Source organism: Paralcaligenes ureilyticus (assembly GCF_004346225.1).
Taxonomy (GTDB): domain Bacteria; phylum Pseudomonadota; class Gammaproteobacteria; order Burkholderiales; family Burkholderiaceae_B; genus Paralcaligenes; species Paralcaligenes ureilyticus.
In genome coordinates, this window is record NZ_SMAJ01000002.1 from 57,672 (window position 1) to 173,014 (window position 115,343).

The 115,343-nt window shown below is 55.2% G+C and carries 105 protein-coding genes (2 of these 105 cut by a window edge); 61 read left to right on the forward strand and 44 right to left on the reverse strand.

Annotated elements, in window-relative coordinates; all coding sequences use genetic code 11:
- Positions 1-4,170, reverse strand: partial view of a glycoside hydrolase family 94 protein gene (locus EDC26_RS02620; RefSeq protein WP_341802604.1) — the start only. 4,755 nt of this gene lie to the left of the window's left edge; 4,170 of the gene's 8,925 nt are visible here — the first part of the coding sequence; its start codon is at positions 4,168-4,170; its stop codon lies beyond the left edge, outside the window.
- A gap of 565 nt (positions 4,171-4,735) precedes the next feature.
- Between EDC26_RS02620 and EDC26_RS02625 the strand changes: the two genes are divergently transcribed.
- From EDC26_RS02625 to EDC26_RS02665, 9 genes are read left to right on the forward strand one after another with little or no spacing between them, the layout of a single operon-like run.
- On the forward strand, positions 4,736-8,605 hold the full coding sequence (locus EDC26_RS02625; RefSeq protein WP_279432675.1) for a GH36-type glycosyl hydrolase domain-containing protein: 3,870 nt from the start codon (positions 4,736-4,738) through the stop codon (positions 8,603-8,605).
- A gap of 43 nt (positions 8,606-8,648) precedes the next feature.
- A complete protein-coding gene (gnd, locus tag EDC26_RS02630) occupies positions 8,649-9,680 on the forward strand; it encodes a phosphogluconate dehydrogenase (NAD(+)-dependent, decarboxylating) (protein ID WP_132579726.1) in 1,032 nt (343 codons plus the stop codon).
- Complete coding sequence (gene zwf / locus EDC26_RS02635) at positions 9,680-11,071, forward strand: glucose-6-phosphate dehydrogenase (protein ID WP_132579727.1); 1,392 nt, start codon at positions 9,680-9,682, stop codon at positions 11,069-11,071. Before gnd ends, zwf begins: the two co-directional genes overlap by 1 nt.
- Positions 11,068-11,775 carry an HAD family hydrolase gene (locus EDC26_RS02640; RefSeq protein ID WP_132579728.1) on the forward strand — a complete coding sequence of 236 codons (708 nt, stop codon included), beginning with the start codon at positions 11,068-11,070 and terminating at the stop codon, positions 11,773-11,775. Before zwf ends, EDC26_RS02640 begins: the two co-directional genes overlap by 4 nt.
- Entirely contained in the window at positions 11,772-12,872 is a 1,101-nt protein-coding gene (tal, locus tag EDC26_RS02645; protein WP_132579729.1) for a transaldolase, read from the forward strand. Before EDC26_RS02640 ends, tal begins: the two co-directional genes overlap by 4 nt.
- Positions 12,872-14,530 (forward strand): glucose-6-phosphate isomerase, encoded by a 1,659-nt coding sequence (gene pgi / locus EDC26_RS02650; protein ID WP_243700751.1) that lies wholly within the window; start codon positions 12,872-12,874, stop codon positions 14,528-14,530. The genes tal and pgi overlap by 1 nt, the downstream gene beginning before the upstream one ends.
- Positions 14,527-15,447, forward strand: coding sequence for a 2-deoxy-5-keto-D-gluconate 6-phosphate aldolase domain-containing protein (locus EDC26_RS02655; protein ID WP_132579730.1), 921 nt, complete (start codon positions 14,527-14,529; stop codon positions 15,445-15,447). Before pgi ends, EDC26_RS02655 begins: the two co-directional genes overlap by 4 nt.
- A complete protein-coding gene (gene pgm, locus EDC26_RS02660) occupies positions 15,444-17,090 on the forward strand; it encodes a phosphoglucomutase (alpha-D-glucose-1,6-bisphosphate-dependent) (protein ID WP_132579731.1) in 1,647 nt (548 codons plus the stop codon). Before EDC26_RS02655 ends, pgm begins: the two co-directional genes overlap by 4 nt.
- The gene (locus EDC26_RS02665; RefSeq protein ID WP_243700752.1) at positions 17,090-18,388 is read left to right on the forward strand and encodes a glucoamylase family protein; all 1,299 of its coding nucleotides are present in this window, start codon (positions 17,090-17,092) and stop codon (positions 18,386-18,388) included. The genes pgm and EDC26_RS02665 overlap by 1 nt, the downstream gene beginning before the upstream one ends.
- Here EDC26_RS02665 and tkt read toward each other — a convergent pair.
- On the reverse strand, positions 18,383-20,452 hold the full coding sequence (gene tkt, locus EDC26_RS02670) for a transketolase (RefSeq protein ID WP_132579732.1): 2,070 nt from the start codon (positions 20,450-20,452) through the stop codon (positions 18,383-18,385). The two genes, EDC26_RS02665 and tkt, sit on opposite strands and share 6 nt — an antisense overlap.
- Positions 20,453-20,681: 229 nt before the next feature.
- Between tkt and EDC26_RS20045 the strand changes: the two genes are divergently transcribed.
- Together EDC26_RS20045 and EDC26_RS02680 are read left to right on the forward strand one after the other, a co-directional pair.
- The gene (locus EDC26_RS20045) at positions 20,682-20,909 is read left to right on the forward strand and encodes a hypothetical protein (RefSeq protein WP_165930883.1); all 228 of its coding nucleotides are present in this window, start codon (positions 20,682-20,684) and stop codon (positions 20,907-20,909) included.
- Entirely contained in the window at positions 20,906-21,451 is a 546-nt protein-coding gene (locus EDC26_RS02680; protein WP_132579733.1) for a DUF488 domain-containing protein, read from the forward strand. The genes EDC26_RS20045 and EDC26_RS02680 overlap by 4 nt, the downstream gene beginning before the upstream one ends.
- A 26-nt stretch (positions 21,452-21,477) precedes the next feature.
- On the opposite strand, the gene EDC26_RS02685 is transcribed toward EDC26_RS02680, so the two are convergent.
- The 5 genes from EDC26_RS02685 to EDC26_RS02705 all read right to left on the reverse strand — a co-directional run bounded on the left by EDC26_RS02685 (position 21,478) and on the right by EDC26_RS02705 (position 24,423).
- Positions 21,478-22,173 (reverse strand): Crp/Fnr family transcriptional regulator, encoded by a 696-nt coding sequence (locus EDC26_RS02685; protein WP_132580073.1) that lies wholly within the window; start codon positions 22,171-22,173, stop codon positions 21,478-21,480.
- Between the two features lie 216 nt (positions 22,174-22,389).
- Positions 22,390-23,109, reverse strand: coding sequence for a Crp/Fnr family transcriptional regulator (locus EDC26_RS02690; RefSeq protein WP_132579734.1), 720 nt, complete (start codon positions 23,107-23,109; stop codon positions 22,390-22,392).
- Positions 23,110-23,183: 74 nt separating this feature from the next.
- A complete protein-coding gene (locus EDC26_RS02695; protein ID WP_132579735.1) occupies positions 23,184-23,636 on the reverse strand; it encodes a YeeE/YedE family protein in 453 nt (150 codons plus the stop codon).
- Between the two features lie 26 nt (positions 23,637-23,662).
- Positions 23,663-24,094, reverse strand: coding sequence for a YeeE/YedE family protein (locus EDC26_RS02700; protein ID WP_132580074.1), 432 nt, complete (start codon positions 24,092-24,094; stop codon positions 23,663-23,665).
- Positions 24,095-24,096: 2 nt separating this feature from the next.
- Positions 24,097-24,423, reverse strand: a complete 327-nt coding sequence (locus tag EDC26_RS02705; protein WP_425012202.1) for an ArsR/SmtB family transcription factor — start codon at positions 24,421-24,423, stop codon at positions 24,097-24,099.
- 101 nt (positions 24,424-24,524) lie between these two features.
- Between EDC26_RS02705 and EDC26_RS02710 the strand changes: the two genes are divergently transcribed.
- The 8 genes from EDC26_RS02710 (at position 24,525) to EDC26_RS02745 (ending at position 32,383) form a co-directional block, all read left to right on the forward strand.
- Positions 24,525-25,385 (forward strand): MBL fold metallo-hydrolase, encoded by an 861-nt coding sequence (locus tag EDC26_RS02710; RefSeq protein WP_132579736.1) that lies wholly within the window; start codon positions 24,525-24,527, stop codon positions 25,383-25,385.
- Positions 25,386-25,407: 22 nt separating this feature from the next.
- Positions 25,408-25,845, forward strand: a complete 438-nt coding sequence (trxC, locus tag EDC26_RS02715) for a thioredoxin TrxC (RefSeq protein WP_132579737.1) — start codon at positions 25,408-25,410, stop codon at positions 25,843-25,845.
- A 172-nt stretch (positions 25,846-26,017) separates the two neighbouring features.
- A complete protein-coding gene (locus EDC26_RS02720; protein ID WP_132580076.1) occupies positions 26,018-27,055 on the forward strand; it encodes a zinc-dependent alcohol dehydrogenase family protein in 1,038 nt (345 codons plus the stop codon).
- 58 nt (positions 27,056-27,113) lie between these two features.
- A complete protein-coding gene (locus EDC26_RS02725; RefSeq protein ID WP_165930884.1) occupies positions 27,114-27,488 on the forward strand; it encodes a TraR/DksA C4-type zinc finger protein in 375 nt (124 codons plus the stop codon).
- A gap of 138 nt (positions 27,489-27,626) precedes the next feature.
- Positions 27,627-28,388, forward strand: coding sequence for an acetoacetyl-CoA reductase (phbB, locus tag EDC26_RS02730; protein WP_132579739.1), 762 nt, complete (start codon positions 27,627-27,629; stop codon positions 28,386-28,388).
- 141 nt (positions 28,389-28,529) lie between these two features.
- Entirely contained in the window at positions 28,530-29,063 is a 534-nt protein-coding gene (locus EDC26_RS02735; protein ID WP_132579740.1) for a phasin family protein, read from the forward strand.
- Between the two features lie 46 nt (positions 29,064-29,109).
- Positions 29,110-31,800, forward strand: a complete 2,691-nt coding sequence (locus EDC26_RS02740; RefSeq protein ID WP_132579741.1) for a bifunctional acetate--CoA ligase family protein/GNAT family N-acetyltransferase — start codon at positions 29,110-29,112, stop codon at positions 31,798-31,800.
- Between the two features lie 250 nt (positions 31,801-32,050).
- Positions 32,051-32,383, forward strand: coding sequence for a hypothetical protein (locus EDC26_RS02745; protein WP_132579742.1), 333 nt, complete (start codon positions 32,051-32,053; stop codon positions 32,381-32,383).
- A gap of 234 nt (positions 32,384-32,617) precedes the next feature.
- On the opposite strand, the gene EDC26_RS02750 is transcribed toward EDC26_RS02745, so the two are convergent.
- The 9 genes from EDC26_RS02750 to polX form a co-directional block, all read right to left on the reverse strand.
- Entirely contained in the window at positions 32,618-34,288 is a 1,671-nt protein-coding gene (locus EDC26_RS02750) for a SulP family inorganic anion transporter (protein ID WP_132579743.1), read from the reverse strand.
- Between the two features lie 112 nt (positions 34,289-34,400).
- On the reverse strand, positions 34,401-37,001 hold the full coding sequence (locus EDC26_RS02755; protein WP_243700754.1) for a cation-translocating P-type ATPase: 2,601 nt from the start codon (positions 36,999-37,001) through the stop codon (positions 34,401-34,403).
- Positions 37,002-37,004: 3 nt separating this feature from the next.
- Entirely contained in the window at positions 37,005-37,355 is a 351-nt protein-coding gene (locus EDC26_RS02760) for a hypothetical protein (protein WP_132579744.1), read from the reverse strand.
- Between the two features lie 2 nt (positions 37,356-37,357).
- The gene (locus EDC26_RS02765) at positions 37,358-37,924 is read right to left on the reverse strand and encodes a hypothetical protein (RefSeq protein ID WP_132579745.1); all 567 of its coding nucleotides are present in this window, start codon (positions 37,922-37,924) and stop codon (positions 37,358-37,360) included.
- A gap of 203 nt (positions 37,925-38,127) precedes the next feature.
- Positions 38,128-38,856, reverse strand: coding sequence for a helix-turn-helix domain-containing protein (locus EDC26_RS02770; RefSeq protein ID WP_132579746.1), 729 nt, complete (start codon positions 38,854-38,856; stop codon positions 38,128-38,130).
- 197 nt (positions 38,857-39,053) lie between these two features.
- Complete coding sequence (locus EDC26_RS02775) at positions 39,054-39,893, reverse strand: universal stress protein (RefSeq protein WP_132579747.1); 840 nt, start codon at positions 39,891-39,893, stop codon at positions 39,054-39,056.
- A gap of 320 nt (positions 39,894-40,213) precedes the next feature.
- A complete protein-coding gene (locus EDC26_RS02780; protein ID WP_132580077.1) occupies positions 40,214-41,242 on the reverse strand; it encodes a zinc-dependent alcohol dehydrogenase family protein in 1,029 nt (342 codons plus the stop codon).
- 31 nt (positions 41,243-41,273) lie between these two features.
- Positions 41,274-42,188, reverse strand: coding sequence for a patatin-like phospholipase RssA (rssA, locus tag EDC26_RS02785; RefSeq protein WP_132579748.1), 915 nt, complete (start codon positions 42,186-42,188; stop codon positions 41,274-41,276).
- A gap of 263 nt (positions 42,189-42,451) precedes the next feature.
- Entirely contained in the window at positions 42,452-44,272 is a 1,821-nt protein-coding gene (gene polX / locus EDC26_RS02790; protein WP_243700755.1) for a DNA polymerase/3'-5' exonuclease PolX, read from the reverse strand.
- A gap of 286 nt (positions 44,273-44,558) precedes the next feature.
- Between polX and EDC26_RS02795 the strand changes: the two genes are divergently transcribed.
- A complete protein-coding gene (locus EDC26_RS02795; protein WP_132579749.1) occupies positions 44,559-46,391 on the forward strand; it encodes an AMP-dependent synthetase/ligase in 1,833 nt (610 codons plus the stop codon).
- An 88-nt stretch (positions 46,392-46,479) separates the two neighbouring features.
- On the opposite strand, the gene EDC26_RS02800 is transcribed toward EDC26_RS02795, so the two are convergent.
- Entirely contained in the window at positions 46,480-46,686 is a 207-nt protein-coding gene (locus EDC26_RS02800; protein ID WP_132579750.1) for a cold-shock protein, read from the reverse strand.
- A 366-nt stretch (positions 46,687-47,052) separates the two neighbouring features.
- Between EDC26_RS02800 and EDC26_RS02805 the strand changes: the two genes are divergently transcribed.
- From EDC26_RS02805 to EDC26_RS02825, 5 genes are all read left to right on the forward strand, one after another.
- A complete protein-coding gene (locus EDC26_RS02805; protein ID WP_132579751.1) occupies positions 47,053-47,502 on the forward strand; it encodes a universal stress protein in 450 nt (149 codons plus the stop codon).
- Between the two features lie 11 nt (positions 47,503-47,513).
- Positions 47,514-48,803 (forward strand): NRAMP family divalent metal transporter, encoded by a 1,290-nt coding sequence (locus EDC26_RS02810; protein WP_425012208.1) that lies wholly within the window; start codon positions 47,514-47,516, stop codon positions 48,801-48,803.
- Positions 48,804-49,079: 276 nt separating this feature from the next.
- Entirely contained in the window at positions 49,080-49,532 is a 453-nt protein-coding gene (locus tag EDC26_RS02815; RefSeq protein WP_132579752.1) for an Hsp20/alpha crystallin family protein, read from the forward strand.
- A gap of 218 nt (positions 49,533-49,750) precedes the next feature.
- Positions 49,751-51,112: an MBL fold metallo-hydrolase RNA specificity domain-containing protein gene (locus EDC26_RS02820; RefSeq protein WP_132579753.1), complete on the forward strand. Its 1,362-nt coding sequence runs from the start codon at positions 49,751-49,753 to the stop codon at positions 51,110-51,112.
- A gap of 103 nt (positions 51,113-51,215) precedes the next feature.
- Positions 51,216-51,689: a universal stress protein gene (locus EDC26_RS02825; protein WP_132579754.1), complete on the forward strand. Its 474-nt coding sequence runs from the start codon at positions 51,216-51,218 to the stop codon at positions 51,687-51,689.
- A 68-nt stretch (positions 51,690-51,757) separates the two neighbouring features.
- Here the strand turns inward: EDC26_RS02825 and EDC26_RS02830 are convergent, their stop codons facing one another.
- Positions 51,758-52,567, reverse strand: coding sequence for an LOG family protein (locus tag EDC26_RS02830; protein WP_243700756.1), 810 nt, complete (start codon positions 52,565-52,567; stop codon positions 51,758-51,760).
- A 153-nt stretch (positions 52,568-52,720) separates the two neighbouring features.
- Positions 52,721-53,554 (reverse strand): Crp/Fnr family transcriptional regulator, encoded by an 834-nt coding sequence (locus EDC26_RS02835; RefSeq protein ID WP_132579756.1) that lies wholly within the window; start codon positions 53,552-53,554, stop codon positions 52,721-52,723.
- A gap of 556 nt (positions 53,555-54,110) precedes the next feature.
- Here EDC26_RS02835 and EDC26_RS02840 point away from each other — a divergent pair.
- The 11 genes from EDC26_RS02840 to EDC26_RS02890 all read left to right on the forward strand — a co-directional run bounded on the left by EDC26_RS02840 (position 54,111) and on the right by EDC26_RS02890 (position 71,667).
- The gene (locus EDC26_RS02840; RefSeq protein ID WP_132580080.1) at positions 54,111-54,818 is read left to right on the forward strand and encodes a formylglycine-generating enzyme family protein; all 708 of its coding nucleotides are present in this window, start codon (positions 54,111-54,113) and stop codon (positions 54,816-54,818) included.
- Positions 54,819-54,994: 176 nt separating this feature from the next.
- Complete coding sequence (gene nirK, locus EDC26_RS02845; RefSeq protein ID WP_243700757.1) at positions 54,995-56,134, forward strand: copper-containing nitrite reductase; 1,140 nt, start codon at positions 54,995-54,997, stop codon at positions 56,132-56,134.
- Between the two features lie 71 nt (positions 56,135-56,205).
- A complete protein-coding gene (locus EDC26_RS02850) occupies positions 56,206-56,562 on the forward strand; it encodes a c-type cytochrome (RefSeq protein WP_132579757.1) in 357 nt (118 codons plus the stop codon).
- Positions 56,563-56,629: 67 nt separating this feature from the next.
- The gene (locus EDC26_RS02855) at positions 56,630-58,369 is read left to right on the forward strand and encodes a PHA/PHB synthase family protein (RefSeq protein WP_243700758.1); all 1,740 of its coding nucleotides are present in this window, start codon (positions 56,630-56,632) and stop codon (positions 58,367-58,369) included.
- A 39-nt stretch (positions 58,370-58,408) separates the two neighbouring features.
- Positions 58,409-59,953 (forward strand): bifunctional aminoglycoside phosphotransferase/ATP-binding protein, encoded by a 1,545-nt coding sequence (locus EDC26_RS02860; RefSeq protein ID WP_132579759.1) that lies wholly within the window; start codon positions 58,409-58,411, stop codon positions 59,951-59,953.
- Positions 59,954-60,092: 139 nt separating this feature from the next.
- Positions 60,093-62,456: a phosphoketolase family protein gene (locus EDC26_RS02865; protein ID WP_132579760.1), complete on the forward strand. Its 2,364-nt coding sequence runs from the start codon at positions 60,093-60,095 to the stop codon at positions 62,454-62,456.
- Positions 62,457-62,461: 5 nt separating this feature from the next.
- Positions 62,462-63,688: an acetate/propionate family kinase gene (locus EDC26_RS02870; RefSeq protein WP_132580082.1), complete on the forward strand. Its 1,227-nt coding sequence runs from the start codon at positions 62,462-62,464 to the stop codon at positions 63,686-63,688.
- 295 nt (positions 63,689-63,983) lie between these two features.
- A complete protein-coding gene (locus tag EDC26_RS02875; protein WP_132579761.1) occupies positions 63,984-66,281 on the forward strand; it encodes a nitric-oxide reductase large subunit in 2,298 nt (765 codons plus the stop codon).
- Between the two features lie 61 nt (positions 66,282-66,342).
- On the forward strand, positions 66,343-69,456 hold the full coding sequence (locus EDC26_RS02880; RefSeq protein ID WP_132579762.1) for a chemotaxis protein CheB: 3,114 nt from the start codon (positions 66,343-66,345) through the stop codon (positions 69,454-69,456).
- 130 nt (positions 69,457-69,586) lie between these two features.
- Positions 69,587-70,780: a PAS domain-containing sensor histidine kinase gene (locus tag EDC26_RS02885; RefSeq protein ID WP_165930885.1), complete on the forward strand. Its 1,194-nt coding sequence runs from the start codon at positions 69,587-69,589 to the stop codon at positions 70,778-70,780.
- Positions 70,777-71,667 (forward strand): response regulator, encoded by an 891-nt coding sequence (locus EDC26_RS02890; RefSeq protein ID WP_132579764.1) that lies wholly within the window; start codon positions 70,777-70,779, stop codon positions 71,665-71,667. The genes EDC26_RS02885 and EDC26_RS02890 overlap by 4 nt, the downstream gene beginning before the upstream one ends.
- A gap of 26 nt (positions 71,668-71,693) precedes the next feature.
- Here EDC26_RS02890 and EDC26_RS02895 read toward each other — a convergent pair whose 3' ends face one another.
- The 4 genes from EDC26_RS02895 to EDC26_RS02910 all read right to left on the reverse strand — a co-directional run bounded on the left by EDC26_RS02895 (position 71,694) and on the right by EDC26_RS02910 (position 75,482).
- Positions 71,694-72,980: an NRAMP family divalent metal transporter gene (locus EDC26_RS02895; protein WP_132579765.1), complete on the reverse strand. Its 1,287-nt coding sequence runs from the start codon at positions 72,978-72,980 to the stop codon at positions 71,694-71,696.
- 106 nt (positions 72,981-73,086) lie between these two features.
- Positions 73,087-73,806 carry a Crp/Fnr family transcriptional regulator gene (locus EDC26_RS02900; protein WP_132579766.1) on the reverse strand — a complete coding sequence of 240 codons (720 nt, stop codon included), beginning with the start codon at positions 73,804-73,806 and terminating at the stop codon, positions 73,087-73,089.
- Positions 73,807-74,202: 396 nt separating this feature from the next.
- The gene (locus tag EDC26_RS02905) at positions 74,203-74,538 is read right to left on the reverse strand and encodes a chaperone modulator CbpM (RefSeq protein ID WP_132579767.1); all 336 of its coding nucleotides are present in this window, start codon (positions 74,536-74,538) and stop codon (positions 74,203-74,205) included.
- Complete coding sequence (locus EDC26_RS02910) at positions 74,535-75,482, reverse strand: DnaJ C-terminal domain-containing protein (RefSeq protein WP_132579768.1); 948 nt, start codon at positions 75,480-75,482, stop codon at positions 74,535-74,537. The genes EDC26_RS02905 and EDC26_RS02910 overlap by 4 nt, the downstream gene beginning before the upstream one ends.
- Before the next feature lie 220 nt (positions 75,483-75,702).
- Here EDC26_RS02910 and EDC26_RS02915 point away from each other — a divergent pair, with 220 nt between their 5' ends.
- A complete protein-coding gene (locus tag EDC26_RS02915) occupies positions 75,703-76,035 on the forward strand; it encodes an acylphosphatase (protein WP_425012214.1) in 333 nt (110 codons plus the stop codon).
- Positions 76,036-76,042: 7 nt separating this feature from the next.
- On the opposite strand, the gene EDC26_RS02920 is transcribed toward EDC26_RS02915, so the two are convergent.
- On the reverse strand, positions 76,043-76,453 hold the full coding sequence (locus EDC26_RS02920; protein ID WP_132579769.1) for a BON domain-containing protein: 411 nt from the start codon (positions 76,451-76,453) through the stop codon (positions 76,043-76,045).
- 84 nt (positions 76,454-76,537) lie between these two features.
- On the reverse strand, positions 76,538-77,002 hold the full coding sequence (locus EDC26_RS02925) for a PRC-barrel domain-containing protein (RefSeq protein WP_165930886.1): 465 nt from the start codon (positions 77,000-77,002) through the stop codon (positions 76,538-76,540).
- Between the two features lie 148 nt (positions 77,003-77,150).
- Between EDC26_RS02925 and EDC26_RS02930 the strand changes: the two genes are divergently transcribed.
- The gene (locus tag EDC26_RS02930; RefSeq protein WP_132579771.1) at positions 77,151-77,369 is read left to right on the forward strand and encodes a glycine zipper 2TM domain-containing protein; all 219 of its coding nucleotides are present in this window, start codon (positions 77,151-77,153) and stop codon (positions 77,367-77,369) included.
- A 35-nt stretch (positions 77,370-77,404) separates the two neighbouring features.
- Complete coding sequence (locus EDC26_RS02935; protein ID WP_132579772.1) at positions 77,405-77,551, forward strand: lmo0937 family membrane protein; 147 nt, start codon at positions 77,405-77,407, stop codon at positions 77,549-77,551.
- Between the two features lie 115 nt (positions 77,552-77,666).
- Here EDC26_RS02935 and EDC26_RS02940 read toward each other — a convergent pair whose 3' ends face one another.
- Positions 77,667-78,752 (reverse strand): calcium:cation antiporter, encoded by a 1,086-nt coding sequence (locus EDC26_RS02940; RefSeq protein WP_132579773.1) that lies wholly within the window; start codon positions 78,750-78,752, stop codon positions 77,667-77,669.
- A 55-nt stretch (positions 78,753-78,807) separates the two neighbouring features.
- Complete coding sequence (gene rpoN / locus EDC26_RS02945; protein ID WP_132579774.1) at positions 78,808-80,307, reverse strand: RNA polymerase factor sigma-54; 1,500 nt, start codon at positions 80,305-80,307, stop codon at positions 78,808-78,810.
- Between the two features lie 325 nt (positions 80,308-80,632).
- On the opposite strand from rpoN, the gene EDC26_RS02950 reads away from it, so the two are divergent.
- The 8 genes from EDC26_RS02950 to EDC26_RS02980 all read left to right on the forward strand — a co-directional run bounded on the left by EDC26_RS02950 (position 80,633) and on the right by EDC26_RS02980 (position 88,766).
- Positions 80,633-81,532: a glycosyltransferase family 2 protein gene (locus EDC26_RS02950; RefSeq protein ID WP_243700759.1), complete on the forward strand. Its 900-nt coding sequence runs from the start codon at positions 80,633-80,635 to the stop codon at positions 81,530-81,532.
- A 129-nt stretch (positions 81,533-81,661) separates the two neighbouring features.
- Positions 81,662-82,000: an ElaB/YgaM/YqjD family protein gene (locus tag EDC26_RS02955; protein WP_132579775.1), complete on the forward strand. Its 339-nt coding sequence runs from the start codon at positions 81,662-81,664 to the stop codon at positions 81,998-82,000.
- A 334-nt stretch (positions 82,001-82,334) separates the two neighbouring features.
- Positions 82,335-84,017 carry a ShlB/FhaC/HecB family hemolysin secretion/activation protein gene (locus tag EDC26_RS02960; RefSeq protein WP_132579776.1) on the forward strand — a complete coding sequence of 561 codons (1,683 nt, stop codon included), beginning with the start codon at positions 82,335-82,337 and terminating at the stop codon, positions 84,015-84,017.
- 62 nt (positions 84,018-84,079) lie between these two features.
- A complete protein-coding gene (locus EDC26_RS02965; RefSeq protein WP_132579777.1) occupies positions 84,080-86,398 on the forward strand; it encodes a two-partner secretion domain-containing protein in 2,319 nt (772 codons plus the stop codon).
- Positions 86,395-87,045: a hypothetical protein gene (locus tag EDC26_RS02970; protein WP_243700760.1), complete on the forward strand. Its 651-nt coding sequence runs from the start codon at positions 86,395-86,397 to the stop codon at positions 87,043-87,045. Before EDC26_RS02965 ends, EDC26_RS02970 begins: the two co-directional genes overlap by 4 nt.
- 464 nt (positions 87,046-87,509) lie before the next feature.
- A complete protein-coding gene (locus EDC26_RS02975; RefSeq protein ID WP_132579778.1) occupies positions 87,510-87,665 on the forward strand; it encodes a DUF3309 domain-containing protein in 156 nt (51 codons plus the stop codon).
- 78 nt (positions 87,666-87,743) lie between these two features.
- Positions 87,744-87,899 (forward strand): hypothetical protein, encoded by a 156-nt coding sequence (locus EDC26_RS20050; RefSeq protein WP_165930887.1) that lies wholly within the window; start codon positions 87,744-87,746, stop codon positions 87,897-87,899.
- Positions 87,900-88,058: 159 nt separating this feature from the next.
- Positions 88,059-88,766, forward strand: a complete 708-nt coding sequence (locus EDC26_RS02980) for a Crp/Fnr family transcriptional regulator (protein ID WP_132579779.1) — start codon at positions 88,059-88,061, stop codon at positions 88,764-88,766.
- Positions 88,767-88,794: 28 nt separating this feature from the next.
- Here the strand turns inward: EDC26_RS02980 and EDC26_RS02985 are convergent, their stop codons facing one another.
- A complete protein-coding gene (locus tag EDC26_RS02985) occupies positions 88,795-89,280 on the reverse strand; it encodes a carboxypeptidase-like regulatory domain-containing protein (RefSeq protein WP_243700761.1) in 486 nt (161 codons plus the stop codon).
- A gap of 31 nt (positions 89,281-89,311) precedes the next feature.
- Complete coding sequence (locus tag EDC26_RS02990) at positions 89,312-89,704, reverse strand: hypothetical protein (RefSeq protein WP_132579780.1); 393 nt, start codon at positions 89,702-89,704, stop codon at positions 89,312-89,314.
- A 132-nt stretch (positions 89,705-89,836) separates the two neighbouring features.
- Here EDC26_RS02990 and EDC26_RS02995 point away from each other — a divergent pair, with 132 nt between their 5' ends.
- From EDC26_RS02995 to EDC26_RS03005, 4 genes are all read left to right on the forward strand, one after another.
- Positions 89,837-90,112, forward strand: coding sequence for a hypothetical protein (locus EDC26_RS02995; RefSeq protein WP_132579781.1), 276 nt, complete (start codon positions 89,837-89,839; stop codon positions 90,110-90,112).
- Between the two features lie 94 nt (positions 90,113-90,206).
- Positions 90,207-90,350 carry a hypothetical protein gene (locus tag EDC26_RS20055; RefSeq protein ID WP_165930888.1) on the forward strand — a complete coding sequence of 48 codons (144 nt, stop codon included), beginning with the start codon at positions 90,207-90,209 and terminating at the stop codon, positions 90,348-90,350.
- Between the two features lie 5 nt (positions 90,351-90,355).
- Entirely contained in the window at positions 90,356-90,592 is a 237-nt protein-coding gene (locus EDC26_RS03000) for a gluconate 2-dehydrogenase subunit 3 family protein (protein WP_132579782.1), read from the forward strand.
- 59 nt (positions 90,593-90,651) lie between these two features.
- The gene (locus tag EDC26_RS03005; protein ID WP_132579783.1) at positions 90,652-91,221 is read left to right on the forward strand and encodes a hypothetical protein; all 570 of its coding nucleotides are present in this window, start codon (positions 90,652-90,654) and stop codon (positions 91,219-91,221) included.
- A gap of 60 nt (positions 91,222-91,281) precedes the next feature.
- Here EDC26_RS03005 and EDC26_RS03010 read toward each other — a convergent pair whose 3' ends face one another.
- The 6 genes from EDC26_RS03010 to coxB all read right to left on the reverse strand — a co-directional run bounded on the left by EDC26_RS03010 (position 91,282) and on the right by coxB (position 97,770).
- Positions 91,282-91,830: a ferritin-like domain-containing protein gene (locus tag EDC26_RS03010; protein WP_132580087.1), complete on the reverse strand. Its 549-nt coding sequence runs from the start codon at positions 91,828-91,830 to the stop codon at positions 91,282-91,284.
- Positions 91,831-91,855: 25 nt separating this feature from the next.
- Positions 91,856-92,641, reverse strand: a complete 786-nt coding sequence (locus EDC26_RS03015; protein WP_132579784.1) for a PRC-barrel domain containing protein — start codon at positions 92,639-92,641, stop codon at positions 91,856-91,858.
- Between the two features lie 114 nt (positions 92,642-92,755).
- Positions 92,756-94,096: a cytochrome c gene (locus tag EDC26_RS03020; RefSeq protein ID WP_132579785.1), complete on the reverse strand. Its 1,341-nt coding sequence runs from the start codon at positions 94,094-94,096 to the stop codon at positions 92,756-92,758.
- Between the two features lie 17 nt (positions 94,097-94,113).
- Positions 94,114-94,713 carry a cytochrome c oxidase subunit 3 gene (locus EDC26_RS03025; protein WP_132580088.1) on the reverse strand — a complete coding sequence of 200 codons (600 nt, stop codon included), beginning with the start codon at positions 94,711-94,713 and terminating at the stop codon, positions 94,114-94,116.
- A complete protein-coding gene (gene ctaD, locus EDC26_RS03030) occupies positions 94,706-96,688 on the reverse strand; it encodes a cytochrome c oxidase subunit I (RefSeq protein WP_132579786.1) in 1,983 nt (660 codons plus the stop codon). Before ctaD ends, EDC26_RS03025 begins: the two co-directional genes overlap by 8 nt.
- Positions 96,689-96,768: 80 nt before the next feature.
- Entirely contained in the window at positions 96,769-97,770 is a 1,002-nt protein-coding gene (gene coxB, locus EDC26_RS03035) for a cytochrome c oxidase subunit II (protein WP_132579787.1), read from the reverse strand.
- Between the two features lie 359 nt (positions 97,771-98,129).
- On the opposite strand from coxB, the gene EDC26_RS03040 reads away from it, so the two are divergent.
- The gene (locus tag EDC26_RS03040; RefSeq protein ID WP_132580089.1) at positions 98,130-98,750 is read left to right on the forward strand and encodes a D-glycero-alpha-D-manno-heptose-1,7-bisphosphate 7-phosphatase; all 621 of its coding nucleotides are present in this window, start codon (positions 98,130-98,132) and stop codon (positions 98,748-98,750) included.
- A gap of 275 nt (positions 98,751-99,025) precedes the next feature.
- Positions 99,026-100,354, forward strand: coding sequence for a sigma-54-dependent transcriptional regulator (locus tag EDC26_RS03045; protein WP_132579788.1), 1,329 nt, complete (start codon positions 99,026-99,028; stop codon positions 100,352-100,354).
- A gap of 87 nt (positions 100,355-100,441) precedes the next feature.
- Here EDC26_RS03045 and EDC26_RS03050 read toward each other — a convergent pair whose 3' ends face one another.
- Positions 100,442-100,729, reverse strand: coding sequence for a sensor histidine kinase (locus EDC26_RS03050; protein WP_132579789.1), 288 nt, complete (start codon positions 100,727-100,729; stop codon positions 100,442-100,444).
- 186 nt (positions 100,730-100,915) lie between these two features.
- Here EDC26_RS03050 and EDC26_RS03055 point away from each other — a divergent pair, with 186 nt between their 5' ends.
- Together EDC26_RS03055 and EDC26_RS03060 are read left to right on the forward strand one after the other, a co-directional pair.
- Positions 100,916-102,160: an AI-2E family transporter gene (locus EDC26_RS03055; protein ID WP_243700763.1), complete on the forward strand. Its 1,245-nt coding sequence runs from the start codon at positions 100,916-100,918 to the stop codon at positions 102,158-102,160.
- Between the two features lie 73 nt (positions 102,161-102,233).
- The gene (locus EDC26_RS03060; protein WP_132579790.1) at positions 102,234-102,827 is read left to right on the forward strand and encodes a BPSL1445 family SYLF domain-containing lipoprotein; all 594 of its coding nucleotides are present in this window, start codon (positions 102,234-102,236) and stop codon (positions 102,825-102,827) included.
- A gap of 134 nt (positions 102,828-102,961) precedes the next feature.
- Here the strand turns inward: EDC26_RS03060 and EDC26_RS03065 are convergent, their stop codons facing one another.
- Both EDC26_RS03065 and EDC26_RS03070 read right to left on the reverse strand, forming a co-directional pair.
- Positions 102,962-103,432 carry a hypothetical protein gene (locus EDC26_RS03065; protein ID WP_165930889.1) on the reverse strand — a complete coding sequence of 157 codons (471 nt, stop codon included), beginning with the start codon at positions 103,430-103,432 and terminating at the stop codon, positions 102,962-102,964.
- Between the two features lie 53 nt (positions 103,433-103,485).
- Positions 103,486-104,034 (reverse strand): hypothetical protein, encoded by a 549-nt coding sequence (locus tag EDC26_RS03070; protein ID WP_165930890.1) that lies wholly within the window; start codon positions 104,032-104,034, stop codon positions 103,486-103,488.
- A gap of 428 nt (positions 104,035-104,462) precedes the next feature.
- Between EDC26_RS03070 and EDC26_RS03075 the strand changes: the two genes are divergently transcribed.
- Complete coding sequence (locus EDC26_RS03075; RefSeq protein WP_132579793.1) at positions 104,463-105,428, forward strand: hypothetical protein; 966 nt, start codon at positions 104,463-104,465, stop codon at positions 105,426-105,428.
- Here the strand turns inward: EDC26_RS03075 and EDC26_RS03080 are convergent.
- The 6 genes from EDC26_RS03080 to EDC26_RS03105 form a co-directional block, all read right to left on the reverse strand.
- On the reverse strand, positions 105,425-106,066 hold the full coding sequence (locus EDC26_RS03080) for a ParB-like protein (protein WP_132579794.1): 642 nt from the start codon (positions 106,064-106,066) through the stop codon (positions 105,425-105,427). The two genes, EDC26_RS03075 and EDC26_RS03080, sit on opposite strands and share 4 nt — an antisense overlap.
- A 237-nt stretch (positions 106,067-106,303) precedes the next feature.
- A complete protein-coding gene (locus tag EDC26_RS03085; protein ID WP_132579795.1) occupies positions 106,304-107,017 on the reverse strand; it encodes an ABC transporter ATP-binding protein in 714 nt (237 codons plus the stop codon).
- Positions 107,014-107,775 carry an ABC transporter ATP-binding protein gene (locus EDC26_RS03090; RefSeq protein WP_132579796.1) on the reverse strand — a complete coding sequence of 254 codons (762 nt, stop codon included), beginning with the start codon at positions 107,773-107,775 and terminating at the stop codon, positions 107,014-107,016. Before EDC26_RS03090 ends, EDC26_RS03085 begins: the two co-directional genes overlap by 4 nt.
- Positions 107,775-108,644, reverse strand: coding sequence for a branched-chain amino acid ABC transporter permease (locus EDC26_RS03095; protein WP_132579797.1), 870 nt, complete (start codon positions 108,642-108,644; stop codon positions 107,775-107,777). Before EDC26_RS03095 ends, EDC26_RS03090 begins: the two co-directional genes overlap by 1 nt.
- A gap of 1 nt (position 108,645) precedes the next feature.
- A complete protein-coding gene (locus tag EDC26_RS03100; RefSeq protein WP_132579798.1) occupies positions 108,646-109,527 on the reverse strand; it encodes a branched-chain amino acid ABC transporter permease in 882 nt (293 codons plus the stop codon).
- Positions 109,528-109,635: 108 nt separating this feature from the next.
- Positions 109,636-110,796 carry an ABC transporter substrate-binding protein gene (locus EDC26_RS03105; protein ID WP_132579799.1) on the reverse strand — a complete coding sequence of 387 codons (1,161 nt, stop codon included), beginning with the start codon at positions 110,794-110,796 and terminating at the stop codon, positions 109,636-109,638.
- Between the two features lie 537 nt (positions 110,797-111,333).
- Here EDC26_RS03105 and EDC26_RS03110 point away from each other — a divergent pair.
- The 5 genes in view from EDC26_RS03110 to EDC26_RS03130 are tightly spaced (at most 30 nt apart) and all read left to right on the forward strand, a layout consistent with a single transcriptional unit that may run on beyond the window.
- Positions 111,334-112,392, forward strand: a complete 1,059-nt coding sequence (locus EDC26_RS03110; protein ID WP_132579800.1) for a type III polyketide synthase — start codon at positions 111,334-111,336, stop codon at positions 112,390-112,392.
- Between the two features lie 18 nt (positions 112,393-112,410).
- The gene (locus tag EDC26_RS03115) at positions 112,411-113,139 is read left to right on the forward strand and encodes a methyltransferase domain-containing protein (protein WP_165930891.1); all 729 of its coding nucleotides are present in this window, start codon (positions 112,411-112,413) and stop codon (positions 113,137-113,139) included.
- Positions 113,140-113,142: 3 nt separating this feature from the next.
- The gene (locus EDC26_RS03120; RefSeq protein WP_132579802.1) at positions 113,143-114,423 is read left to right on the forward strand and encodes an FAD-dependent oxidoreductase; all 1,281 of its coding nucleotides are present in this window, start codon (positions 113,143-113,145) and stop codon (positions 114,421-114,423) included.
- A 30-nt stretch (positions 114,424-114,453) separates the two neighbouring features.
- Positions 114,454-114,735 carry an acyl carrier protein gene (locus tag EDC26_RS03125; RefSeq protein ID WP_132579803.1) on the forward strand — a complete coding sequence of 94 codons (282 nt, stop codon included), beginning with the start codon at positions 114,454-114,456 and terminating at the stop codon, positions 114,733-114,735.
- Positions 114,735-115,343 carry the 5' portion of a beta-ketoacyl-[acyl-carrier-protein] synthase family protein gene (locus EDC26_RS03130; RefSeq protein ID WP_132579804.1) on the forward strand. The gene runs 633 nt beyond the window's last position, so the window shows 609 of its 1,242 coding nt (coding positions 1-609); the start codon lies at positions 114,735-114,737; its stop codon lies off the right edge, out of view. Before EDC26_RS03125 ends, EDC26_RS03130 begins: the two co-directional genes overlap by 1 nt.

Consider the following 115,343-nt stretch of genomic DNA (forward strand, 5'->3'; position numbering starts at 1 on the left):
CCAGTTCTCCTGGGGTAATTGGCCTTGAGCTATTCCGACAAAGGTGCATAGCCTGGCTTCCGAGGCCAGCAAATCGTAGAAACTGTCGTCGCGGCGGCGCTCGTCGACGTTATAACCGATCGTCAACAGATGATTGCTCTTGTCGTACAGGAAATCGTAATCCATGCGCGCCAGTTCGCACGCCTGAAGGCCAAGTTGTGTCAGCGTGCCAATGCGCTCTTGGGCTCTCTGGGTAGCCTGCGGCAGCCATGTGGCCACTTTGTTCAGCCACTCTTTTTGATCGGGCGCAATGCTTGATTCAAGCTGCCGCTCAAGCTCGGGCCACAACACCGTTTCGTATTGGCTAAGCTCGTGCAGCGTGGGGATCAGGTTCAATTCGGGAAATTGCGTCAACCACTGAGTGGGCGCTCCGGGTTCGGCCCAAGGCGCCAGAAACGCCAGCTCATCGCATGCTTGCTGGCATTGTCTGTTCAGGGCTTGACTCCAGCGGCTTGTCTCCGGGTCCAGATCGGGATCCAGGCTGGCGCAATAAAGTGTAGTCGCCAGAGCCATGCGATCGAGCGTATCGCGAACCGCCCACAGTGTGGCAGGGCGGTTCTTGCAGGCTGATTCGAGATCTTTTTCAAAGATCGCCAGTGAGCTGGGCAATTTGTTTTCCAGAGTGCCCAGCAATACGTTGAAAGCGTCGCGCAAGCCTTCGAAAAAATGCTCGACGAAAATAGTTTGATGAACCGTGCCCAGCAGGCCTGATTGCAGGGTCAGCAGGTGCCCGGCCAGGTTGCCGCTATCGACTGTCGAAATATAGTACGGGTGCAGCGGCTGCAGACTCTGGGTGTCGTACCAATTATAAAAATGGCCTTGGTGCTGCTCCATGACGGCCATCGTGCGCAGGGAATTGCCGGTGCGCTCCATCATCAGGCCGGCCGGGATGTAGCCAAAATCGCAGGCAGCCAGATTGGCCAGCAAGGCTAGCCCGATATTGGTGGGCGACGTGCGATGTGCGATGCTCTCGACAGGATGCTCCTGGATATTATCCGGAGGCAGCCAATTATCGTCGGGCCCGACCCAAGTTTCAAAGAAAGCCCACATTTTGCGGGCCTGCCTGCCCAGAAACAGGGCTTGTTTGGGCGTCAAGGCGATCTTGCCGGTGGCAAGAGGCCGGCTGAGCCACCAGACCAGGGCGGGGGACAGGAGCCACAGCAGCAAAAAGGGAGCCGCAAGGATTAGCGCCTCGGGCTGCCAGCGGGCCAGGTAAAAACCGGTGCCAGCCGCCAGAACAGGCCCAACCCACATCGCCGCATATGCGCTGCCCAGGTTCGAGCCGGCATCATCGTGGTTGGGTTGGCTCGATGGATTCCACTGGAGCAGCCGCTTATGGCTGATCCGCACCCGCCAAAGAGTGCGCAAAACGGCGTCCAGGCTGTAGAACGCTTCGTAGGGCAGGCAGGCCAGCGTAAGCCCCGACTGCGCGAAGCGGCGGCCCGCCGATTGCATTGACGTGGCAAGATGCTGCCTGAGCAATACATCGTCGGGCATGCGCAGCAGGTCAAGCAAGGAAGCCATGAATGGCGGTATGAACAGGATGCCCAGTACCGCCTCAGTCCAGAACCAGGGGTTTGGCATCATTGTCCAGGCCAGGATCAGCAGCAACGCCAGCGCGGGCGGAACGATGCTGCGACGCAGATTGTCCAATATTTTCCAGCGCGACAAGGCCGATAGCGGGTTCTTCGGGCGTTTGCCGTCGACACGCGGGCTGCGAGGAAGAAGCCACCCTGTCAGTTGCCAGTCGCCACGAATCCAGCGATGCCGCCGGCTGACATCCGCGTTATATCGGGACGGCTCTTCTTCATACAGTTGGACGTCGCTCAGCAGCCCGCAGCGGGCATAGCAGCCTTCGAGCAAGTCGTGGCTAAGCACCGCGTTTTCCGGTATGCAATGATCGAGCACCCGTCCAAAGGCATCGACGTCGTAGACTCCCTTGCCTATGAACGAGCCCTCGTGAAATATATCCTGATACACATCCGACACGGTGCGTGTGTAAGGGTCGATGCCGGGCTCTCCGCTACACAATTGCGCATAGAGCGATGCGCCCGATGCCGGCAGGCTGGCAGCCACGCGTGGCTGTAAAATTCCATAGCCTTCGGTGATGCGGCCCTTTTTGCTATCGTAGCGAGCCTGATTTAGCGGATGCGCCATCGCGCCGGCAAGCCGCCACGCCGCGTCCCGCGGCAACTGCGTGTCGGTGTCCAGCGTAATCACATATTTGACGTTCGAGAGAGCTTCGGTCCTGCCCACCACACACGAAAAGGCGTCGTCTGAACTGCCGCGCAAGAATCCATTCAAATCGGATAGCTTGCCGCGCTTGCGCTCGTACCCCATCCAGATCTTGTCTTGCGGATTCCAGCGACGCGAGCGATGAAAGAGGAAAAAAATATCTTCGTCGCCTCTACTGTACTTTTGATTCAGCTCATTGATATTATCCCTGGCGCGCTCAAGCAAGGAATCATCCTGCGGCAGGTCTTCAGTTTGTGCATCCGTAAAATCGGTCAGCAGGCCAAAATGCAGGTGCTTATCCTGATTGGCCAGAAAGCGGACCTCGAGCATGCTGCTCAAATTATCGATTTCATCGAGATCCACGAGCATGGTGGGGACAACCACCAAGGTGCGCGACTCGGACGGGATGCCTTTGGAAAAATCCATGCGCGGCAACGGTTTCGGTTGCACCAGCACAGTGAATAACCAGTTAAACAAGGCGATGCCCAAGTGGCTGGCGCCAACAACCGACAAGGCGGCCATCAGCGCCAATGCCCACCCGCTTATCCCTGCCAAATAGGCTTTTGCGATCAGGCCGCCTGCAAACAACAGGGTCAGTGGCGCTATGCCGCCAAGATAGCAAAACAGCGGCGCTCGGCTGGCTCGTCTGTGCACCCGCTCCATAAACGCAAGTTTTGCGCGGGCGTCGCGTTCCAGCGTAGCCAGCCCCTTGTCGACCAGATAGAACCCGACGTGGCCCGTGCGGGCGTTATCGCCGTGCTCGACCAGACTGTCGGTAGCCAGCGCGATCGCCTTTTCCGCTACCTGTTCTTCAGAAAAGCGGGAATATTTAGAAATCCTTTCAACGCTGTGGCGATATCTGTCGCGCGTACCGAAATCCATTTGGCTATAAGCGCCGACGGGGTCCTTTTCCAGGATTCGTTCAACGATGCTCATGGTTTCTACAAATTCGCGCCAGTTCATGGTTGCCAGGAACCGAAGGCTGACGATGCTGTTGCTGATGGACACCTGGTCGGCCGCTTGCTGCCGGACTTCCGCCGATATCAATTGCTCGATGCTGGCGCCCGACTGCTCAAGACGCTGTTCGATCCATGTCAGGGGCAAAGCGAGCGCCGGGCCTTGGCCTTGCAGGCGCCGCGCCAGTTCGGCCACAAAAGAACCCGCCATGGCCGGGTCGGAACGCGCCATGTCGGCGATGACCAGAATCAGGCTGGTGGGGTCGCTCTCGGCCGTCTGCCTCATGCGGTCGGCCCATATGCCGGCCAGGTTCCGGCTATTTCGATTGTCCAGTAGGCAAACGGCTACCCGCCGCAGATTTTCGATAAGTGCCAGGCGCAGCATAATGGGTATCGCCCATAACTCGCCCAATTTAAGGGGGGTAATTTTTTGGTAAGCGGCCACGAAGCGGCTTAAGCTTTCGGGGTCAAGGCGGGCGTCGCTGTGCGAGGTGATTTCAAGTGCAATGTCATACACCCTGGGCAAGCCGGCCGACACGCCTTTCGATAATCGAGGCAGGCCGCGGCTATAGCCCTTTGGCAAGTGCCGTTTGGCGGTTCGAATCTGTTCTTCGATAAAGTAGAAATTATCCAGCAGCCATTCCGAGGCAGGCTCAACTTGGCGGTTTGCCTCAACCGCAGTGAGCAGCAGCGCGCAGGCTTCACCCAGCATGCGCTCGTTATCGGACAGGCGCGCGAGCAGTTGATCTTGTGCGGAGGCGCTGCTTAGTTTATGCGAGCTGGCAAGGCGTTGGCCGTGCTGCTCCATCTGATGCGCACTAAACAGCTCTGAACGCAGAGGCGGCTCTTGTTGCAGCGCGCGCTGCGGGTGTTTTGGCTTGACTGCCGAATTTACCCAGCCGAACAAATTCTTAGCGATAGTCTGGACATTTGATTTCAACTTCGCTCCTTCTTTATGCAAGTCTTCGCATTGATGCCAGTAGCGGCGGATAGGACTTTGTAGCGGTATCTCTCTGGTGCCTGTAGCGGCACCCCTTGTGGGTGCCATTTGCAGCAGCACCTTCCGTAGGCGTCATTTGCAGATACCGTCTTGATTGCCAAGATAAATGGCAGCCACGAGGGCTGCCGCTACATTAGCGGCGGGCACGTCTTTGTAGCGGCATCTCTGCTATGCCCGTAGCGGCACCCCTTGTGGGTGCCATTTGTTTTGGCACCCGGCCAGCCGGCTGGCGACCGGACCAACTACGATGATACGCCACGCACCCCGAAGATATTTGCGTCTGAATGTTACGTAGTGATGAAATCGGAGCAGAGCTGCGCTGCGGGCGGCTATACGACGGGTAGCGTACAGAAAGTTGCAGCTTTTGGTGTACCCTGTAGAGGCCGTACGCCGCCGATTGCCTGTGCGCTCAGGGAACTGGATTCGTGTCAGCCTGACTAACAGAACGGGGAAACATCAGCAGTGCCATGCTGACGCCACCCATCATTCAATGCGAGGCTTATCCATGACTGTCCATCAGCCGAATTCACCGTACACGCACTTGCTTTCAAACGGCAGGTACCACGTCATGGTGACTGGCGGTGGAGGCGGCTACAGCCTATGGAACGGTCTTGCCGTCAATCGTTGGCGAGAAGACGAGACCCGCGATCAGTGGGGCGCCTTTTTCTATATACGCGACACCGAAAGCAATCACCTCTGGTCGGCGGGCCATCAGCCGACGCGACAGTCGGCGGATCGCTACGCGGTCGATTTTTCGGCGGGACGCGCGGTATTTCGCCGGACGGACGGCGACGTCGAAACACGCAGCGATATAGTCGTTTCGCAAGACGATGACGTCGAATTGCGCCGTCTTTCCATTACGAACCGTTCTACGCAGAGGAAAACACTGGAACTGACCAGTTACCTCGAAGTAGTCCTTAGTCAGCCGGCCACCGACTCCGCCCATCAGGCGTTCAACAAGCTCTTTGTCGAAACTGAAATTATCGCGGACGATCAGACTGTTTTGGGGCGCCGACGGCCGCGCGCCGTGGGCGAGTCCACGCCGCTCATGTTTCATACCCTCAAGGCGCATACGCCCGTAAAGGGCCGGATATCCTTTGAGACGGATCGTTTGCGTTTCATCGGCCGCGGCCGTTCCGTGGCCTGTCCGCAGGCGCTGGATGCGGGACAGAACCTGTCGGGCAGTGCCGGCCCGGTGCTTGATCCGGTCGCGGCGATTCGCTGTCGTGTTTCGATCGACCCAGGTAAAACCGCAGTACTGGATTTTGCGACAGGGGTAGGGCAGACGCGCGAGGCCTGTCTGCAATTGGCCGGAAAGTACCGCGATAAATCTCGCACCGACCGCGTTTTGGCCGAAGCATCCAACTATGAGACGAGCGTCCAAAGCGCTCTGCACGCGACGCCTGTTCAAGCGCAGTGGTATCAACACCTGGCCAGCCACATTATTTACCCCAGTGCGTCATGGCGAGCCGATGCCGGCACGCTTTGTAGAAATCAGCTGGGTCAGCCGGGCCTGTGGCCCTATGCCATTTCGGGTGATCTACCCATTGCCTTGCTGCGCGTGACCCGCTCCGCAGGCCTGGAACTCGTCCGCCAGTTGGTGCAGGCCCATACATATTGGAGCCGCCATGGGCTGGCCGTCGACTTGGTCATTGTGGGCGAAGACGGCGCCGGGCAAACGGCGCCTCTGAAGGATCAGATCGCACAATTGGTCGACGCCGCCGGTCAAGCCGGTCAGCTCGACCAGCGTGGCGGCATCTACGTGCGGGCTTCCAGTCAGATCAACGATAAAGGCCTGATACTTTTGCAATCGGTCGCCCGCATTGTCATCAACGACAGCGATGGCGCGCTGGCGCAGCAGATTGTCCTCCACACGGAGGCCATGCGGGGCCATACCAAACGGCCAGGACGCGTTCCTGTAGCGGCACCCCTTGTGGGTGCCGCCTCATCGTCGCCTGCTGTGGCCCTGCCCGAACGCGAACTGGTTTTTGACAACGGGCTGGGGGGATTCACCACAGACGGATGCGAATATGTCATCAGGACCACACAGGACGCAATGACGCCGGCGCCCTGGGTCAATGTTTTGGCCAACTCCTCCTTTGGCAGCCTCATCACCGAAAGCGGCAGCGCACATACTTGGAGTGAAAATTCGCACGAATTTCGCCTAACCCCCTGGTCCAACGATCCGGTGAGCGACAGCAATACCGAAGCGTATTACGTGCGCGACGAAGAAAGCGGCCGCTTCTGGTCGCCTACGCCGTCGCCCGCGGGCGGATCCGCGCCTTACATAAGCCGGCATGGCCGTGGCTATAGCGTTTTTGAACACAGCGAAGATGGAATCGCTTCTGAACTATGCGTGTATGTGGCGATCGATGCGCCCATCAAATTCGCGCGGTTGCGGCTGTGCAATATGTCGGGCCGTGCCCGCCGCCTGTCTGTGACGGGCTATGTGGAATGGGTGCTTGGCGATGAATCCGCGAAAACACGTATGCACGTCATCACCCACACCGATCCGGCCAGCGGTGCTGTGCTGGCGCACAACGCCTACAACACCGGGTTTCCCGGACGCACGGCGTTTTTCGCGGCCGACGATGCGGGGCAGGGTAGCGCCACGGGCGATCGCGCCTCATTTTTGGGCGCGGACGGCGATTTGCGCCATCCGGCGGCCATGGGACAGCCTGCTCTGGACGGCCGGGTAGGCCCGGCGCTCGATCCGTGCGCCGCCATCCGTCTGCCCTTTGAACTGGGCCGAGGCGAACAACGCGAAATTGTTTTCCGCCTGGGGGCCGAAAAAAATGCTCAGGCGGCGCTTGATCTGATTCAAGACTCACGCGGTGCGGCATGCGCGCGGCAGGCACTGGACGCCGTCGAGCGATACTGGGTAGACACCCTTGGCGTTGTGCAGGTCAATACGCCAGACCCATCTCTTAATCTGCTTGCCAATGGCTGGTTGGTCTATCAGATTCTGGCCTGCCGCTTGTGGGGACGCACCGCTTTTTATCAGGCCAGTGGCGCTTTTGGCTTTCGCGATCAGTTGCAGGATGTGATGGCGCTGGTCCATGCGGCGCCCGCGCAAGTGCGCGAGCATCTGCTGCTTAGCGCCTCGCGCCAGTTTCCCGAAGGCGATGTGCAGCATTGGTGGCATCCGCCCGCAGGGCAGGGCATACGCACCCATTGTTCGGACGACTATCTCTGGTTGCCCTTGGTGGCCTGTCGCTATGTACAGGTCACCGGCGACATCAAGGTGCTGGACGAACCCGTTTATTTTCTGGACGGCAGTCCGCTCGGGGCCGATCAGGAGTCTTGTTACGAACTTCCCAAACAGTCGAATCAGCAGGCCAGCCTGTATGAGCACTGTGTGCGCGCCATCAAACATGGCTTGCGCTTTGGGAGCCATGGCTTGCCCTTGATGGGTGCGGGCGACTGGAATGACGGCATGAACCTGGTGGGGGCCAAAGGCAAAGGCGAAAGCGTATGGCTTGGATTTTTCCTGTGCTCGGTGCTGACTAAATTCAGCGCGCTGGCCCAAAGCCACAACGACCCTGAGTTTGCCCGGCAGTGTATTGCCGAGTCGGCTCGTTTGCGCACGGCAATTGAAGCATGCAGCTGGGATGGGCAATGGTACCGCCGCGCCTGGTTTGACGATGGATCGGTGCTGGGTTCGCGCGAAAATGCGGAATGCCGCATCGATTCGATTGCGCAAAGCTGGTCGGTTCTCTCCGGCGCCGCGGACCTGGCGCGCGCGCGCCAGGCGATGGACGCCGTCGATCAGCAGTTGGTGCGCCGCGATGCGGCCTTGATTCAATTGCTCGACCCTCCGTTCGACCGATTTGAGCCCAATCCCGGCTACATAAAGGGCTATCTGCGCGGAGTGCGTGAAAATGGCGGGCAGTACACGCATGCCGCCGTCTGGTCCGCCATGGCGTTTGCCGCGCTGGGCGACGCCGATCGGGCCTGGCAGTTGTTCACGATGATCAATCCGGTGAATCACGCGGGATCGGCCGCGGCGATTGCCACCTACAAAACCGAGCCCTATGTGCTGGCCTCCGATGTGTATTCGCTGGCGCCTCACGTGGGGCGCGGCGGCTGGACCTGGTACACCGGGTCGGCCGGCTGGATGTACCAGTTCATCACGGAGTCGCTTCTGGGCCTGAGGGTCGACGCCGATCAATTGCATTTTGCCCCCTGTGTGCCCGACAGCTGGGATTCGTTCGAATTGGTTTATCGTTACCGTCAAACGACCTATCGCATGACCGTGCTCATGCACTCGAAAGAGGGGGACGCGATGATGACCCTGGACGGTATCGCACAGCCGGGTTCGGCGATCAAGCTGGCCGACGACAAGCAAACTCATCGCCTTGAAGTCCGTATATAGTCGACACCCGCGTTGCACGTTTCATTACATAAGGAGTTTCAGGATGCAGATCGGCATGATTGGATTGGGGCGCATGGGCGCCAATATGGTGCAACGCCTGACAAAAAATGGCCATGAATGCGTGGTGTACGACCTGAAGGCCGATGCCGTCAAGGCGGCCATTAAACCTGGCGTGACCGGCGCGTCGTCCCTTGAAGACCTTGTTTCCAAGCTGAGCAAGCCGCGCGCAGTATGGTTGATGGTGCCGGCTGCGGTTGTCGACGCCGATCTGGCCAGGCTCGCGCCCTTGCTCGATGCCGGCGACATTATCATTGACGGCGGAAATTCATATTATCGCGACGATATTCGCCGCGGTGCCGAGCTGGCTGCGCAAAAAATCCATTACCTGGACGTAGGTACGAGCGGCGGCGTGGCGGGCCTTGAACGCGGCTATTGCCTGATGATCGGCGGTGAAAAAGAGGTGGTTGCGCATTTATCGCCGATTTTCGCGGCGCTGGCCCCAGGGATTGGCGCCGCTCCGCCGATGGCCGGCCGGAACAAGCCAGGTAGCACGGCCGAACAGGGCTACCTGCATTGCGGCCCGCAAGGAGCGGGGCATTTTGTGAAGATGGTTCACAACGGCATCGAATACGGCCTGATGGGCGCCTATGCCGAAGGCCTGAACGTACTGCGAAACGCCAACGTGGGCAAGCAGAAACACGACACCGATGCCGAGACGACACCCTTGCGCGACCCCGAGTGCTACCAATATGATCTGGATCTGGCGGAAATCACTGAGGTTTGGCGGCGGGGCAGCGTTATCACCTCGTGGCTGCTCGACCTGACGGCACAAGAATTGCTGACAGACCCGCAGCTGGAAAATTTTGCGGGCCGCGTGTCCGATTCCGGTGAAGGCCGTTGGACAATCAATGCGGCCATCGACGAAGCTGTACCCGTGCCTGTTTTAAGCGCAGCGCTCTTTCAACGCTTTAGTTCGCGCGGCAATGCCGATTTTGGCGACAAGGTTTTGTCGGCCATGCGCCACGGGTTTGGCGGCCACGTTGAAAAGACGGCGCCCCTCAAAAAGGATAGCTAATGACAACAAGCCCTCATTCCGACGCCTTTGTTTTCTTTGGTGCGACCGGAGATCTCGCCTACAAGCAGGTATTCCCGGCTTTGCAGGCGATGATTAAGCGCGGCCATTTCGATATGCCTGTCATCGGCGTGGCCAGATCGAAATGGACTGACGATCAGTTGAGGGATCGCGCACGAGACAGCCTGGAGAAACACGGCGGCGTGGATGCGGATGCCTTCAAAAAGCTGTCGGCCCGGCTGCAGTACATCAGTGGCGATTATCAGGACGATGCAACCTATCAGCAACTGCATAACGCGTTGGGGCAGGCCCAGCGGCCTTTGCATTACCTGGCCATTCCGCCCAGCATGTTCAAGGCAGTTACAAAGGGATTGGCCAAATCGGGCTGCGCCAAGAATGCCCGCGTGGTGGTCGAGAAGCCGTTCGGCCGCGACCTTGCGTCGGCGCAATCGCTTAATCGGACCCTGCACGAATCGTTTCCCGAAGAGGCGATTTTTCGCATCGATCACTACCTGGGTAAAGAGGCGGTCGAAAATCTGCTGTATTTCCGCTTCGCCAACACATTTCTGGAGCCGGTCTGGTGCCGGCAGCACGTGGCCAGCGTGCAAATCACCATGGCCGAGCAATTCGGCGTCCAGGGGCGGGGCGCTTTTTATGAAGAGGTAGGCGCCATACGCGATGTGGTGCAAAACCATATGCTGCAAGTGATGGCTTTGCTTACCATGGAAGCCCCAAAAAACAGCGACCCTGATTCCATACCCGACGCCAAGCTGCAGGTTCTGAATGCGATGCGCCCACTCCTGCCCACGGAAGTCGTGCGCGGCCAGTTTCAAGGATACCGGGAAGAAGACGGTGTGGCGCATGACTCTCAGGTTGAGACGTTTGCCGCGTTGCGGCTGCATATCGACAACGTACGCTGGAAGGGCGTACCCATCTACATCCGGGCCGGAAAAGAAATGCCGGTTACCTGCACCGAGGTGCTGGTTGAGTTGAAACCCCCGACACCCCCGGTATTTGATGCCGATGATGGGGCGGCGTCCAACTATTTCCGATTCCGGCTTAGCCCCGATGTCTTGATTACTGTGGGCGCCCGCGTCAAAACACCGGGAAAATCCATGACAGGCACCGATACCGAGCTCATTGCGCATCATCACCCGGATGACGAAATGACTCCCTATGAACGTTTGCTGGGCGATGCGCTGGCCGGCAATTCCGCGTTGTTTACGCGTGGAGATACGGTTGAAGCGGCCTGGCGGGTGGTGGAGCCGATATTGGGCAACGCCGTACCCATTATCGAGTATCAGCCCGGAGCCTGGGGCCCCGTCGAAACGGCGCGGGTCATTGCGGGCGCCGATCGTTGGCACGATCCAAAACCAGAGGCGGTGTCATCATGAAACCTACCGACGAAGTCGTTTTCCTGTTCGATTGCGATAACACTTTGCTGGACAACGATCATGTTCAGAATGACCTTCAGGCGCACCTTGATCGCGAATTCGGCGCCGCAAGCGCCGGCCGTTATTGGGAAATATTCGAGCAGTTGCGTACCGAGCTGGGCTACGCCGACTATCTGGGCACCTTGCAACGCTATCGGGCCGATGAAATGAGCGACCCCCACCTGTTGCAAATGTCCGCATTTCTCATCGATTATCCGTTTGCCGACCGGCTTTATCCTCATGCCATCGAGGCCGTCAAGCATTTGGGCGGCTGGGGGCCTACGGTCATCCTGTCTGATGGAGACGTGGTCTTCCAGCCCCGCAAGATCCAGCGTTCCGGGCTGTGGCAGGCCGTCGAAGGCCGGGTACTGATCTATATACACAAGGAGAAGATGCTCGATGATGTTCAGCAACGCTATCCGGCAGAACATTACGTGATAGTCGATGACAAGCTGCGCATTTTGGCAGACATGAAAGCCATTATGGGGGATCGCCTGACCACGGTCTTTCCACGCCAGGGGCACTACGCGTTCGACGCCAAAAGTAACGCTGCGTATCCGGCGGCCGATTTGACCGTAGAGCATATCGGCGATCTACTTAACTATCGCTTGCCTGCGCTGTTGAACGCAGCCCGTGCAGGCATGACCGGAAGGAATATATTATGAACGGCACCGCACATTTGCATAAACTCGGCCAAAGCCTGTGGCTGGACAACATTACCCGTGGGCTGCTCGACAGTGGCACGCTGGCCCAATATCTGCGCAATTTTCACGTTACCGGGCTGACATCGAACCCTACGATTTTCGATCAGGCTATCGGGAAGACCGACTTTTACGATGAAGCCATTGCTCGCAAGGCGGCGGAAGGCAAATCGGGCGAGGCCTTGTTTTTCGATCTCGCACTCGAAGATCTGACCCGGGCGGCGGATCTGTTCCAGCCCATCCACAAGGCCACGGCAGGCGTGGACGGCTGGGTCTCCCTGGAAGTATCGCCCCTGCTGGCCAACGACGCGGCAGGCACGGCGCGCGAGGCGTTGCGGCTTCATGGCCGTGCCAAGCGCAACAATCTATTCATCAAGATACCGGGCACGCCCGCCGGCATAACGGCTATTGAAGAATCGATTTTTGCCGGTGTGCCGATCAATGTCACTTTGCTTTTCTCGCGCCAACAATATCTGGCCGCGTCCGAGGCGTATATGCGCGGCATCGAGCGGCGCATCGCCGCAGGTCTCGACCCCAAAGTGGCCTCGGTGGCCTCGATCTTCGTCAGCCGCTGGGATGTTGCCGTCAAAGACCTTGTTCCACAGGCCCTGCATAATCGCCTGGGCATCGCTATCGCGCAGCGGTCTTATCAGGCTTATCTTGAACAACTCGCGTCGCCGCGATGGCACAAGCTGGCTGACGCCGGCGCCATGCAGCAGCGTTTGCTGTGGGCAAGCACCGGTACCAAAGACCCGGCGGCCTCCGACACGCTCTACCTGGAAGCGCTCGCCGCGCCCAACACCATCAACACCGTCCCCGAAAAAACGCTGCATGCGTTTGCCGATCATGGTGTCGTGCATGGCGCCATGGCGGCCGACGTGACAGCTGCGGAAAAGGTGCTGGTCGAGTTCGCACAGGCCGGCGTGGATGCCGCCGCACTGGCCACGCAGTTGCAGCGCGAAGGGGCTGCTGCGTTCAGCAAATCCTGGGGTGACCTAATGGCGGTCATCGCCGGCAAAAGCGCAAGCCTGGCCCATAGCGGCGAAAGCAAGAAGGGTTGATGATGGCCAATAACGCTTCCGGCTCCGCGCCACGGCTTATCGATCGGCCGGCCTGGCGAGCTTTGAAGGCTCACGCACTACCCATGCGCGATATGCATTTGCGGCAGATCTTTGCCGATGACCCGAAGCGGGGCGAGCGCCTGACTGTCCAGGCCGCGGACCTCTATCTTGATTACTCCAAGAACCGGATCACCAATGAGACGCTGAAACTGCTGGCACGGCTGGCCGATGAGTGCGGCCTGGCTGCCCACATCGACGCGATGTTCAGCGGCAAGAAAATCAACACCAGCGAACGGCGGGCGGTGCTGGAGTCCGCCTTGCGCGCCCCCGAGGGCGATCGGATCGAGCTCGATGGCGTCAACGTGGTGCGCGAAGTGCACGAAGTTCTGGATCATATGGCCGCTTTTAGCGACAGCGTGCGCAGCGGTCGCTGGACGGGATTTACCGGCCGCGCCATCCGCAATGTGATCAATATCGGCATAGGCGGTTCCGACTTGGGGCCGGTCATGGCCTATGAAGCGTTGCGCCATTACAGCCAGCGCGATATGACGTTTCGTTTTATCTCTAACGTGGATGGCGCCGATTTCTTCGAAGCCACTCGCGATCTCGATCCTGAAGAAACGCTGTTCATCATCTGTTCCAAGACATTTACCACGCTCGAAACACTGACCAACGCCCATACAGCTCGTGATTGGTGTTTGCAAAAACTGAAAGATGAAAAGGCGGTGCAGCGGCATTTCGTGGCGGTATCGACCAATGCCGAGGGCGTGGCCAAGTTCGGCATAGACGCGGCCAATATGTTCGGCTTCTGGGACTGGGTGGGCGGTCGGTACTCTATGGATTCGGCCGTGGGCCTGTCCACGATGCTGGCGATTGGCCCCGATAATTTCCACGCCATGCTGGCTGGCTTTCATGCGATGGACAACCATTTTCGCACGGCGCCGTTTGCACAAAACCTGCCCGCACTGATGGGCATGCTGGCGGTGTGGAATAACAATTTCCTGGGTGCTGAAACGGTCGCCGTGCTGCCCTATGAGCATTACCTGAAGCGCTTTCCGGCCTATCTGCAGCAACTGACCATGGAAAGCAACGGCAAGCACGTTACGCTCGAAGGGGCAACAGTCGATGTATGTACCGGGCCGATCTACTGGGGCGAGCCGGGCACCAATGGCCAACATTCGTTCTATCAGTTGATCCACCAAGGGACGCGCATCATTCCTTGCGATTTCATCGGCTTTGGTCAAGCCTTGAACCCGCTGGGCCGTCACCACGATTTATTGCTGGCCAATCTGATTGCGCAGACCGAAGCATTGGCTTTTGGCAAAACAAAAGAACAGGTTCTGGCCGAAGGGACGCCAGCCTGGCTTGCGCCGCATCGAATTTGCGCGGGCAATCGTCCCACCAACACAATCCTGGCCCCGCGCCTGACCCCGCAGACGCTAGGGCAACTGGTTGCGCTGTACGAACACAGCGTCTTTACCCAAGGGGTCATCTGGAATATCGATTCTTTCGATCAATGGGGGGTCGAGTTGGGCAAGATCCTGGCGCAGCGCATTATTCCCGAGCTTGAAAACGCCGATGAGCCGGCGCTTGCCCATGACAGTTCCACCAATGCCCTGATTCGGCGCTATCGTCAACTAAGAAGGGGACAATCATGAGCCTGGGCTATACCACTCCACTGTACTTGCTGCCGTTTGATCATCGGAGTTCCTACGTGAGCAAGATGTTTCATTTCGACCCACCCTTGAAGCCCGAGCAGCAGCAGGCAGTGGCCGACAGCAAGCGTGTTATCTATGATGGATTCCTGCAGGCGCTAAGCCCTGCCGTGCCCGCTGCCGCCGCGGGGATTCTGGTCGATGAAGAGTTTGGCGCCGACATACTGCGCGATGCAAACCGGGAAGGCTATGTCACCGCAGTCTCGGTCGAAAAAAGCGGCTCGGATGAATTCGAATTCGAGTATGGCGATGCATTTGCCACGCATATCGAAGCGGTCAAGCCCACTTTTGCCAAGGTGTTGGTGCGCTATAACCCCGAGGGCGACACGGTGCTTAACCAGCGCCAGACCGCGCGCCTGAAGCGGCTCTCCGATTATTGCCGGGCGGCCGACCAGTCGTTTATGTTCGAACTGCTGGTACCCGCCAGCAAACCGCAAATGGAACGGGTTGGCAACGACAAGGATGCCTACGATATGGAACTTCGCCCCGTCTTGATGCGTACGGCCATCAGGGCCTTGCAGGACGCGGGAATCGAACCCGATATCTGGAAGATCGAAGGCCTCGATCGTCGGGAAGATTGTGAACAAATGGTTCAGACAGTGCGTCGCGAGGGCCGCCATGATGTCAGCTGTATCGTCCTGGGCCGCGGGGCCGATGAAAAAAAGGTCGTGCAATGGCTTCAGGTTGCCGCGCAGGTACCGGGCTTTACAGGCTTTGCCGTCGGGCGCACCACCTTTTGGGACGCCATCGCCGACTATGAATCAAAGAAGGTGTCCCGACAGGACACCGTGACCCGTATCGCGCGGCATTATGGCGAGTGGGTCGGTGTTTTCAAAACCGCGGCGGGAGCCGCGCTATGAATATCAGCCCGTTGGCTGGCAAACCCGCGCCCGCGACGATTCTGGTGAATGTGCCCAAACTTGTCACGGCCTATTACTCTGAAACGCCGGACCCTTTCGTGCCCGCACAGCGTGTTGCCTTTGGCACTTCGGGTCATCGCGGCTCGGCCTTCGAAGTCAGTTTCAACGAATGGCATGTGCTGGCGATCAGCCAGGCCATTTGCGACTATCGCGGCAAACATAAAATCAGCGGCCCCCTGTTCCTGGGGATAGACACGCACGCCTTGTCGATACCGGCCTATGTCAGCGCGCTGGAAGTGCTGGCGGCCAACGGTGTGGACGTCATGCTGGCCCAGCACGATGAATACACGCCGACACCCGCCGTTTCCCTGGCCATATTGATGTACAACCGCGATCGTGCCACAGGCTTTGCGGATGGCATCGTGGTCACCCCTTCGCACAACCCGCCCGACAACGGCGGCTTCAAGTACAACCCGCCCAACGGCGGCCCGGCCGATACCGACATTACCGGCTGGATTGAAAAAAAGGCCAACCTGTATCTGAAAGAGGGCCTCAAGGGCGTTAAAAGAATGTCGTTCGAGGCTGCCTTGCGCGCGACCACGACGCACCGCTACGATTTTCTCAACACGTATGTGAGCGAACTCGACCAGATGGTCGATATGGCAGCGATACGCGGCGCCAATATCCATATGGGTGTCGATCCGCTGGGCGGCGCTGGCGTGCACTATTGGGGCGTCATTGGCGAAAAATATCATCTGAACCTGACAGTGGTCAGCGCTGAGGTTGATCCGACCTTCCGGTTCATGACCGTGGACTGGGACGGCCAAATTCGCATGGACCCGTCCTCGCCCTACGCCATGCAACGCCTGATAGGCCTCAAAGACCACTACGACATTGCCTTTGCCTGCGATACCGACCACGATCGGCACGGCATCGTTACCCATCGGGCCGGCTTGCTTTCGCCCAATCATTATCTGTCCGTGGCGATTGATTATTTGTTCCAGAACCGGCCTAAGTGGTCAAAGAGCGCGGGCGTGGGAAAAACGGTCGTGAGCACTCAAATGATAGATCGCGTGTGCAAACGATTGGGGCGCAATCTCTATGAAGTGCCGGTGGGTTTCAAATGGTTTGTGGATGGCCTGTACGACGGGTCGCTTGGATTTGGCGGCGAAGAAAGCGCCGGTGCCTCGTTTTTGCGGCTTGACGGCTCGGTCTGGACGACCGACAAGGATGGCCTGGTGCCGGCTTTGCTGGCAGCCGAGATCACGGCGCGCACCGGACGCGACCCGGGAGAAGCCTATGCACAGCTTACGCGCGACCTGGGCGAGGCTTGCGCCGATCGGGTTCAAGCGGCCGCTACGCCGGCGCAAAAAAAGAAACTGTTGGCGCTTTCACCCAAGCAGGTGACTTGCACCGAACTGGCGGGCGAAAAGATCACGCAAATTCTGACCAAGGCACCGGGCAACGATGCCCCCATCGGCGGCTTGAGGGTCGCCACCGACAGTGGCTGGTTTGCGGCGCGGCCGTCGGGCACCGAAGATATATACAAGATTTATGCAGAGAGTTTTCGCGGAGAAGATCATTTGCGCCTTATCGTCAAAGAGGCGCAGGCCATGGTGGACGCCGCACTGACGGAGAAATAGTGGCCCCAAAGACACTCAGTACCGATGCGGAGCTCAGGCTGCTGCAGCACGAGTCCTTCACTTATTTCATGTACGAGACCAATCTGGAGAACGGTCTGGTCATCGACAAAACGGCGCCGGGATGGCCTGCGAGCATCGCGGCGGTGGGCCTGGCGCTTGCTGCCTACCCTGTTGCGGTGGAGCGTGGCTTCATTTCGCGCACGATGGCCATCAAGCGCATTCTGACCACCTTACGCTTTTTCTGGAATAGTCCGCACGGCCCCGAGCCCGATGCCACGGGCTATCAGGGGTTTTTTTACCACTTTCTGGACATGGATACCGGCCGCCGCGCCTGGGAATGCGAGTTATCAACGATAGACAGTGCATTTCTATTCGCCGGCGCGCTGACGGCCGCACAGTACTTCAGCGCGGCTTCTCCCGATGAACGTGAAATTCGCCGCCTGGCCGATGCGCTATATCAGCGCGCCGATTGGTCCTGGGCGCAGGATGCGGGCGAGGCGGTGTCGTTGGGATGGACGCCGGAGGCGGGTTTTCTGCCCTATCGCTGGAGGGGCTACGACGAAGCCTTGCTGCTGTATATCCTGGGGCTGGGCTCGCCCTCGCATCCGCTGACCGACGGCAGCTACGAAGGATGGGCGTCCGATTATCGCTGGGAAAGCAGCTACGGCTACGAATACCTGTATGCCGGCTCGCTATTTACCCATCAGCTATCGCACATCTGGGTGGATTTTCGCGGCATACAAGATTCCGTCATGCGGGCCAAGGGGCTGGATTACTTCGAAAACAGCCGTCGCGCCACACTGGTGCAGCAAAAATACGCCATTGATAACCCTCTTGGCTTTGCCGGGTATGGTGAATGTTGCTGGGGCATTACCGCCAGCGACGGCCCGGGCCCCGCGATCTTGGACGTTAACGGCCGCAAGCATGAATTCTTTGATTATGTGGCGCGCGGCGTACCGCATGGACCCGACGATGGAACTATCGCGCCCTGGGTGGTCGTGGCTTCGCTGCCGTTTGCCCCGGAAATCGTCCTGCCCGCCATCGACCACTTCGTCCATGAGATCGATTTGAAGGCCGGTAATCCGTATGGTTTCAAGTCGTCATTCAATCCCACGTACCCTGTCAAATCCCATAACCCCTACGGCTGGGTATCACCCTGGCATTTCGGGATCAACCAGGGGCCGATCATACTCATGGTCGAAAACTATCGCAGCGAAATGTTGTGGCAACTGATGCGTGGTTGCCCCTATATCGTCCAAGGCTTGCGCCGAGCGGGCTTTAGCGGCGGCTGGTTATGAGTGCACGAGCGCAGCCGCCTTTTGGCACACATTTTCAACGGTAAAACCATATTCACGCAGCATGACGTCGCCGGGCGCCGAGGCGCCGAAGCGATCTATCGTCAGCGTATCTCCGTGGTCGCCCACATAACGGCGCCAGCCTTGTGAAACACCGGTTTCAATCGCCAGCCTTGGCGTTAGCGCGGGCGGCAGCACCGCATCGCGGTAATCTTGTGGCTGCTCGTCGAACAGCTCCCAGCTGGGCATGGAGACCACACGCGCCTGGATATTATTTTTTTCCAGCAATTGCGCCTGCGCGGCTATGGCCAGCGTCACCTCGGAGCCGGTCGCGATCAGAATCAGGTCGGGTTTGCCGCTGGCCGCCTCGGCCAGAATGTAGGCGCCGCGCCGCAATCCATCGGCCGAGGCATATTGGCCGCGGTCCAGGGTAGGGATGTTCTGGCGTGTCAGAATCAGCGCTACCGGCCTGTCGGCGCTTTCCACGGCTACGCGCCACGCGATGGCGGTTTCGTTGGCATCGCCCGGACGTATCACAATCAGGTGCGGAATCGCACGCAAGCTGGCCAATTGCTCTATCGGCTGATGGGTGGATCCGTCTTCGCCCAGGGCAATGCTGTCGTGCGTGAATACGTACACGACATGCAGGCCCATCAAGGCCGCCAGGCGGATGGCAGGGCGCATGTAGTCGGAAAACACCATGAAGGTGGCGCCAAAGGGCAGGACGGCGCGGTGCGCCGCCATGCCGTTCATGATGGCGCCCATGGCGTGCTCACGCACGCCAAAATGCAGATTGCGGCCGGCAAAACTCCAGCCTCCGCCATCGGAACCTTGGCGGTCCTGGGCATTGACACCGGCAGGTTCGAAATCGCCCAGTCCCTTTAACGCGGTATACGTGGACGGGTCCAGATCGGCCGAACCGCCTATCAGTGTGGGCAAACGCGCCGAGAGGGCGGCCATGACTTTGCCCGATGCGACCCGGGTGGCCAGGCCTTTGGCATCGGCCGGAAAGGGCGCTATTCCGGTATCCCAACCGTCAGGCAATTCGCCGCGTATGCATTGCTGCAGTTCGAGCGCGAGTTGCGGATACTGTTTTTCGTACGCGGCATACAGATCGTGCCAGTGCGTTTCGGCCTGCTTGCCGCGAGTTTGAGTTTGCAGATAATGATCGCGTGCCGCGTCCGGGACATAAAAGGTTTTGTCCTCGGGCCAGTCGAGATTACGCTTGGTCAGGCGCACTTCCTCCACGCCCAGGGGCGAGCCATGCGCTTCGTAGGTGTCCTGCTTGTTGGGCGAGCCGTAGCCCAGGTGGGTGCGGACCAGAATGAGAGAAGGGCGCTTGGTTTCGGCTCGCGCGGCGTTAATGGCGGCGTCAATGGCCGCCAAGTCGTTGCCATCTTCCACATGTTGGGTATGCCAGCCGTAGGCATCGAAACGCGACGCACGGTCTTCGGTAAAGGTGATGTCTGTGCCGGCCGAAAGGGTGACCTGATTATCGTCGTACAGATAAATGAGTTTGCCCAATTGCAGATGGCCCGCCAACGACGCGGCTTCCGAGGCTACTCCTTCCATCAGGTCGCCGTCGCTGACGATGCCGTACGTAAAATGATCGATGACAGGTAGCCCGTCGCGGTTGTAGCGTGCCGCCAGATTGGCTTCGGCCATCGCCATACCTACGCCGTTGGCAAACCCCTGGCCCAGAGGCCCGGTAGTGACCTCGACGCCTGGCGTCAAGCCGCGTTCGGGATGACCCGGCGTGATGCTGCCCCATTGGCGGAAATGCTGGAGCTGGGCCAACGGCAAATCATGGCCCGTCAGGTGCAGCAGACTGTAGAGCAGGGCCGATCCGTGCCCTGCGGACAGCACAAAGCGATCGCGGTCGAACCAATGCGGGTTGGCCGGATGCGTTTTCAGGAAACGCGTCCACAACACATAGGCCATGGGCGCAGCGCCCAGCGGCAAGCCCGGATGCCCACTATTGGCTTGTTGTACGGTATCGACCGACAGAAAACGCAGTGTGTTGACGCACAGTTGATCCAGTGCGGCGGTGGAAAGTGTTGAGTTCATGAGGCGGCTTTTTGGTTTTGTTTGGCTGCTTTTATCGTAGTGCCTGCTTGAGCGATGGTCAATGCGTGCAGGGCAGGCATGTGAAATTGTTTCATGTTCATCCCGTATCGACGCCGGAAAAAACTATACTGACAGCTCTGATTTCATAAGGGGCACGAGATGCGTGTTTATATCTATGTTTGTCTTGCGGTTCTTACCGCCATGATTTCAGGATGCGTTGTGGGGCCTGATGGCGGCTATCGTCGCGGCGGCTATTCAAACGGTGATTATTACGGCAGCGATTATCGGGGTGGCGATTATCGACGCGACGATCGGGACCGCAACGATCGCTCCAGCCGCGGGTGGGATCAGCAGCGCCGGTCCAATGATCGTAACAACTCTTATCGGGACTCCAGGGGCGGGCGCGATTCTGGGCCATACCAACCGGAAAGACAGACAAACTGAATTGGTTGCATGATGCAGAGTTCACCGCTTGGGGTGTTGACAGTGGGCCATTCAACCCGGCCCATTGCCGAGTTCATGTCTCTTCTGACCTCTCATGGCGTCACGCGGCTGACCGACGTGCGTACGGTGCCGCGTTCACGCCATAATCCTCAATTCAATCTCGATACGCTGCCCCTGTCGCTAAAGCAGGCAGGCATAGCTTATGAGCACATCGCCGGGCTGGGCGGTTTTCGCCGCACCTATCCGGGGTCGCCGAATATGGGTTGGCGGAATATCTCCTTTCGGGGCTATGCCGACTATATGCAAACACCCGAGTTCGCCGAGAATCTGGCCGTCTTGATCGAAAAGGCGCGGCACGATCGAGTGGCGCTGATGTGCGCCGAAGCGGTGCCGTGGCGCTGCCACCGTTCGCTAATCGCCGACGCGTTGGTGGTTCATGGCGTATGCGTGGAAGAAATCATCAGCGAAAAACGTTTGCAGGCGCACAAACTGACGCCTTTTGCCAAGGTGGATGGTTTGGTCATCACGTATCCGCCAGAAAATTCCGACACGTAGCGGCAGCCCTTGTGGCTGCCAAAAACCTATGGCAGGATTCTGCCCCGATAACCACGCAGCTTTTCAACGTCTACGATGGTTACAGCACGGCCTTTGACGCGAATCAGTCGGTTTGTGCACAGGCCGTGCAGGACACGCGAAAAATGTTCAGGGGTCAGGTTCAGGCGTGATGCGACCACCGCCTTGCTGCACTCGAGATGGCACGAGCTTGTGTTAGTAGTGTGTTGATTGCATTGAAGCAGGTAGTCGACAACGCGCTGTGACCCTGATTTAAGGGAATAGGCTTCGATATCGCTTATTAATTCATACAGGCGTTGGCTTAAGTTGGCCAGCATTTTTTGCACGAAACGGTAATCAAGGGCCAGTTGGGCAAACACGACCGTCTTGGGCACATGCAGCAATTTCGTATCGACAAGAGCTTGCGCCGACATAATGTATGGTCTTTCCATAAACATAAGCGCCTCGCCAAAACTCTGGCCCGGGTGCAGGATGCCCATCACCTTTTCGCTGCCTTGCGGCGAAATCAGAGCAAGCTTGACCTGGCCGCACATGACAATATGAAACCCATTACACGGGTCTCCTCGTTGAAACGCTGATTTTCCGCGATCGACGTTAATTTCCACACTAGCTTGAGCGAAGTCATCAAGCTCGCTGTCATCCAATTCATTGAATAGCGTTAGTCCGGACAAAAAATCGTGAATCCGAATCCTTTTGGAAGCTATTGTGGCATCCACCGATTCTCTCCATCAATGTTTTCGAATTGTTGCCTGGAATGCCTATCTCAGGATAGCAATCGATGCTCTCTGTTTTGTGATTGTTGCATTTAAAATTGGGAATATTGTTGACGTAAATCAACAGACGTAGCTGTGAAAAATATCCGTGGTGGCGTTTGCCCGTACCGTCAGCTTTGTGTTGTCGTAGCCGTGTTGGCGGTTGCTCTATGCTGCTGGTTTATTCATTTCTTCCGGCAGCGCGGGAAAATTAGGTGGCAAAATTAGTAGCTCCGGCCGCAAAATGTGGATATCGCGCCGGTTCACTGAAATAATGCCCGCTGTAGCCAGGGTGGAGAGTGAACGGCTGATGGTTTCAAGTGTCAATCCGAGGTAACTGCCCATATCGCGTCGGGTCATTGGCAGCAGGAAGTTCTTGGATGAATATCCAAGATTCGTGTAGCGCTTTGATTGCATCGCCAGAAAGCGGGCAACACGTGCTTCTGATTTGACCGTGATCGACAAACCCATTCCGCAGCGCTCCAACGCTATTTCCCGGCTTGCTGCCAGGTAGATCATTTGTTCCAGCTCGCCATTGGCATGCCCGGGAGTGAGCAACTGCTTAAAAGGTAAGGTAATCAGATCGCAGTCGGTCAGGGCCTCCGTGTCGCTGGTATATCGGTTTCGATAAATACCATCGAATCCCAACAAATCGCCTTGCATCGGAAAGGAGAGGACTCGTTCATCGCCTTCGGTGTTGCGCAGCACTGTTTTCAGGAAACCGTATTGCACAATATAAAGAACGGTAAAGGGTTGACCCATACGATAGATGTGTTCGCCGGCTTTGAATTGGCGATGCTGGAATAGCAGTTCCGGCTCTCCTTTTGTCCGTGGCTTTAATGCAAAATTGAGCCGCAGCAAATTGCAGACATCCTGAAGAATGGTCATATCAATCGGGCCCGTCAATAGGAAAATGTTACAAATAGCGTAGCATATGCCCGGATTATGGAATTTGACCTAAATCAAGAACCTGTGGCGTTTGGCGCTTTCCTATGCCGATCAGCATAGCGATCTATCAATTCATATACAAACATGCCGGCCAGCATGGCCGCCACAAATACAACGGCCTTTGGATGCCCAGACCCCATTGCCACGATAGCGGGGCCCGGGCAAAACCCCGCTAAGCCCCAGCCTACGCCAAATACCATGCTGCCAAGCACAAGGCGCCTGTCGATGGCCGTGGCGCGGGAGGGCAGGTGCATGACATTGCCAATGAGGGTGTGGGTACGTGTCTGGGCCATTTGGAAGGCGAAAAAACCCACCATGATGGCGCCTCCCATGACCAGCGCCAGGGACGGATCCCATGACCCGGACAGGTCGAGAAAACCGAGTACTCGGGCAGGGTCGGCCATACCCGACAGGATCAGCCCGATGCCAAACACCAAGCCCACAAGAAATACCAGAAAACCTTGCATATTCATTTCCTTGGTCGAAAATTGGCTCAGCTCAGACCATGACGGACGAGATACACCGTGATGAACCCTACGGCCATGAAAATCAGGGTGGCTGCAATAGAGCGAGGCGATAAGCGGGAAATGCCGCATACGCCATGGCCGCTGGTGCAGCCCGAGCCCAATCGGGTGCCTAGCCCCACCAGCAGCCCGGCGATCACTAACGTGCCCCAGCCAGAGTCGATGTGCGAGACGGGAGGACCCATCAGAAATATCCATAGGATTGGCGCGACGAGCATCCCGAGAATAAACGACAGACGCCAGCCTAAGTCGCCCGATCGAGGTCGCAGTAATCCACCTACAATTCCGCTAATGCCCAGAATACGCCCGTTTACGAGAATGAATATAGCCGCCGAGAGCCCGATCAATAGTCCGCCGGCGAGCGAGGCCCACGGGGTGAAATGAATCCAGTCGATTGACAGCATCAGCGTTCCTTTTGCCGGTTGCAAAATTGTGCGTACAGCACTTCCATGATGGCTCGAGTTGGCGTGCTGGAAATCCGGTAGTAGATGTTTTTTCCTTCGCGTCGTGTGGCGACAAGCCCTTCTGCGCGCAACACACCCAGTTGCTGTGACAGCGTCGGTTGTTCAATACCCACAAGGGATTCAAGCTCGCTGACGCACTTTTCGCCCTGCGTCATTTGGCACAACAGAAGCAATCGATCCGGGTTTGAAAGAACCTTCATCAGGCGACAGGCTGCGTCTGCAGAGTTGCGCATTACATCCATATCCATGACGGCGTGTCGCATCATGATGAAACCACTCCTTTATCTAGGCCATTTATATTATATTTACAAATATAATATTATTCAATATAATATTTTGAATTTCTCAAGGCCTGCCGGAGTGCGTTATGAACCCCACCGTAAAAGCATTTTTTGAGCCGACGACAGGCACCATGACCTATGTGGTTTTCGAGAAGGCGGGCTCTTGCTGTGCGGTTATTGACTCCGTACTGGATTTCGATCCCAAGTCGGGGCGCACGAGCACTCGGTCGGCCGATAAGGTGGTTGAGTTCATCCGGCGGAAAAACCTTCAGGCCCAGTGGATTTTGGAAACGCATGCTCACGCTGACCATCTTTCGGCCGCGCAGTTTATTCAAAAGCAAGTGGGTGGAAAGATTGGAATTGGCGCCAACATTACTCTTGTCCAAGGGGTATTCCAGAAAATCTTCAATCTAGAACCTTCTTTCAAGCCGGATGGCAGTCAGTTTGATCATTTATTTCGTGATGGAGAAAAGTTCGCCATCGGCAATCTGACGGGGTGCGTCATGTCGGTGCCGGGGCATACCCCCGCATGCGTTGCCTATCGGGTCGGCGACACCGTGTTTGTCGGAGACACATTGTTTATGCCCGACGCCGGCACTGCGCGGTGTGACTTTCCCGGCGGCGATGCCCATATGATGTACCGCTCGGTCCAAAAATTGTACGGTTTACCGGAACGGACGCGGCTATTCACATGTCATGACTATCCGCCCGCTGGTCGTCCCGTTCGGTGGGAATCAACGGTTGGAGAGCAACGCGCCGGCAATATCCACATTCACGATGGCGTGACTGAAGAAGAGTTCGTGCTTACACGTACAAAACGGGATGCCACGCTTGACATGCCAACCCTGATTCTGCCTGCCGTTCAGGTGAACGTTCGTGCCGGGAAAATGCCTCCCGAAGAGGCCAATGGTGCGGCTTATTTAAAAATTCCAATCAATGTGCTTTGATGGATCAATGTAAGGAGCTGTCATGGAAATTAAATGTCCGCATTGCGGCCAGCGTAATCGTGTGCCGGCCGGCAATCTGGATGGCGACCCCACCTGCGGCAAGTGTCACAACCTGCTTTTAAATAGCCCGATAAACGCCGATTCAAAGATGCTTGCCGAACTGATCGCAGGAAGCGCGATTCCTGTTGTGGTGGATTTTTGGGCGCCGTGGTGCGGTCCGTGCCTAAGGTTTGCTCCAACCTATCAATCGTTGGCCGAAAAACTGGGGGGCACGGTTGCTTTCGTCAAGGTGGATACTGAAGCCCATCAGGAAATTGGGGCAAAATTTAATATTCGCTCAATTCCCACACTGGCAACGTTCTTTCGCGGGCGCGAGCTGGGTCGCACAAGCGGCGCACTTCCCGCAGCCGAGCTGGAAAAATTGGTTCGAGGGCTGATCGAACAGGCCCAGAAGGTATAGTGCCACGCAGTGTCCGCAAATCGTTATAGTGGTCGGGCTGCATTACGGAAGCGGACAAACGCATCATAATAAAGAGATTGCTTGACCTGGATCAACTTCTATCGCGGCCTTCCCGGTACCCTTTGAGTATCGGCTTAGGTACAAGGAGATAGCCATGACCCATTCACCATTAATGAAAGCTCTTGTCTACCATGGGCCGGGGGAAAAGTCCTGGGATTCTGTTCCCTTGCCGCATATTTCAAAGCCGACCGACGCTATTGTCAGGGTTGTCAAAACGACGATTTGCGGCACTGATTTGCATATTTTGAAGGGCGACGTTCCCGCGGTGACCAAGGGCCGGATACTGGGTCATGAAGGGATAGGCATCATCCAGGAAACAGGCGATGCCGTCAGCAATTTTAAAAAGGGTGATCATGTCTTGATCTCGTGCATCACGTCCTGCGGGAAATGCGAATATTGCAAAAGGCAGATGTATGCGCATTGCGAAGATGGCGGCTGGATTCTTGGGCATCTGATTGACGGCACACAAGCTGAGTATGTCCGAATCCCGCATGCGGACAACAGCTTGTATCACGTTCCCCCGGGTGAGGATGAAGAAGCGCTGGTGATGCTTAGTGATATTTTGCCTACTGGTTTTGAAATTGGTGTTTTGTATGGAACCGTTAAACCTGGAGATATTGTGGCGATCGTCGGCGCAGGGCCGGTGGGCATGGCCGCCTTATTAACGGCTCGGTTTTTCTCCCCCAGTGAGATCATCATGATCGATGTGGACGAATCACGTTTGAGCATGGCGAAGAAATTTGGTGCGACGAAAACCATTAACAGTGCCTGCGGCAATGTTGCTGAAATCGTTCTTGCGCAAACCAAGGATGGGGTTGATGTGGCGATCGAGGCGGTGGGTATGCCACAAACATTCGATATTTGCCAAAATATTGTGCGGCCCGGCGGCCATATAGCGAATATTGGCGTTCACGGCAAAAGCGTGGATTTCCAGATCCAGAAGCTGTGGATCCAGAACATCACCCTGACTACCGGTCTGGTCAATACCAACACTACGCCGATGTTGCTCAAAACCGTTGAGTCCAAGGAACTCGTGCCAGGAAACCTGATCACTCATCGTTTTACGTTCGACCAGTTTTTGAAAGCCTACGACGTTTTTGGCAATGCCGCGGCCGAAAAAGCACTGAAGGTAATTATTAGCAATACATGACGCATAGCTGTAGTGGTTCCAAACGTATTCAGAATTGCTTTCAAATGAAGGAATGGCCATGAATCAGTTGTCTAGTGAAGACTTTGGCACGTTGCAGCAACGGCTCGCCTTTATGAGAAAGCAAGCGCTTGATGAGATCGAAACGGCAGAGGCAGAGATTGAGTCGACGCTGGCCGCCAAATACCGGGAAGCTGGGAGTCGCTCCGATGACATTGAGACCTTGCGTTTCGAAGAAATACGCCGCTCGGAGATAGAGATCGATCGCAGTATGTTGCATAAAATCGAAGAGGCGGAACATCGAATGATGGAAGGAGGTTATGGAATCTGCGCTGATTGTGGCGAACCCATCACGCGTGAACGCCTGTTAGCGCTACCTGTGGCCACTCGATGTGCTGCTTGTGAAGAGAAAAAGGAAACCCGACCCCTACGTTAATGCATCAATTCAATCCTTTAATCCAAGCACTGTTATTGACATTGCGCAATATATCCGCTGGATCGAGGAGTACGCTAAAGTTGCCAACTACCGTGTCGGGTATGAATCGCGGTAATGATTTCGAGCAGGGGAAAATGCATGGAAGTTTCTACTCAAGCTTCGGCCCGGGTTGCTGTGGTAACCGGTGGAATGGGAGGGCTAGGGACCGCATTGTGCCAACATTTGGCGAGAAGCGGCATGAGGGTTGCAGCGACCTATTCGCCCGACAATGACCATGTTGCAGAGTGGCTCGCTCAACAACGGCATGATGGTTTCGAGTTTAAAGCGTTTCGTCTGGACGTGACCGATTTCGATTTTTGCCAGAGCGCCGCAGCACAAATCGTGGCTGAAATGGGTGCGATTGATGTGCTTGTTAATAACGCTGGCATTACTCGAGATGCATCAATTCGTAAAATGACGCTGGACAATTGGCGTGTTGTGCTTCACACCGATCTGGACAGTGTTTTCAATATGACTAAGCAGGTATTGGACAGCATGGTGGAACACGGATGGGGTCGAATTATCAATATTTCCTCCATTAATGGGCAAAAAGGTGCATTTGGGCAATCGAATTACTCTGCCGCTAAAGCAGGAATTCATGGTTTTACCAAATCCGTCGCCTTGGAAGTAGCTAAAAAAGGAGTGACGGTCAATACAGTTTCGCCCGGCTACTTACGTACTTCGATGGTGACAAAAGTTCCAGAAGAAATTATTAAAACAAGGATTTTGCCGGAAATACCCGTAGGACGGTTGGGTGAGCCCGATGAGGTCGCCGCTCTAGTGGCCTTTTTGGTTTCGAACGATGCAGCTTTCATTACGGGTGCCAATATTGCAATTAACGGTGGCCAACACATGTACTGAGGTATTCATGACAAGAGTACTGGGCAACTGATTTTTACAGGCTATTGCTAATGGACCAGTCGTGGGTAGAGGCTATGGCCCGATGAGCCAGGTTGCCATATTCACATCGTGTGAGATGTTCGCTTTATTTGGAGAGATATCATGAAAGTCGAAACGAATAATATCCCTGACGCGTATCAGCAGCAAATAGCGACGATGCGAGAGATATCTGAGGCATTTTTGGAGGGTACAGGTCGCATGGAAAACATGTGGCTTGAACAAACGCGCAAGATATTTAAAGAGCAATTGAAATTTTTTCACGCAACAACGGCTGTTCGAGAACCCAAGGAACTGGCAGCCTTGCATTCTGCCTTTTTTTCGCATTCGCCCGAAGAACTTATTAAAGCTCAACAGCAGATTTTAAGCGTGGTTACTGAAACACAAACCAAGATCAACGAAGTTTTGAGTAAGCACGTTGGTACCTTGAAAATAGAGGATAAATCGTTATGGGGAGCCATGAACACGACCGGCGGCGCCACCGGCTTGGCGGAAACCTGCTACTCCGCCTGGCACAAAGCTTTTCAGGATACGATGGAGCTTGCCAGTCTTGGGGCCAAAGCCCTTCCGCTTTCCGCACCTGAACCCAGCAATACTCCTCCTACCAGCAAAAAAGGGAGCGCCCATGCTAAAGGGTAAACCTTCCGCCCGCTAGGCATGAACACGCTTTTGATTGGTGTCCAGGATGAGCATACGCAATTTGGAATATTTGTTTAGCCCCCGTTCTATTGCCGTGATAGGTGCGACAGACCGCCCTAATAGCGTGGGTGCGACAGTCATGCATAATTTGACGCAGGCTGGATTCGGGGGGCCGATTATGCCGGTCAATCCCAAGTACGATAATGTTGCCGGCCTTCCGGCCTTTCGCGATTTATCTGTATTGTCTACTGTTCCAGATTTAGCCATAGTGTGCACACCGCCATCGACGGTGCCTGGCTTGATAGCACAGCTTGGCCATATAGGAACAAGAGCGGCCATAGTCCTGACAGCGGGATCCGACACTCTATTCACTGGCGGGGTAGTGAACATGCAGCAGGCCATGCTGGACGCGGCCCGGCCTTACTTGCTCAGGATTCTGGGGCCTAATTGCATAGGGCTGATCGTTCCTGGCATCGGCGTGAATGCCAGCTTCGCCAGTGCAACCTCATTGCCCGGAAATATTGCTTTTGTGTCGCAGTCTGGCGCGCTGACGACTGCCGTGCTGGATTGGGCGGTAAGCAATCATATTGGTTTTTCAAAATTCATTTCCATCGGCAATAGCGCTGATGTCGATTTTGGTGATGTACTAGATTATCTGGCCAGCGACTCGGATACGCGCAGTATCTTGCTTTATATTGAGTCAATTAAGTTCGCTCGCAAGTTCATGTCGGCGGCGCGTGCCGCTGCCCGCAATAAGCCAGTTATTGTCGTTAAAGCGGGACGGTCTGCGGCTGGTGCAATAGCGGCTGCATCGCATACGGGTGCCATGGCGGGATCCGACATCGTATTCGATGCAGCAATCCGGCGATCAGGAATGTTGCGGGTCGATACGACTCAAGACTTATTCAGTGCGATCGAAACCTTATCGCGCGCCAAACCTTTGCATGGCGATAAGCTGATTATCCTAACCAATGGTGGTGGGCCTGGAGTTATGGCGGCCGACGCGTTGAACCTCGCAGGAGAAACGCCGGCGGTTCTGTCCGATGAAACCCGACGAAAACTCAATGCTGTATTGCCAGCCACATGGTCGAAAGCCAATCCTATCGACATCATAGGAGATGCGCCTGTTGAGCGCTACAGCAAGGCACTGTCGACTTTGCTGGGTGATGGAGGGTCCGATGCGATACTTTTCATACATGCCCCTACCGCAATCGTTGGAAGCGAGGACATCGCTCTGGAATGTGCTTCGTTAATTGCGGCGTCGCCCCGCAATTTGCTTGGCTGCTGGCTTGGCGGGCAGGGGGTATCGGCGGCAAGACATGTTTTCAATAAAGCCGGCATACCCACGTATCAAACACCAGAAGAGGCGGTGCAGGCGTTTTTGCATTTGCTTGCTTATCGGCGTAATCAAGAATTGCTGCTCGAAGTTCCTCCTTCCCAGCCACTCGATTTCCTGGTCGACGCACCGCAAGTAAAAAAAATCGTGGAGGATGCCTTGCGAAATCGACGCCGCCTTCTTAATGAAGTGCAAGCCAAATCGGTGCTGGCGGCCTATGGTATTCCTGTGGTGGAAACTCGGGTTGCGGAGACCGTCGAAGCCGCCGCCGAACTGGCGCAGCAAATGGGATTCCCTGTCGTTCTCAAGATTCTTTCGTCTGATATCAGCCATAAGTCAGACTTAGGTGGCGTTGTACTTAACTTGGCGTCTGTGCAAGACGTGCGCACGGCGGCTCAGAAAATGCTTGACCGATTCAGTCAGCTTCGTCCAGACGCTCAGCTTACCGGCTTTACGGTCCAAGCCATGATTAACCGGCCTGAAGCACATGAATTGATTCTCGGGGTGGCAAACGACGAAACGTTCGGACCGTTTATTTTGTTTGGCCATGGAGGAACTGCCGCACAACTTATCAATGACCGATCCGTAAGCTTGCCGCCTTTGAATATGGCTCTTGCTAAAAATTTAGTGGCCAGTACACGCGTATTTAAACTGTTGCAGGGGTATCGTGGTCGTCCCGAAGCCGATTTATCTGGTTTGTATCTGATTTTGATTAAGCTTTCTCAGTTGGTAATTGATATCCCTGAGATTGTTGAATTGGATATCAACCCGCTTTTGCTGGATGAGCATGGCGCAATAGCGCTCGACGCGCGAATAAGCATCGCGCCGTCTTTGTTACAGGGTGCTGATCGCCTGGCTATTCGGCCTTATCCGAGAGAACTTGAAGAGACTTTTAAGCTGGAAAAGGCGAAGAATAGCACTGTATTATTGCGTCCCATTCTTCCAGCCGACTCGGAGCTTTATCAGCGTTTTTTGCAGTCGCTCTGCCTGGAGGATTCTCGAAATCGCTTCTTTTACACTCTGCATCGGCTGCCCAATTCAGAATTGGCAAGGGTCACTCAAATTGATTACAGCCGTGAAATGACGTTGGTAATCATTGGTAGGGATAAATCTGGAACGGATGGAATTCTTGGAGAAATACGATTGGTTACTGATCCGGACAATCGGCAGGCAGATATGGGGATTGCCATAAGCACCGAATTTCAAAGGCAAGGTCTTGGATCTAAATTGTTGGCCAAAGCCATTCATTATTGTCGGGAACGCGGAACGGCCAATATTATAGGTACGGTTTTGTCTGAAAACTCCCGAATGTTAAGTTTGGCCAAGAAATTCGGTTTTACGCTTTCCTCGCATCATGATGGCGTTGTCGATATTTGCCTTGACTTGAACTCCAGCCATTGAACTCAGCATTCAGTCATATTGACGTGTGTCAAATAGGGCCACGAATTTAATTTAGTGCGCGGCAGTTGTTCCATCATGAAAATTGCAATGATGTTGATGCTAGTCAATTTCTGTCATTCAGGCAGGACTATCATGATTTTGCATGCAGTGTGCAAAAACGCGTACAAAATGCTAGGCACTTTGACTTGCCGCAGCAGTTAAAACTGGCGAGAATTGAAGCGGCCATTTGTTTTTCTTACCGGAGATTTGAATGACCAAACTTGCGACTTCCGATCCGACCGACCCATTGATTATTGTGGGCGCGCTGAAAGACGTCACCGCATCATCAGTTCAGTTTTCTGCTGAAAATTTCACTCAGTGGCTCGCATTACCTACTGCTTTGATCGAAGAGGCTACTTATCTGGGTGTGGTGGAAGGAGGCGAGGCAAATCAGGGAATGCAGCTTCCACTTTTCTCGATTTCACTGATAAGGCCACAGACTCAAAGCGAACATTTTTTCTTCGATTTGGTTATGCCTCCCTTTTTTATGGCTACCCAAAACTTAAAGATACCTCTAACTCTTACAGGCACGGAATTGGTTTAACCCAACTTGTATTCTTTCAACAGCACGTTTCTTATGTCTCGGAGCAAGGTTTTTAAAGGGCTCCAGGAAAAATCAATTCAAATAATTTCAGTATGACTTAAACGCTTCAAACCCGGCGTTGAATTCACGTTGTGATTATTGCGCCTGCGCTTGGCCGAGGCGTTATACCCGTTTGAACATGTGATTGAGGACTTCAGCTTTTCACAGTGGGCGCATACTTCGGGGGAACTTTGATTAACGCTTGGCAGGATACGGGCCGAGTTCTCGCAACGCGATTTGCACCGCATCGTCGACACTCAGTTCAATAATGGATGAAGATGGCAGATTGGGGATACCCGCCCGCTTGAGGATTTCTTGTATTGGAGATTTCAATCGAGCAAACAGCAGGCGTTTACCTGTGCTGGTCAGAAATTCAAAAAATTCGCCTAACGCTTCCAGGCTGGAGCTATCGAGGTCGGGAGAGGCCTCCAGACTTAGGATTATGACCTGGGCGGACGCACCTTCGCCGCCAATGTAGTGCCGTGCTTGGGTAAGGATACGATCCACATTGGCAAAGAACAACGGCTCATTCGGACGTAAGATGGCAATATTTGGTAATAATTTTGCCTCGGGATGCAAGGCGACGTTGACGAAATCGTGGCTGACCCCAAGTTGGCCCAGGACCGATAAGGTGGAGTCCGAAAATCGCCGTAGCATCATGAGGATGCTCACCGCGATTGCGGCAAGCAAGCCATCCATTACCCCCAGCATCAGCACCCCCGCCACGGCGGCTATCACTACGATGCGATCGCGATGCCAACGAAAGTAGGGTCGAAACATCGAAGGATTAAGCGTATGGCTGACCGCATGAATGACGATTGCGGCTAATGCCGGCTCTGGTATCAAGGCAACGGCGGGCAGTAATGTCAGAACCACAACTAAGATCACTATTGCGGCAAAGGTACCGGCAAACCGGGTTGCCGCGCCCGCTACTTCATTGGCCGAAGTGGCGGAAAACCCCGCGCCCACCGGCATGCCATGCAGTAAGCCGGAGATGACGTTGGCGGCGCCCAAGGCCAGTAAGTCCCTGTTGGGCGATACAGTGTCGCCATGCTTAACAGCAAAACTTCGAATCGAACTGTACGATTCGGCGTAAAGAATCATTGCCAAGGCCAGGCCAAGCTCGCTGAGCTGCCCCCATTCACGGCCTGACAGCATTGGAAGGGCGTGCGATGGTAGTTGCAGCGAAATCGCTCCAACCATCCTGACCCCATAGCGGGCCAGATCAATCCTGTCGCTGCAAGCAATACCCAATACGACAACAATCAACGCGCCTGGCAAACGCCGGAAGCGCGAAAGCAGGAACAGTAGTCCGAGGGCAATGACCCCCACCATTATGCTCGCCGCATTCCATGCGTGAATCTGACCGAACAGCTCGGGGAGAAACTGCATCAGGTCATCATGGTTTGTGTGTACCCCGGCTATTTGGGGTAATTGCTTAAGTGTAATGAAAATGGCTAGGCCAAATACAAAGCCCCGCAGTACCGGCTTGGCAATGAAGCTCGATATTTCCCCAACACGGGCCAGGCCGGCCAATAGGAAAAATATTCCGGTGACGATAACTAGGCCGACGCCCAGCATTAGTCGATGCTCGACGTCGCCGCTGTTTATGCTTATGGATGCAGTTGCCGCAGCGAGGACGGCGGCGGAAGATGAAGTGGCGGAGACAATCGCAAAACGGCTGGAACCAACGAGGGAGTAACAGACCAGGCCCGCCAGTAGGGCGATAATGCCCATCTGCGGAGGCAGGTTGCCGATGCTTGCATAGGCAATGGCTTCCGGCAACAATAGACCTGCAATCGACAATCCTGCTGTGATGTCCTTGACCCGAGCGCTTTTCGTCGCGCTTGCGGTAGTGCTCGGCATGTCGTTTCCCTTCAGGAGATACGTAAATGAGATTTACGTGTCGGTTATTCTCTCATTTTTTGCCAAATGAATACGGCTTGATTGGCTTAGGGAAGTGTTTGTTCCGCTTCCCTTATATCGAATCGTATTGAGGTGCGTCAAGTGAGATTCGGCGTGCCATTGCAAGCCAGCCGGCACATAGCACCGATAGCAAGCCAATCGCTGCCAGTTCAGCCGATCCGGGCAGCGCCAGCCCCATGATTTCGCGCAGGCCAGGCAGCCCGACTACCAACATAAGCATTAGAGCCACCGCAACGGCCATGCGCCCGATCCACGGGTTTCTCGCATCAGTCGTCACGCCCGCCGGGTTGCGGTTTGCCAGGATTAAAAGCAATACACTTAGTATCAGTGAAACGAAGACTACGGCGCGGCTTTGCGTCACGGCAACGCCGTCGGCTATCAGCATGCCATAGCCGGCGAGCAGGATGGCCGCCAATCCAAAGCCTTGAAGTACACCGTTGAGCAAGTTGTCTCTTGAAAAGGGCGAGGCTTGACGTGCCCGCGGCGAACGGGACATCACGTCGGTTGCTTCCGGTTCGGCCTCGAAGGCGATCGAGCACGCGGGATCAATGAGCAGTTCAAGGAGCACAATATGCACTGGCAGCAATATCATCGGCCACTGTAGCATCGCCGGCACTAGCGCCAGCCCGATAATTGGAACGTGTACGGCAAATACGAAGCGGGTAGCGTTGTCGATATTGTCGGAGATGCGCCGGCCCTGTCGAATGGCGGCGACGATGCTGGCGAAGCTGTCATCCAGCAATACCAAAGCGGCCGCCTCGCGCGCGACATCAGTGCCGCGTTCGCCCATTGCAATGCCAATGTCTGCGCCTTTGAGCGCGGGCGCGTCGTTGACGCCGTCGCCGGTCATTCCCACGACCTCGCCCGCGGCGCGCAGCACCTGTACCAGCCGTAGCTTGTGCGCCGGTTGCAACCGGGCGCACAGGTCTGCGCCCTGAAGCCTTTCGTGCAGCGCTTTGTCGTCCAACGCGGTGATCTCGGCTCCCGTGAGAACGTCTGGCCTGTCGGACAGGCCCACCTGGCGTGCAATCGCGAGCGCCGTAGAGGGATGGTCGCCGGTCATCATGATCAGGCGTATTCCGGCGGCCCGACACTCGGCGACAGCGGCAGGCACTTCTGGCCGCGGAGGGTCGGCGAGCCCCACCAGGCCGAGAAACTCAAAGTTGAAGTCATGCTGGCTCTCAGGCCAGGCTGAGCCGGTGCCAGGTCCGCCCGAGCCGCCGTTCCAGCGCCCTCGGGCCACGCCCAGTACGCGAAGGCCACGCTCGGCCATTGCTTCAACTTCAAGCTGGATTGCCTCGAGCGCTCGAGCATCCAGATGGCAAAGGTCGGCCACAGCTTCTGGCGCGCCTTTGGTGGCCAGCAGATGCAGGGTTGGTTCGACACTGGCGAACACCCGCGTCATTGCCAGAATCTGGCTCGAAAGTGCATATTCGAATTCCGGAACGCGATCGTCATGTACATGCTCAGTGCCCGCCAGCCAGTGGTGGCCGAATTCCTGAATGGCCTTCTCCATGGGGTCGAATGGGTCGCCTGGTGTGGCTAGCATGGCGAACTCGATCAATTCGTGGAAGACCTCAGGAAGATCGGTGGCTGCGTCGGGCATAAAGCGTTGGTTAGCGCTGTTGAGTTCGGCTACCGCCATGTGATTCAGCGTCAGGGTGCCGGTCTTGTCCACGGCCAGCACTGTGATGGCGCCAAGCGCTTCGACTGCCGATACGCGCCGGGTAAGCACACGCTGCTTCGAGATGCGCCAAGCGCCCATCGCCAGAAATACCGTTAGGATGACTGGAATCTCTTCGGGCAGGATCGCCATCGCCAGTGCGATACCCGCCAGCAGGCTATCGAGCAGCGGCCGGCCGTCCCACAACCAGCCGAGCAATGTCTGGATGCTTGCAAGTACCAGAGCGCCTGCACCCAGCCCGCGTACCAGTTTGCGTGAACTTTGCTGCAACGAAGATGTTGGTTCAGCTGTATGGACGAGGTCGGCGCCGATGCGCCCTACCGCGGTGCCGGTGCCGGTTGCGACGACTTTGGCCAGGCCTAGTCCGCGAGTGACGACGGTGCTTGCGAATACCGCGGTTGTGTTGTCATTTTTCAGCGTGTCGGGCGCTGTTGCCGTGATGTTCCCTTCCTCGATGGGTGCTAGTTTGGCAACGGGCACCGCTTCGCCGGTGAGTAATGATTCGTTCACCTCTAGATGACCGCTGAACATGAGCGCGTCGGCGGCGATACGGTCGCCTTCGCGAAGCACCAGAATGTCTCCACGCACAACTTCACGCCCCGCGACGCGCTGCTCTTTCCCGTCGCGAATGACAAGTGCCCGTGGCGCTGACAAATCACGCAGGGATTCCAGCGCACGCTGTGTCTTGCGTTCTTGCGCAAGTGTGATGCCTATGACCACCACCACGAAGCCGAGCAGGAATAGCGCCTCGGCGCGGTCGCCCAGAGCCAGGTAGATGCCGCCAGCTGTCAGCAACATCAGAAACATTGGCTCAATGAGCACATCGCGCGCGATAGTCGCAATTGGCTTCCGAGCGCTGCCAGGCAGCGCGTTGGGGCCTTCCATCACGAGCCGGCGCTTCGCCTCGGCGGCAGTCAGGCCCCGCGGCGTCGTTGGGTCTTTTACCGACTCACCCAGTGACCTGCCCACGTATTACTTGCCTTGCAGCAGGTCCATTCCAGGCGGGAAGGTCAGGAAAAGGCCGAGCGCCAACAGAATGAAGGCTATAACGCCGACCCTGTTCAGCGCCACGTCTCGGCCGTCCCACTTCCGCGCCAATATGAACCAGCTTGCCAGCCACACAACGATGGCCACTGTTGTCACGCCCGAGAGGGGACCAGTGGGATTGTAGAAATTCAGTAAATTTTTTATAGTGGAAAAAGCATCGCCCAACAAGGCGAGAATTCCTAGCGCGGCGCATCCTATACCTGCGGCCAGAATCGCCGCTGCGCCGGCGCCATTGGGCAAGTCTTTATCCGTTGGTGATTCATTAATGTTTGCCATGATTATTCTCCATGCATCAAGTGAATCGTTGCCCCACCGCGGATCGGCGCGTATTTATTGAGAAAGGCACCGAATCCCCCCGCGACTCCGGTGGTCAGGAACGCCGCCAGCGTGAAGATCAGCGCAGCCTTGCGCAAATCGCGATGTTTGGCAAGGCTGCGGCCGTACTTCCCGAACACGTAGGCGACCATCGTCATCGCTATCGGGGCGATCCAGGACACGTGTTCTTTCCATTCCATGCCAAAATTGTGCCATCCGCTTGTGGTTGGACTCGACAACAACAGCCTTTGAGGGTAGCCCGTCAGATCGACCGTCCCTGCCGGCGCTATAGCGCGGTACCACGGATAGACGATATAAGCGCCTGAAAAAACGGCCAGCCAGGCCAGCACGACCATACCGATTAGATAGAACCGCAGCAACATCTGATCCCTGTGACTTGGAATTGCAGCTGAACCGGGCGCGGACATTCGAAACAATTCGGCAATTGCGCCAGTAAATGCCAGCATGAACAACGCGCCAAAACCCATCCCGTGAAACACGGTCCACAGGTCACGCACACTGATTTCCATGGTGAATCTCCTTTTGAGCAACATCACTGCCGACTGATTAATGACGCGCACGCCGATTAACTTGGCCTCACGGCGAGCTGTAAATTGAGTCGCACGAAATTTGAGTATGGATGTTGAGATGGCCGGATACCGATGTTTCAGTCTACGTCAGCGGCAAACTATGGGAATTGATTTAGCTCAACATACCGTGCGGCGACAGATGTCTAATCGCAGGAAGCGCCGGCGAGTTCTCGCAGTGCGTCAAGGTTCAGCAACTGAACTTCGCGTTGATGAACGCGTATTAGGCCTTCGCGCCCGAAACGTGAAAATAGACGGCTGACAGTTTCCAATGTCAAGCCTAGGTAATTACCTATGTCTTCGCGGCTCATCCGTAGGACGAACTGGGTTGATGAATATCCCAAAGCCGACAGGCGTTGCGACATATTCAATAAAAAGCCCGCCACACGCTGTTCGGAGAGTAACAGCCCCAAAGACATGACCATCTGATGGGAGCGCTGTATTTCCTTGCTCATTAGCCGCCTGAACTGTTGCTGCAAAATAGGTAAGTGCGGAGCCAGGGCATCCATTTCATCAAGGCGAATTACGCATACTTCAGTATTTTCCATGGCAATTGCATGTGACGGCTGCTGTAGCTCAATCAGGCCATCCAGGCCGGCGATTTCGCCAGGCAGCAGAAACCCGGTGATTTGCGCTCGACCGGCAGCATCTTCAAGCTGGGTTTTGATGGACCCAGAGCGTATGGCGTACACGGCTTCGACCTTATCGCCCAGATGAAAAAGGGCATCCATTTTCTTTACCTGGATGCGTTTGGTGATAAGTTGGTCGAGTTTGACGCGTTGCTCGCGCGACATGCCTAGAGGCAAGCACAGTTCACTTAACGCGCAGGTGGAGCAATGGGTAGAGTCTGGCGCGACGGAAATGGTTTTTCTCATGCCGTCCTGAGCCGTAGATTTGACTTGGTGATTATAAGTACAACTTCAGTTCAATTACGGACTCCTTTGCCGTCCAATTCAAGTAACGATACAATTGGTAACTTATACCGTGACGAAGCCGTCTTAATCCGGGTCCTGTTCTGTGAATGAGCCGCCGCATACGAAGTATGGGGAGGCAATCTGGAATTTGTGGTTTGTTAATGTGAAAACAAGGTGGGCACGGTCATCGATTGGAGCAGGGTTTTCGAGGTTCCGCCCAATATCCACTCGCGTACCCGGCTACGGTTATAGATGCCCATGACGACCAAATCGCAGCCATAGTCGGCTGCCGCGTTAAGTATGCAGTTCCCGACACCCACATCCCCGCTCTGCGCGTGAACTTCTTTGGGCTGCGGGAAACCGTGTATGGAACAGTAGGCCAATAGATCATCAGTTTCGATGTCGCGCGAGCGCAACATTTCGGGTTGAGGATCAACGGTAAGGATAGTTAGTTCCGAGGCTTGTTGGATAATCGGAGCTGCGTCGGCCAGAGCCCGGGCGGCGCGGCGACCATAGTCCCAGCAAAATAGCACGTGCTGGCCGACAGGGCGCTGTATATCTCCGGCATAGGGAATCATCAAGACGGGCCGTCCTGCCGACGTAATGACCGACTCGGCGATATTCGATGGTATTGTCCATGTCGATTCGACATTGTCGGTTTGGCTCATTATCAGCAGATCGCAAGCGCGCGCGTGAAGGGCCAGAACCTCCTCGATGGGGCCTTTGGGCATTCGGCATTGGGCCTTGATACCCGCCAGTGCTGCCTGCTTCAGGAAACGTTCTTTTGTTTCGATTCTTTCTTGTGCAATCTGTTCGAGCAGCGTAGCCAGGATCTGTGCCGCTGCCCCCCCGTCGCCATACATATATTGAGGCGTTGGCGGGTCGGTGCAAACTCCGATCAGCTCGGCCTTGTGGTGTGCTGCCAGTTGGATTGCTGCTTGTATGCGGCGTGTCCGGTTGGCGTCGTTGGTCAGGTCAAGTGCAATACGTCCGAGCATGGCGATCTCCTGTGGTTAAGCAACTACATATCGATGCCTCAATTTATGCCAATGCTGAACTATAAGATTTGATTTGGATCAAGATGTAGGCGGATCTTTCGGCGCACGCTGTTATCGATGATGCAATTGCGTATTTGCTAGGCCTGCAACCAGTCAGCGGTTTTAATCAGTTGATGCTGGGCGGTGTGGCCGAAACGTTTAACAGGCAATCGGCAAGGCCCGTGTCATTGGTTCCGCAAAAGGCAGGTGCGGCAAATTAAAATAAATACGCTAAAGATTGCATGACCGGTCACGATCCGCTTACCTGCGAAGCCGATGGCTTACGCGGACTGATGCCAATCTGAGTCAGTAGGTCTTATCGCCAACACGGCTGCCCCCTGTAATCCACCGGAGCGCAAGCTGGCCAAAGCTTCGTTTGCCTTTTCCAGTGAAAAAATAGTGATTTTCGTCCGAATGTGAATCTTCTGCGCCAAATTAAGGAATTCGAGACCATCCTCACGCGTAAGGTTGGCAACTGAACGGATTGTTCGCTCTCCCCAAAGGTCGGCATAAGGGAAGGTGGGAATATCGCTCATATGGATTCCTGCGCATATTACACATCCCCCTTTTTTTACTTGTCGCAGGGCGAGCGGCACCAACGGGCCAGCGGACGCAAAAAGCAGGGCCGCATCAAGCGCTACCGGCGCCGGTTTGTCCGATCCCCCGGCCCACGCTGCCCCGAAGTGAAGGGCGAATTGCTGGCTTTTCGTATCGCCGGGCCGTGTGAAAGCGTAAAACACGCGCCCCTGAGAGCGCAGCACCTGTGCGACGATATGGGCTGCGGCGCCAAACCCGTAGAGACCGATTCGTTTTGCCTCGCCCGCGAATCGAAGTGCGCGATAGCCAATCAGGCCGGCGCACATAAGAGGCGCTAATTCCATCGCAGAGGGCGTGTTCGGGGATTCGTCCGCCAGGACAAAGCAATAGCGGGCGTCTGCCACAGTGTATTCGGCGTAGCCGCCATTGATCTGATAGCCGGTGAAGCGAGCCGAGTCGCAAAGATTCTCTTGTCCACTTGAACAAAAATCACATTTACCGCAAGCCCAGCCCAGCCAGGGGACTCCTACTCGTTGATTGACCGTCAAGCCCTTAACACCAGGCCCGAGCGCGGAAATACGGCCGATGATTTCGTGGCCGGGGATGATTGGAAGAGCGGGATTGGGCAGTTCTCCATCGACAAGGTGCACGTCGGTCCGGCAGACGCCGCAAGCTTCCACTTGGATCTGGACTTGATTGATCCCTGGCACAGGGCGCGGTAGTTGTTCAATTTGGAGCTCATCGCCAAGACGATGGAGAACCATTGCGCGCATTGTCGTAGAAGTCAAATCATGCATGACGGACCTAAAAACCTGAGAGTTCCAATCCTTTTAGCGCCGGGAGGCACGATTCAACCGACCGGCGGCCCGCCTCGATAGCCTCTTGTGCCTGATGGAAATCCAGTAAGCCAAAGTGAGCGAGCTTCGGAGTTATGATTATGTCCGGCGGCTCGCCCGCCATCCGGCTACGGGTAATACGCACTTGCATAATGTTTAGGCTTGACGCCACGACATCGAGCATTCGCGGTAGGCGTTGTTCGTTTTTATCTTCATCGGATAGAAGAGATCCGAATCCTGATCTCATTTTTCGTACCCATTCGTAGCCAGGGGAGTCCGCTTGGGCTGCCGCAGCAGAGTCCCGCACCAAATGCCGGGCTAGTGTGTCGGAACTCAGGTCAACAGCGATCAGAATATCCGCGCCCATTGCGCGGGCAAGTGAAACAGGTACAGGGTTTACCAATCCACCATCGACCAGCAGTTGTCCTGCATGCCAGACCGGTGAAAATAGCCCCGGCAAGGCAATGGAGGCTCGTATCGCGTCCAGCGTGGGTCCGCTTCGTAACCATACTTCGGCGCCTGTGTGCAAAGCGGTCGCAACGGCCCCAAAAGGAACCTTCAAGTCTTCGATGGAGCAATCAATGAAATCCTGGCGGAAAAATTCCATTAAACGTTCGCCTTTTAACATACCGCCATTTAGCGCGATATCCATAAACGAAATAACGTTTTTAATGGTGAGTCCGACAGCCCATTCTTTGAAGCGGTCAATCTTGCCTACTGAATATACGGCTCCGACAAGGGCGCCGATTGAGGTGCCGCATACGATGTCGGGCCGGATTCCATATTCTTCAAGCGCCAGTATGACTCCTATATGAGCCCAACCACGCGCTGCTCCGCCACCAAGGGCCAAGCCAATCGAGGGCCTGGAATTGAGCTTCACCATACGATAGGCTCCTTTTAGCCTACACGGAAATTCTTGCCGAAAATCCAGGCTCGAATGCCGATGCAAAAAACTTATTCGTCCAAAACAATGTCCTGCCTATATCAACCCGTTCGCCCAGCCAACCATCGGACGTAGCAGGTCGGATTCGTATACCGGATCAATTCTAGGCGTAAATCGGTATGGGTACGCACGCGGAGCCCCGATGATTTCAGTCATCTTGATCTGCGTCAAATAACATCCAGCGATTGCGGCAGATAATGAAATTATTTTCCAGAATGTGAAATGGAAAGAAGCAATTGAGCAATTGATAGAGTATTCAACACGTCTTTCTTTTCCAGCCATCCTCGTCGAGCCTGACCGATGCCGAACCGCAGATTGTCAAAATCGAAGATGCTATGCGCATCTGAATTCACGCTGATCAAGACACCTTCACTTTTGGCCATCATGCAGTAAGTATCGGTCAGGTCAAGGCGACTTGGTTGAGCGTTTAATTCTAAAAAGCAACCCCGCTGCCTAGCATGAAGGATGATCTGTTGCATATCGACATCGTAAGGTTCCCGTTCAAGAATCAAGCGTCCTGATGGGTGAGCCAGCAAAGTAAAGCAAGGGTGATCCATCGCTCGCAAGATACGCTTGGTTTGCCGCTCTCTGGACAATCCGAATTTGCTGTGAACTGCAGCGACGACAATATCCAGGCGCTCAAGAATGCTATCGGGCAAATCGAGGGTGCCATCCTCATTGATTTCGACTTCGCAGCCCTTTAACAGCTTAAGGCCCAACTCTGTGTTCAGTTGGTCAATTTCATCCATCTGCCTTGTCAGGCCTTCGGCATTCAAACCATGCGCCACAGTCAAGCTGCGTGAATGATCGGTGATGGCGAGATAAGATAATCCACGTTTTTTTGCTTCGATCGCCATTTCGCGTAAGCTGTTTCGCCCATTCGATGCTTTGGTGTGCGAATGCAAATCCCCGGCTAGATCCGCCAAGTGAATCAGTTGCGGCAATTTTCCTGACTGAGCTGCGGCGAATTCGCCGCGATTTTCGCGCAGCTCCGGTTCGATATATGGCAATCCAACCGCCTGGAACACTGCAGCTTCGGTCTCGGACGCAATACGCCGCGTCCCGGAGAACACACCGTATTCGTTCATCTTTAATCCCCGCTTCTGGGCTAGCGTTCGCACCGCAATACTGTGTGATTTGGATCCAGTGAAATAATGTAGCGCAGCGCCAAAACTGTCGTTTGACACAACTCGCAAATCCACTTGCATTCCTTGGCGCAGTACGACGCTGGCGCGTGTTATCCCTTGTGTCAGAATCTGTGTAACTCCTTCAAATTTGACGAACCGCTGAATTATCAAGCGTGGACGAGACGAGCTGATCAGAATATCCAGGTCACCGACGGTTTCCTGCCTGCGGCGGATACTGCCTGCAATCTCGATTTTTTTGATGTCCCCTGGCGCTCGTAAATACTCTAAGAGTGAGCCGGCTATCGATTCGGCTAGATCCAATCGATAGCGCTTCTTCTTTGACTGTTGCGTTCGGAGAGCCTCCAGGATACGTTGCTCGGCGCGTACGCCAAATCCTGGGATGTTTCTAATCTGGCCATTGTGAGCGGAACTGTATAGTTGGTCCAATGTTCGGATATTGCGTTGCCGGTACAGTGTATTAACGCGCTTGGGCCCCAGTCCGGGCACTGTCAGCAATTCGTGAACCGACGGTGGAAACTGGCGGTGCAACTGTTCGCGCAGGGCGCATGTTCCGGTTGTGACTATTTCGACGATTTTCCCGGCCAAGTCGACGCCGATGCCTGGCAAATCCGTCAGGTCGCGTTTTTCTGCCACCATAGTCTGTACGCTGGATGTCAGCGCATTCAGAGTTCTTGCGGCATTGCGATAGGCTCGGACCCGAAACGGGTTGTCACTCTTGATTTCAAGCAAATCGGCGATCTGATTAAAAATGGTTGCCACATCTGCATTATGGATAAGCATACGACGTTCCTTTATCAATTGGATAAACGTCCGTCTTCTAGGCGGCATTTCAACTGGATTGGCGCGGCGGCAGATATAGCATGCCATATTAGTCATGTTTTATCGTGATTTTTATCACGTTATTAACTGTTTTCGGGAAGCGTTTTTCAATACTATGCTTTCCGGCAAGTGACTTGCCAACGGAAATATATAGCCGAGGATTTTGAATCCGTAGTTGCTCTTGTGCGACAGTCATTTGATTTGGATCAATACGCGTATTTCCGAAGTGACTACGCTGACTTTAGAGGGTGGATGGCAGTGCTGAAGAACATGCGAACGCCCGCGCCTGTTTGTCGAAACAAACGAAAACTTTTGGAAGCTGGGAAACGTTCACATAGACACCATGAAAACTGCTATTTCAGCCAGCCTGGAACGTATCACGACGCTTGGAGACCTGTTTGACTGGCGAATCAGACAAACGCCGGAGAATGAGGCATACCGCCATTTCAATTCAGAGACAGGGTGCTGGCATTCTCATACCTGGGCGCAGATCGGGGTGCGGGTGAGGGCCTGGCACAGCGCGCTTGCTGCATCCCGCCTGGCGCCTGGCGCACGGGTTGCCGTGTTGCTGCCAAATGGTTTGGATGCAGTCTGCATTGATCAGGCGAGCCTGGTTCTGGGCCTGGTCCCGGTGCCGATGCATGCGCTGGACAATCCAGCCAGCATCGCCTACATCGTCAAGGACTGTGATGCATCAATGTTGGTGTTGTCGACTCGTGCGCAATGGGAGGCAATTGCCGCAATCGGCGAAGCGATGCCGTTGTTGAAGCTGGTATTGGTCATAGGCGATGAACATTTTGCCAATGATTGCTCGCCACCTCCTGCTCCAGGAGTCGTGGTTCCATTAGCGACCTGGTTGGTCAATGGTGACTTGCCTAACAGTGCCCCAAGGCCTCCGGTGTCGGGCGGCGCCCTGGCTGCAATCGTCTATACGTCGGGAACTACCGGCAAGCCTAAGGGGGTCATGCTGACCCATCACAATATACTGTCGAATATCCGGGCAATGATGGCACGGGTCAACGTGCTTCCGTCCGATGTGTTCCTGTCGATCCTGCCGCTATCGCATACTTTCGAACGTACTGTTGGATATTACCTGCCGATTGCGGCCGGCAGTTGCGTCGCTTATGTAAGGTCCGTAGCGAAGATTCCAGAAGACATGGCAACGGTCCGGCCGACGATACTGGTTTCGGTGCCGAGAATTTATGAGCGCTCCTACTTGAAATTGCAGGAGTCGCTTGCCCAATCCAGCTATTTGATGCGACGTTTGTTCGCGCTTACGCAAACGATAGGCTGGCGACGCTTCTGTCGACGCCAGCATTTGCCTTGCGATGAGACCCCTCTAGATTGGCTGGATCCGCTGCTGTCTCCTATTTTGCATTTATTGGTGGCGCGCAGGGTGCTGGCGCAGTTCGGCGGATGCTTGCGTGTGGCCGTGTGCGGCGGGGCACCTTTGTCGCAGGCGGTAGCAGAATGTTTTCTTGCGTTGGGCTTGCCATTGGTGCAGGGCTACGGTATGACAGAGACATCACCGGTGGTCTCCTGCAATACGCCTGTCGACAACTGGCCGACCACGGTCGGAAAACCACTGGAAGGCGTCGCGGTACGTATCGGTGAGAGCAATGAGTTGCAGGTCCTCGGCGGCGGTGTCATGGCAGGGTATTGGAAGCGGCCGGAAGACAGTGCGCAGGCGACGACCGGCGATGGTTGGTTGCGTACCGGCGATCAGGCCGTCTTGGAAGGAGGGCGCATTCGCATCATCGGCAGAATCAAGGAGATCATCGTCACGTCAACCGGCGAGAAGATTGCGCCGGCGGATCTGGAATTGGCGATCACGGCCGATCCGCTATTCGAGCAAGCGTTCGTGATTGGCGATAACCGACCGTTCATCGCCGCTTTTGTTGTGCTTAGCCGTAGCGGTTTGGACACACTGTTGCGCCAATTGAAGCTTGACGTTAGCGGTAGCGTCAAGCTGGATTCGGTATTAATGCGGGGTCTCATTCTGGAGAAGATTCAATCGGCAAGCAAGCATTTCCCCGGTTATGCGGTGCCGCGTGTTGTACGGGTCGCGACGCAGCCGTGGTCGCTTCAGAACGGCCTGATGACACCCACACTGAAACTTAAACGCAATGCCTTGCTTGAGCATTTTCATGCTGAAATTGATGATATCTACGCATAAAGCAAACCTGTCGTCCGATAGCCAAAAACTTTCTCGGTAAGCCAGTACCTTGTTCAACCCTTCTTAATCAATAGTGTAGTTTTGTACCTTAAGCCGCTTCTTGAATATTAGAAGCCTGCTTACCTTTTGGGCCCTCGGTCACTTCAAATCTGACTTTCTGGCCTTCCTTGAGGGTCTTGAATCCATTCATCTGGATTGTTGAGAAGTGCGCGAAAAGATCTCCGCTACCATCATCCGCAGTAATAAAGCCGAAACCCTTGGAATCGTTGAACCACTTAACAGTACCTGTTGACATAATTTGCTCCTTCGAAGTTTAAAATCGCAGCGACCTACGCCGCTGCAGCACTTTTAATCTCAGCATAGGCAAGAGAATATTTGCAGCCCGACGAATGTCATACAACTTTATTATGGCGGTCTTATATTTGCCTGTATTGATACATATCAAATCTTTTTCAAAATGGAGTCACGCCTTGTGTTAAGCAAAAATAACGCCAATAATTTTGTCCTGGATCAGATTGCCCATAATCTGGTTAGGTATCATTTGGCATACATTTCCGGTGGCTCATCAATTAAGTGCCCTTAAAGGATAGTAGCGACGCATACGGTATTGTTTATCTGCGTTAGCAGCTAGTTTCAATTTTTGATACCTGGGACATTGATCATGTACAACACAATTTTAGTTCCGGTCGATGGTAGCCCGACATCGGGCAGCGCAGTGGCGGAAGCGGGAAAACTGGCTTTAATGTGCTCCGCGCATGTGCACCTGTTGCATGTACTTGACATGACTGCCTATACCAATGGTTTCGAACAGGCGGAAGTTTATTTCAGAGATATCAAGCCGCATGCAATAAAAGCGGCCGAAGACATGCTGGCCCGCAGCCGTTCGCTTCTGGAAGCGAGCAACGTTGTTGTCGATACTGATCTGCGGGAAAATCTGGACGGGCGAGTCGCCAGTGTCATCGTTGAACGCGCCGCATCCCTGGGTGCTGATGTTATTGTGATGGGCACGCATGGACGACGCGGATTCGAGCGAATGATGATGGGTAGCGATGCGGAACTGGTGGCCCGTACCTCTCCGGTGCCGGTGTTGCTTGTCAAGCAAAAACAATAAAGGCATCAGCCGTGCCGGTTAATTCACATGTGAATCGTGCCATATGGGAGCGCTTGAAGGAACACCCTTTGGCGTGGGTCGGCCCGGGATTGATCACTGGCGTGGCCGACGACGACCCCAGCGGGATTGCCACATACTCCCAGGCGGGTGCGCAGTTCGGCCTCAACATGCTGTGGACGATGCCACTGGCTTTTCCGCTGATGGCTGCGATTCAGTCCATGTGCGGACGTATCGGCCGGGTTACTGGGAAGGGCCTTGCCGCCAATATCAAAGGCGCGTTCCCGCCTGCTGTGCTTTTGTTTGTCGTGGTGCTTCTATTCATTGCGAATATTCTCAATATTGCTGCGGATGTTGCCGCCATGGGAGAGGTGGCGGAATTGGTCACAGGCCTGAATCGTCATCTCATGACCGCATTTTTTGTATTTGGCACGCTGATACTGCAAGTATTCATTCCCTATCACCGCTATGTCTTTTTCTTGAAATGGCTGACATTTTCCCTACTGGCTTATGCGGCGGTCTTGTTTACGGTGCATGTCCCTTGGGCGGAAGTGGCTATACGTACGATATGGCCGAAGTTTCAACTCAATTCCACAAGCGCCGCCGTGATTGTCGGGGTTTTCGGAACCACCATTAGCCCCTATTTGTTTTTCTGGCAGGCGTCCGAGGAGGTCGAAAATATGCAAGGGGAGCTTGGTGCCGTGTCGCTGCTGAGTGACGGTCGAGGAGCTGGCAAAGAACTCCGCCGCATTCAATGGGACACGTGGAGCGGCATGTTGTATTCCGACATCACGGCCTATTTCATTATTCTGGCAACCGCTGTCACGCTTCACGCTGCCGGGGTCAAAGACATTGAGACTGCGGCGCAGGCGGCAAGCGCGTTGCGGCCGCTTGCTGGCGACTTCGCATATACCCTTTTCGCTCTCGGCATCTTAGGGGTCGGCCTGATCGGTGTGCCGGTGTTGGCCGGCTCCGCTGGCTATGCGCTATCGGAGGCAATGGGTTGGAAGTCCGGCCTGGAACGCAAAGCACGTGATGCACGCGGTTTTTACGGCGTTATTGCCGTCAGTGTGCTTGCTGGGCTTCTGATTCAATATTCGCCAATCGCTCCAATGAAGGCCTTGTTCTGGAGTGCGGTCATCAATGGCGTGGTCGCTGTGCCGTTGATGGTTGTGATCATTGTATTGGTTTCAAAGAAGTCAGTAATGGGCGAATTTACTGTCGGTCGGCCGACAATCGTTCTTGGCTGGATTGCAACTGGAGTGATGGGAGCAGCGGCGATACGAATGATCATGCCTGGCTAAGGCTAAATTTCTGAGGCGACCCCGGTTGGGTATTGGTAACGGGCGCACTCATAGCAATCCATCTATCATTTAAACCAAATGAGAGCCGGGCCGAATGCAATGCCCGGGAATAAAAACCGCAGTGTTGTTGATGCTGATCAATTACCGTAGTTTCCATCAGGATAGTATGACCATGCATGTAGTGCAAAGCACGTTTAAGGCTCTCGCCGCTTTGGCTTGTCACAGAGGTAAAAGCCAGTGGGAATTGAAATCGTTTTTTTCCTGGAGAGGTTCATCATGGCTAATAATTTAATGCAACTCGATCCCTTTAACGATATTGCTCATTTTTCGCCGTTACGCAGCTTTGAGGATTTATTCAAGGATTTCCGCTTGCGACCGGCCTTGGGTAATCTTGACGCCGAACCGCGCATTAAGATGGATGTATCTGAAACAGATCAGGGTTATACCGTAAAAGCCGAAATACCGGGTATTAAAAAAGAGGACGTAAAGGTAGCTGTCGAAGGTAATCAGGTTACGATCACCGCTGAGACAAAGCGCGAGACGGAAGAGAAAAAGGGTGAAACGGTAGTGCGTCGCGAACGCTATTTTGGCCATCAATCGCGCAGCTTCACTCTTGCTCATGAGATAGACGATTCAAAAGCCGTCGCTAAATACCAGGATGGCGTGTTGGAGTTGTCCTTACCCAAGAAATCGGGCAGCAGCGGTGCAAAAATGCTGACGGTCAACTAATTAGCGTAACTAAGATGGGATCCGACGGCGCCGAAATCATGGCTTGCTCGTGTTAGCCGTCGGGCGCGCCGGCTTGATCATGGTTTCGGGCGACACTCAGCAGACACGTCCCGGCAGAAAGAAGGGTGTGAACGCCCAATCGGCAACTGGATGCATGGGTGTCGTTTGTTTGGCGGCATCCGGGCGGTTACGTATTCAGTACGAGTAAGCGAGTATCTATGAAACTCTCATTTCTTGGCGCTGCCGGCACAGTGACCGGATCCCGGTTCCTGCTCGAAGCAGACGGGCGGCGGATTCTTATTGATTGCGGGTTATTTCAGGGGTTGAAGCAGCTTCGCTTGCGTAATTGGGCGCAGTTTCCGGTTACTCCCAGCAGTATCGACGCCGTCGTGCTGACACACGCCCATCTGGACCATTCGGGTTACTTACCCTGCTTGGCCCGAGATGGTTTTCGTGGGCCGGTTTACGCAACCGAGACGACCGTCGATCTGTGTGCCATTTTATTGACTGATAGCGCCCATATTCAGGAATCGGATGCCGATTTCGCCAATCGGCACAGGCTGTCGAAACATGCTCCTGCATTGCCGTTGTACACCGTTGCCGATGTGAATAATGGGATGCGTCTTTTTAAAAAAATGCCATTCAATACCTTGCATAGACTCGAGTCCGGCATCGAAATAATCTTTCATCATGCTGGACACATTTTGGGCGCGTCCATTGTCGAAATAAATTGGCAAGGGCGCCGCATAGTATTTTCCGGCGACTTGGGTCGATATAACGACCCATTAATGTCTGACCCCGCTATCGTGGAAGAAGCGGATTACTTGATAGCGGAATCAACGTATGGCGATCGCCTTCATGAGCGCGAAGACCCACAAAACCGGCTGGCCGAAATTATTCAGCGAACTGTGCGGCGGGGCGGCACGGTTTTGATTCCAGCATTCGCAGTCGGACGTGCTCAATTATTACTACTGCACCTGTACCAGTTAAAACAACAAGGGCGCCTGCCGGCCAATTTACCTATTTATCTGGACAGTCCGATGTCGGTAAACGCGGTCGATATTTATCGCCGTTATCCAGACCAGTTGCGCTTAGGCGAGGTCAATTACGCGGCGGCCTATGGAGTGGCCCATTATGTTCGCGATGTCGAGGAGTCCAAAGGACTCGATGCCACACCAATGCCCAAAGTGATTATTTCGGCCAGCGGCATGGCAACGGGGGGGCGAGTTTTACATCACTTAAAGCGATTTGCGCCGGATCCGCAATCGGCTGTATTGTTCGCCGGCTTCCAGGCCGCGGGAACGCGCGGTGCAAAGATGCTCAATGGTGCTCAAACCGTCAAGATTTATGGTGAATACGTTCCCGTGCGCGCGGAATTACACAATCTCTCAATGCTTTCGGCACATGCGGACGCCGACGAAATCATGCGTTGGCTAAGGGGTTTTCAACGACCGCCCAAAGAGACCTTCCTAGCTCATGGCGAGCCCGAAGCGGCGGATACCCTGAGGTTGCGGATTAAAGACGAATTAGGCTGGTCTTGTCATGTTGCGGAGGATCGGGAAGAAGCCGAATTGCGATGAATCCACAGTTCTTCTTTTACCAAACTTAATACAGATCAAGTGTCAATCTGTGTTTTCAGCGAATCATAATGCTAGCCATCCAAAGAACGAAGGAGACTTAGTCATGTACAAGAAAATTCTTGTGGCCATTGATGGGAGTGATGTGGCCAACGGCGCTTTTGAAACCGCGTTGCAACTGGCTAAGGCGGAAAAGGCTGAGTTGTTACCTCTATATGTAGTTGAGTATCCGAATATCTATGATCCAGGTATTGGGTATGATCTGACGCCAATTTATGAGGCCCTCCGTGCCGAGGGCGACCGCGTTGCAGCAGAGGCTGATGCCTGTTTGAAAAAAGAGGGTATAGATGGCAAGGCTCGTGTAGCTGATAAATTTCCCTCTATTAGGCCTACGGCGAGTCAAATCCAGGATGTGGCCGATGAGTTTCAAGCTGATTTGGTGATTTTGGGTACTCACGGCCGCAGCGGCTTTAAGCGGTTGATGCTGGGCAGTGTGGCCGAAGCGTTTATCAGACAATCAACAAGGCCCGTGCTATTGATTCCGCAAAAGGCAACTGTCGAGCCTCTAGCCAAGGAATGAGGGCCTGGCATTGGGGTTGGCTGGTTTCCAGGGCGCCTCAGACCGTTATGTTCACATCGTGTGAAGTGTCAGGGCAGGATGCTTTGATAGAAATCATGCAAAATTGCAATAGCTTCCTCTGCATTTTCGACGATCGTGATCAATGCCGCGTCGGCCTCGCTGATCATCCCTTCTTCGACGAGAAAGTCGAAGTGGACCGCCCGCCGCCAAAAAGCTCTGCCGACGAGCACGATGGGAATGCGAGCCATCTTGCTGGTCTGCACAAGATTCAGAACCTCCAAAAGTTCGTCAAGAGTACCGTAGCCTCCTGGAAAAGCGACCAGTGCTCGTGCCCGCAACAAAAAATGCATCTTCCGCAGCGCGAAGTAGTGAAAACGAAATGCCAGTTCGGGGCTGATAAAAGGATTGGGCGCCTGTTCATGCGGCAGCGTAATATTGAGTCCGATCGAGTGCGCCTCCATTTCGAAAGCGCCCCGATTGGCGGCCTCCATGATGCCCGGACCGCCACCCGTTACGATCACAAAATCATGCTGCTCCTTATCCTGGAAATGACTTGAGACCATTTGCGCGAAGCGTCGTGCCTCGTCGTAGTAGCGCGAATACAGTAGCCGACGTTTAACCTTGGTAAGTTCAAGCTGGATGCCCGGGTCGTCTGGCTGGGCCTGTGCCAGGGCTTTAACCCGAGCCAACTGAGCGCGTGCCTCTATAGGCGGAATTATTCTTGCGCTACCGAATACGACAATGGTGGAATGGATGTTGAGCTTGCGCAGCGCAGCCTCGGGCTTTTGGAGCTCTAGCTGCAATCGAAGCGGGCGCAAATCATCGCTCGCCAAAAACTCAAGATCTTCCTGGGCAAGGCGATAACTGGCCCCACGCATAATGGCCTCTTGCAGAGCCTTGTGTTGAGTCGAGTCAGTCATACGGAACCTCCTCGGGCATGATCAACTCGTAAATTTGCACCGTGGACAATTTGTGGTCCAAATATAGGGATGAAGCGTGTTCAAAAGCCCAACCGACTCGCCGGCTTTGCCTTATTGAACAGTGGTCGAGCAAAAAAATAAAGGTTGGCTGAGTCGGATTTTCTGCTGGGGTAGGGAACGGAAAGATTGAAATAGATGGAGCAATTCGGGCTTTAGTATTTGGATGTCTTTTCGACGTACCGAGATCGCACCAGCCTCAGCCAGGGCGGACAAGGTGCGGCTGACCGTTTCCAGTGTCAGGCCCAGGTAACAGCCTATATCGCGCCTGGTCATGGGCAGCGACATTTCTTGCGAGGAATAACCAAGCGCCGCATACCGTTTGGCGAGCTCTTCCAGGAAACCGGCCACACGCGCTTCAGACTTGAGCGGGCCCGACAGGCTAATGCCGGCATGCTCCTCCATAATTTCCCGGCTGGTGGCTAGATAGATCATTTGCTCCAATTCGCGGCAGGAATGTCCCATGGCCAGTATCTGTTTGAAGGGAATAATTATCAACTCGCAATCGGTCAACGCGACGGCTTCGGTGCCATATCGATTGCAGAAAAGGCCGTCCAAACCCAGCAGATTACCCTTCATCGGGAAGGAGAGCACTCGTTCATCACCTTCGGAATTGCGCAGCACGATTTTTAAGAATCCGAACCGTACAACGTATAACGATTCAAACGGTTGTCCCAAGCGATAGATTAGCTCGCCAGCCTTGACTCGTCGAGGATGAAATTGCGGACCCTGTTCGCTCATTTCTTGTTTTTGAGGGCCATCAAGTCGCAACAACTCGCCGATATCCTGAATGGAGAAAAAGAGTTTGGCGTATCCTGGCCGAGAGTGTGGAACCACGTCGTTCCGCGAATCAGCCCACGTCTCTGCAAGCTTAAGGGTATTCATCATGATCCTTCGGTTTATTGTGCCGATTGGCACGGTATAACCACCACACAGCTCTGATGACTCACTGCAAAACAGAGAGAATAATTAGCCGTGCCCGAGTTCCGGCATATGAACATGGCTGTGGACAACGAGTTGAGCTTTGCCATCCATATATACGATTAATCACTTGCGGATGTAGTTGGGAGTTCTTGCGTCAAGTGTAAGGTTGTACTTTAGAAAAAAAATTGATTTATGTCAAAAGTTTAAGTGTTTGTGGTTTGTTCTAAGTCATTGATTTGTAATTAATTTCAGCTAAATGTTTCGAGCTAATAATACGTCGAAATTATTGCAATGTGATGCTTCCGGCATCTGACATCCGTTCACGATTTGATGTAAATCAAGACTCGCGTATTGTGTCACTGGATAATGGTTGGAAGCTTAGGCGCATCGCCTAAATGGAAGGTAAAAGAGGATGCACCGGTTAACCAACATTGCAATCGCCGTAGCGCTGGCCGCGGCCGCCCTTGTGTATTGGGCTCCGACGCATATACGTGCGGCAAATGACTCAACCGAACTCGTTATGATCAAGCGGGGCAACTTTACATATCGCCCCGCCGGTGAGTACTTGCGGGGTAATGACCCAGTGGATCCGCCCGCTGTCGTTGTGCACTTTCCGAGCGATTTCTTGATCATGAAACGACAGGTTAGCCAGGCGGAATATGCGCAGTGCGTCGGCAATGGCGCCTGCAAGGCTTTGGATAGGGCGCAACGAGGCGCCGTTTCCCCTGATTTGCCGGTGGTTGGGGTGAGCTGGGCGGATGCAACCGCTTATGCCGCCTGGTTGTCGGCCAGGACTGGCCACCATTACAGGCTCCCGAGCTACGCACAATGGGCGTTCGCCGCCGGTTCGGCTTACAAGGAAGAGGACGTTATCGAACCGTCTGATCCGAGTAATCCAGCTCAGCGCTGGTTGGCCGAATATGCGATCGAAGCCCGTCGCAAGACGACAGGGGATGTTCGCCCTAAGGTCTTTGGCAGTTATGGAGTCAGTTCCACTGGGTTGCTGGATATTGCCGGCAACGTATGGGATTGGACCGACACGTGCAGCACTCGTCAGATTATCGATGAAGATGCCGCACCCGAACAAAACTGCGGCGTTCGAGTCGTGGCGGGCCGGCATCGTGGATATATTGCCGATTTTATCCGCGACCCCCGCGGCGGCGCATGTTCGGTCGGTATTCCGCCCAGCAATCTTGGATTCAGGCTTATTCGTGACGCCGCCAATTGATTTAACCAGGGCGCTGCATCAAATAGGGTTGAACTGGAACGGTCTGTCGTTGGGCCCGTTGCTGATTAGGGAAAACCCGTATTAATCTGCATCAAGCTTGAGCTAGATCAAGAAATGGGCGGCAAGACAGGTATTAAATGGATCCAACAGGTCAACACTACAACGAAGGAGTTTTCATGATGGAACGGCGTTCATTTCTGAAGCAAGTAGGCATGGGCACGCTCGCCGGGTCGGCCATTATCACCGGCCCTGTTTTGGCAAAAACCAATTCTGGCCCGAGTTCCAAAGAAGCGTCCATTGCGCACGACATATCAACATTGCGACGGGTCAAAGTTGACCTTGTGGCGCCGCCCATGATTCATGCACACGAGCAGACCGTTGATTCGACGCCCAGAGTGGTTGAATTTCGCATGACGGTTCAAGAAAAAAAGATTGTGATTGACGACAAGGGTACAACAATGCAGGCCATGACCTTTGACGGCTCCATGCCAGGCCCCACCATGGTGGTGCATCAAGGCGATTACGTTGAATTGACCCTGGTTAATCCGGCGACGAACGTCATGCCGCACAATATTGACTTTCATGCGGCGACCGGCGCACTGGGAGGCGCCAAATTGACCAATGTCAATCCTGGCCAGCAAGTTACGTTGCGTTTCAAAGCCGACCGCAGCGGTGCTTTTGTGTATCATTGTGCCCCCGAAGGCACGGTGGCCTGGCATGTGGTATCGGGTATGAGCGGCACCATAATGGTTTTGCCGCGCGACGGGTTGAAAGACGCGAACGGCAAACCCCTGCACTACGATCGGGCCTATACCATAGGCGAGTTTGACCTGTACATCCCCAAAGATGAAAAGGGTAACTACAAAGACTATGACACGCCGGCGGCGAGCTATGCCGATACCGTCGAGGTGATGCAGACCCTTACTCCCACCCATGTGGTGTTCAACGGCAAGGTGGGCGCGCTGACGGGCGAACACGCTCTGCTGGCCAATGTGGGCGAAACCGTACTATTCATTCACTCGCAGGCCAATCGGGACACGCGCCCGCACCTTATTGGTGGGCACGGCGATTGGGTGTGGGAACTGGGCAAGTTCGATAATCCTCCGCTAAAAGGGCTTGAAACCTGGTTTGTTCCGGGCGGTTCCGCCGGGGTGGCCTTGTATACCTTCAAGCAACCTGGCATTTACGCCTATCTGAACCATAATCTGATCGAATCCTTTTTGCTGGGCGCGGCGGGCCACGTCAAGGTCGAAGGCAAGTGGAATGATGATCTGATGAAACAAGTCAAGGCGCCCGGCCCCATCACTCAAGCGTGATCGCCGCTCTTTATTTCATACGAAGGTTTGCCTGGCGGCAAGCCTCTTGTCAGCCATTACTGGAGAAATTTATGTTCAAGCTTGTTCACGTCGCGTTGGGAGTTGCCCTGGCTGTGTGCGTCGCCCCCGCGCTGACCTCTGCCCAGGTCGTGGCGTCCGCTTCGGCCATGACAACCGCTACCGTGAATCACGATGGCGAGAAGCTATATAAATCGGCCTGCTTTGTGTGTCACGGCACGGGCGCGGCGAACGCCCCCAAGCTGGGCGACAAGACGGCGTGGGCACCCATTATCGCGCAAGGTATGGACACCATTTTGGCCACGGCCATCAAGGGCAAGGGCGCCATGCCGCCCAGAGGCGGAGCGGCCAAGGTCGATGACGCGACATTGGCGTCGGCTGTTCAGTATATGGTGAAGTCAGGGCAGTAATCACCTTGTCGAGGCATTTATCCGGATAGCGGCCAGCACATGTACTGAGGGATAAATGGAAAAGATAGTGGAAAACCAAACGCGGACACAATTGGCTGATGCGCTGATTCATGAAACCATGCTGCCGATCACGCATGGCATTGCATCAGCTTCTCTGGTGGGTGCCTATCTTGATTGGGCCAGTCATCTGGCGGTGTCGCCCGGCAAACAGCGTGACATGCTGGAAAGTGCGGCTAGGAAATGGGTCCAGTGGGTAATGTACGTATCGAATTCTGCGATGGGGAATTGCGCTCCGTGTGCGCAGCCACAGCCGCAGGACAAACGTTTTCGGGGTGCGGCATGGGGAAAAATACCATTTAATTGGTCTGTACAAGCTTTTTTATCGATGGAGCAATGGTGGTCCGACGCCATGACTGACGTTCCAGGGGTATCGCTGCACCATCAGAATGTTGCCGAATTCGTTACACGCCAGTGGCTGGACGTTTGGTCTCCCTCCAATTTTGTGTCCTCCAACCCCGAAGTACTGCGTTATACGCTTGCATCAGGCGGGGACAATCTGGTGCGCGGCGCGTCAAATTGGCAGCGCGATACGATGGATCTTTTGTCTCATCGCAAGCTCCGGGACACCGAGACCTTCCTGCCCGGGAAAGACGTTGCCTTGACGTCCGGAAAGGTCATTTATAGAAATCATTTGATTGAGCTGATTCAGTACGCACCGACCACGAAAACCACGTTTCCCGAGCCTGTATTGATTGTGCCGGCATGGATCATGAAGTATTACATATTGGATTTGTCGCCTCATAACTCGCTGGTCAAATACCTGGTGGACCATGGTCATACGGTTTTCATGATTTCATGGAATAACCCGACCAAAGATGACCGCGACCTGGCCATTAGCGACTATCTTGATATGGGGATTATGTCGGCGCTGCGCATGATAAAGGAAGTGACGCCCGAAAAACAGATCCATGCGGTTGGTTATTGCCTGGGGGGCACTCTCCTGGCAATTGCCGCGGCGACTTTGGCGCGTGACGGCGATCGCATCCTGGCCAGCATGACTCTGCTGGCTAGCCAATTGGACTTCAAAGAGCCCGGCCAGCTTGGCCTGTTCATCGACGAAAGCCAGATAGCCTATTTGGAAAGTATCATGGCAGCGCAAGGTTACCTGGATGGCCGTCAGATGGCTGGCGCCTTTGCATTGATTAATTCCAAAGATCTGGTCTGGTCAAAATTGGTTCATGAATACCTGATGGGCGGGCAGACTCCTCTGACCGATTTGCGTGCCTGGAATGCCGACGCTACTCGGATGCCTTACCGCATGCACAGCGAGTATTTACGCAAGCTTTATCTGAATAACGATTTGGCTGAGGGCAGGTTCGCGGTCAATGGCAAGCCCATAGCCTTGCAAGATCTTCGGTTGCCCATATTCGTGGTAGGTACAGAGAGCGATCATGTTTCGCCATGGAAATCGGTATTCAAGGTGCACTTACTGACGGATTGCGAAACGACGTACGTTTTGACCACTGGCGGGCATAATGTGGGTATCGTCAATCCACCTGTAGAATCAGCGAAACACACAGGCCATTCTTACAAAATTATGACACGTGCTCCTGAGGGTCGGTATATTGACCCTGAGGCGTGGCTATTGCAGGCGGACCAACAAGAGGGATCCTGGTGGCCAGCATGGCAGGCGTGGCTCGCCTGCCGATCATCGAAGGCGGTGGCCGCCTTGCCTATATCGGAGAAGCTGAGTTCGAAAATGACTGAGTTCGAGGATGCGCCCGGTCGTTATGTCGGCATTGTTTGAGATTTGCGTTGTCTTGACTCCCGACGCAAAGGATGTGGCATGATTGTTCAGGATCAGACCTCTGTTCTCGCGTTTTTGAAGGACTCGGCCAGTTATGGTGAGTCGGTGGCGCGGGTAACCACCCTTGATACCCACATCTCCGTCATCGTTTTCGTGGGACAACGTGTCTTCAAGTTAAAGCGTGCAGTGCACTTGCCTTACGTCGATTTTTCGACCGCCGCTCGACGCTTGGCTGCTTGCCGCCAGGAGTTAGACTTGAATCGGCGGACCGCACCGACGCTCTATGTGGGCGTGCGGTGCATTACCCGCGAGGCCGATGGCCGTCTTTTGTTCGATGGTCACGGCGAACTTGTCGATGCCGTGGTTGAAATGGTTCGTTTCGATGAAAACACACTATTCGACAGGATGGCAACGCGCGGCCAATTAACGTCGGCATTGCTGACGGAACTGTCGCGTACCGTCGCACGCTTTCATACGAACGCGGCCATCGATCATCGCCGAACGGGAGCCGCCAGCATCGCGTCCGTGCTGGATAGCAACGAGCAGGCGCTTGCGGAGGCGAATATCTTCACATCGGCCACGATTGCCGCGCTGACTGCGAAATTGCGGACAGCCCTTGGCCACCACGAGGCGTTGCTGAATGCGCGCGAGCGCGCAAGCAAGGTACGCCACTGCCATGGAGATATGCACTTGCGCAATATCTGCCTCGTAAATGACGTCCCGACCCTTTTCGACTGCATTGAGTTCGATGAGGCAGTTGCGACGATCGACATACTGTACGACCTTGCCTTTCTAATTATGGATCTGTGGCATCGCGGTCTTGAGTCGGGCGCCAATCTGGTTTTTAATCGCTACGTTGATGAACGCGACGAGGTCGACGGGTTGCCGCTTTTGCCATTTTTCATGGCTATACGAGCGGCCGTCCGTGCTCATGTTATTGCCATGCAGGCTGGGCAGGCTACGGGCCAACGCTACGAAGAGCTTGTTCGCGAGGCCAGGGCTTATATAGCGTTGGCATTTCGATTTCTTGCGCCGGCGCCACCACGGCTGGTCGCGATTGGAGGCTTGAGCGGCACAGGTAAATCAACCGTGGCGGCGGCCGTCGCGAATCAGCTTGGACCAGCACCGGGGGCGCGGATACTGGCGAGCGACCGCATCCGCAAACACCTTCGCGGTGTACCCGCAGAGGTGCGTCTGCCGGTAGCGGCGTATCACCCAGAGGTTTCAGAACAGATCTACGCTGTTTTGATGCAAAGCGTGAGGGCGACTCTTGCCAACGGTCATGCGGTAGTTGCCGATGCTGTGTTTGCTGAGATAGCCTATCGTGAACGGGTCGAACAAATTGCGCTCGATGCAGAAGTTCCTTTCACAGGCCTGTGGCTTCATGCTCAGCCCGATACGCTTATTGCCCGGGTTGATGCGCGACGAGGCGATGCATCCGATGCGACTGTAGACGTAGTGCGCACACAACTGGCAAGTCAAAATAGCCCGGCTGGCTGGACCTGGATCGAGGCAGGCGGCACCGTTACCTCCACGGTGGCGCGGGTTGTGGAGGTCTTAGCCTGCCGGGCGCCCCAACGGTAGATCTCGTCAAACCGACCGATGCGGCCCCGTGGAGGCCATTTGTGCGGTGGATAGAAAAAATATCATCGATAGTGGGAAATAAGGTGTAGCTGCGTTAGCGACGTATTTGTTTTTGTTCGATATCAATTTGGAGAACGCCATGTCCGGCCCACTATCAGTAGAGCTTTTGCAAAAAATGGATGCCTATTGGCGCGCATCGAATTACCTTTCGGTAGGCCAGATCTACTTACAGGGCAATCCGTTGCTAGACTCGCCGCTTGCGCTTGAGGATATAAAGCCGCGCTTGCTGGGCCATTGGGGGACAACACCAGGATTGAACTTTCTGTATGTTCACCTTAACCGATTGATCAAGGATAACGATCTGGATATGATCTATATCATTGGCCCGGGCCATGGCGGTCCTGGGCTGGTGGCGCAGACCTATCTGGAGGGGTCTTACACAGAACGCTATCCTGCGATCGAGCAAAACCGCAATGGGATGCGGCGGCTCTTTCGTCAATTCTCCTGGCCTTTCGGGATTCCTAGCCACGTATCGCCCGAAACTCCTGGCTCCATTCACGAAGGAGGCGAGCTGGGCTATTCCCTGGTGCACGCCTATGGGGCCGCTTTCGACAACCCGAACTTGATTGTCAGTTGCATCATAGGCGACGGCGAAGCCGAAACCGGAGCGTTGGCGGCCAGTTGGCATTCCAATAAGTTTCTAAACCCAGCTCATGATGGCGCGGTTCTTCCGATCCTTCATCTTAACGGCTTCAAAATCGCTAATCCGACGGTGCTGGCTCGGATCGGCCATCAAGAACTGGCGGCGCTCATGCGCGGCTATGGCTATGAGCCCTATTTTGTGGAGGGCGATGACCCGGCGGCCGTGCATCAATGTCTTGCCAAAACGCTCGACACGGTTCTGGCGCAGATTCGTCAGATTCAGAACACCGCGCGGTCTCTTCCTACCACGCAAAACCCGGCACGCCCGCGCTGGCCCATGGTTGTTTTTCGCACGCCCAAGGGTTGGACGGGGCCGAAGGTCGTCGATGGTAAGCCAGTCGAAGGCACTTGGCGTGCACATCAAGTACCTATCGCCGATTTCAAGAGCCCCGAACATCTGAGGCAACTCGAAGAGTGGATGAAGAGTTACCGGCCGCATGAGTTATTCGACAAGCAAGGCAAATTCCTGGATGAATTGGCCGCTCTTGCACCGACGGGTCGCCGCCGCATGGGATCCAACCCGCATGCCAACGGAGGCGAGCTGTTGCAGCCTCTGGCCATGCCCGATTTTCATGAATATGCCGTGACGGTGCCCAAGCCGGGCCTTGTCGAAGCTGAAGCAACACGGGTATTGGGAAAATTCCTGCGCGATGTGATGAGGCTTAATCTTGACCGAAAGAACTTCCGCCTATTCGGCCCAGACGAGACCGCGTCGAACCGGCTCGATGCGGTCTATGAAGTCTGCGGCAAGGCGTGGATGGCTGATGTTGAAGAGGTTGACGTTAATCTCAGCGTCAACGGCCGTGTCATGGAGGTGTTAAGCGAGCACCTGTGCCAGGGTTGGCTCGAGGGCTATCTACTGACCGGGCGCCACGGCTTGTTCTCGTGCTATGAAGCTTTTATACATATCATCGATTCCATGCTCAATCAACATGCCAAGTGGTTAAAGGTGAGTACCAAAATCCCCTGGCGCAAACCGATTGCGTCGCTCAATTACCTTCTTACCTCGCACGTCTGGAGGCAGGATCACAATGGCTTCTCGCATCAGGATCCCGGCTTTATTGACCACGTCGCGAACAAGAAATCCGACATTGTGCGCATTTATCTGCCGCCCGACGCAAATTGCCTTTTGTCGGTGACGCATCACTGTTTGCGCAGCCGCAACTACATCAACGTCATCGTTGCTGGAAAACAGCCGCAATGGCAGTGGCTCGACATTCATTCGGCCATTCATCATTGCACTATCGGTGCGGGTATTTGGCAATGGGCCAGCAACGATGGTGGCGATCCCGATGTCGTCATGGCCTGCGCGGGCGATATACCCACTCTTGAGACGCTCGCCGCTGTAACACTCTTGCGCGAATACGTTCCCGATATACGCATCCGTGTCGTCAATGTGGTGGATTTGATGGTATTGCAGCCCCCATCTGAACATCCTCACGGTCTGGAAGATCGTGAATTCAACAAACTATTTACTGAAGATAAACCCGTCATTTTCGCCTTCCATGGCTATCCGGCGATGATCCACAAGCTTAGCTATCGGCGGCGCAATCATGACAATATTCATGTACGCGGCTATAAGGAAGAGGGCACCACAACGACCCCTTTCGACATGGTCGTCATGAACAATCTCGACCGCTATCAGCTCGCGCTGGACGCCATCGGGCGAATACCGCGATTCGCCGACTTGGTAGAGAAGGAGACAGCGCGATACTGGGCTACCATGCAGCGCCACAAGCTTTATATTAGCGAGCATGGCCAAGATATGCCGGAAGTTCAAGACTGGCGCTGGAATGCATGAACGTGATGGTGACACCCGAACGTAGCCAGATCGGCGGGGCGCCTGAATTGAGAGTCCTGGCCCTAAACAGCGGCTCTTCATCGCTCAAATTCGGCTTGTACCGTGTCGGATCTTCGCGTACTGAAATGCTGCTCGGCGGCCAGGCCGAGTCGATCGGCGAACACAAAGGAAAATTCTGTGCCCACAATTTGTGCCGGAATGAGTCGATCTCTGAGACGCTGCCCATTTTTAGCCAGCGCGATGCAATCCTTCGCATCGTGCGGCTTCTTGCCGAGTCGAAAATGGCCGCCCCGGCCGCCATCGGGCACAGAATTGTGCATGGTGGGCCCATCCTGCGCCAGCACTGTCTTATTAACAGTTCAGTCTTGCGCCAACTTGATGCGGCTAGCGCGTTCGCGCCGCTGCATACCCCGTCGGCTCTTTCGGTCATACACTACGCGCAAGAGCAATTTCCCGGGCTTGCACAGGTGGCGTGTTTTGATACTGCCTTTCACGCCCAATTAGCGGACGTTGCGCGCATACTTCCCATTGCGAAAGAGTGGCAATCCGAGGGGCTTGAACGCTATGGGTTCCACGGCCTTTCTTGTGAATCGATTGTTCGTCAACTTGGCAGCCGCGTACCAAGCCGCCTGATAATTGCTCATCTGGGCAATGGCGTGAGTGTCTCTGCAATCAAAGATGGCCGATCGATCGATACCAGCATGGGGCTGACTCCCAGCGGTGGCGTCATCATGGGAACGCGCAGCGGCGATCTTGATCCAGGCGTTTTACTCTATTTGATGCGCGAACAGAAGTTCAGTGCAGCGATGCTTGAAGACTTGGTTGATCGTCGCTCCGGGCTTCTGGGAATTTCAGGCCTTGATAGCGATATGCGGCGCCTGCATGAAGCCGCCGCTTCGAACGCCGATGCTCACCTCGCCATTCAAATGTTCTGCTACTCCCTGCGCAAGCAGTTGGCTGCGATGATCGCGGTGCTCAATGGCGTCGACCAGATCGTCTTCACTGGTGGCATTGGCGAAAATGATGCAATGGTACGTGAGACAATCTGCGATGGCTTGTCCTGGATCGGTGTGCGCTTGGACGCTGCCCGGAACCAGTCGGGAACCAATCCGATTAATGACCCCGCGTCGCGCTGTGCAGTGCGTGTGATTGCGTCGCAGGAAGACGAACAGATTGCCCACCATACCAGGTCATTGTTTCTGCGGAGCATTGGCGGGCAAAGGCCGTTGTAATGATCTACAGCGCTCGATGCGAAACCCGGGCACTTTCACGGCTAGAGTGTTATCACAAAGGCGTGCAGGTATTGCTCAGCCGAGCTACGTACGGCAGCGCACAGACTCGTGGTTGTTTTTGGTGCAGGCTATCGGTTTGAAAAAATGGCAGCCATAAGGGCTGCCGCTACGGGATTCACGGGTAGGTTTTTGTAGCGGCACCCCTTGTGGGTGCCATCTGGCTACGATCACAAAGTAAACACCCAGCCGGGGATTTACAATAGCCGCATTGCCATTTAACCAAAGGGAACAAGCCATGGACGTAGCCGCGCAACCCAAGAACGAATCGGAAGAAGTTCCACTTTCGCCCTGGTGGATACGCTCGGTGCTAATTGTGATGGTGCTGGGCTTTGCCGGTTTGTTGGCCATTACCACCTTGGCTTACCGCAACGCGCCACCCATACCGGCAAAGGTCGTTGACGCCTCGGGTGTCACGGTATTCACCGGTGACGATATCAGTAACGGCCAGGCTGTGTTCTTGCGTTATGGCCTGATGGACAACGGTACGATCTGGGGTCACGGCGCTTACCTGGGCCCAGACTATTCTGCTGTTGCCCTGCACCGCATCGGGCTGGACACGGCCGATGTTCTGGCGCGCCAGCAATATGGCAAGCCCGTGTCGGAATTAACACCCGGGCAGGCCGCTGCCATACAGGGTGAAGTCGCGGTAGCCCTTAAAACCAACCGTTTCAATGCCGATACCCAGACGCTGTCTTTAACCACGCCCGAAGCCGCCGCGTATCGCCAGCAGGTAGGCTATTGGAAAGCCTATTTCCACGACCCTGTGGGCAATGGCGGGCTCAAGCCTGATCTGATTACCGACCCCCTCGAGCTGCATCAATTTACCGCCTTCGTCACTTGGGCGGCCTGGGCGTCGGTGGCCAATCGTCCAGGATATAACTACTCGTACACCAATAACTTTCCCTATGACCCCAGCGTTGGCAACCAGGCGGTGCCTGGTGCGTTGTTATGGAGTGCGCTTAGCCTGGTGGTCTTGCTGATCGGCATTGGCGTGGTGTTGTTGGCGTTCGGAAAATTCGACTACCTGGGATGGATCACTCGCGGCCATCGTGTGCACCCGCAAGTAATCCCAGGCCAGGCCAGCCCTGGCCAACGCGCGCTGGTGAAATTCTTCGTCGTGGTGGCGCTGTTGTTCCTGGCGCAAACGTTGGTAGGCGGGGGAATAGCCCATTTCCGGGCCGATCCGAGTAGTTTTTACGGATTCCAGCTGGAAAAAATATTTCCCAGCAATCTGCTGCGCGTCTGGCATCTGCAAACCGCGATCTTCTGGATCGCGACGGCCTACGTGGCTGCGGCCCTGTTTTTAGCACGCTCGCTGCGCGCCGATGAACCCCGTTGGCTGGTGCCTGCTACACACGCCTTATTTGCTGCGTTTGCGCTGGTCATCGGCGCGAGCCTGTTGGGTGAGTGGGCCGGCATGGCCGGCTGGTTCGGCGACTGGTGGTTCTGGTTTGGCAACCAGGGCTGGGAGTACTTGGAAATCGGGCGTTTCTGGCAATATTTATTGGTCGCGGGATTGCTGGCCTGGTTTGTGATGTTGTGGTGGCTGGCGCGGCCGCGCGCGGTGAGCAATCCCAACGCCAGGCCGCTGGCACGGATGTTCTTGCTGGCGGCTCTGGCTATCCCCATCTTCTATATTCCTGCCTTGTTTTATGGGGCTAAAACCAATTTCACGGTCGTCGATACTTGGCGCTTCTGGATTATCCATCTATGGGTAGAGGGTTTCTTTGAATTCTTTGCCACTACCGTCGTTGCCCTGACGTTTTTCCAGCTAGGCCTGACCAACCGCAACACCGCGTTGCGCGTCATTTATCTCGATGCTATTTTGTACTTCCTCGGTGGCCTAATCGGCACAGGCCACCACTGGTATTTCAGTGGGCACAGCCAATTCAATATGGCGATGTCGGCGATATTTTCCGTGCTGGAAGTCGTGCCGCTGACGCTGCTGACCCTGGATGCCTGGGATTTTGTGCGCACCAGCCGCGGTGATTGCGACGACTGCGGCGTACCGTTGGCGGTGCCGCACAAGTGGACGTTCTATTTCCTCATGGCCGTGGGTTTTTGGAATTTCCTGGGTGCTGGGGTATTCGGCTTCTTGGTCAACTTGCCTATCGTGAGCTACTATGAAGTGGGTACCATTCTTACACCCAACCATGGCCACGCCGCGCTGATGGGCGTTTTTGGTATGCTGGCCATTGCACTCATGGTGTTCGTCTTGCGTCAAACCACCGACGAATCGCGCTGGCCAGGCATCGAGAAGTACATCAAGGTGGCTTTCTGGGGGACCAACACGGGCCTACTGATGATGATCGTGCTGAGCCTCTTCCCCGGTGGCGTGCTGCAGGTATGGGATGTAGTCCAGCACGGCTATTGGCATGCCCGTAGCCTGGATTACACGGCCACCGATACCGCGCGCCTGCTCGAATGGCTGCGTCTGCCCGGCGACCTGGTGTTCATTATTTTTGGGGCCATACCGCTATCCATCGCTGCAATCAAGAGCTATTTTGGCATGCACGCCGCAGCTCGCGCTTAGGTGCAATATCCCGGCATGCCGTTCCAAGCATACTGTACATGACATAATTATGGAATCCCGCATGACAGCAAAAAAAAGAAAAAATGGCGCCGCGCCGCAATTGTCTGGTGATGTAAAAACGGCCGATGCGGGAGCAGAGACCGGGTTTGTTGCTACTGATTTTCCCGTTGTTGGCATCGGGGCATCGGCGGGGGGCTTGGCAGCCTTTGAAGCCTTCTTCTCTGGCATGCCTCAGGGCGTCGACCCCCGCATGGCCTTTGTTGTGGTGCAACATCTGGCGCCGGACCACAAAAGCATTCTTACTGAACTCATCCGGCGCCGAACACGCATGCAAGTTTTCGAGGTCGAAGACGGAGTGGTCGTCAGGCCCAACTGCGTTTATATCATCCCACCCAACCGCGACATGGCATTTCTGAACGGAACGCTGCAACTGCTCGAGCCCTCGGCGCCGCGGGGCCATCGTTTGCCGATTGACTTTTTCTTTCAGTCCTTGGCGCGTGACCAGCACGAGCGCGCCATCTGTATCGTACTCTCGGGCACAGGCGGTGACGGTGCGCTCGGTGTGCGAGCCGTCAAGAATGAGGGCGGCATGGTCATGGTGCAGAGCCCCGATTCCACCGAGTTCGACGGCATGCCGCGCAGCGCCATCGCCACGGGCATGGTCGATTACCAGTTGCCGCCAGCCGAAATGCCTGCCCAGCTCATTGCGTATGCGGCGCGCGCCTATGACTATGCCACTCGTCCCATTGCCAGCCCTACGCCAAAGATAGAAAATGAGCTAAAGAAAATCTGCATCATCGTCCGTGCACAGACCGGCCACGATTTTTCCCAATACAAGCCCAGCACTATCTATCGTCGAATTGCGCGGCGCATGGCCGTCCAGCAGATTGGTTTGATGGACGAGTACGTCCGATATCTGCAACAAACGCCGGCCGAGGCACAAGCGCTGTTTCGCGATCTGCTGATCGGCGTGACCAGCTTTTTTCGCGATACGGCGCCTTTTCAGACGCTCGAGGAACAGGTCATTCCCAAGTTGTTCGAGGGCAAGAGCGCGGGTGCGGCCGTACGCGTCTGGTGCGTCGGGTGTTCTACTGGCGAAGAGGCGTATTCCATTGCTATTCTCTTGCAAGAGCACATGGACAAGCTCCAGGAAAGCTACAACGTGCAGGTATTCGCCACCGACCTTGATAGTCGGGCCATTGCCACAGCTCGAGCCGGATGCTATCCGGCCAGTGGCATTGCTGATATGTCCCCGCAGCGATTGGCGCGATTTTTTGTAGCAGAGGACGACGCCCGCATTTACCGCATACACAAGAGCATCCGAGACAAGATCGTCTTCTCCGAGCAGGACGTAATTAGAGACCCACCCTTCTCCAAGCTCGACATGATCAGCTGCCGCAACCTGTTAATCTATCTGAGCGGAGAACTGCAAAAGAAGCTATTCCCAGTCTTCCATTACACACTGAACCCGGGTGGTATTCTTTTCCTGGGAACTTCCGAGACGGTGGCGGAGTTTGCCGACTTGTTTGTTGCGTTGGATCACACCTCGAAGCTGTACCGGCGCAACGACGATTTTGAGGGCATCCATCGTGCCAGCATAGGCCGGCTTCCTTCACCGCAGGCGGCCATGAACGCAGTGCTTCCGCCGCCAGCCGAACAGACTCTTTCGCGTCCTGTGAAACAGTCGCTGCGCGAGCTGACCGAGCAGATGCTCTTGCACGAGCTCGCCCTGTCGGCAGTACTCGTCAACGGCCAGGGAGATATTCTCTATATCCACGGTCGTGCCGGCGCCTATCTTGAGCCCGCGCCAGGCGAAACCGCTACCAACAATGTCCTGAAGATGGCACGCCAGGGATTGAGATTCGACTTGGCGGCGGCCTTGCATAAGGCTGCGGTGACAAAGGTGCAGGTTCGTTGCTCGAACTTGCGTGTCAAAACCAATGGCCATTTCACAGCAGTCGACCTGCTCGTCTGCCCGGTGGCCTCGGGCGTTCGAGGGGAGCACACGCACGCCGAGCACGCCTTGTACCTGGTCATCCTGCGGGAAGCGACCACGTTGGATTCCCCCAATGAACAGGTGCCGCCGCTTGCCATTGCGGCGGCGCAAGTGCCGGTCGGCTCTGAGGCAGTCCAGGAACGGGCGGATGATACCTTTGATCGACACGCGGCAAACGTGAAGATCGCCGCGCTTAATGACGAACTGCGAAGCCACCGAGAACACCTTCAGGCGGCCAACGAAGAGCTGGAAACATCCAACGAAGAGCTCAAATCGTCAAATGAGGAAATGCAGTCGGTGAACGAAGAATTGCAGTCCACCAACGAAGAACTGGAGACCTCCAAAGAGGAAATGCAATCGATGAACGAGGAGCTGACCACGGTCAACGCCGAATTGCAGGTCAAGGTGGTGGATTTATCGCGCGCTAGCAACGATTTGGCTAATCTTCTGGCCGGCACCGGTATCGGCACCGTATTCGTGGACCATCAACTGCGCATCCTGCGCTTTACCCCAGCCGCCACCACTATCATCAATCTGATTCCCAGCGACGTGGGCCGACCGTTGGCTCATACCGTGTCCAATCTGATTGGTTATGACCAGCTCGTGGCGGATGCGCAGGGCGTACTGGATACGCTGATGCCCAAAGAGGTGGACGTGCAGACGTCCCAAGGCGTCTGGTACACAATGAGGATATTGCCCTATCGAACGGCTGACAATGTGATCGAAGGCGCAGTTGTCACCTTTGTCGATATCACGGAAATTGTGGGTGCCCGACAGGCCTTGCTCAAGTCCAATGCGTCGCTTCGTCTGGCCGTAGTCGTGCGCGACGCGCATGACGCTATTACCGTGCAAGACCTGACGGGGTGCACGTTAGCCTGGAACCCGGGCGCGGTAAGAATGTATGGCTGGAGCGAAGCGGAGGCGCTCACGATGAATGTGCGCGATCGAATGCCCGAGTGGCTGCGCGAAAAATCAATCGCCAGGGATCATGCCCTTAGACACGCGCAAACCCTGGAACCCTGTTTGACTCATCGGCTTACCAAAGCGGGTAACGAGGTGGAGGTTTGGTTGACCTCGACGTCGCTGGTCGATGAGGCTGGATGCATGTATGCCATTGCTACCACGGAACGATCCAGAGATGCAAATGCAGATGGGACAAATGAGGCTCACATTGAATAGCATCGATCGTCGATCTGACCCCACTGTTGACGCGGCAAATTTGGGTGTTGCGCTGCGTCGGCGGGCTGAAGAGCGGCTACGTGATAGGCCAAACCCGCCACCGAAAAATAGTGAAAACGAGTCGCCCGAAATGACGCAGCGGCTGCTGCACGAGCTACGCGTGCATCAGATCGAGCTGGAGATGCAGAACGAAGAACTGCAGCGCGTGCAGGTGGAGCTCGAAGCGTCGCGAATGCGCTATTTCGATCTCTATGACCTGGCGCCGGTGGGCTATTGCATAGTCAGCGAGCATGGCCTGATTCTGCAAGCCAACCTCCATGCCGCCACGTTGCTAGGCGTGTCTCGCAAAGTGCTAGTTAAGCAACCAATTAGCCAGTACATTTTCAAATCGGACCAGGACACTTATTATCTGTGCCGCAAACAGCTTTTGGCGACAGGCCAAGCGCAAACGTGTGAGTTGCGTATGGCCAAGAGCGATGGCTCGCGTTGTTGGCTGCAAGTAACACTTAGCGCAGCGCAGGGCGTAGGCGGCGAGCCCACCATGCGTATGGTGCTCACTGACATTGGCGCGCGCAAGGAGCTTGAGTTGAAATTGAATAGCGCCCTCGCCTTGAGAGAAAAAGCCAACCACGCGAAATCCAGCTTTCTCTCAGGCATCAGCCACGAGTTGCGTACCCCGCTCAATGCAATTCTCGGGTTTGCTCAGCTTATGGAATCCGCGGACCCACCGCCCACGTCTTCCGAGAAGCGCAATATCGACCAGATTCTTCGAGCGGGATGGCACTTGCTCAAGCTGATCGAAGAAATCCTCGATCTGGGCCAGATCGATGCCGGCAAGTTGTCGCTTTCTTTAGAGCCTGTGTCACTGGCCGAGGCGATGGACGAATGCAGGACCATGATCGAACCGCAGGCGCAACAACGCCGCATCCACATGCTCTTTCCTCAGGCTGACACGGCGTATGTTGTCATAGCCGATCGGACAAGGATGAAACAGGTCTTCATCAATATTCTTTCTAACGCGATCAAGTACAACAAGGTTGCGGGAACGCTTGTCGTGAGCTTTGCCGTCACCGCGCATAGGCGCATTCGCGTCTGTATCGAGGATACTGGCGATGGCTTGTCTTCAGAACAAGTGGCAAAACTGTTTCAGCCGTTCAATCGCTTGGGCCAAGGGGCGAGCGCTACACAAGGCACGGGCCTGGGCCTGGTGATGACCAAGCGCCTGATTGAAATGATGGGAGGCAGGATCGGCGTGCAAAGCACGCCGGGCAAGGGCAGTGTGTTCTGGGTGGAATTGAACCTCAGGGAAGGAGACCCATTGTGAAAGTTACCGAATCCGAAATTCTCAACGCCAGCATCCTGATCGTGGACGATCAGGATGCGAATGTGGCCCTTTTCGAGCAGATGATGCGGCAGGGCGGATATACCTGCATTGCCTCGACGATGAACCCTAAGGAAGTCTGTGCGCTGCACCGCGCAAACTGTTATGACCTGATTCTGCTCGACCTGAAGATGCCCGGCATGGATGGGTTTGAAGTCATGGAAGGGCTCAAGGAAAACGATACAGAAGACTATCTGGCGGTCATCGTGGTCACGGGGCAATCTGACGATAAATTGCGCGCCTTGCAAGCGGGCGCAAAGGATTTCATCAGCAAGCCATTTAGTCTGGTCGAGGTCAGAACACGCGTACGCAACATTCTGGAAGTACGGCTGCTATACAAGAAGCTTGACAGCTACAACAAGATGCTGGAACAAGCCGTCTATGAGCGCACGGCCCAGCTGACCGAGAGCGAAGCCCGCTATCGCAGTTTGGTGGAACTGGCCTCCGACTGGTATTGGGAACAAGATGAAAACGGTTCTTTCACCAAAGTTTCAGGACCAGTCCTGGAGATACTTGGAATGGATGCACGGCCCGCGGCCGAAGACCTTAAAAGTGTCGCACTTACCGTGACCGCGGAAACAGCAGACGCTGCATCTACCCTGGAGGGCGCGCCGGCGGGTGATGCACCCACCAGTTGGAATGAAGCACAGCGACAAGCATTGCAGGCAAAAATCGAAGCACGGCAACCGTTTCTGGATTTCGTCTTCAGCCAAGTCAATGCAGACGGCTCGCGGCGACAATTTCGGGTGAGCGGCGAACCCATGTTCAATCGATCCTGCCGCTTCATCGGCTACCGCGGGATAGGCGTGGAAATCATCGCGGAGAAATAGGACGCAAGTGCTCGATCTGCCTGGCACTACAACGTTGCCAGCATTGCTACTACTGTCAATGCCATTGTCCCCGTAGCCAGCCAACCTAGCCATTGAAGCCCGTGGCTTACTTTGAACTGCCCCATAATGTCCAAACGCACAGCCATCAGCATCATGATGAACATGATCGGTACGGAAATCACTCCGTTGATGACAGCGCTCCAAAATAGCGCTTTGATAGGATCTATGGGTGTGAACCCCATTGCCACGCCCACCACGATGGATACTGCGATGATTGCGTAAAATCGTTTGGCTTGATAGGGTTTGAGTTCCAGGCTATTTTTCCATTTGAATGCGCCCGACATCGCATAGGCGGCCGAACCCGCCAGTACGGGTAGCGCCAGCAAGCCGGTGCCGATGATCCCGGCGCTGAACAGGACAAAGGCGAATTCTCCCGCAATCGGGCGCAGCGCCGACGCGGCTTGCGACGCCGATTCAATGTTGGTGACGCCATGCAGATTGAGCGTGACGGCAGCCGTTAACATAATGAAAAACCCCACGAGGCTCGAAAACCCCATCCCGATCAGGGTGTCGAGCTTGATCCGGCTTAGATTGGCCACTGCTTCGCCAGGAGCTCCCCGTAGCGCGTGGGCCTGCGAGTCTGCGTGGATGTCTTCCACTTCCTGAGAGGTCTGCCAGAAAAACAGATAGGGACTGATGGTGGTTCCGAATACGGCGACCACAGTGGTGAAATACGCTTGCGTCCAGGAGACATGCGGCCACACGACCCGCCGCGCAACTTCAGGCCAGGGAATATGCACCACAAGCGCGGTTCCCACGTAGGCAAATAGGGCAAGTGTCAGCCACTTTAGTATGCGCACGTAACGGTGGTAGGGCACAAAAACCTGCAGCAGCAATGACAGTAGGCCAAATCCCACCACATATAATTGCCTGGGGCCGCCGACAATCAATTTCAGGGCTTCTCCCATGGCGGCGACATCCGCGGCGATATTGATGGTGTTGGCGATAAGCAGAAGCCCCACGGCGCTGTACAGCAGCCATTTCGGATAATGCAGGCGGATATTGGTCGCCAGCCCGTGGCCGCTGACACGGCCAATAGCGGCGCTGATCATTTGTATACCCACCATCAGTGGGTAGGTCAGCACCATTGTCCATAACAAATTGAAACCGAACTGTGCACCTGCCTGCGAATACGTCGCAATGCCGCTAGGATCGTCGTCAGCCGCGCCCGTGATCAGGCCTGGGCCGAGCTTGCTCACCAGGGAGTCGTCTGCAACCGGGTTTGAAAATTCGCGGCGAATTATTTTTTTCATGGAGCTCTGGCTTTTTATATCGCTAGCTCATTAGCCGCGCATAGACGGCTGCCTGCAAGTTCTGTTCCCGGGTAAGATGAGCGCCTCGAAGCAGGGGCCGGGCAACTTAGCGTGCGATGGTGTTCGGAAGCAGGCGATCGCACTCGGTCTTGACAACGGCATAACACTCGCAGGACCGCGCCTCGAGCCCTGGTCGGTCAAGCACCGTGATGCGACCGCGGCGATACTCGATGAGCCCCGCTTTTTGCAAGTTTCCAGCGGCTTCTGTGACCCCTTCCCGACGCACGCCAAGCATATTGGCGATGAGCTCTTGCGTCATGACCAGTTCATTGGAGGGCAGGCGATCCAGGCTGAGCAGTAGCCAGCGGCACAGTTGTTGATCCACGGTGTGATGGCGGTTGCACACCGCCGTTTGCGCCATTTGGGTCAGCAGCGACTGCGTATAACGTAGCAACAGGCGTTGCATCGGTCCCGCACGATAAAACTCGTCTTTAAGCAGTGGCCCTTTTAGCTTGTACGCGTGCCCCGCACTTTGGACAACCGCTCGGCTGGAGGTGGATTCGCCGCCCATGAAAAGCGACACGCCCACGATGCCTTCTTTACCGACCACGGCGATTTCAGCCGATTCTCCATCTTCCAGGACGTAAAGCAGCGACACGATAGCGGTAGTAGGAAAATAGACCCAGCGCATTTCCACGCCCGATTCGTAAAGCACGCTGCCCAACGGCATCTCGACGAGTTCCAGATTCGGCATGAGGCGCGCATATTCGTCTGCTGGCAGAGCAGCGAGCAGTTGATTGTGTGCTGGCGCAACAGCGGCGGGCATGATTCTTTTCCTATGACAAAAACCAGTGCATTTTACAGCCGTATCCAATACGTCTATGTATGATAGCGCACAGACTGAATCCGGCGTCTGGATTATGCTGAACTTGTTCCTCGGATTTCACATTGCATACGACGATTCTGCATTGCGCAGGCCTTAGGTGTTCGACCATCAATCACTATGCAAGGCCGTTTATGATAAGACGCCAGTTACAACAGAAAATGCTCGCTTGGGAGTCGCGTCAATTGCTTCTCGAGCGGCCTGCCGTGCAGAAGAGTTTTATAGAAGAAAACTCAATACAAGACAAGGTAGTGGCAAAAATAAAGCGGAGCCTGTCCGTCCGGGCGCTGGTGGGTGCCATTTAAGCTGAACATCTTGATTTTCCGCATGGAAACTCCTTTATATCTTGGCATGCGTACCCGTTCCGAGCCTCGCCTGTGCGTCGGCCAACTTGGTTTCGAGCTGGTCGATACGATCCAGCAGTTTGAGCGCTAACGCCAGGCCGTGCGAATCCAGCTCGAAATCGTCGCGTAGCCGGCGCGCCGTGCGAGCAATAACGATACAGTGGGTATAAAAAAAATAATTGCCTGGATCCTGATTGGAGGGTTCGATAATGCCGGCTTCAATCAAGCTTGACAGGTCGCCTCGATCAAGACCAGATACCTCGATCAGATGGTCGAACGAGCAGATGTCGCTAGTGTTGAGCCACACGCCTTCCGCGATATGAGTGGTCATGATTTTGCTCCTGCCTGGAGGTGCACACGCGGGTTGAAGATCGATTCTGCGGCCAATTGAGTGAATAGTTCGCGTTCGCGCGCCGTCAGGGCCTTGGGTACATCGATCCGTACGACCGTGTATAGATCGCCTTGTTCACCGTTGGCGGCTGGCAGCCCGCGTTTGCCAAGACGCAGTTTACGGCCAGCCACCGATCCCGCCGGAATCGTCATTTCTACGGCGCCACCCAGTGTAGGGATCTGAATGCTGGCTCCCAACGCGGCTTCCCAGGGAGACAACGGCAGCTCGCTATATAAGTCATGGCCGCTCACCGTATACATTGGGTGGGGTTGAATTTTTATGACGATATACAGGTCGCCCGATTTACCGCCATGCCGGCCCGGGCCGCCTTTTTCCGGAAGGCGCAGACGCTGGCCGTCGGCTGCGCCTTTGGGTATGCGGATCCGGAATGTTTTAGGGTTGCGGTGCAGCAATCCGTGATCGTCATACTCGGGCAAGACGATGGTGACTTCTGTTTCGGCGCCGCTATAGACTTGTTCCAGCGTAACAGGTACGGAAAACTCAAAGTCCTGGCCCTGCAAGGGGCGTGTCGAGCGCTCGGCGCCATTGCCGCGCTGCGCCGCCGCAAATGCCGACAGCAAATCGGCCAGGTCGACATCGGAAAAATCGGCGGCAGTTTCGTGAAATTGTTCTTGCCATTGCTGTGGCGGTACAAAGTCTTCTCCCTGGGGATGGCGCCCTAGGGTATCGTAGGCGGCTCGCTTTTCAGGGTCTTTCAGGGTGGAATACGCCTCGGCAAGCTCTTTAAATTTGTTTTCAGCATCGGCGCTTTTGGATATATCGGGATGATATTTGTGGGCCAGTTTTCGATAGGCCTTTTTGATATCGGCAAGCGTAGCGTTGCGCTCAACCCCCATCACCTGATAATAATCAACAAATTTCATTGAACCTCCCGAAAAACGAGACCATTATCGCGCGACAAGGCACCCATTACATGCAAGTATCTCAATGATGCCTATTCTGCGCAAGCACAGTCGGTGGTCGAATGGGCGCAGAGAGGATTGGGCGATGGCAGCCACAAGGGCTGCCGCTACAACAACGCATCCGTCGCATGTAGCGGCAGCCCTTGTGGCTGCCATCGGCGCAATCAAGACGGTATCAACAATGAGCGAGTCATTCAATATCGGTATACTTCGAATCATGAAACATCTTCCTCCAGATAACTCGGTCGAAACCGTTAGCGTGCGTATCACAGGGCGCGTGCAGGGGATCGGCTTTCGGGCAGCCTGCATACGTCAGGCACATAAGATGGGTGTTACCGGGTGGGTCCGCAATGCGGCCGACCAGTCAGTCGAGGCCATGCTTCAAGGACCCCACGATCAGGTCGATCGAATGCTATCCTGGCTACTGACCGGACCGCCCGGCGCGCGGGTCGATGAGGTAAGTAGCGAGGCGTTGGTCACCGATCGTCTTTTTGACCGGTTCGAACAATGGTAGGCGATTCTTATCGCCCAAGCACCTGAATGTCATAATCCACTCGCTGCACGCCCGGGACTTGACGTGCAGCCTGCACGTCGTTTTGGGCAATTAACTGGTTATCTGCAGACCCGCGCAATGTGACGACACCGTTGTAGGTCGCCACTTGAAGGTTTGTAGCACCAGAGCCTGAAACCCTGCTTATCGCCTGGACTACATTGGCGTTAATCGACGCATCGTTGTTGATCGGGGCCATGCTGCTTTCAGTGCCACGGTAATAAAATGGGCCCGACGCGACGCGGCCGGTTTGCCCGTTTTCGGGCATTGTGTTGCTGTATTCGTTCGTGCCTGACTGATTGGGGCGAACTACACAGGCTGAGAGCGCGAACGCGGCGGCTATCGTAATCAAAATATGTGTGTATTTTCTGGATGTGGTCATGGCGACTCCTTGTGTACACAGAGAAGAAAAAGACCGGGCGGCTGCGAACAAAGTCTTGCCTATGCGCCGCCCAATCCGAAAGGCTTACTTTGAAACTTTGACCTCTGGCAGTGCTTTTAACTGGTCCTTGGTATAACCCTCAAGGACTAAGTGGTCATTGGTCTTTGTGATTTTGTCAAACGGGACAGCCACATTGTGCTCGCCCATTCCGAGGAACCCACCGGCGCCCACGACGAAGGCCGAAGCCTTGCCGTCAGGGGTAAGGACGACGTCTTCGATAGCGCCGATTTTTTCGTTCTTCTCGTTGTAGACAGTCTTGCTCATTATTTTGTCTTTCACGCTCCATCCTGAAATTGTTTCGGTGGACGCCGAGTTGGCAGGGATGGCCATACCTGCGCCGGGAGTACTCGGAGCTGCGGGATTGGCGGAATATGGAGCAGTTGGGCTGTGGTTGGCAGCCGGCGGCGCCGTAGCGGCGGTCTGCGCAAATACGGTGGGCGTCATTGCAAAAGGTAATGCATATAGGGCAACAGCTAGAAATTTCTTCATAAGTGATTCCTGAGAGTGACCAAATCGGGTCGATCCAGTGCAAGCAAGCGCCATGCCGCGGTCCGATTGGTTGGCCCGGGCACGCTGGTTGCTGTAAGCTATTTGTACGCAATTCTTGCGGAACAGATTCAAACAAAGAGGTGTTTTTATGAAAACGACTAAACGTATGGCGGCTTATGCATTAACTGCGGCAGCTTTGCTGAGCTTGGGTGCGTGCAGCGGCATGTCCAGGCAGGGCCAGAACACGGCGATAGGCGCAGGTGTCGGTGCTGTCGGCGGCGCCGTCCTGACAGGCGGCAGTACGCTTGGGACTCTGGGCGGCGCGGCGATAGGTGGTGTGGTCGGTCACGAAGCGTCCAAGAGGTAATGCCGATTTGAAACCTTGACAATAAGGAGGCTGACATGCTCTACACCATTGCAATGATTCTTATTGTTTTGTGGCTGCTTGGGCTGGTTACGTCGTATACCATGGGGGGCTTCATTCACATCCTGATTGTCGTCGCGATCATTATGGTTCTGGTTCGCCTGGTTACCGGCCGCACTCCGTAGCTCAACCCGCGACCGGACTCTTGTGAGTCAAAAAGGCATGCATCCTGCCGCGAGGCTAGGGCGCATGCCTTAATGTTTCTGATTGCATGTGCGTCTATAGACTGCCCGCATGCGCCTACACGCCCAAAACCAACAGCATCAGGAAGGTTGCGAACAGTACAAAATGGGTCATCCCTTCTATGGCATTGGTTTGGCCGTCGTTTAGATTGATGGCCACGACAATCAATGTAATCAGCATCATGACCGTCTGGACAGGGGTCATGGCCATCTGGAAAGGTTGACCGCTGTATAGCGCCAAGGCTTCCATGGCCGGAACGGTGAGGATGACGGTCGATAGCGATGCGCCCATGGCAATGTTCACCACCGATTGCATGCGATCGGCCAGCGCCGCCCGCAACGCCGTGAGCATCTCTGGAGTGGCCGAGATAAAAGCGACAATCAATGCAATCGAACCGGGTGGCGTTGGTATGCCTCGTAGACCCTGGCCCAGTGCGGGAGGCATTAATTCGGCCAGCGCGCCCACCACGATTATTCCTCCTACGATCACGGCAATTGAATGCGTGCGGCTCAGGCCTTGCGACAAGACCGGCAGGCGTCTGCGCTTCTTATTGGGATAGCTGTAGCTAAAGAAATAGCTGTGCGGGCCTGTTTGCATGCGCAGAAACACACCATACAGCAATATCATGGCGACAATCGTAAACACTGAATAAACCTGCCAGTTTTCGGCTGCGATGAACTCGGGAACAATCATCGAAATTCCCATGGCAGTCAGAATCATCACGCTGTATGTGCGCGCTGAGTCGTCGTTATAGGATTGCTCGCCGTGTTTAATTCCGCCGATCAAGGCGGCCATCCCCAATATGCCATTGATATCAAGCATAACAGCGGAATAAATGCTGTCGCGCACCAATGTTTTGGATTCGATACCGATGGTCATGACGCCCAGTACGACCACTTCAACCAGTACGGCCGAGAGTGTCAGGATCATGGTGCCGTAAGGGTCGCCGACCTTTTGCGCCATCAGTTCCGCATGGGAAGCGATACTCAGGGACGCGCACAGAATGGCGGCAATCAGAATGATCAGTACGCCCAGCGCAAGAGCGCGCCCTTCGTAAGGAAAGTAGATTTTTGAGGCGTATCCGACGATGGCCGTCAGGATCGCAATAAGCAAGAATTTTTCTTGCTTGAGCAAATCTTGCATAGGCGTTCAGCCCTTTCATGGCATGTCTCAGATAGCTCATGCACCGCGGGAAAGATTACATAGCTCTTCGCAACTCTGCCGCCGGACACTTGATCTGGGCACGATACTTCGACACCGTTCGGCGTGCGACGACGATTCCATCGTGAGCCAATTTGCCGGCCAGCGCCACGTCAGACAGCGGCTCTTCGGGATTTTCTTCTTCAATCATTTCCCGAATCAGCGCGCGCACGGCCATGGCCGAGCAGGTTCCTCCCGATCGAGTCGCCAGTTCGCGCGAGAAAAAATACTTGAATTCGAAGATCCCGCCCGGAGACGCCAGGTACTTATGGCTGGTTGCGCGCGATATGGTGGATTCGTGCAGGCCGAGCTCGTCAGCGATTTCGCTTAGCATCATCGGGCGCAGCGCGACTGCGCCATAGTCGAAGAATGTCTGCTGCCTGGCTACGATGGCCTGCGCCACACGCTGTATGGTGGTATTGCGTTGCTCCAGGCTGCGCACTAGCCAGCGTGCCTCCTGCAAGGCGTGGGTCATCGGAGAACGATCGCCGCCGCGGGATTCACGAAATAATTTGGCATAGGTGTTGTTCAGGCGCACTTGCGGCGCCGTATCCTGGTTTGCCATGGTCACCCATAATTTTCCGACCCGGCGCACGACAGCGTCTGCAACGACATAGCATGAGGGATCGATCGGTGTAAAACAGGCGGCGGGGCGAGGGTTAAGGCGGCGTATCAGCGCACAGGCTTGCTTGGTCTGCTGTTCTGTGCAGGCCATAAGCCTGGTCAGCCCGCTGTAATCGCAGCGCCCTAGTTGATCCAGCGCGCGAGCAACAATGCGTCGAGCGAGTTCGAGACCCGCTGTACCATCGGGCAGGGCGCTTAACTGTAAGGCCAGGCATTCAGACAGGTCGCGCGCCCCAAGGCCTGGCGCGCCTAGTTGCTGAACCAGCTTCAAGGCGGTGATCCATTCGCTGGCGCTGACCGCAGGACGAAATTGTTTGGCGTCGGCCAGGTCGGAAAAAGCCGTTCGCAGATAGCCATCCGGATCCAGTGCTTCAATAATGAATTCGGTCAGGCACCGCTCTCGTGCATTGAGCTTATAACCGCACAGACTGGCGCGCAAGATGTCCTGCAGGTTGATTTGACTCTGGGCCCACAACCCCACATCGTTGTCTGTGCGGTCATGGTTATACGCGCGCGGATAGTCACCTGAGTAGGTCGCAGGAGCATCGGACAGAGTGTCTTCGACGCGCTCGACAGTAGCGCTACCATTATCCGGCTTTTGATTTTCAGGCCGGTCTGTCTCGCCGTTTTCCTGGTGGCGCTGGCCTGGCAGGTTTGTTTCGGGGGGCGGATCGGCCGCTGGGTCCGCCCATGGCGTGTCGGATGTAGTCGAGTTATCGGCAGGATCTTCCAGGAAAGGGTTGCTTGCAATAGCCTGAGCAACTTCATGATTAAAGTCCAGTGTAGACATTTGCAGCAGCTTGACCGATTGCTGGAGGCGTGGCGTGAGGCTGGTTTGTTGTCGCGCCTGTATCTGATAAGTGAGCTGTACCACTTTGCACCTCGTTTTAGAAACTTGGGTTTTTGGGCTCTATATAAACGACTAAAGCAATAACCATGCCAAGTATTGAAACGAGAGCAGATTGTGTAATTTAATCAGAGAAAATGTACGTAAGCGTCAGTCGAATTGGCCGAATTTTTGCGTGACAAATTGTCTCTACCGCCTTACCTCGCACCAGGAACCGGCCAAACGCAGGGCTGCATTCTATAAATTACCGGCTTGTGTAAAAAGTACCGATCTATGAGCGACGGCAAGAGGGTCGTTCGGCGGGCACGTTCCATGCTGTTTAACTCAAAATGGCTTTATGCAGGAATAGACAATGGAAAATTTTGCCAAAGAGCGTGCGATGATTCTCGTGCTGACGCGCAACCATCGTGCTCAGTTGTTAAACACGCTTGAATCGCTTCGTCAAATGCCTGGAAGGTGGCCGATCATTGTGGTTGACAATGGCTCAAGCGACGGCACAGCAGCTGCCGTGGCCTCGCGCTTCCCCAAGGCCATGCTGATCAGGGCTACACGCGATTTGGGTGCGGCGGCGCGCAACATCGGTGTGGCCTATGTGCATACCCCTTATGTCGCTTTTTGCGATGACGACACGCAATGGGAGCCAGGCGCCCTGGATCGCGCGGCGGATCTGCTTGATGCCGCCCCCGATGTGGCGGTGCTGAGCGCTTGTGTACAGATGGGCGCCACGCGTGAGCCTAATCCTCTTTGCTCGTCCATGATGCACAGCCCTTTAGCCAGGGAGCATCTGCCGGGCCCGCAATTGCTGGGTTTTATGGCGGGGGCCTGCGTTATGCGTACGCGTGCTTTTTATGACGTAGGTGGCTATTGGCCACCATTTTTCCTTGGGGGGGAAGAGGCATTGATGGCCTTGGATCTGGCTGCGCGCGGCTGGCGCATTATCTACGCAGACGATGTCGTCGCTCGACATTTTCCAGCCTCGGAGCTCGATACGCGGCAAAGACAATATCTGCTAATACGCAACGCGATCTGGCTTGCATGGATGAGATGGCCTTTGCGCGCGGCGTGGCGCGAAACCCATATTCAGTTTACACAGGCTCATCGATGCCGCATATTCGGACGTGTGTTGCTGCAGGTGCTGTTGGGTCTGCCCCGGGCATTGCGCCGGCGCAAGGTCATTTCACCTGCGATAGAAGCCATGAGGGTGCAGTCCGATCACGCAGCCGTGCCCCCGCTCATTAGCCCGGGATACTGATCCCAAGTCGCAGCAGGGCGCTGTTCGTGAGCACGCTATTCGGGCATGCTTATTGCTAGCCTGAAATAATCCCGAGAGGCATCCTTGTCATGAGGTTGCGCTATATCCGGGCTTTAACAAGGAGCACCTATGAGTGTGAAAAACCATCGCGCCAACATGAGCCGCCAAAAAGAGCGCGTCGCCTTCGACGTAAAAGATTTGATGGCCGGAGCCGAAGCCCTATTGCGCTCCACAGCGGCTTACACCGGTGAGGAAATCGAAGACGCACGCGTCAAATTGCAATCGCAACTCCAATCCGCGCAGGAGCAGGCGGGGCAATGGAACCAGTTGGCGAAAGACCGATATCGTGAAGCCTCGGATATTGCGGATGAGTATGTGCACGATCATCCCTGGGGTTTATTGGGAATCGTCGCAGCGCTAGGGGTAGCGGCGGGCCTGTGCCTGGGTAGTGAGAAGTGCCGACGGTAATTGTGCTGGGAATTGCCAGGTGTGCAAGCGTTTCTGCTGTGATATCCCGGCGCGCCCGCGGCGGTGTCCGGTGCTACTTCCGGATTTTCACTGTGGCTGAGAGTGCACGCTATTGGTAGCCTTCCACCGCCGGTTTGGTCACTTCGCCAAGGCAGATCATGGTTAGTCCAGACCAATTTAATGTATGTTACCGCACAGACAGCCCTAGTTACTTTGGCTAGCATAGGTTTCACACGAGCGTTCGATGTGTCAATAAATATCGAAAATTTGTTTACGCTTAATAAATACGTAACGAACATTTTCATGTACCAACGACTTATAAAAAGTGAATACCATGTTGCGTAATAAACTACTGCCGCTCGCGATCCTGGGCTTGGCGATCCTGGTCTCGGGTCAAAGCGCTTTTGCCGTAGACCTGCCCACCGCGGGAAGCCAAATCCAGCAAATTCCTCCGCCTCCTACTCCGGAAAAAGCGGCGCCCGAGGTTCAAGTAAAGCAAAAAAGCGCCCCGACCGTTGTCATGCCCGACACCGTGAAAATTCTCGTCAACCGTTTGCGCGTCACGGGCGCCATTGTCTATACCGAGGCGAACCTGGTGGCGCTGACGGGTTTCAAGCCGGCAAGCCAGTTGACACTCACCGAGTTGCGCGCGATGGCGGCCAAGATCACGGATTGGTATCACAAAAATGGTTACTTCGTTGCCCGGGCCTACTTGCCCGCACAGGATATCAAGGGCGGGGTGGTGACAATCGCTATAGCGGAAGGCCGGTACGGAAAGGTCATATTGCGTAATCATACCAACCTCTCGGATAGTCTCGCCCTTAGCCAACTAAGCGGCATCAACACCGGAGACACGATCGCGATTGACCCGCTCGATAGCCGCCTTTTGCTGCTCTCCGATATACCCGGCGTGATTACCACTTCCACCCTGACGCCCAGCGCCTCGCCTGGAGCCTCCGACCTTATCGTTGACGTCGCTCCAGGTCGACGCATTACGGGAAGTATTGATGCGGACAATGCGGGCAACCGCTATACGGGTGAGTATCGTCTTGGCGCGACCGTCAACTTTAATGATCTGTTAGGCCGCGGCGACGTCGCCAGCGTGCGCGCAATGACTTCGGGCCGTGGCATGAACTATGGCCGAGCCTCTTACCAAATGCAATTTGGAAAGGCGACCGTCGGGGTCGCCTACAGTCGCCTGGGTTACAGGCTGGGTAAAGAATTTGAAGATCTTGACGCCAACGGCACTGCGGAGGTCGCGAGCGTATATGGCAGTTATCCCCTGATCCGATCACGCAACAACAATCTGTATGCCCAACTTGCTTATGAGGACAGAACCTTTAAAGACAGGCAAGACGCGACCGGATTCGCCACCGACAAGAAGGCGCACGTGCTGATGGCCAGCTTGTACGGCGATCGCCGCGACAATCTCGGTGGCGGCGGGTTGAATCGTTATTCGCTTACCTGGTCCTTCGGCAATCTGAACATACAGACTCCCGAAGCCCGGGCTTACGATAACCAATATGCACACAGCAACGGCGCCTACAACAAAATTGGGTTTAGCGCCTCGCGGCTGCAGCATATAACCGATTCGGTCTCGTTTTACGCGGGAATCAGAGGGCAATGGGCCTCGAAGAATCTGGACATATCAGAGAAGATGGAGCTGGGCGGCATGTACGGCGTGCGGGCCTATCCGGAAGGTGAAGCCTTTGGAGATCAGGGCTATATATTGAATCTGGAAGCTAGATGGCAACTGCCGAAATTCGCGCCACGGATGCCCGGACAGGTCCAGTTGATAGGCTTCGTTGACACCGGTACGGTGATAACTAACAAGAGTAACTGGACGAGTGGCCCAAATCGCCGAACGTTAAGCGCTGCGGGCGTAGGAATCAATTGGGCGGAAGCCAATAACTTTTCAGTGACTGCCTATTACGCTCATAAGCTGGGCAACGCGCAGGCGCAATCGGGGCCAAACAAATCGGGCCTATTCTGGATACAGATGGTGAAATATTTCTGAGAATGGTGAACGGAAACGACCATCCACTTCACGAGTCTTTGAGAATAATAGAGAGTAGCAAAATGAACTGTATTCATAGACCGACAGCGAACCAGAGAACCTGGTATCGCGCAACTACGCTAAAAGCGCTGACTATTTCATTGATGATGTTATTCGGAGTCACTGCCCACGCATCCCCGATCGGGGGCGTCGTAACGGCAGGCAGCGCCAGCATCAGCAGCGGCCCCGGCAGCACAACCATCACGCAATCGACACCGAATGCGGCGATCAACTGGCAAGGCTTTAATGTTGCGCCAGCTGAGGCCGTGCGGTTTGTACAGCCTGGCAGCGGCTCGGTGACGCTTAACCGCGTAGTGGGCCCCGACCCTTCCAGTATTCTTGGGAGCATCACCGCCAACGGCAAAGTATTTCTGGTCAATCCCAACGGCATTCTGTTTGGCCCGGGGGCACAGGTGAACGTGGGCGGACTGGTCGCTTCCACTCTGAACATCTCCGATAGCGACTTCATGGCAGGGAGATACAATTTTTCCGGCGGGAGCAACGCCACAGTACTCAATCAGGGATCGATCAACGCCGACGGCGGCTATGTGGCGCTGCTCGGCGCGAACGTCAGCAACGAAGGCGTGATCTTGGCTAGGCTCGGCACGGTGGCGCTCGCAGCGGGCAATGCGACGACCCTTGACGTGGCCGGCGACGGACTGCTCAATGTCACAGTGAATCAGGGCGCTGTCAATGCGCTGGTTCAAAACGGCGGCCTCATCAAGGCCGACGGCGGGGTGGTGCTCATGACTGCCCAGTCAGCCGGTGGCTTGCTCACAGCGGCGGTCAGCAACACCGGTGTGATCGAGGCGCAGACTATCCAGAATCGCAATGGCACGATCAAGCTGCTGGGGGATATGCAAAACGGCGTCACGAACGTGGGCGGCACACTGGATGCCAGTGCGCCCAATGGTGGCAATGGCGGTTTTATTGAAACATCCGCAGCTCACGTAAAGATTGCGAGCAACGCGAATATCACTACTGCCGCACCCACCGGACTGACAGGCACCTGGCTGATCGACCCGCAGGACTTCAACATTGCTGCGACGGGCGGCGATATTTCGGGCGCGACGCTTTCCAACCTGCTGGTCACTAACAGCGTTGTCATCAGTACGAACACTGGATCCACTGCTGCGGTAGCCGGAACCCCGCCGGTGACTAGTCTGTATGCGGCAACGTCCGGCAATGGAGATATCAACGTAAATGACGCTGTCAGCTGGACCGCATCCTCCAGCCCAACGACCTTGACATTGAATGCCGCTCGGGATGTGAACGTGAACCGCGCGATCACTGCCGTCAACGGCAATTTCGTGGTCTGCTGTGGACGCGATGTCAATGTGAAAGCAGCCATTACGACGACCAATGGAAGCGTCCTATTAAGCGCTGGGCGCAATGCAAACATCGACGCGGCCATGACAACGACCGATGGCAACATCATGATTTGCGCGGCGCAGGACGTGAACGTAAGCGGGGCCATCACTTTGACCAGAGGCAGCAGCATCCCCAGTCAAAGTCTGGGACTGCCTCTTGGTCTGGTGCTAAACAGCGGTTACGGCGGCACAGGACCGGGATCGGCGGGCGGCACAGTCACCTTCGCATCCGGCACTCCCCCCGCCGCAGTGACAGGACCGAACGCACCGGTCACTATCTATTACAATCCGGTTTCATACACATCGCCGACGGATTATTCCACCCACTTCACGTTAACCAACGGCGCCACATTGACTCAAAAAATGTTGGTTTTCCCAGGTGGCGCCGATCGGGCCTACGACGGAACGACTGCAGCGACCTTTTCATCATTGAAGGGGAATCCCGCCGGCGTGACACTGATTTCGGGCTCAGGCAGCACGGCCACGTTCGATACCGCGCTCGTAGGAACGGGTAAGACAATCACGTTTAACGGCTATAGCCTTGGCGGTGTGAATGCAGGCAATTTCGCTTTGGCGACTTCTTGTTGCGCACCCGTGTCTGGGAGAACAACCGCTAGTATCACTGCCAGCACTGTTCCATCTGGTAGCACTGTTCCGTCCGGTAGCACTGTTCCATCTGGTAGCACTGTTCCGTCCGGTAGCACTGTTCCATCTGGTAGCACTGTTCCGTCCGGTAGCACTGTTCCACCCGGTAGCGCTGTTCTACCCGGCGGTCAACCCGTCTCGCCTGGCGAGATGCTGGGTGTGATCCCGATCATTGCGCCGCTTTCGACGCTGCCGTTCGCGCTATCGGTGTTGCCCACTGTCACGCTGGCCGAAACGCCTCCCGAGCTACTCACTCTGGTGCGGACTCCAGAGCATCCAAGCGTCTATGTGCCTCTCTACCCTAAACGCAGGCGGTACCTAAATTGAGACGCACAATGGCGGCAACGGTGACCAACGGGGTTTGCTTTGGATTTCTAGCCATGTGCTTGAGCTTGCCGCAGGCATTCGCGGCGGGCGTTCAGAACCAGACTGAGAGCGAGTCCCCCGAGGCCCAACATCTGGCAAACTGGGTCATCGACTCGGGTGACAACGGCAAAATGCCGTTTGTGATTGTCGACAAAAAAAACGCCAGAGTACTGGTATTTGACGTGCGTGGCCGACTGCGCGGCTCGGCGCCTGCGCTGCTCGGACTGACGCGCGGCGACAACATCGTCCCCGGCATTGGCAAGCAAAAGTTGTCGACCATTCGCCCAGATGAGCGCATTACGCCGTCAGGCCGCTTTGTCGCGGGGCTAGGACACATTCTTAGTGGACAGGAAGTTCTTTGGGTCGATTACGATGCCGGAATCGCCATACATCGTGTGGTTACAAGCAATGCCAAGGAACACCGCGCACAACGCCTGGCAAGTCCGACGGAGCTGGATCATCGTATTTCCTATGGCTGTATAAACGTTCCCGCCAAGTTCTATGAAAACGTAGTAAGCCCCGCGTTTCGCAAAACCAACGGCGTTGTCTATGTACTGCCGGAAACTCGGTCCGGCGCGATCGCTTTTTTTGCGCAATACGGTCATTAGCTTAGAACGCTGGCGCAATGTGGCACCACTATCGGCCGGCTGATGGGCGTTACCGAGTCGCTGATACGCGATGCCACGATTAGCGCTCGCGGCAGCGCCACCCTAACAGGCTCCTCAACTACATACTATGACTCATACACAAAAGTTATGGCTGGCTCGTTTTTGCTTGTGACATAATTTTTATGTGTGCTAGCGTACAGATAATTATCAGGCCCCAAACTAGACTCACGCTTGAGGTAACGCGATGCCTCTAAGTCTTATGAAGTTTATTTGCAAAGGGCTGGTAGCAATGTCCCTATTGCTGAGTGGTCGCAGCGGCAGCCACCTAAAATTTCTGAGCCCTCAATATCCGGTTGCGGACATCCGGCGCACACATTTTCTTGAGTTAGTTTTCATGATTTCTACTTTACGAAGCAAAGTGCTGCTAGTGGGTGGCGCGATGACAACCCACTGAGGGATATGACATGTTAGGAACAATTTTATTAGTTATTTTGGTTTTGCTGCTGATCGGTGCAATCCCAAGTTGGCCCCATAGCCATGGCTGGGGTTACGCCCCTAGCGGCGGTGTAGGCCTGGTGCTGGTGATTGTCATTATTTTGTGGCTGACGGGCGTGATATAGCGTGTTTCGGTGCCCTTTATTCAGATTCTTTTAGAAGGTGAAGTATAGAATAAAACTCAAAGTTGAGGAACAATAATAATGATCGAAATTATAGTAATTGAGCCGCACGCCTTGCTGCGTCTGGGCGTGTTGCAGGTTTTGGCTAATATGGAACCGCACTGCAAAATTGAAGGTGCTGACTATTCTTCGCTCTCGGAGCAAGCTCCGGCCAATCCGGAAATCGATCTGGCATGACGGCTTCTTCCCCAAAGCTCTCGTCCGTTCCAATGATATCGCCGCCGGTTACATTGCCGGCCGGCCATGCGCCTCACGCTCCACACTTACCGCAGGCGATAGGCCAGAGCATCGTCCCTCTTGCGAAGGGTGACGAGTGCAACGATTTGAGAAACTACATTGCCATTTCCCCAGCCTGTATATACTGCTAATCGCCTTATTGCGGCCTTACCGCACAAGGACCGGCAGCGCCTCCTGATCGCTTGTAAACCGGTCGAGTTAATATTTGCCCAGATCCTGGCCGAACCGGGTGATCGCATTCGCTACGTTTACTTCCCTACGAATAGTTTTATTTCGCTTTTGACGCCGATCGAGGGCAGCCCTTGGCTGGAGGTTGGGCTAGTGGGCGACGAGGGGATGTTCGGCGCTTCGCTCGTGCTCGGGGTGGATAGGGCGCCGCTACAGGCTCTGGTACAGGGCTGCGGGACGGCACTGCGTATGACGGCGGCAGCCTTTCGCTGCGAGTTCGGCCTGAGCCTTGCGCTGCAACAACGGTTGAAGCGCTACCTCTACGTGACAATGAGTCAGCTTATTCAAACTGCCGGATGCACTCGTTTCCATGTGGTAGAGGAGCGTCTTGCCCGTTGGCTTTTGATGACACAGGATCGGGCGCACTCGGACGAATTTTATGTCACGCATGAGTTTTTGGCTTATATGCTGGGCGTGCGCCGCGTCGGTGTTACGACTGCGGCCATGACGCTGCAAAATCGCAAACTGATCCGCTACAGCCGCGGGAATATCACCATCCTGAACCGCCATGGCCTTGAAGCAGCATCTTGTGGTTGTTATGAAGCAGACAAGGTCAGCTACGCGCGGCTAATGGGCTAGCCAGTTGGCCTTCACGACCCCGTTGAGCCTACTTCCATTCAAACATCAGTCTTGCGGTGCCTGTGCCGCCAATATCTGCCTTGCGTGACTGCGTCTTACCCTGATAGGTAGCCAAAACCTCATACTTGCCGGCTGGCAGGCGGGCCAGGAAATAAGGTCCTTCAGAGACCACATTCAGCACTTGCTTGCTTTGGCTGTCGCGTACGACCACCTGTACATCGGACACATATTCGGCGTTCCCCTCGCGGTTGCTGGCAAAGGTTAGCGCCAACGGAAATTGCGACATGGCTGCCTTGAAGGCTGTCGATTCATCAATTCCTATGCCGCCACTGACATAGTCGGTAGAGCCTTGATGGTGCAAAGGAGGCAGCTCTGCATGAGCCTGGGTATAGGCCAGCGCTCCGATAAGCAGGATGGCGGCAAGCATGAATCGTGCGGTAGTTTGTGATGCAGGTTTGGACGCGGACGGAAAAACGGTATTTGCTGCGGGTCGATGCGATGTGTGCTTAATCATTTTTTTCTCCAGATTAGTGTTTGATCTCGTTCTAATGGACCGCTTTATGTTTGGGATCGACTCTTTCCCATGCCTGGTCACTGTCATTCTTGGCTTTCTTCATGCACATGTCTTTGGCATTGCCATTCATGCTCATGCATTCTTCTTTATCCATGAGATATTTCGCTTTGATCTGTTCCTTGGACATCGTGCCCATGGCGCCAGGCGTCGTTGATATACTCGACTTCATATTAGAGCTGCTTGGGGCTGTGGGCATCGATGTCTGGCTTTGTGCAGAAAAGGCAATCGCACATAGACCCAGTATGAGTGTGCTTAAAAAGGGTTTGACGGTTTTCATATAAATTTCCAAAATAAAATAGGATATGGCCCGGGCACCGCTACGAAGCATGGAAATGGCTCGGTTCAATGCCGCAGCAACTGCCATGCCGTGCGCAAGCGGGAGGGTGTAGGTGCGTGACTTGCTGGGGAGCCTGAGCGCAGACGCTCTGCGGCAACGGGCTCCTTCGGCCCAAATGAGCCCGTTGTTTTCCCATCTGCTTTAGCAAGGAGCTTTTTCATGAAAAAAACCAGCCCATCGTCTGACAAAAAACCCTACCCGGATGACCATACAACGGCCGAATCCGAATCCGATTCGGCCGTGAGCCATCATCAAAATAAAAAGACACCGTCCCAAAAGAAGGAGGATTCTCTGGATGAAGGCTTGGAAGAAACCTTTCCCGCCAGTGATCCGGTCTCTATTACCTCCCTCAGCACCGTCGCATCCGGGCCGCGAGAAAGACGCTTTGTAAAAAAAATACGGTTGTTTGTAAATAATCCACGGCAAATCCTATAGCGCGTCCTGACTGGGGATAGGCACGGAATTTGCTATAGGTCGGCAGCACATTACGGCGGCCTGGTTTCCTGCCGCTCATTAAGGAGGTGGATACGTGAGCTCTCCGTTACGGTTCGGGAAAATGTTGCCCAATGTCGGCAACAACAGTTATTCGACCGAGGCGCCTCACGCCGAAATTGACCACATTGTTTCGGCGCTTCGGCGGCGCTTGCTCGCGGGCGCTTTGTTCCTGCCTTAGGCGGCGTGCTCTTTGGCTGTGCCGACAGTAAAACGCCTGGTCAACCTTATTACCGAAGTTACTTCAATGATAATGAGCGCCGGTTTGTCGACGCGGCGACTGCCAGGTTGATCCCGGACGAAGAGAGCGGTACCGGAGCCCCCACTGCGGCCGTGGCCTTTTTTATCGATCGTCAATTGGCCGGTCCATATGGGCAGGCTGACCATTTAGGGATCCAACTTAAACTTGACGAACCGGCATGAATCTTGCTAGGACGTGCACATGTAGGTGTGACTAGTTTGCACCATTTTGGGAGATGGACATGTCTTTGATCGTAGCCGCAAGATTCGATACCTTTCCCGCTGCTGAAGACGCGGCCGAAAGTCTATATAGGCATGGCTTTTTGGACCGAGACATCAGCACCTTCTACGTCGGCATGCCGACCCATGGCGACACCAGCCCACCAGACCCGGATTCCCAAGGGGGGGAATGGGGCGCCATTGTGGGAGCGGCGTGCATCGGGCTGCTCCTCGCCATTTTGGGGGCCGTCACTGCCTGGCGCATCAGAGACACCACCACGGCAATGTTGATCGGAGCCGGGCTGGGCGCGTATCTGGGTTCGCTTTGGGGCGCGTTGTGGGTAATGGGGCGGCGCGCGCGTAGACGCGCCGTCGCGCCGTCGGTGCAAACGCCACCCAAGGTGCGTGAGCCCGGAGTGTTGCTGGCGTTGCACGTTGCCCCGGAGCAGGAAGAACACGCGTGTGAACTGCTTCGTGGGGCAGGGGGCCACAACGTGGAGCGCGCGCAAGGGCGGTGGCATCACGGAGAGTGGGAGGACTTCGATTCTTTGAAGCCACCAGAACTAAAGCCCGAACCCGCGCTGACGCCGTAGGTGAGAGTGTCGAATTAATCATCGCCGAATCTGAAAAGGGCGTTGCTTTAAAATCTGCCCCTAGTCAAGAAGATCACGCATTTCGCCGGCGTGTTCCTCTTCTTTGGTCAGGATTTCCATCAACATAAGTTTGGTCGTAGGATCGGTATCGCCTATTTTTTCAATCATCTGACGATATGATTCAACGGCGACGCGTTCAGCAATGAGATTGGCCCGGATCATGGCTTTAATATCGCTGGAACTGTCATATTCGGCATGACTGCGTTGGGTTAACGTAGCCGGATTGAAATCCGGCTGGCCGTTTAATTGAACGATGCGTTCGGCAATTTGATCGGCATGGCCTTGCTCGTCTTGAGCGTGTTCAAGGAACTCGTCCTTGATGGGCGTGTTCACCAGCCCTGTGGCGGTGTAGTAATGCCGCTTATATCGCAGTACACAGACAAGTTCCGTGGCCAACGCGCTATTAAGGAGAGCCAGGATTTCGTCACGATTGCCCTGATAGCCCGCGGTGACAGCGCCATCATCCATATTTTTCGCCGCTTCTCGAATCGCGGAGATGTCCAGCGGTGATCGATAGGCCGCCGCTGGTTTGGATTGATTTGAGTTCATGGTTTTTCCTGATGAAAAAAGAAGTTTATTCGTCCCAATAGCCTTTTCTGCCATAGAAGTGATGCAGTTCTGCCTCGTAGTCTCTATCCAGCGCCATGTCTTCGTTATATTCGGGGCTGTTTTGGATCTGTTCGCGGGTGAGCTTGGTCTGTACGGTGGAATCTGTCCAGTCTATGTTTTCGATCCACTGGGTTGCGACCAGAACTTTTTTTCCACCTGGCCACCAATTATGCGTGTCCACCACCAAATAGCGTATGGCCCATTCTTTATCGTCGAAGATAAAATCTTTTACGTGGCCGATATCTTCATCGGTGCCGCGAATGTCATAGCCGCATACCTCATCGCTGCTATGCAAATGGATGTCTCCAGGCCTGTCTTCAGAGGCTAGGACACTTGATTCTTCGCGCCGCTCGGCCGCGGGCGAAAGACCTTCGGCCACTGGAGACATGGGCATCGGATAGGCGCCAATTCCCCACATATAAGGGCCCGTCCAATACTGCTCGTAGCCGTAATAGCGTGAATATTCGCTTTCCGACTGACGTGATACAGGTTTTTTTGTATCGACGTCGGGCGCATTTTTAATCTGCTGGCGCGTCAATGAAACCTGTATGGTTTCTGATGCATCGTCGATGGCTTTGATGGAATAGGGAGACAGCAGCACGGGCTGTTTGGACAACCACGAACCTGTCTCTACGATCAGGTAGCGAACGCCCCATCGTTCATCGTCGAAATATATTTCTTTGACGCGACCTAACTCGTCATCTATCGCGCGAATGGCATCGCCATTCAAACTGGCTACTGTGCGTAACATAAGGCAATTCCTGGGCTGGTGGATATCAACATTCAAACAGCAATTGCCGTGCCCGAACGGGCGATCTACAGCCACGTTCGACGCCATGTACGGTCACATATCGATAACAGACGCTCACTCATGAAGCTTGGCGCTCAATGTCGAGACATCGCGCGGGGTAACGGCCGATGCGTCGTTGCCCCAGGTGGTGCGTACGAAGGTCAAGACGCGCGCGATTTCGGTATCGGTGAACTTACCCTCGAACGCGGGCATCTTGCACTGCTTAGGCCCGCTTAGCGTCTGGGGACTGGCACCGCCCTTCAATAGAAGCCGGATGAGCGAAGTCGTGTCGGGTGCCAGTACGGCCGGGTTGCCGGCCAACGCCGGAAATTTCTGCTCGGTGCCGCGTCCATTCGCCTGATGGCACTTCACGCAAAACGACATATACAGGCCCGCGCCGGGGCGTTCAACCTCCCCTGTCTTTAATGAGGTTACCGTGTGTTGCGCGGCGAGGGAGCCGGGCTTGTACGTTCCCGTTTGACCGCGGGGAGGCAGGCTCTTCAGGTAATGCGCCACGGCCTTCAAGTCATCGTCCGTGTAATATTGGGTGCTGATTTCCACCACTCGCACCATGCTGCCAAAGGTGACGACATGCGGTTTGGCGCCATGTCCGGTCTTCAGGAACGAAGCGATGTCCTGCTCTGACAATCGTCCCAGACCAAAGCCCATGTCGCCGCCCAAGTCCGATGCGTACCAGTGGTCGTTGACGCCGCCGGCGAGATAGTGGTTCGACGACTCGTCGTAGCCGCGCTCTTCCAGGCCGGGTCCGCGAGGTGTATGGCATGCGCCGCAGTGGCCAAGCGATTGCACGATATAGGCGCCGCGGTTCCACAGGACATCGTGATCGGCCGCAGGCGTAAAGCGCTCATGGTGCACAAACACCGCGTTCCAGAAAATCAGGCCCCAGCGCTGGTTGAAGGGGAAGGGCAGACTCGTCTTGGGCGGCTGATTGCTGACCGGCAGCACGCCGTGCATGAAGTAGGCATATAGAGCCCGCATGTCTGAGTCGCTAATCTTGGTGAACGACGGATAAGGCATGGCGGGGTATAGGCGTTGGCCATCGCGCCTCACGCCATCACGCAAGGCACGTTCAAAATCGGCATAGTTGTAATCGCCAATACCGGTTTTTTTGTCCGGCGTAATGTTGGTCGAATAGATCATGCCGAACGGTGAGCCCAGACCCAGGCCGCCCGCGAAGGGCGCACTTGACGCCGTCGCCGTGTGGCAGCCCGCGCAATCACCGACCTTCGCCAGATAGGCTCCCCGAGCCATCAACGTTGAGTCTGGGACGGCGGCGTTCATATCGGCGCCACGCCTGGACCCCTGTGCGGCGGCATGGGGAGCCAGGTACAACAGGATCGCCGCTATGGTCAGTGCGACCAGGGCAAGCATGGCGCGCGGTATGGTCTGATCCATTATTGATCGTCCCTGCCCTAGAATAGAAGAGGCGTGATGTATAGCGTGGTGAAGATAAAGAGCCACACAATATCGACAAAATGCCAATACAAGCCGCCAATGCGCAAAGCGGCGCAGCGCTTTTCGTCGAAGTAGCCCAACGACGTCCAGATAAGCAGGAACGCCAGCACGATTAGTCCGACCAGCACATGAATGACGTGAAAGCCGGTAATGGTGAAATATAGCGATCCATATAGGTGCGTCGTAATGCCATAAGGATGATGGCGCCATTCTTTTAGCTGAATGCCAACGAACAAGATACCCAGCACGATGGCCGTGGCCATAGACGCAACGGCCCATTTGATCCTGCGTCTGCGCACCAGACGCTCGCATAGCCACACAAACACGCTGCTCAACAATAGAATGCCGGTATTAAGCGCCCCGATGCCGATTCGAGGCAGTCCTTCAGGCGGCCAGTGCTGCATGGTCTGCGAGGCAAGGTACAGATACGAAAAAATCAAATAGACGAATAACGACGCTTCGGTGGCAATCATTGCGGCCATCCCCCACCAGCCTCCGGACAATTCGCCCGCGCTGCCTACCGGCAAAGTAGGGCTGCGGCCAATGAGTTCACTCATCATGCTCTCCTGCGTCTTGCACCGTCTGTGGTTCACGCTGAATTAACAAGCGCTCGGGCCATAGCCATATCAAAATCGACACCGCACACGCGGCTACCATCAAGCCCGCGAATATCCACGCATGCCACAGCAAGGCGATAAACAACAGAGCGCTAAACAGCCCGAGCAAGAAGGGCGCGTAAGAGTCCGATGGCATCTTCAGGATGACGCTGGGCTCGGCTTTGAGCGAGCTTGTGCCTAGCGCCTCGCGACCATGATCGAGCAGAAAACCGGAATCGAGCGACGAGTGAACCCCCGCTTCGATCCGATCTTCCCACAGCGGATACCGGCTTGCCACAGTGGGGACAACGGCGAAATTGTAGGGCGGTGGAGGCGAGGGGAGGGACCATTCGAGCGACGCCGCGTCCCAGGGATTGATGTTGGCGGTTTTGCCGCTGCGCAGGCTTAGCGCAATGTCCACCATAAAAATGAGTATACCCAGAGCGAACACGAACGATCCAATCGACGTAATCATATTGGTGGTGTCCCATCCCATATCGGCCGGATAGGTATACATACGCCGCGGCATGCCCAAAAGACCCGAGATATGCATAGGGAAAAAGGCCACATTAAAGCCGACAAAGCTGATCCAGAACGAGAGTTTTCCCAACGCTTCGCTGGTCATTTTTCCCGTGACTTTCGGAAACCAGTAATAGATGCCGCCCAGCACGGGGAAAACGTTAATTCCGAGCAACACATAATGCAGATGAGCGACCACAAAGTAGGTGCCGGTAAGTTGCAAATCGAAGGGCACAGCGGCCGTCATCACGCCGGACAAGCCGCCGATGACAAACAACAGAACAAAGCCCGAAAAAAACAGGAACGGCACTCGATACACGGGTCGTCCTAGCCAAATGGTTGCAATCCACGCAAAAGTCGCTACGGCGCTCGGGATCGAGATAATAGTGCTGGTGGCGCCGACGAACGATAGGGTCGCAAGCCCGATGCCGGTCGAAAACATATGGTGAATCCAGACCAGGAAACCGATCACCATCGTCGCGACCGTGGAGATGGCGACCGCCGAGTAGCCCACCAGAGGCCGGCGGCAGAAAGTCGGCAAGGCATCCGATACGATTCCCATGGCCGGCAGCACGACGACATATACCCAGGGATGCCCGAACATCCAGAACAAATGCTGCCACAGCATGGGCCGCCCGGCATTGGCGACGTCAAAAAAATGGGTGCCGATCTGTCGGTCTAGCCACAACATTAAAAATGCCAGGCTGACTGCGGGCACCACCAGCAGGTTCGCTACCGAGGCCGTCATGGTGCCCCACACCAGAATAGGCAGTCGGTTGATCGTCATGCCTGGCGCGCGCATCCGCAATAACGTGACGACAAAATTGACCGATCCAACCGTAGTCGAGACACCCAGCAATATCATGCCAAGCGCATAGACATCTATATTGGGTCCAGGGCTGTATTCGAGGTTGGCAAGCGGCACATAATTGAACCATCCCGCGTTAGGTGCCTCTCCAAAAGGAAAGCTGGAATAAAGGAAAATTCCGGCGAATAAAAAAACCCAATACGACAGCGCGTTTAGCCGTGGAAACGCCATGTCGCGCGCACCCAGGATAAGGGGCCACAGATAATTCGAAAACCCCGACAAGACGGGCAGTGCATACAGAAAAATCATCGTGATGCCATGCATCGTAAAAATTTGATCGTATTGCGCTGGCGACAATAGGTGCGAATCGGGTCGCGCGAGCTGAATACGCATGACCAAAGCTTCCAGACCCCCGGCTATCAGAAAGAAGAAAGCGGTCACGATGTAACGCAAGCCGATGCGTTTATGGTCAACGGTCGAAAGCCATCCCCGCCAGCCCGGCGCGCTTTCCCATAGTTCACGCAGGTGTTGCTCGCGCTCACTGCCTGGCGCCATGCTGCCCATTTCTGGCTGGCGAGCTAAACGCAGGTCAGGCGACAAGGCCTTCATGTAGCGGCACCCCTTGTAGGTGCCATATTGACAAAATTCACTAATGTTCCTTTTTAGGTACCGTACCGTAGTTGCCAAAATTAATTCAAGGTCGCCAGATACGCCGACAACGCCGCGGCATCTTGCGTGGTCAGCGCTATGCTGGGCATAAGCGAGTCGGGCTTGATCTGCTGCGCATGTTCGATCCAATCGAGCATGTATTCAGGCGTATTGCTCAAGACGCCCGCGGCCAGTTTGCCGCGTGATCCCACGTGCGTGAGGTCGGGGGCGAACACTCCGGCCGCGTCGCTGCCACGCACCGCATGGCAGCCAGCACAACGGTTCATGAAAACTTTCTGGCCGGTGCGACCAGGTTCACCAATGGGCGGTACGGCTTGACGCATCTGCGAGGTGCGCCATGCATCGAATTCTGCTCGCGGCTGTGCGACGACTTCAAAACCCATGTGCGCATGCTGCGAGCCGCAAAACTGCGAGCACTGGCCACGGTACACACCGGGTGTATCCGCCTGGATCCATTGCGTGTTGGTTTGGCCTGGTATCGCCTGCGTTTTGCCGGCAAGCTGCGGCACCCAGAATGAGTGGATCACATCAGCGCTTTTTAGTTCGATCTTTACCGGGATGCCAACCGGGATGTGAATTTCGTTGGCCGTCGTAAAGCGCTGCGTTGGGTCGGCATTGTCGGCGTAGTCGACCTTCCACCACCAATCGTAGGCGGTGACGGCAATGGTAAGCGGTGGCGTGGACGAGGGTTGGTAAGTAGTCCAGAGCACAACGAGTGCAAAATAGAGTACTGCGAACAACGCGACCGACGACACGCCCGCGCCGATATATATCCATGCCATGCCGCCGCCTTCCTTGCCCAGCTCGTGCGAGTCGGCGTGCGGACGGCGGCGCTTGAGTGCTCCCCATAGGAGCGCCGCAATGATGATGATGACGGCGACGCATAGTGCGGTGATGCCCCAACCCAGGTACATCGTAGGCGATGCGGCGGGGCCCGCCGCGTGCAGGAAATAGTCCAGTGGCGCAGCCTGTGCCAGCGCAGGCGAGAAAAGTGCCAACAGAAGTGTGGACTTGTGTTGCATTAGTGTGGGCACGGATTGCCCGACCGGAAAGCGACGTCAGAAATTGAGTGTTTGTTATTGAATTTTTTTTTCATTTCGCTCGGTCACAAATAGGCACGGTCGAATAATTCTGGACCCAAAAAGAAAACGTCGCAATACTACTTCTACAAATTTTTATATAAATGACATGCTCATCCACGCCGCGCAGCTTGAAAAATTCAGTCGCGCCTCATCTCATTCGACACGCGGGCACGCCGCTTGCTGTCGTCGTTTCGTTCAGTCCTGCCCGTTGTTCAACGATGCAATGGTGCGGCATGAGCGTTTGATGCGAGGAGGCATCTATGCATAACGACAGCGAAGAAGAGCCAACTATCCAGGCAATGTTGGAGCCAGCGATATATCCGTCGCACACCCCACCCATCGGGGCTATTTTTCTTAACAAAGACGGTGCCGTATTGATGGATATTCCCCCTAACGTAGATCCGCTTCAGATGCGTTTTGCTGCCGGAGCCTTTGCCGGACTCGACCGTTTAGGTTTGTTGGGCTTGCCTCTGATTGTGATCAGCAACCAGCCGGGAGTGGCATTAGGCAAATTTCCAGTCGATAAGTTGGCACCCATGCGTAGCCAGTTGGAAAAAATGTTTGTATTAGCCGGAACAGTTCTGGGCGGGTTTTATTATTGTCCGCATCATCCCAAGGGTGTTCATCCCTTGTATTCCACCTTGTGCAACTGCCGCAAACCCTCGCCTGGCCTATTGCGGCTCGCGGCACAACGGCAGGGAATAGACCTTGCCCGATCCTGGCTGATTGGCAATATTGCGGACGATATCGAAGCAGGCCGTCGCGCGGGTTGTCGCACCATCCTGCTTGATAATGGGATTAAAGCCGAACGGGCCCAAAATGAGTGGTGTCAGCCGCATCGCGTCGAGGCCGATCTGGATGGCGCCAGCCGCTGGATCTGTGCACAAAGCGCGATGACTGGCCAGGGAGCCATGGCGTAAGCCGCCCAACGCCGCACCCTGGCTAGGGTGAGAAGACCTATTATATTAAAAGTATAATATCAGGGCTCTTAATCGTCGCCGCCAACATTTTGTTGCATTTCTCCTGCTTGCGTCGATGCTGCCCGTCGTAAAACGAGATACGATATTTTTAAAAAGTATCGAAGAAACAAACGGAGAGTCAAAGCGAAAAATACGAACTGATAGGCATTGCACACAAGGTGCCGCCTACGCAACGAATTTCGGGTTTCCTGAAACTACTAATCGATCAAATCTATATGCCGCATCTATTAATTACCGACGATGAGCCGAGCATCCGTGAGTTGCTGGCCGAAATAGCCGCAGGCGAAGGGTATACCGTAGCGGTGGCGGCCGATATACGTCAGGCTCGTATCCAAATTGAGCGCCAAAAGCCCGATATGATCTTGCTCGATATGATATTGCCTGATGGCGACGGCATCGAATTCTGGAAAGGTCTGGGACTGGTCGACACGCAGGTAGTTTTTATCACTGGACACTCCAGTATCGACAGTGCAATTGACGCTCTGCGCTGTGGGGCCGTCGACTATCTGCGCAAGCCCGTTAGCTTGCGCCGGGTGCGTGCTTTATTGGGTGAGCTTAAGTCGTTGCTCTATGAACGTCCCGAGCCGGGCTCAAACGATTGCTTCGTCAAAATGGTAGGGAAGTCGCGTGCTATGCAACTGCTGTGCGCTCATATTGAGAAAGTGGCGCCTACACGGGCCACAGTGCTGCTGGTGGGAGAAAGCGGCACCGGCAAAGAGCTTGCCGCCGAAGCGATTCATTTGGCCAGCCCTCGGCACGATAAACCTTTCATGCCGGTTAATTGCGGCGCCATTTCGCCCAATCTAATTGAAAGCGAACTGTTTGGCCATGAAAAAGGCAGCTTTACAGGTGCTGATCGCCAGCATAAAGGTTATTTCGAGCGGGCTCAGGGCGGTACTTTATTCCTGGACGAAATCACCGAAATGTCGATGGAATTACAGGTGCGATTGCTCCGAGTTCTAGAAACAGGTTGTTTTATGCGTGTGGGTACGAATGCCGAAATCCCTTCCGATGTACGTGTAATTGCCGCGACCAACTGCAATCCGGAGCAGGCCGTGACCGACGGCACGTTGCGCGAGGATTTGTATTACCGGTTGTGCGTATTTCCGCTGGAGCTTCCTCCGTTGCGCGATCGCGAAGACGATGTTGTGCTGCTTGCCGATCACTTTCTGCAAGAACTTAACGAAGAAGGCCACACGCATAAGTCTTTTGCGCCCGATGCCATGAAAGCCATACAAGAATACTCATGGCCGGGCAATATACGGGAATTGCGAAACTACATATATCGCAGCTATATTCTGGCCGATGATGAAATTAAGGGCAATTTCACTTCTTTCGATCTGCAATCGCATTCGGCAGGGCGGGGCAACGATATTTCGCTGCCGGTAGGAGTGCCCCTGGCCGATGCAAACCGGCAGCTTATCCTGGCCACCTTGAAGCAGTGCGGGGGGGTGAAGAAGCTGGCCGCTGAAAGGCTGGGTATAAGTCTTAAAACCTTGTATAACCGGCTTGAAGAGTACGGCGCCGCAGCCGACAACTATTAAGCAGGCACGCCATATTTCTCGAAGAGATGTTATTAGTCGAGCTAAGGGTGGTCATGGCGACGCTTCCCGCACCTGCCGCGTAGATATTCACTGCGGCTTGGCCCCACGGGTGGCGTCGTGTTCTTCGATCTTGGCAGTTCGTGTTGCTACCTGTGTCGCGGTGGATTGGTCAGACTGTCGACGCGAAAAAGCCAATAACTGTTGATTGAGCTTGGCACCATGCTCTATGCCATGACGTGCTGCTGCAAAAAGATGGCTGGTAGTCTCGTCATGAGCGACTCGTTCGCTTAGCATTTCGAGGCTTATGCCAATAGTCATAAAAATGTTGTTGAGTTCGTGAGCGATGAGTTCAGCAGTTTTCTCGGTCTCTTCCATTTTGGCATTGCCTTGCGGGTCTCGATTATCCAAGTTGCCGATTGCCAGCCTGGAAGCCCACTCTATTGCAGCAAGGGATGGTTTGTCAAACAGAATCGAGTTCGCAAGTTGGCATTGCGGATGGTCGGCATGAAAATTGCTAGCGTAAAAAATCGATAACAATAGCTCGATTTGCCAGAGGCGCCCATGGATGCGGACCCATCTGAAACAGCCGCGTGCGACGTGCTGACCACTAATGCAGAAGGTAGCCAGGACATCGCTCCTGGCCCCAAAATTGCGCTGGTCCACGCTATGCCGCCATCGCAGCGTCGTAAGGTAAATATCAGTAGCGTTGCATTGTCAATACTCGCCGCCGTCGCATTTATTTTTGCTCTGCAATGGGCCCGTGAATTTTTCATCCCACTCATTTTCGGCATTTTGATCTCCTACACGCTCAATCCCATGATTGTTTGGCTGGAGCGCATCAAGGTGCCACGCGCCGTAGGCGTGGGCGTTGTCATGCTGGGCCTCTTGGCCACGACAGTCGTGGTGGCGACCTCGGTATACAGGGAGGCTCAGGCCATTATGGATGAAACACCGATGGCGATCTATAAGCTCAGCAGTGCGATCAAAAGAACGAGCGACGGCAAACTAGGCACCTTGGACAGGCTTCACAGCATGACCGACGCACTTAAAAAGGCAGCCAGTTCGGCAACCGATACAACGGTGGATACTGAGGAAAAGAGTAAGCTCAGAGGAAAGAGTCAGGTCGCTTCCACCGTGGTCGCGGCAAAGCCACCTGGATTCAACTTGAATGATTGGCTTTGGGCAGGGTCGTTGCGCGCCCTCGGTTTGGTAGGACAGTTGCTTATGGTTCTTTTCCTGGTCTTTTTCGCCTTGCTCTCGGGAGATACATTCAAGCGAAAATTGGTCAAACTTACAGGCCCCACGCTGACGAATAAAAAAATCACCGTCCATATTCTGGACGACATCAATACGTCGATACAGCGGTACATGTTTATGCTTTTTGTCATGAATATATCCCTGGCGTTAATCACATGGCTTGCATTGCACTGGATTGGACTTGATAACCCGGGAGCGTGGGCCGTCGCGGCCGGTTTGCTTCATGTTATTCCCTATTTTGGGCCACTGATCACCGCCGTAGCAATAGGTTTTGCCGCCTTTTTGCAGTTTGAGTCCTTCTCGATGATGTTCCTGGTGTTTGGTGTATCGCTAGTGATTTCGGCTGTGGTTGGAATGCTGATGACAACCTGGATGACAGGTCGGATTGCAAAAATGAATGCAACGGCCGTTTTCATTGCACTACTGTTTGGCGGATGGCTTTGGGGAGTCTGGGGCATGTTGCTATGCGTTCCTCTTATTGTCGTTATAAAGGTCATTTCGGAACATATCGAAGGCATGCAGCCGATAGCGGAATTGTTGGGCGAATGACCTGCTTTTTTTAATCGGGCACGTTACTTGCTAACCGACAACGTACAACACTTCAACACCACCGAGGTTAACCATGAAACAAAAGCTATCGATATCCCGCAGTAAAGGTCTTGCCGTTGTGGCAGTGGCGTTAGCCAGTCTGGCATTTGCCGGCTGCACCACGACTGCGCCCAAGGACCAGGCGACTGCCAGCCAGCAGCGCACCGACATTAACACGAGCGCAAATGCAACCCTGTCCCGACTTTACAAATCGACGCCAGATGCGCGCGGGCTCGTCGAACGGGCCAAGGGAGTGCTGGTGTTCCCCACCGTTTTGAGTGCAGGCTTTGTGATCGCTGCCGAACACGGCAACGGTGTCTTGCGCGTGAATGGTCGCAACCAAGGTTATTACAGCACGTCGGCCGGTTCTATCGGTCTGCAAGCGGGTGCCCAATCCAAGGCAATTGTGTTGTTGTTCATGACCCAAGAGGCTTTGGACAAGTTCCGCAACAGCAACGGCTGGACGGTTGGCGCTGACGCGACGGTGGCTATTGCCAATGTCGGCGTTAACGGCAAAATAGACACAAACACCGCGCAGCAATCGGTTGTTGGGTTCGTACTGACCAATGCCGGCCTGATGGCGGGTGTTTCGCTTGAAGGTGCCAAAATAGAAAAGGTCAAACTTTAGACGCACGAGCACGCTATAGTGTGGTGCTTCGCTCTTTCTTCCCGAGCTTGCATATAAAGACACGGCAATAGATAAGTCGACAGCCTGGGCAAGTAGGGATACTGCCCAGGCTGCCTGTTGCTAGCGTCGATTCATTATTTTTGCGAAATGTTGGCGACGTTATAGGTACCGGCCTGGGTTACGCTGGCCGTCTGGTTCATTCCCGTCTGGCTGACATTGGCGTAGTTGCCATAGCCCGTCTGGCTCACCGACGATAAGAGGTTGGTGCCATCCCATTGTTTGACCTTGGCGACGTTGTACGTGCCATCCTGCATGACCGTTGATCTGGCCAGGTCAGTGTTGGTCTGGTTTACGTTGGCGAAATTGCTGTAGTTTTTCTGGATAATGCTGCTGGTCGCACTATCGTTGTCTTGCTGGTTGGATATGGCGACGTTGTAGGTGCCGTTTTGGCTAATCGAAGACATCCCCGAATCGTTAAACGCTTGCGTAATGCCCGCGTCATTGTTATAGCCGGTTTGATTGACGGTTGCGGTATTGGCGGCCATGGCCGGAGCCCCAAATGCGACGGCAAGGCCTAAAACTAATGTAGAAAGACTGATTTTCATTGTGAGCATCCCCAAATTTAAGACCTGAAACTTGCAGCTCAATCCAGCGGTCTTTAGTACTGGATAACTTTTGCAACGGCTCCGTTGCCGTACTGGTTGAGTTTGACCGGCGGAGCCCCTGCCGATAGGGTGATGACGGTGGCGGAATCCAAATTGCCGACCTGGGCGATTCGCGCATCGCCCGCGTTGTTGAATTGCGCCACGGCCGCGGTGTTGGCGTAACCGAATTGCGCCGCCGAGGCAGTGTTGGCATTCCCGTATTGGGCGAGGCTAATCAGGTTTTCCGCGCCTGCCTGGGTCAGGAACGCCGAGTTGCCGTTGCCTTGTTGCGCGGCGCTGATCCCGTTGTCGGACCCCGCCTGGCTGAGCCGCGCCGTGTTCGATGACCCTTGCTGTTGCACGCCGGCGGTGTTTTGCCGCCCAAGCTGGAACACGCTTGCCATGGAATCGCCCAGGGTCAGTTCGGGCGGTGCGCCCAGATCGAAATCGAGGCAGTACCCGGCCTGGGTCCCCAGGGCCGTCAAGGCCGATGCGAGCAGCAGGGCATGCCCGCATCGACGGAGTTGGCCGCCACCGTACCGTGAGCGTATTGAATCAATCATTGCGTTCTCCCAAAATAAAGGCCGATGCATTCGATGTGGCGGTGTCGGCTTGAATGTGAAATTACATTTCTGCGATGAGCGACTTCCAATCGCACCCCACCCGCCACAGAGGCCACTGTCGGATGCGAACACTGAAGTAAATGCTAGGAGGGGTCAGCGGTAAAAATAATTGGCTAGATGACTTAAACCGGTGCCCACCAGATGCTCTAGGCTCTTTGTATGCAGCGCCAAGGGCCAAGGGTAGAGAACGCCTCGAGTGTCAATTTTTATTATTGGGCACGGTAATTGCTGTATGTGGCTCGTCATAGAGCCACTGCCAGATCGCGCATTACGAAGGAAAAATTGGCAAAGGTTAAAAAATGCACACTATAGTTTCCACTGGCCGTTGCATGACGCTGGACAATTTCAACTGTATAACGGTGCTCTCAATGAAAAACTCTATGCCTGCCTGGGATCCCGCGATCCAACACATTTATTACACCTATCCGGCCCGTCGCACGCCGACTTCGGTAGATCAAGACGAGTTGTGTGGCATTAAACAATGGGACGCTTTATGCGAACGAGCCGCTAACCTCGGCTACACCAGCATCTTGACGCCGCCCTTATGGTCGACTGTCGAAAACAGGCTTCACGGCGCGCCCGACGATCCAGATCGTCCCCATAGTCATTGGTTCGAGCTGGGCTCAATGTCGGAGACCCTCGCTATATTGTCCGAGGGCTGTGCTCGACATAAACTATTTTTATTAATGGACTTGGTTCTGGATACGGCCGTGGCCAATGGTGTCCTCGCGAGTCGTCGCCCTGACTGGTACGAAAATGCAGACGGCCCAGCCGGCATCCGAGTGGGCGAAACACATGCTGAAATCGTTCAGGTGCAGCTTTGTGGCGGCCGCGCCCCCGCCGGGCTGATGGATGAATGGGCCGCACGACTCGATGCATGGGCCGCAGCGGGAGTGGCAGGCTTTCGTTCCCGCAACCCTGCCGCGTTTCCCGCCGACGACTGGAGTCAATTAATACACCAGGTATGTAAACAGCAGACCGATTGCCGCTTCCTGGCATTTGCACCCGATTTAACGCAGAACCAGCTAGAGTCTTTAGATGATGCCGGATTCGTTACAACGCTTTCGCCAGCCACCGCACAGGCTTATCGCGCGCTTTGGCTGGCGCAAAACCACGATCGTTTGCTGGCGCTAAGCGCCAGCGCGGCGCTTTTTGTACGCGCGAAGCCGGCAACATTAAACACGGTCGATGATCGGATTGGCGCAGGCGGGCGACGCATTGAGTATCTGGACAACCAGGCTTGTGGGATATGGCGTGTTGCGACAGACGGAATTAGACGGTTTCGTCGCTACGAGAGCGCTGCGTCGGCCGAATTGGATGATGCGGGTGCTTAATCACGCAACCTACCGGCGCTTGCCGCAGCATTGATACCCGACCAACCCGGCAAATAGCGCGCCTCCCGACTGTGGGCCAACTTCAAGGCTGCGGCGAGCGCCTTGGAAAAGTGCTGCTCCACGCGTTCGGCAGTAATTCGAGTTCGAAAAAAATCGGCCCACAAAAACTCGCTATATGGCGTTACATCCTTGGCGTATCCTCCGGCGCTGCGCAATTCGCCCGCCAAACTGCGGTAGGGATCGTCGTGCATATGGTCGAGGTGCGTGGGGATCACATCGAAATTGCGCCGCATGCCGGTACTATCGTAAGGATGCACCCACTGATGATGTTCCATAACAAGCCAGAAACTTGCGGGTGCCAACCACGACAAGTCTTTTAATACCATCAGGCTGACGGTTTTCACCCCTTCTTCCAGCAAGGCCAGCCCGAAATGATGATGGTCGACAATATAGTAATGGCCGTCTGCACCCAAAACACTGGGGAACCAATGGGAGGCTATTGCAGCGATGCGTGCCTTTTTCCCAAGCTTGCTCCATTCCTTGCGTTTCAAGGCCACCTCGATTTTGCCCACCGTCATTTGTGTCGGTCGCAGTGCGTCGAGCTTGGCGCCGATCAGTTGAGGTTGAGCACGCGTCATGGTTGTTCTCCTGTGGCCACGGATCGTAGTCACAAGTCTACACAGTATTGGAGATGGCACCCACAAGGGGTGCCGCTACATTAGTTATGGGCACGCCGCTACATGATTCACGGGTACGTTTTTGGATGGCATGTGGCAGCCACAAGGGCTGCCGCTACGGGAACCTACCCGCTGCTAATGTAGCGGCACCCCTTGTGGGTGCCATCTCCAAGGAGGCACGGCGTAACTCATGGCAAGCTAGCCGCCCATATACGCCTGAATCACCCGTGGGTTATGCAGCAGGTTTTCGCCGCTGTCGGCCAGTACGATCTTGCCGGTTTCCAACACATAGCCGTGTTGCGCGATACGCAGGGCCTGGCGTACATTTTGCTCGACCAGAAAAATAGTGAGACCAGTACGGTTGATTTCTTTCAGCACCCGGAAAATTTCCCGCACCAATAGCGGCGCCAGACCCATCGACGGTTCGTCGAGCAGCAGTACCCGCGGCCTGGCCATCAGGGCGCGTGCAATGGCCAGCATTTGCTGTTCGCCACCCGACAAGTTGCCGGCCAGCCCGCCGGCACGTTGCTTGAGCACCGGAAAGAGCGAATACACCCAGTCCATGTCTTGCGCAATTTGCACCTTGTCGCGCCGGGTATAAGCGCCCAGCTCCAAGTTTTCGTGGATGGTCAATGTCGTGAGAATGGCTCGGCCTTCGGCGACTTGTACAACGCCGCTGCGCACAATTTTGTGCGGTGATAATTGGCTAAGATCGACATCATCCAGCCATACTTGGCCTCGAGCCGGTTTCAACAGGCCTGAGATCGCCAGCAGGGTTGTACTTTTGCCCGCTCCGTTGGCGCCCACCAGGGCTGTTATCTCGCCTTTGTTCAATGTCAGGCTAATGCCTTTTACAGCTTCAATATGGCCGTAGGAGACCGCAAGATCGGTAATGCGCAAAATCTCGCTCATTCGTCTTCTTCCTTGCCCAGATAAGCCTCAATGACGTCTGGATTATTGCGAATTTCGTCGGGTGGCCCTTGTGCAATGATGCGTCCGAAATTAAGCACAGCGATGCGGTCGCACAGGCCCATGACAAAACGCATGTCGTGCTCGATCAGGAAAATGCTGTAGCCGCGCTGTCTGATACTGAGAATTTGCGTCATTAGTTCGGATTTTTCGGCAGAATTCATGCCGGCGACCGGCTCGTCAAGCAGCAACAGTTTGGGTTGGGTGGCCAACGCGCGAGCGAATTCCAGCTTGCGTTGTTCGCCGTAGGACAGACTGTCGGCCAGCATATCGGCCTTGTGATCAAGCTTGACCCAGGACAGCAGTTCCAGTGCACGCTCGCGCGCAGCGGCTTCAATGCGTTGGAAGGAACGCGAATTCGACAGCAAGCCGCCAAAACCATAGTCCAGGTGAGCATGCATGCCAATCACTACATTTTCCAGCAGGCTGGTATCTTTGAATATGCGAATGTTCTGGAACGTGCGGGCAATACCCAACTGGGTAATTTGATGAGGCGCCAGCTTACCCAGGCTGTGGCCGCTAAATTCGATTTGGCCACCCGAGGCCTGCAGCAGGCCCGTCGCCAAATTGAATACCGTGGTCTTGCCGGCGCCATTGGGGCCGATCAAGCCAAAGATACTGCCTTCGGGCACATCGAAGGTGACATCGTCGAGCACCCTTAGCCCGCCGAATTCTTTGCTGATTTGATTGAATTGCAGCATCAAAGCCCCTTGCGAGCTTTACGCCGCTGCCAAAATGCGTGTATGCGCCGCGGGTCCCAAATACCATTGGGTAGGTACAGAACCACGAGGATAAGAATTAGCCCATTGATCGCGAGACGGTAGTCCCTGAAAGGACGCAATATTTCGGGCAGCACCGTCAGGATGGTTGCGCCCACCGTCGGCCCAATCAGGTTGCTGATACCGCCGAACACGGCCATGGTCAGGATATCCACAGCACTCTCGAATGCGTAATTGCCAGGCCCGATGGTAAATGTGTAATGGGCGTTGAGGCCGCCCGCCAGGCCGGCAATTGCGCCGCCCAGAACAAAGGCAAACAGCTTGTGGCCCGACACGTCGATGCCCATCAGCTGTGCGGCTACTTCGTCGGCCTTGATGGCTTCGAAGGCCCGCCCGATTTTAGAGCGCCGCAGCCGTGCCAAAATATACAAAACTATGGCCAGCAGCAGCAAAATATGCCAGAACTCGGTTTTTAACGGTATACCGTTAAGTCCCATCGGGCCGCCGGTAATCGTCATGTTGAGTAGAACAATCCGCACCACTTCGCCAAAACCCAGCGTCGCCATCGCCAGGTAGACGCCGGACAATCGCAGCGTCGGTATCCCGATAATAAGGGCAACCAGCGCCGGCAGCACGGTCCCCGCGGCGAGCGCCACGGGAAAGGGCAAGCCGGTTTGCAGACTGATGATGGCCGCGGCATACGCGCCTATGCCCATAAAGGCGGCATTGGCCAGAGATAACAGCCCGCATGCGAGCGTGACGTAAATGGACAGTGCCAGCAGGGCGTTGACGCCGATGCTGTAAATCACCGTGTTATAGGTCGACCAAAATGCATCCCACCAATCAAGCATATCAGGCCTTTCTTTCGAGTATTTTGCCGAACATGCCCGAGGGTCTGACCAGTAAAATTAAAAATAACAAGCCAAACGCCACAGCGTCACGAAAATCGCTGGAAATATAAGCCACTGTCAGCACTTCGGCAAAACCCAGGAACAGACCACCGATCAGCGCGCCGCGAATATCGCCCATGCCGCCGAGAATAATGACCGCGATGCCTTTGAGCAACATCGGCTGCCCCATATAGGGTGAAATGGCGTTGAACGACAAGCCCACCAGCACGCCGGCTGCGCCGCCTAACGCCGCGGCCGCAAACGAGGTTAGATAAAACAGCCCATCGACATTGATGCCAAGCAGGTAAGCCGCCTTGGGCGACTCGGCAATCGCGCGCAGGGCCCGCCCCAGTTGCGTTTTACGCATGATGGACAGCAGCACCAGCATCAGCACAAAGGAAATCCCGATAATGCCGACCTGTACCGCAGTGACGTGTAAATGGCCCCAATTGAAGCTCCCTTCCGGTATCGTGCCGAAAGGGAAGCGCTTGTTATCGGTGCCGAACAGGCCTTGCGTTAGATTGGTCAGCATGATGGCCACGCCTATGGTGGCAATCATCGGCACCAGATGCGGCACATTGCGCGCACGCAAGGGTCGCAATATCAGATAGTCGACCAGGAACCCAATCAGGCCGGTAACCAGCATCGCAGCCAATAAGGCCAGAGGCAGCGGCATCGAAAGCTTGTCGACCAATAGCAGCGCCACGTAGCTGCCCAGCATGAAAATTGCGCCGTGCGATAAGTTGATAACACCCAGCACGCCAAAGACCAGGGTGAAACCGAGTGCGAAAAGGGCATAAACGCTGCCCAGCGAAAGTGCGTTGAATAGCTGTTGTTCTAGCATGGTGTGCTTACAAGTAAGAGCAAAGGCATTTTCGGTGGATAACCGAGAATGCCTTTGCTGCAGATGGACGACTACCGCTGCACGGCTTTGATAAGTACCGCAGCCAGCTTACTTAAGCACTACAAATTTGTTGTGCTGAGCAATATTGACGATGGCGTCTTGTTGCGCATCATAGCCGACAGCCTTGCCTGATTTGGATGCAGGCGCCGGGCGGAACGAGAATTTGCCCGTAGCGCCATCCCATTTCGCTTCGGGCAGGGCCACGCGCACCGCTTCGCGATCTTTGGCCAGGTTGCCGCTTAGCTTCACGTTTTTGAGTGTTGCAGCCAGGATATTCATGGCGTCGTACGCTTGGGCCGCAAACTGGTCGGGAGCCATATTGAATTTGGCCTGGTACGCCTTGATGAACGCCTGATTGGCCGGCGCTGTATTTTCCGAAGACCAAGGGCTACCCATGATGGAGTTGTCGGCCGCGTCTTTGGCGATATCGAACAGCTTGGGCGAATTAAAGCCGTTGCCGCCGATGAAAGGCTGTTTCATGCCCAGGGAACGGGCTTGCAAAATGATGTTGCCGGCTTCCTCAGCCAGGCAGGAGCAGACGATCGCATCGGGATTGCCGGCCTTCATTTTAGTGAGCTGGGCCTTGAAGTCGACATCGCCCTTTGCGTAGGCTTCGGTGTCGGTGACCGGAATTTTCTGATCCGCCAGGGTGGCCTTGAATACGTTGTACCCGTCTTTGGTAAACGCGTCGTCATTGCCATAAATGACGGCAACTTTTTTAATATTGAAATGCTTGACGGCCGCGCGCGTGCTAACTGGCAAGACGTCGGCCTCCATGACGGAATTGCGGAAGGTATAGGGCCCCATCTGGGTGATGCCATCGGCGGTATTGCTGGTGCCGAACGCGACCACTTTGGCGGCATTGGCAATGGGGTCGGCTGCGAACGCGGAGTTCGACAGGGTAGGGCCGAACACCATTAGTACTTTGTCCTGGAAAATCAGTTTTTTGAAGACGTTGATGGCTTCTTCTTTTTTGCCTTGTTCATCTTCAACAATAAGCGCCAGCTTGTTGCCGTTTACGCCGCCTTTGGCGTTGATTTCATCGGCAGCCAGCGTAAAGCCGTTCTTTATGGCGACGCCGTATTTGCCCGCCGGGCCAGTCAACGCTTCGGCAACACCAATTTTGATATCGGCGGCATGGACGGTGCTGGCCAGGCTTGCACCGATCAGCAGCGCAGGCAGTACTTTCAATAAATGACGGATTTGCATATCTTTTCTTCCACGGTAATTGGAATGAGTAAGTGTGTCGATGTTACACAATACCGGATTGATATTGCGATGCAACAAACTTGTTGTTCTTAGGCGAAGGCCCATAAATGGGCCAATACGCCGCTTATTATGCACCCGTGCGAGCCCTGTTTCAAAGCGCTATGTAATAGGTGTTTGTATCTATTGCAACAAGTTGGCCAAGCGCCAGACGCGTGTTGGCGAGTCGCAATAATTGTGTCGCGATGGGAATAAAGCGTTCGACGCGGACGTATATCAGATAGGTCGTACTCAATGCGCCCTCAGGAGACTATGATGAACGCTGGCAAGCTTTTCTTGGCATTTCTAGTCGTTGTTGCTGCGCTGGTGTCGGGATGCACGGCAGGCGATGGAACCTATCACAGCAGTGCATCGCCGATGTCGAGCGACACTGGCAGCGGTGGAGGCGGTGGCGGCGCCTATTGATGCATCATGGGCCTTGTATACGCGCGCCAGGCGCAAATAAGCCGGGAGTCCGCGATACGAAAGGGAAGGTCAGGCATGTTCATTAGCGGATTAGGCACGGCTGTTCCTGCACAACGTTATTCCAAGGCAGAGTGCTGGAGCGCGTTCCAGGCGTCTGACTGGTTCGCGCGTCTCGGGCCCAGAGCTCACCTGGTTACCAACGCCGTCCTGACACGCGATAACGGCATCGAGGCCCGGTATTTGGCTCTTGAGTCACTTGACGAAGTTTTCCAGATCGATCCTGATACCCTGCATAAACGTTTTATGGAAAACGCGCCCTTGCTGGCTCGCAATGCGGCAGTCAAAGCATTGGACCAGGCGCGGCTCGCGCCGCGTCAAATCGATGCCTTGGTGGTGAGCACCTGTACCGGGTATTTATGTCCTGGATTAAGTGGGTATGTCGCTGAGCGCCTGGATTTACGCAGCAATGTACAAGCCTTCGATCTCGTCGGCCAGGGCTGCGCCGCAGCCTTGCCCAACTTTAATTTGTCGCATGCCCTGCTGGCGTCGGGACAGTGTCGGCATGTGTTGTCGGTGTGCGTCGAGGTATGCAGCGCCGCCATGTATCTGGATGACGATCCGGGCGTCCTGATCAGCGCCTGCCTGTTTGGGGACGGCGCGGGGGCAGCCGTGCTTTCGCACGTTTCGCAGGAATTTGCGCGGCGAATCGAGTGGCTGGACAACGAATCGCTTTTGAATCCCGCACAACGCAACGCGCTGAAGTTCGAATCGCGCCAAGGCATGTTGCGAAATGTTTTAACCCGGCAGGTGCCTCATTTAGCGGCTGACCATGCGCATCAGATTCTGGATACTGTTATGCGAAGGGCTGGACGAGATGCGGCCGATATCAAGGCCTGGATCGTGCATGCGGGCGGGCGTGATGTATTGCTGGCAATTGAAAAGAAGTTTGGGCTCGACCCGCATGATCTTCGTTACAGCGCCCGCATATTGCACGACTACGGCAACCTGAGCAGCGCTTTTGTCTATTTTGTCTTGCAGGCGGCACTCGCCGACCAGGCCCACGCGGGCGCTTGGTGGTTGTCTTCATTTGGCGCCGGGTTCAGTTGCCATGGCGCACTTCTGGCTGTCGAATAGATAGCGATGGATTCCAATGTGAACGCTTCTTTTCCAAGGCGCTTGTCATCCGAAATATTGGATCATTTACCCTGCGATGACCCACAAGCGATACGTGCACGCTTCGATTTGCAACGTGTCAATCGTCTTATGGGTTCGGCGGGCCTGATTGCGCGCGCCGTGCAGCATCGTATCGGGTCAGATCCCCAGAGCCAGGGCCAACAGCCCTTGCGCGTGATCGAGATCGGCGCGGGAGACGGCACCCTGATGCTAAGGCTGGCGCACCGGTTTGCGGCCCGCTGGCCGGCCGTGCATTTAAGCCTGCTGGACCGTCAGAATGTGGTCTCTTCGTCGACCCAAAACGAATTCAAGCGTTTAGGATGGACGGTCGAGGTGTTATGTGTGGACGTGCTTGACTGGGCTGCCGCGCCGCCTACGCAGTGGGATATCGCACTGGCCAACTTGTTCGTGCATCATTTCGATTCATCGCAAATTACCGTGCTGTTTGAATCTCTCGCCAGGTGCACCGACTGGTTTATGGCGTGCGAGCCCCGGCGCGGACGCGTACCGCTGTTTGCCAGCCGCCTGCTCGGTTTGACGGGTGCGAGCGCGGTGACCCGTGTAGACGCGGTTCTAAGCGTGAAAGCAGGTTTTTCAGGCGCCGAGCTGTCTGAATTATGGCCGCATTCATCGTCGCAATGGGCCATACAGGAAGGCGCTGCGGGGCTGTTTAGTCATGCATTCATTGCGTCTCGGGAAATGGGGTAGGGTATGGACGCCCACTACGACGCCGTTATTATCGGAGCTGGGCCGGCAGGAAGCAGCACCGCTATTTTGCTGGCCCGTAAGGGCTGGCGTGTCGCCTTAATTGAGAAAGCCCTTTTTCCCAGAAGAAAAGTATGCGGCGAATGCATCGCGGCCAGCAACATGCCGCTGCTCGACGCACTGGGCATAGGCCACGCGGCGCGCGATCTGGCCGGGGCCCCATTGCGCAATGTTGCGCTGATTTTTCAGGACAGGATGGTTCGGGCCGGACTGCCGCGTTTTAACGACCGGCGTCATCCATGGGGCTATGCGTTGGGGCGAGAGAGCCTGGATACCTTGCTGCTGGAACAAGCCGCCAATGCCGGTGCCAGCGTCTTTTGCCCCTGGACCGCGCTGGCAATGGAAAAGGCGCCAGAGCATATGTCCTGCACCATACAGGAAGCCCGCTCGCGCGAGACCCGGATTCTTGCAGCGCCTGTCGTCATTGCCGCCTGCGGATCGTGGGAAACTCATCATCGCGCGATTCATGCGTCGTCCGGCGGGCCTGACGTGCGTACCGCTTTGGCGGGGCCGCAATCCGATCGCCATCGTTCTGACCTATTCGCCTTCAAGGCCAATTTCACCTCGACGACGCTGCAAAACGGTGTGCTCCCGGTACTGTCGTTTCCGGGAGGCTATGGCGGCATGGTGGTGGAAGGGCGATCGATTGCTACTCTGGCGTTTTGCGTGCGCCGCGATACCCTGGCCGCGTGCCGGCAGGCCAAGCGCGGTGCGACGGCGGCCGAAGCGGCGTTCGCCTATGTTATGCAGGCTTGCCGCGAAGTGGATTTGATGCTTGCCGGCAGCGAACGGCTTGGGCCATGGTTAAGCATCGGGCCGATTCGGCCGGGCGTGAGGCTGGCGAAGAACAGCGGGGCGTTATTTATGGTGGGCAATGCGGCAGGGGAGGCACACCCTATCATCGGCGAGGGCATCAGCATGGCAATCCAGGGCGCTTGGCTGCTGGCTGAGGCGCTGCTCGCCCAGAAACCGGAAGCATTGAGGTCAAAAGAGCATCAGGATTCGGTTCAAAGAAAATACGTTGTCGCATGGCGGCGGGCTTTTCTGCCCCGAATCCGGCTCGCCGCTGCCTTCGCCCATATAGCTATGCGGCCGGCGCTTATGGGAGCCATGTTCCCGATTTTGGAACGGCATCCATGGTTGCTCACCCATGCCGCGGCATGGAGCGGCAAGGTGGAGGGTTCATTCTTGCCGGAAAATAAAACTCGCTACAATGCCGAAAGCTAAGTCCTCGGCGGCCTGGCAAGAGGGATGTGAATGTCAACATACAAGCGTTTACAGCAAATACTGGCGGCAGATTATCCGCTACTCCCCGAGCAGCTGGCACCCCAGGCCCGGCTCGAAGATATTGGAATCGACTCGCTTGGCGTCATGGAGCTGCTGTTTCAAATTGAAGACGCATTCCAGATTCAAGTGCCATCTCATCAGGTCTCGTTGCTGACCGTGCAAGACGTCGTCAACTACATTGACGAGCTCTTGGAGGCTCAAAAAACGGGATCTCATCAAAACGATTCTGCCGCGGCTCCCAGGGAACCCTGATGAAACGCGTCGTGATTACCGGCCTGGGCTTGATTTCCTCACTAGGGAGTTCGACTGCCGAGGTGTTCGCCGCGGCCTGTGCGGGTCGCTCAGGCATCCGCCGTTTAGACGACAACTTTTGTCCGCGGCTGACCACGCGCATTGCGGCATCGGTGGATTTTGCGGGCGAGCGCCATTTCGACGCGCCACGGCTACGCATGCTCGACCGAAGCAGTCAATTCGCCCTGGTGGCCGTGCGGCAAGCGTTAAAGGATGCGAAGCTTGACTTTGCCGATACGGATCCGTCGCGTATCGGTGTATTCCTGGGCACAGGCATGGGTGGCGCGCAGTCAACCGACGAAGCGTACAGCACGCTCTATGGCGAGCAATCCGACCGCATCAAACCATTTAGCGTTTTGCTGGCCATGAATAATGCAGCCGCCGCGTGGATTGGTATCGATTACCGCATCACCGGGCCCACTCTTACTTTCACGACAGCCTGTTCTTCATCGGCGGTTGCGATCGGCGAAGCCGCCAGGCGCATTCAAGCTGGCGAGGTTGACATCATGATTGCGGGCGGAACGGAGGCGCCGCTATCGCTAGGCCCCATGAAGGCCTGGGAAGCCTTG

Coding starts and splice junctions, on each gene's coding strand:
- EDC26_RS02625 (WP_279432675.1), top strand. CDS start 4,736: ATGACTGTCCATCAGCCGAATTCACCGTACACGCACTTGCTTTCAAAC.
- gnd (WP_132579726.1), top strand. CDS start 8,649: ATGCAGATCGGCATGATTGGATTGGGGCGCATGGGCGCCAATATGGTG.
- zwf (WP_132579727.1), top strand. CDS start 9,680: ATGACAACAAGCCCTCATTCCGACGCCTTTGTTTTCTTTGGTGCGACC.
- EDC26_RS02640 (WP_132579728.1), top strand. CDS start 11,068: ATGAAACCTACCGACGAAGTCGTTTTCCTGTTCGATTGCGATAACACT.
- tal (WP_132579729.1), top strand. CDS start 11,772: ATGAACGGCACCGCACATTTGCATAAACTCGGCCAAAGCCTGTGGCTG.
- pgi (WP_243700751.1), top strand. CDS start 12,872: ATGATGGCCAATAACGCTTCCGGCTCCGCGCCACGGCTTATCGATCGG.
- EDC26_RS02655 (WP_132579730.1), top strand. CDS start 14,527: ATGAGCCTGGGCTATACCACTCCACTGTACTTGCTGCCGTTTGATCAT.
- pgm (WP_132579731.1), top strand. CDS start 15,444: ATGAATATCAGCCCGTTGGCTGGCAAACCCGCGCCCGCGACGATTCTG.
- tkt (WP_132579732.1), bottom strand. CDS start 20,452: ATGAACTCAACACTTTCCACCGCCGCACTGGATCAACTGTGCGTCAAC.
- EDC26_RS20045 (WP_165930883.1), top strand. CDS start 20,682: ATGGCGGCTATCGTCGCGGCGGCTATTCAAACGGTGATTATTACGGCA.
- EDC26_RS02680 (WP_132579733.1), top strand. CDS start 20,906: ATGATGCAGAGTTCACCGCTTGGGGTGTTGACAGTGGGCCATTCAACC.
- EDC26_RS02690 (WP_132579734.1), bottom strand. CDS start 23,109: ATGACCATTCTTCAGGATGTCTGCAATTTGCTGCGGCTCAATTTTGCA.
- EDC26_RS02695 (WP_132579735.1), bottom strand. CDS start 23,636: ATGCAAGGTTTTCTGGTATTTCTTGTGGGCTTGGTGTTTGGCATCGGG.
- EDC26_RS02705 (WP_425012202.1), bottom strand. CDS start 24,423: ATGATGCGACACGCCGTCATGGATATGGATGTAATGCGCAACTCTGCA.
- EDC26_RS02710 (WP_132579736.1), top strand. CDS start 24,525: ATGAACCCCACCGTAAAAGCATTTTTTGAGCCGACGACAGGCACCATG.
- trxC (WP_132579737.1), top strand. CDS start 25,408: ATGGAAATTAAATGTCCGCATTGCGGCCAGCGTAATCGTGTGCCGGCC.
- EDC26_RS02720 (WP_132580076.1), top strand. CDS start 26,018: ATGAAAGCTCTTGTCTACCATGGGCCGGGGGAAAAGTCCTGGGATTCT.
- EDC26_RS02725 (WP_165930884.1), top strand. CDS start 27,114: ATGAATCAGTTGTCTAGTGAAGACTTTGGCACGTTGCAGCAACGGCTC.
- phbB (WP_132579739.1), top strand. CDS start 27,627: ATGGAAGTTTCTACTCAAGCTTCGGCCCGGGTTGCTGTGGTAACCGGT.
- EDC26_RS02735 (WP_132579740.1), top strand. CDS start 28,530: ATGAAAGTCGAAACGAATAATATCCCTGACGCGTATCAGCAGCAAATA.
- EDC26_RS02740 (WP_132579741.1), top strand. CDS start 29,110: ATGAGCATACGCAATTTGGAATATTTGTTTAGCCCCCGTTCTATTGCC.
- EDC26_RS02745 (WP_132579742.1), top strand. CDS start 32,051: ATGACCAAACTTGCGACTTCCGATCCGACCGACCCATTGATTATTGTG.
- EDC26_RS02750 (WP_132579743.1), bottom strand. CDS start 34,288: ATGCCGAGCACTACCGCAAGCGCGACGAAAAGCGCTCGGGTCAAGGAC.
- EDC26_RS02760 (WP_132579744.1), bottom strand. CDS start 37,355: ATGGCAAACATTAATGAATCACCAACGGATAAAGACTTGCCCAATGGC.
- EDC26_RS02765 (WP_132579745.1), bottom strand. CDS start 37,924: ATGGAAATCAGTGTGCGTGACCTGTGGACCGTGTTTCACGGGATGGGT.
- EDC26_RS02770 (WP_132579746.1), bottom strand. CDS start 38,856: ATGAGAAAAACCATTTCCGTCGCGCCAGACTCTACCCATTGCTCCACC.
- EDC26_RS02775 (WP_132579747.1), bottom strand. CDS start 39,893: ATGCTCGGACGTATTGCACTTGACCTGACCAACGACGCCAACCGGACA.
- EDC26_RS02780 (WP_132580077.1), bottom strand. CDS start 41,242: ATGCGCGCAATGGTTCTCCATCGTCTTGGCGATGAGCTCCAAATTGAA.
- rssA (WP_132579748.1), bottom strand. CDS start 42,188: ATGGTGAAGCTCAATTCCAGGCCCTCGATTGGCTTGGCCCTTGGTGGC.
- polX (WP_243700755.1), bottom strand. CDS start 44,272: ATGACTAATATGGCATGCTATATCTGCCGCCGCGCCAATCCAGTTGAA.
- EDC26_RS02795 (WP_132579749.1), top strand. CDS start 44,559: ATGAAAACTGCTATTTCAGCCAGCCTGGAACGTATCACGACGCTTGGA.
- EDC26_RS02800 (WP_132579750.1), bottom strand. CDS start 46,686: ATGTCAACAGGTACTGTTAAGTGGTTCAACGATTCCAAGGGTTTCGGC.
- EDC26_RS02805 (WP_132579751.1), top strand. CDS start 47,053: ATGTACAACACAATTTTAGTTCCGGTCGATGGTAGCCCGACATCGGGC.
- EDC26_RS02815 (WP_132579752.1), top strand. CDS start 49,080: ATGGCTAATAATTTAATGCAACTCGATCCCTTTAACGATATTGCTCAT.
- EDC26_RS02820 (WP_132579753.1), top strand. CDS start 49,751: ATGAAACTCTCATTTCTTGGCGCTGCCGGCACAGTGACCGGATCCCGG.
- EDC26_RS02825 (WP_132579754.1), top strand. CDS start 51,216: ATGTACAAGAAAATTCTTGTGGCCATTGATGGGAGTGATGTGGCCAAC.
- EDC26_RS02830 (WP_243700756.1), bottom strand. CDS start 52,567: ATGCGTGGGGCCAGTTATCGCCTTGCCCAGGAAGATCTTGAGTTTTTG.
- EDC26_RS02835 (WP_132579756.1), bottom strand. CDS start 53,554: ATGATGAATACCCTTAAGCTTGCAGAGACGTGGGCTGATTCGCGGAAC.
- EDC26_RS02840 (WP_132580080.1), top strand. CDS start 54,111: ATGATCAAGCGGGGCAACTTTACATATCGCCCCGCCGGTGAGTACTTG.
- nirK (WP_243700757.1), top strand. CDS start 54,995: ATGATGGAACGGCGTTCATTTCTGAAGCAAGTAGGCATGGGCACGCTC.
- EDC26_RS02850 (WP_132579757.1), top strand. CDS start 56,206: ATGTTCAAGCTTGTTCACGTCGCGTTGGGAGTTGCCCTGGCTGTGTGC.
- EDC26_RS02860 (WP_132579759.1), top strand. CDS start 58,409: ATGATTGTTCAGGATCAGACCTCTGTTCTCGCGTTTTTGAAGGACTCG.
- EDC26_RS02865 (WP_132579760.1), top strand. CDS start 60,093: ATGTCCGGCCCACTATCAGTAGAGCTTTTGCAAAAAATGGATGCCTAT.
- EDC26_RS02870 (WP_132580082.1), top strand. CDS start 62,462: ATGGTGACACCCGAACGTAGCCAGATCGGCGGGGCGCCTGAATTGAGA.
- EDC26_RS02875 (WP_132579761.1), top strand. CDS start 63,984: ATGGACGTAGCCGCGCAACCCAAGAACGAATCGGAAGAAGTTCCACTT.
- EDC26_RS02880 (WP_132579762.1), top strand. CDS start 66,343: ATGACAGCAAAAAAAAGAAAAAATGGCGCCGCGCCGCAATTGTCTGGT.
- EDC26_RS02885 (WP_165930885.1), top strand. CDS start 69,587: ATGACGCAGCGGCTGCTGCACGAGCTACGCGTGCATCAGATCGAGCTG.
- EDC26_RS02895 (WP_132579765.1), bottom strand. CDS start 72,980: ATGAAAAAAATAATTCGCCGCGAATTTTCAAACCCGGTTGCAGACGAC.
- EDC26_RS02900 (WP_132579766.1), bottom strand. CDS start 73,806: ATGCCCGCCGCTGTTGCGCCAGCACACAATCAACTGCTCGCTGCTCTG.
- EDC26_RS02905 (WP_132579767.1), bottom strand. CDS start 74,538: ATGACCACTCATATCGCGGAAGGCGTGTGGCTCAACACTAGCGACATC.
- EDC26_RS02910 (WP_132579768.1), bottom strand. CDS start 75,482: ATGAAATTTGTTGATTATTATCAGGTGATGGGGGTTGAGCGCAACGCT.
- EDC26_RS02915 (WP_425012214.1), top strand. CDS start 75,703: ATGAGCGAGTCATTCAATATCGGTATACTTCGAATCATGAAACATCTT.
- EDC26_RS02920 (WP_132579769.1), bottom strand. CDS start 76,453: ATGACCACATCCAGAAAATACACACATATTTTGATTACGATAGCCGCC.
- EDC26_RS02925 (WP_165930886.1), bottom strand. CDS start 77,002: ATGAAGAAATTTCTAGCTGTTGCCCTATATGCATTACCTTTTGCAATG.
- EDC26_RS02930 (WP_132579771.1), top strand. CDS start 77,151: ATGAAAACGACTAAACGTATGGCGGCTTATGCATTAACTGCGGCAGCT.
- EDC26_RS02935 (WP_132579772.1), top strand. CDS start 77,405: ATGCTCTACACCATTGCAATGATTCTTATTGTTTTGTGGCTGCTTGGG.
- EDC26_RS02940 (WP_132579773.1), bottom strand. CDS start 78,752: ATGCAAGATTTGCTCAAGCAAGAAAAATTCTTGCTTATTGCGATCCTG.
- EDC26_RS02950 (WP_243700759.1), top strand. CDS start 80,633: ATGGAAAATTTTGCCAAAGAGCGTGCGATGATTCTCGTGCTGACGCGC.
- EDC26_RS02955 (WP_132579775.1), top strand. CDS start 81,662: ATGAGTGTGAAAAACCATCGCGCCAACATGAGCCGCCAAAAAGAGCGC.
- EDC26_RS02960 (WP_132579776.1), top strand. CDS start 82,335: ATGTTGCGTAATAAACTACTGCCGCTCGCGATCCTGGGCTTGGCGATC.
- EDC26_RS02965 (WP_132579777.1), top strand. CDS start 84,080: ATGAACTGTATTCATAGACCGACAGCGAACCAGAGAACCTGGTATCGC.
- EDC26_RS02975 (WP_132579778.1), top strand. CDS start 87,510: ATGTTAGGAACAATTTTATTAGTTATTTTGGTTTTGCTGCTGATCGGT.
- EDC26_RS20050 (WP_165930887.1), top strand. CDS start 87,744: ATGATCGAAATTATAGTAATTGAGCCGCACGCCTTGCTGCGTCTGGGC.
- EDC26_RS02985 (WP_243700761.1), bottom strand. CDS start 89,280: ATGATTAAGCACACATCGCATCGACCCGCAGCAAATACCGTTTTTCCG.
- EDC26_RS02990 (WP_132579780.1), bottom strand. CDS start 89,704: ATGGCAGTTGCTGCGGCATTGAACCGAGCCATTTCCATGCTTCGTAGC.
- EDC26_RS02995 (WP_132579781.1), top strand. CDS start 89,837: ATGAAAAAAACCAGCCCATCGTCTGACAAAAAACCCTACCCGGATGAC.
- EDC26_RS03005 (WP_132579783.1), top strand. CDS start 90,652: ATGTCTTTGATCGTAGCCGCAAGATTCGATACCTTTCCCGCTGCTGAA.
- EDC26_RS03010 (WP_132580087.1), bottom strand. CDS start 91,830: ATGAACTCAAATCAATCCAAACCAGCGGCGGCCTATCGATCACCGCTG.
- EDC26_RS03015 (WP_132579784.1), bottom strand. CDS start 92,641: ATGTTACGCACAGTAGCCAGTTTGAATGGCGATGCCATTCGCGCGATA.
- EDC26_RS03020 (WP_132579785.1), bottom strand. CDS start 94,096: ATGGATCAGACCATACCGCGCGCCATGCTTGCCCTGGTCGCACTGACC.
- EDC26_RS03025 (WP_132580088.1), bottom strand. CDS start 94,713: ATGAGTGAACTCATTGGCCGCAGCCCTACTTTGCCGGTAGGCAGCGCG.
- ctaD (WP_132579786.1), bottom strand. CDS start 96,688: ATGAAGGCCTTGTCGCCTGACCTGCGTTTAGCTCGCCAGCCAGAAATG.
- coxB (WP_132579787.1), bottom strand. CDS start 97,770: ATGCAACACAAGTCCACACTTCTGTTGGCACTTTTCTCGCCTGCGCTG.
- EDC26_RS03040 (WP_132580089.1), top strand. CDS start 98,130: ATGTTGGAGCCAGCGATATATCCGTCGCACACCCCACCCATCGGGGCT.
- EDC26_RS03045 (WP_132579788.1), top strand. CDS start 99,026: ATGCCGCATCTATTAATTACCGACGATGAGCCGAGCATCCGTGAGTTG.
- EDC26_RS03050 (WP_132579789.1), bottom strand. CDS start 100,729: ATGGAAGAGACCGAGAAAACTGCTGAACTCATCGCTCACGAACTCAAC.
- EDC26_RS03055 (WP_243700763.1), top strand. CDS start 100,916: ATGGATGCGGACCCATCTGAAACAGCCGCGTGCGACGTGCTGACCACT.
- EDC26_RS03060 (WP_132579790.1), top strand. CDS start 102,234: ATGAAACAAAAGCTATCGATATCCCGCAGTAAAGGTCTTGCCGTTGTG.
- EDC26_RS03065 (WP_165930889.1), bottom strand. CDS start 103,432: ATGAAAATCAGTCTTTCTACATTAGTTTTAGGCCTTGCCGTCGCATTT.
- EDC26_RS03070 (WP_165930890.1), bottom strand. CDS start 104,034: ATGATTGATTCAATACGCTCACGGTACGGTGGCGGCCAACTCCGTCGA.
- EDC26_RS03075 (WP_132579793.1), top strand. CDS start 104,463: ATGAAAAACTCTATGCCTGCCTGGGATCCCGCGATCCAACACATTTAT.
- EDC26_RS03080 (WP_132579794.1), bottom strand. CDS start 106,066: ATGACGCGTGCTCAACCTCAACTGATCGGCGCCAAGCTCGACGCACTG.
- EDC26_RS03085 (WP_132579795.1), bottom strand. CDS start 107,017: ATGAGCGAGATTTTGCGCATTACCGATCTTGCGGTCTCCTACGGCCAT.
- EDC26_RS03090 (WP_132579796.1), bottom strand. CDS start 107,775: ATGCTGCAATTCAATCAAATCAGCAAAGAATTCGGCGGGCTAAGGGTG.
- EDC26_RS03095 (WP_132579797.1), bottom strand. CDS start 108,644: ATGCTTGATTGGTGGGATGCATTTTGGTCGACCTATAACACGGTGATT.
- EDC26_RS03100 (WP_132579798.1), bottom strand. CDS start 109,527: ATGCTAGAACAACAGCTATTCAACGCACTTTCGCTGGGCAGCGTTTAT.
- EDC26_RS03105 (WP_132579799.1), bottom strand. CDS start 110,796: ATGCAAATCCGTCATTTATTGAAAGTACTGCCTGCGCTGCTGATCGGT.
- EDC26_RS03110 (WP_132579800.1), top strand. CDS start 111,334: ATGTTCATTAGCGGATTAGGCACGGCTGTTCCTGCACAACGTTATTCC.
- EDC26_RS03120 (WP_132579802.1), top strand. CDS start 113,143: ATGGACGCCCACTACGACGCCGTTATTATCGGAGCTGGGCCGGCAGGA.
- EDC26_RS03125 (WP_132579803.1), top strand. CDS start 114,454: ATGTCAACATACAAGCGTTTACAGCAAATACTGGCGGCAGATTATCCG.